Here is an 89,970-nt window from a genome sequence, read left to right as displayed (position 1 = left end):
ATTGTTGAAGAATATGGTTTTATAAAAATCAAATTATTAATCTCAAATCTAGAATCCATTTTGATCAATCTTTTATTTGCCATAGAATATAGGTTTTCATGAAATTTTTAATCAAACTTTATTTTAAAGTTACAGCTATAGGCATTTTACAGCATTTTTCTACATATATTATTTTTGAGCTTATCTTTTAAATGGGAAGTGATATGATGGATGTAGCTAGCGTGGTTACTTTAACATTACCAGAAATTAAAGCGAAAAAGGGTGCGAAAATTAAGTTAGACTCGACTTTTACTGCGTTAATTACAATGGAGAGTTCAGGGGCTACCCTTACTTACACCCGTTCTACCAATAATGGACCACATGAAATCATTATTAGGGTTAATGTTGACATTACAGTAGATGATCCAATTCTTCCAAATTTAACATGGGTAGATGAACCTATTAATGGATGTCATATTTACAAAGCTACTTTAGTGATCGAAAATGTATCCGCTACTTTTAATGCAAGAGCATTTAATGCAATTGTATTTGATGAATCAAACAAGATCCCTAGATTGGTTAATACTCAAGTAAATTAATTTTGATATTAGAAGCAATTCATTTCTCAGAATAAAATGATCAAACGAAGCCATTGATCAAACATATTATTTAAAACGATGACAAATTGGAAACATCGAAAATGTAATATATATTTTGATAAGAAATACGATCCACATACACAGATTATGCATTATCAGTTTACACGAGAATTTGTAAAAAAAAATCGTCATACTTCTATTGCAGTAGTGGAGAATCATTTACAAAGTAATGGTTTCCAATTACTTCATAAATTTACTGGATGGAGAGAAAAGCCGTTTGAATCTGCTACAAGTCACGTTGTTCTTGTTTGCAAAAAGGTTTAAATTCATAACGTAGGAGGGGTATTATGCCAGCACCACCTGAAACAGTAATTTTGACTCTTAAAGTATCTGAACTCAAAATGGTGCAAAGCTGAAGTTAGATGCGTCTCTTTCAGTAGAAAATGTAATTGATAATGGAGGTTTGCTTGGTTTTAGGCGATCTACAAACGATGGAACACCTCAAAACGAATAGAAACATCAAGTGATATTATACTTCCAAATCTGAGGTGGGTAGATGAGCCACCAGAAGGTTGTCATGTATATGAGGCAGTATTCACTTTAAACAACCTAGTTAATGTTAATGATTTTAAAGCCAGATCCTTTAATGCGATCGTTTTGATAAAAATAACAAAATCCAGTTTCTTGTTCAAACAAAAGTTCAATGATATATGAAATTATGAAAAATCTTAATATTCAAAAAAAGAAGAAAGAGGGTGTATTTCAAATGAAAGTAGACTGGGATTTATCAGAGTATGATGATCCCAAGTTGTACGATATAGAAAACAAAAAAACAAATGAACTTGCTTTTTTAATAAAATGGGCTGAAAAATTAAAAATAAAACAGCAAACCATTGTTGATTTAGCATGTGGGACAGGTCGAATAACAATTCCTTTTGCAGAAAAAGGATATTGTTTGCTTGGTGTAGATGTTCACGAAGGCATGTTGGAAAGAGCTAGAGAAAAAACAAAACCTGATCATAATGTTAGCTGGATAAATCAAAACTGTATGTATTTAATTTTAAATACGTATTCACCATTTACTTATATGGTGGGTAGGGCATTTCAACATTTCCTAACAGACGAACATCAACATTCGTTATTTCAATCAATTCACCATATATTAGAGAAAAAAGGTGTATTTATTTTTGATACGATGTTACCTTCCAAACAATGTTCTAGTCTTCCTTCAACCAAGGAAATATATCGAACGATCACCGATGTTAAGAATCGAAAATGTAAGATTTATTATGAAATGAATGTGGAAGCCGATGCTGATATTATTCATTATAAACTAACTAGAGAGTTTCTTAAGAATAACAGTATAGTAGAAGAAAGGGTCTCGATATCGAAACTTCGTTATACTCCCATTGAAACATTAGTAAATACTTTGGAAAGTAATGGTTTTAAATTACTCCATATATATAGGGGGTGGAGGGAGAAACCATTTCACTTCGATAATCATTACATTGTTATCGTTTGTCAAAAACTTTAAATTTGCAATAAAAGGTGGTATCATGATGGCTCCTAGTGTAATTACGGTTACTTTAACTTTACCAGATATTAGAACTCACAGAGGATCAAAAGTGAAGTTGGATACTGTATTTTCTGTTGAAAATGTAATGAATGCAACAGGCACATTAAGTTTTAGGAGGTCTACAAATAATGGAGTATTCCAAACCATTGTTACAGTTGAAATAGACGCTGATGGAAGCGATGTTATTTTACCTAATTTGACTTGGGTTGATGAACCACCTAGTGGATGCCATATTTATGAAGCGGTTCTAACTCTCAGTCTAGTGGTTACGTCAGATTTTCAAAGCAGAGCATTTAACGCCATTGTGTTTGACCCTAGTAAGAAAGCCACGTTCCTTGTGAATACTCAGGTAAATTGATAATATTGATAGTACTCCAAATAAAAAAACATTTAGCTTTTTTTATTTGGAGTTGAGTTTCATTCTTATTAAATTTTATACAAAAAGTTGACATTTGGCTTGAGAATTTTGTGAAAAATAATTAACCTAACTGTTTAAATAAGCGGAGAGCTTCCAATGTTCCATTTCAAAATGACATAAAATGTCTTGAAGTAAATTTGAAATGCAGATATGATTTTCCTGATCCGCTAGTCCAATCCCATTTTTCAAGTCAAGAATCAATTTAGAGATATCGTCTGTAATCGACTGCACCATTTCACCTGCACTAAGTCCATTTTTTGCTTCTTCAATAGAAGCTAGTTGTAAGTACTCTTTCATTGTTGCAGCTGGTATCATATTAGAAGCTAACATTTTTTCTGCCACTTCGTCTATAAAGGCTGCTACTTCACCGTATAATTCTTCAGAAGCTTTATGCAGTTCAAAAAAATGTTCTCCTGTTACAAACCAGTGATAGTTGTGAAGTTTTGTATACATTACATTTAAATTTGCCAATAATTCGTTTAAGTTATTTCTTAAATCAGTCATCAAATCACTCCCTTAAATATACACAGTAATAAGATAACCTAATTAAGTAAAATTATAATTAGTTAACCCATTCAACAATTTCGTCCAATGCTTGTCTTTTTTTGGGAAGAGGATTCTCTATTCTGTAACCAAATGTTACCATAGAAGAAATGCCAAACCCTGAAGCAGGCATGATTCCTTCATCTTTTAGAATCTTTTCTGCTTGTTTTTTGTTAAATCCTTCCATTGGACAAGAATCGATTCCTATCATTGCTGCTGATGTCATCATGTTCCCTAATGCTATGTATGTTTGTCTTGCTCCCCATTCAAAAAATAATCGATCCCCCTCTACTAGTTTTATATCATGTTTAATAAAGTCTTTATAAAATTTAACCATTATTTCTATCACTTCTTGTGGTAACTGTTGAACATTTTTCATTATGGATTGAATATAATCCGAGTCGTAATTAAGGTGTTTTTTCGTTCGAGAAAGTATAATAACAAAATGGCTTGATGAAGGGATTTGTTTTTGACCACCAGAGCTAACTATTTTTAATTTTTCTCTAAGTTTCTCGTTTTGAATTACAATAAACTTCCATGGTTCAAACCCGAATGAGCTAGGAGAAAGTCTTCCTGTCTCTAAGATAAAGTTAAAGTCATCTTCAGATATTTTTTTGTTTGGATCAAACTCTTTACTTGCATGTCTATATTCATACGCGGAAAGAATATCTTTCTTATTGAACTTTGTTTCTAATTTCATGTTTATTTCTACTCCCTTTATTATTTATTCATTAATCAAGAACGACAAAACTCAACATCCACTAGGTGATACTGTAACTTGAATATAGAGTATAATCTCAATAGAGCAAAAATGTAAGTACGCACATTTTTGTGCTATAGTATCAATAAATATACTAATAATAGAAAGGAGCATATGATGAAGTCATCAAATAACAACGATGCTCGCTACTTTTCCATAGATAAATATTCATGTTCAGTAGAAGCTACAATTGACGTAATAGGAGGGAAATGGAAGAGTGTTATTATTTATTATTTATTAGATGGTAAAAAAAGATTTAATGAATTAAAAAGATTAAATAACGGAATTACTCAAAGGATGTTAACACTTCAACTTAGAGAATTGGAAGCGGATGGGATCATCCATCGCGAAGTTTATAGGGAAGTTCCTCCTAAGGTAGAATACTCATTAACAGAATTTGGACAAGAGCTACGTCCATTAATCCTTATGTTGAAAAGCTGGGGGATGAATAACACAGAGAAGGTTATAGAAAATAGATCGAAGTACACGAATAAGTTGAAATAAAACTTAAGTTATTTTTAATTACAACTAGGAGGACATTTTTATGATTAAAGCAATCGTATTCGACTTTGACGGAACAATATTAGACACAGAAACACCGTGGTATGATGTTTATTTAGAAACTTATAAGGATTATGGTGTAGACCTTCCAATTGAAGTATGGAGTCAAGTGATTGGAACGGATGGAATCCATATTTTATACGATTATTTACAGGAAAACGCCACCAAAGAAGTAAATCTTCAAGAAGTTAGAGAGATTACAAGTAAAAAACATAAACAAGTGATGGAGAAGAAAGAGCTGCGACCTGGGGTGAAAGCGTACTTTGATGAAGCAAAAGAGCGGGGATTACGTTTGGCAATCGCTTCAAGTTCGAATCGAGAATGGGTAGAGTATTTTTTGGAAAAGTGTAATATTAGACAGTATTTTGAAATCATTAAAACCTCTGACGATGTTGAAAAGGTAAAACCAGATCCAGCATTATACTTAGAAGCCATTAAGGAACTCGAGATATCTGCTGATGAGGCTATAGCGATTGAAGATTCGCCAAAAGGAGCACAAGCTGCTAAAGCTGCAGGTCTACATTGTGTCACTATTCCAAACGATATTACAAAGTTGTTGCCATTCGAAGAAGTTGATGTACAAATCACTTCGATGGCAGAGGTATCTTTGGCATCTGTAATATCACAGATCAACAAATAGTAAATTTAAAATTTTAAAATTAACTCATAGTTTTCAGAAGCTGCATTCCATATAGGAATACGGCTTTTTTTATGTCTTTATACACATTCTTTTAGTTATTAGTTATTCGTACAAGCAAAATCTCTTTTTCTGAATAGATTATATTATGTTTTGGTATGGGAGGTGAAAGATATAAATGATACCTATCTTTTTTGAGCAAGCAGTTGAGCCTTTAATAGAATTACCAGTAGATGGAGACAATCGGACATTAATAGCATTAGATATACCCAAGTGTTATAAACACAAAATGTTTAAAATAGATGCTTTTTTTGAATTAAATTTTTTGGTAGGAGCTGGGCTTAATAATGAATTAAATCAAAGTCAAAACCTACCATTTGTAATAGGTTTAAATTACCAGCTATTTAATGGGCTAGGTGAAATCTGTACCGAACTTACCCCTAGATTAGCAGAAACGATAAGTGGGACGGTCATATTCAACCAAGAACTAGAGACAGATCCTATCATAGAATTTGAAAGCAACACAACACCGAATCTAACGATTATAGCAGGCGGTTTATCTTTTGATACCTTAAATTTAGTGGCAAACATTACTCGAATAGAAGGAGGGGTAGTGCTTCCTTTTGTAAATTTTCGCTCAATGAACGTATCGGTTATTAATTGAAGTAAAAAATTTAAAATCAATAATTTTTTAACTAAACTCACATTGTGAAGGGGGGATAAGTGATGTCTAAAGTATTCTATGCTCAAACGAATAATCCTCGAATAGACTTACCACAAACTGGTGAAAATAGAGTGATTTTAAATTTAGTTATACCTGATTGTTACAAATATCATAATAGCTTTAAAATAGATGGATTTTTTGAACTCAATTTTTTATTGGGAGGAACAGAGATTCTTCAACAGGATGCAGCTTTTAAGATGAATTTAAATTATCAATTACTTGATGGAATAGGTGATAATTGTAAAGAGCTTACACCACAATTAAGAGAAACGATTAGTGGATCAATCCTTAATACTGTACAAAATAATAATGTTGAGTCTATTGCATTTGAAAGTAATACAACTCCCAATTTAACAGTAGTAACAGAAGGGATTCAAGAATCATTGTACATGATTGCCAGTGTTCAAGAATCACAAGGTGGAATCATTCTACCAGGAGTTCAATTTCGTGCATTAAATGCAACCGCTGTTTCAATAATAAAATGATTGTGAAATCCTCACTTTAATGAGTGGGGTTTTTTTGCAAACAAGATGTTTTTATACTTTATATATATTTTTATTGAAAAAGTGAAACCAACTTCATGTTTACCCCGTATTTCTTTTTGAGATCATCACGAAAGAGATAACCTTCTTGAATTCAATTCAGTATGTTTTGAAATGCAGGAGGAATACTATCGAAAAGCCTTAATCATAAGAAAGAGGTAAAATGAAGTGCTTATCATTGAATTAGCAGCGATTTTATTATTTTAAAAGTTGGCAGGTGATTTAAGTGTCCAACTTGGCCAACCTGCAGTTCTAGGAAAGTTATTAATTGGTATTGTATTAGGTCCAGCCGTTTTAGGTATTGTTACGGATACAGATGTATTACAAGAAATCAGTACAATTGGCGATACTTGCAGTAATTGTTGTTGTTGTGTTGGTAACAACGATTGTTACACCTCCAATGATGAAATTGTTTTTTACAGAAAAACAAACATAATAATAATGATATTTATAACATAAACAACATGATTTAAATAAGTAATTTTAAAACCCTATTCGTTAGAGTAGGGTTTTTTTAGTCCTTAGGATTAGGTATAGAGAGTCTTATAGATTATTGTACGAAATAGAGATGATGTGTTACATCAAATAAAAAACGTGGGATGATTTTCTGCAATTAGGAATGATTTTCAGATAAAACAAGCTTTTCTTTTTCTTCCGTTTCTTCATCACTATTTGTTGTTCTCAAAGGAATTTCTTTTAAGAACAGTGTGGTAACAAATGCTGCGAAGGTAATACCTGCACTGACTAAAAACACAGTTGTAATTGATATATTTAGTGCTTCCTTTAGCATTTGAATAAACTGATCAAATAGTGGGGATATTTCAGCTGGTAGTTCTGATTGGATGCTTTCTAATTTTTCGGAATCCAATAATACTTGAGGATCTTGCAGATTTTCCATGTTTTCTGCAACTCCTGCTGGCATTGCAGGGATATCTCCGTTTTGTGATTTTGAAAGCTCTTCCGCCATTTTATTTCCCATAATAGAGCCAAGAAAAGCTACACCAATTGTACCCCCAATTTGTCTAAAAGTTTGCATAGCTGAAGTAGCAACACCTAAGTATTTATGACTTACAGCATTTTGAACAGTAATATTAAATACAGGCATATTCATTCCTAAACCAATTCCGATGACCATAAGTTGAATAATAAGGATGGTTAATGATGTATCAACAGATAGTCTTGAATTAAGTACAAGTCCTACAACCATAACAATAAATCCTAGTAAAGAAAAAATTTTATATTTGCCTGTCTTAGTAATTAAATTTCCGACAATGATGCTTGAAATAACCATAGTTATTGTCATCACCATTTCTATTAATCCAGAAACAGTTGCAGATTCACCTTGCACGCCTTGAACATAAAATGGAACGTACATGATGGTACCAAACATCCCCATTCCCATCAGTAAACCACCGATATTGGAGACTGTAAACACACTGTTTTTGAATAAGAAAAGAGGTAAAACAGGACTTTTAGCTTTTAATTCAATAAAAATAAATGCAATCAAGGAAATGATCGTGGTTGAAAATAATCCAATGATCTCAAAAGAAACCCAATCGTATTTATCTCCCGCCCAAGTGAATCCTAATAGAAGTGATATGATGGAAGTCGTTAATGTAATAGACCCAAGATAGTCAATAGGTTCTTTTTCAGTCACTTTATGAGAAGGATAAAGTCGTAAAATAAGAGCAAAAGCAAAAACACCAATAGGGAGGGACACCCAGAAAACCCATCTCCAATCAAAATTATCTACTATATATCCTCCAAGTGTAGGTCCAAACAAACTTGATAAACCAAATACAGCTCCTAACATTCCTTGCCATTTCCCTCGTTCACGTGGATTAAATAAATCTCCTATTGTTGTAAAGGCGGTGGACATGATCATCCCGCCCCCAAGACCTTGAATTCCACGATATATAATAAGATGGAAAATCGTAGAGGAAGTACCGCTTAAAAATGCACCAACCATAAAAATTCCTATCCCGATCAGGACGAAAATTTTTCTTCCATAAATATCAGATAATTTTCCTACTAACATCGCTGTGATGGTGGATGTTAACATGTAGATTGTAAATACCCAATCAAAGAATTCCATTCCGCCAATTTTTGAAACGATTTTAGGCAAAGATGTACCCACAATCGTCATATTTACAGCTGCAAAGAACATTGCTGACATAATCGCAATCATAATTAATATTTTTTGTTTATTTTCTAAATGCTCCATTGTATTCCTCCTATGTTAACTTTTTAAAAAGGTTTAGACTATAAAATAAGTGATCTAAGTTTAGCAGCTGTCGGTTCAAGTGACTTTTCTTTTTCAATGTATTTTAATAATGCATCAAGCAAAAACTCTCTAGATTGTACAGCATTAATTTCATCTTTCAGCATCGCTACACTATTTAATAGGTTTTCACGATTACATTCATTATCTAAATCTCGAATATCACTTTGTAACTTAATAAGGCAGGTAGAAACTTCTTCTGATTTTGACAAAGATGTATCGGATAGCTGTAAATATTGATTCATCATTTCATGAGTAAAAAGAGGTTGAGGTTCATGTGAAGTTAGATCTTTCACTATTGCATCCAAACGATCGATTAAAGTTGTTGCTAAGGCTGTAACATTGACGTTTTTATTTTCACTGGATAGAAGGGACAAATATTCTTTTATTAAGCCTTGTATCGTAAGGGTTAAATCCCATACATACGGTTCAATATTTTTACCATAAGCTTGACTAATACATTCTTTCTGCCACAGTATAATTCGAGATTTCATTCTTTTCATCATTTGCGCAAGTTTATTGTTTTCATCTGCTGGAATGGATTTCAATTGCATGAGAATAAAATCTTTAAGTTCTAGAAAATCTTCAATTTGTGTGCAAAGTTGTTTATGTAATAATTCTTTAGGAGATAACGTTTTATCAAAAGAATAACTAGCGGCTTTTTCAAACATAATATTTTGATGATACTCAAACACTTTTATAAATAGCTCTTCTTTAGAAGGAAAAAATTTATATAAAGATGCTTTTGATATTGAACATAGTTCAGCTATATCTTGAACAGAAGTTGAATAAAACCCCTTTTCAGAGAAGAGTTTTAATGATGCTTCAATAATCAATTTTTTCTTATGATCCATAAATAAAATCACATCCTTCCTTGGGTAGAACCAAGGAGTTATTTATAAAACTCATGAGTTCTAACCTGTATATTAGAGTAAAATCATGCCTAAGTCAATAAAAATGGCAAAATGAAGGAAACATACAAAGTAAGTAGAGGACTCATATGAAACAAACCATACTTTTAATGCATTGACTTGAAAGAAACTCCTTATGCAATATGAAAATACATTAGAGTTATTTATAGGTTTTATTTATTAAGTATTGACGGTAATTATTGGGTAAGATACGATATTAATATCAAGAAAAATTGATTTATTGAAATAGGAGTGGGTTTTAAATGAAGGTGAGATTAGCAGAAATGAAAGATTTGGATTCCATTTTAAACATATATAATCAAGGAATAGAGGATCGTATTGCTACCTTGGAAATGGAAACAAAAAAAATGGATTACATAAATAATTGGTTTAAAGAGCGGAAAGAAAAATATGTGGTTATAGTAGCAGAAGAAAATGAACAGATTGTAGGATGGGCATCTATTAATGTTTATAATAGCAGATGTGCATATAAAGGAGTAGGAGAAATAGCTATATATATTGAACGAGCTAATCGTGGTAAAGGGATTGGAAAAGTTCTTTTAAGAGAATTAGAATTTAGGGCAAAACAATATGATTTCCATAAACTTTTGTTATTTACGTTTCCCTTTAACAAATTAGGGCAGGGATTATATTCAAAGATGGGCTATAGAGAAGTTGGAACCTTTAAAAATCAAGGAATATTGGATGGTAAATTCGTAGATGTGATGGCGATGGAGAAATTGTTGGTTTCAGATCCAGCCGGAATAGAATGATCATCTATTAGTGGAAAAAAATTTGATATGATAATATAAAAATTCCCACTAAAGGAAAAATTCTCTTTGATATGATAGACTTATTAGTAAAACCTGAGATCATCGAGGAGAGTTAAGCATGTCTATAAAGAAAGTGTTTCATTTAAAATGTAATGATTTTATTTTCTATTATATTGTAATGGGAACACCCCCATAGATTTATATTACAATTTAAGCTTGATATTGGATTACATATTTGTATATATTCTTTTATTGTATATAGTGCTAAGTTTTTTCATTGGTATAAATATTTGGTTTGAAAATGAAAGAGGTACAGTAAAAGTTTGGAACAAAAGCAACAATAATTAAAGAGAATTATTGCCTTCACTGAGGTCACTATGAATCCAACTAAATGGGCTAGGAGAGGAGATTACATTAAATGAGATTGTTAATCAGTATGTTGGCTTTGTTAGTTATACTTTCTGGGTGCTCGAATGAAACAGCTACTGAAATAGAGGAAAACAAAAACGAAGTCATTGATCAAGTAATTATAGAGGACAATCCTCCTCTTGAAATAATTCAAACTGATCAAGAACAAGAAGAGGTTGAGGAGTCAACAAAAATAATAGAACCAATTGAAATCACCCAAAAGAATATTCAAAATTATCTTAATACCACAATGACCCAAGATCACATTATTGACTTATTAGGATCACCAAATGCTAAAGGTAAAAATAGTTATAGTCGTATTAATGATGGAGAAAGCTTGTGGAGATATGATGTAATAAATAATAGTGAATATGTTATTGAAGAAAATGAAAGTATTTACAAAGAGAAAATTGATTTTGAAGGAGTTCAAGAAGGAAACGTTCAATTACAATTATTTTTAACGTGGAATGATGATGGAACAATGCAAAAAGTGACATCATATTATCATGAGAACGATAAAGTTATGGAATATGAACAATTTGAGGAAGTAACTACTAAAGAATTGAATGAAAGTACCTTTAAACATTTCTCTGAAAATGAGTTTAGCGGAGATCATGTGTTGGATCTTGCAAATGCGAAAATTGGCGACAAAATAACAGGATGGACGATCAGTACAATTAGAAATGAATCGAGTATATACCTGGGTGGTTATATATATTATAGAGTATTTGTGACATTTGATGGATTTCAAGAATTAAGTGGGAAAATAGGTTATTCAGAATTGTCCGGAGGCCTTTATTTCACGCCTGATGAAAAGTCGAAATTACTTATTCCCAGTCTGAAAATAAGTAACACAAGCTATGCTGATATAGAATTTAATTCTAATTTTTCTGAAGAATTGCAACAAGAACTTTTTGAATCTTTATACACAGGCGCAACTGCTACAATAACTGCTACAAACTTTTATTTGTATCATGTTGATGAGACTGATGTAGGGGACGTAATTGTTATTTCTGACATTAAGGATATTCAATTCGAAGAATAGTAAACAATCATGTTTTAAATTAGAAAAGTTATCATTCTTCACTAAGAAAGGGTGATTAAATATATGAAAATAGGACAATTTGCCAAACAAAACGAGATTAGTATTGATACCGTAAGACATTATATGGACTTAGGATTAATTGCTCCTGAGAAGAAAACAGGTCAATATCAATTTGATGAAAAATGCAATAAAGAGATGAAAGATATTATCTATTTGAAAGATTTAGGTTTTACTTTACAAGAAATAAAAACGATTTTTCAATATAAAAGATTAGGTAAACTATCCGCACTTCAAAATAATCAATATTATAAAAAATTATTTGAAGAAAAGTTCAATGAAGTGGAACAAAAAATAAATGAATATCAAACGATCAGAGGGAATTTGCAAACTGAAATTTCAAAGTTACAAGCTTCTGAAAGTCAAAATAATAAACAAATGGGTATTCATTTATCTGTGTTATCCTTATTGGAATGTAAAGAATGTCATACATCATTAAATATAGTAAGTGGAGATATTCAACATAATCAAATTTTAGATGGAGAATTACAATGTCGATGTGAAGAACAATACCTCATCAAGGACGGGATCTTGTTTACCTCAGACACGATAAAACAAACTAATCAACTTGAAGAGCAAACAAAGGTGATAGATGATTTTAGTTATTTTTTATCGGACTACATTAAAGAAACCGATGAACAATTTATAGATAACGTGTTTAAGTCAATCGATTGGATTCATAATAGAATTGATTTTGAGAAGTTAGAAAACAAAACATTACTGCATCTTGGTACTGGCATTGGGATGGCTTTAAGACAAATATATGAATCAGTACCTCAATCTTGTATATATATTGCAGTTGACCATGATATCAAAAGGCATCAGTTGTTAAAAAGTATATTGGAGACCTATAATATAAGGAAAAAGGTTCTTTTTATATGTTCGGATTTTTTGAATATTCCTATTAAAAACAATTCGGTTGACTATTTAATGGATACTGGATCTTCCGAATACAGTTTATGTAATGTAAAGTTTTTACTTCCTCAAATTCAACATTATGTAAAGCAGGATAGTTATTTAATAGGGGGCTATTTGTATTTCAACAACTTTCATACGAATAGTTTTATAGAAGAAGCTTATAGAAAAAACTTTCAACTTGAGCAAATTAAAAGGAACATTAAAGAACTTGATTATGAAACCATAGCTGATACTTCTCACATTCAACATAATCGATACCCTGGTAAGTATGAAATCAAGTTATTTGAAGGTGAAGAAACATATAACTATTTATTTATTGGAAAAAGATTGGGGTAACCCGATCTTTTTTGTTTAAGAAGGACGCATAGAAGGCGTTCTTCTTTTTCTGTCTATCATAGGGCATATCACATAAGGAGTATATCATACCTTTAATATATCAAGAAAAGAACGTAACACAGGTGATATCCATCTAGATTTATGATAAAACATCTGACTTGTTATCTTAATTGGCAACTCAATCGATTGAAAAGTGATTTCCTTCTTTTTTACTAATTCTTCAACTACGATAAAGGGAAGAATGGATACACCTAAACCGCATTTTACAGATTGTTTAATGACTTCAATACTTGAGCTTTCGAAGGTTTGAGTAGGAAGTTTCCCACTTAACTGCAAAATTTGATCAATAACTGCCCTATAACCACAGCTACTTTCAGTATAAATAAATTGATATTGTTGTAATAAATTAGATGTGTCTAAATTTGGGGATAAATCATTAGGTAGTATCCATACAAAAGACTCTTGATATAACGTGGAAGAAATATAATCCTTAAATTCTATATCTTCACCCATTAAAAATACGATGTCCGTTTCTCCCTCTTGTAATTCCTTTAAAGCTTGTTCGTTGCTTGCTATTTGAATAACAATATTTACTTGAGGGTATTTTTGCTTATATGTTTTTAATATTTGTGGCAATCGATAAACCGCCAAAGATTCATTTGCTGTTATCATAAGTGTTCCTTCTGGATGATTGGAATCTAGTGGGATCTCTTGCGCTTTTTCATAGATTGCAAGCAATTCAATGGCATAAGGATGAAAATGCTGTCCTGATTTCGTTAGGGTTACTTTTTTGCCTAATCTATCAAATAAGTAGGTATTTAGCTCTTTTTCCAGTGCCTTAATGTGTGTGGTGACTGTTGACTGTGCATAATTCAATACATCAGCTGCTTTTGAAAACCCACCGTGTTTTACTACAGAAACAAATGTTTTAACATGTTTAATATCCATCAGTCCACCTCTTAGTATCATGTTTCATGAACTATCATATCATATATTTCAATTTTTATAATATGAATATTTCGTTTAAACTTATATAAATAAAAAATTCAGTTGAATAAAATGTATGACTGAAGGAAGAGGGAAAAGATATGAATAAAAAAGAATACCATGTAGCTATTGTAGGTGCCACAGGTGCAGTAGGTCAGAAAATCATTCATTTACTTGAACAAGATCAGGAATTGCAGTTTTACATTAAAAAAATAACACTTTTATCTTCAAAAAGATCTGCAGGTAAGGTAATCAAGTTTAAGGGCAAGGAGGTTACAATACAGGAAACCACAGAACTTAGCTTTGAGGGGGTGGATATTGCTTTTTTTAGTGCTGGTGGAGAAGTATCGAAACGATTTGCAAAGTCTGCGGTTGATGGTGGATCAGTCGTTATTGATAATACAAGTCATTTTAGAATGTCTAAGGATGTTCCCCTAGTTGTTCCTGAAGTGAATGCACACAAATTAAGAGAACATAGTGGAATCATTTCAGTACCAAATTGCTCAGCTTTACAAATGGTGACAGCGCTCAATCCCATAAAAAAAGCTTTTGGGTTAGAAAGAATAATCGTATCTACTTATCAAGCTGTATCAGGATCAGGGATGAATGCAATAAATGAACTAATGAATCAATCAGAAGCCATGCTTAAGGGGGAGGACATTACAGCAGAAATTTTACCTGCAAAAAACGATAAGAAACATTTCCCAATCGCATTTAATGTACTACCTCAAGTTGATGTATTTACAGAGAATGATTATACATTCGAAGAACAAAAGATGATTAATGAAACAAAGAAAATCATGGGCATGCCTGATTTAAAAATGTCTGCTACTTGTGTCAGAGTACCGGTTGTTTCAAGTCATTCTGAATCGGTATATATTGAGGTCGAGCAAGATGTAACGGTGGGTGAAATAAAGAAAGTATTAGAAGCGGCACCAGGAGTTGTACTACAAGATAATCCTACTCAACAAATGTACCCAACACCTTTAACTTCAGCTGGAAAAAAAGAGACTTTTGTTGGTAGAATTAGAAAAGATCTTGACCTTCCTAGGGGGTTCCATTTATGGATTGTATCAGATAACTTGTTAAAGGGAGCAGCTTGGAATTCCGTTCAAATTGCAGAAACAATGATAAAATTAGATTTACTTTAAAATGTCCATTGTTCAATATACCAACGCGATATAATAGATAATAAGTATGAAAGAATTGAAACTCAATATTTTGAAAGATGGAAATATGAAAATGGAATATCATTTGGTTTTACAATATAAAAGCTTGTTAAAAATTAAGTCAATCAAAAACATCGAAGGAGGAAAGTAAGATGTCTGGAATTGCTAAAACACCTAAGCCACCTTATTATGCAGTTATATTTTCTAATCAAAGGACGGAGGGGGACTATGGATACGGAAAAATGGCAGTTAAAATGGTAGAATTGGCTTCACAGCAGCAAGGATTTTTGGGTGTGGAAAGTGTACGGGATGATGAGTTAGGGATTACGGTATCGTACTGGGATTCTTTAGATGCTATTCAATGTTGGAAAGAAAATACTGCACACAAAATTGCGCAGGATAAAGGGAAAACAGAATGGTACAAAAACTTTGCATTAAGAATTAGTAAAGTAGAAAGGGATAATTACTTCGAGATGTAAGAGTGATAGTTTTATATTGTAGATGCTCTAATTGTCAAAAACTCCTGGAAAATAAATTCAGGAGTTTTTGTTCTTAATTAAGAAACTCTAACCTTTTTGGAGTGTGTTACATTCTTGAAGTTATGAGAATCCGATTTAGTTAATTTGTTTTTTTGATATTTACTCATAGCTAATTTCGTGAATCCAATACCAAGTATAGTAAGAAAGATATAAGTAAAACTCATTCCGATCCCACCTATTTGCTCTCCAACAATAATGCCTAAAGTAGCAATAATCTTTCCAATTTGCATACTGAATCCGTTAAAAGCCATGTAAGTGCCTCTTTTAGAATCATTTACAACATCAGCAAGTATGGTTTGTCTAGTAGGAACAAATAATAATTCTCCTATAGTTAACACAAACATAGCTATGAACAACCAACCGATATGATTGGAAAACGCGATCACTGCAGATCCAACTCCAAATAATATGTAACCAATGTACATTATATTTTCTTTATTTTTATTTTCCATCCATTTCACAGTGACTGAGGTTAATAAAACGATTAATAATGTGTTTTCAACTGCTAATAAGCTTAAAAGTTTGATCCCATCTAATGTAAAGGTAGTGAATCCAAATATGGAAATAACCTGAGGTATGATTTCTTGTTCAAGTCTTATAGATATATAATTGCTTTGTTGGAACATGATCGTTAATATGAAAAATCCACCGAGAACAAACAGCACAAAAGGGAGATCTTTTATTGCTGTGTGGTAACTTTGAAGCATTGATTTTATTCCATATGATTTTTCAGGTGGGTCTGATTTACATATAAAATAGGTTTCTTGTATTAAAGCACTTGTCATCCAAAAAGTAATGATTGAAATGACAAGTAATCCGATAAGTAATTCGAAAAAATAAGATTTTTAAAGGGGATAAAAAGGTTATAATTCAATTGCAAATGTCCCCTTTTAGGAGTGAATGGAATGATTGATCTATCTTATTTTCAAATGAGAGCAAGTTTTTATCCAAGAGAAAAAAAGCAAAAGGTTTCGTTTAAACTTAAGGAACTAGAAGATATATGGTTTTGTACTTCTAAAAATGTGAAACGGAAATTGAAGAAATATGAAGAAAAGGGAGTATTGGTTTACACACCAGGAAAAGGAAGAGGTAATCCATCCATCCTTACATTCACACATTTTTTTCAGAAAGAAGTTGAAGAAGCAATAAATAATTGTATACAACAAGAAAAATTAGAGGAAATTGTGCAATTAATACAGCTACCTATTCCTAGAACATGGTTTACGAATAGTTCACAGGAAGTAAACAATCTATTTGGATTAATATCTTCTAATAAATCAATGGATGTTTTGCGTTCAATTTTTACAAAAGATATTGCAACATTAGACCCATCCAATACGCTAGTAGCTTGGGAATACTTTCTAATCCATCAATTAGGAGATACATTAGTTGTATATGATCAGGAATCAGACATTATCAAACCTCATATAGCACACCATTGGAAGATAGAAGATGATTTTACCAAGTGGACTTTTTATATTAGAAAAGGAATCCGATTTCATAATCAACAACTTTTAACAAGTGAAGATGTGCAATATACATTTGAGCGATTTGTAATCAATACATCCCCTTATCAATGGTTGGTTGATGAAATTTCTAGTATTGAATGCGTTCATCCTTACACGATTAGGTTCACATTACATGAATCAAATCCATTTTTTTTAAGATATTTAAGCTTTTCTAATTTAGTTATCCTGCCAAAAGCAGACTGTTTTGATGAGAATAAATGGATCGGAACAGGTCCTTTTCGTTTAACAAGCAAGAAAAATACAAAAATAGTTTTAGAAGCCTTTGAGCAATATTTTTTAGGTCGTCCTTTTTTAGATCGAGTTGATTTTTATCGAATTGATAATGATGGGTTGACAACATTTGAGATCAATAAAGAGAAAATGAATGAAGATTTAGTAAATAGAAAAAGATTTGAAATTGGTTTTCGTTTTCTTTCTTTTAATCTCAATAAATCAAGCATCGTCCAAAACAAAATATTTCGTGAGGCAATGTATCACATCATAGATGTGAAAAAAATGTGGAAGGATCTAGGTAGAACAAAATTGTTGGAAGCCTCAAGCTTCTTTATAACCAAATCTGAACCTCAAATTAAAAATATAGATAGAGTGGACCACTTGCTTAAGAAATCTCGATATCGGGTGAAACATTAACGCTGCTAACATCAAACGCAAATTATACTTTAGAAGAAGCTGAATGGATTGTGCAAGAAGCTAGAAGTAGGGGAATTAAAATTCATATCAAAGCATTAAGGAGAGATCAATATAATAATCCTACAATTGAAAGTGAAGGAGACTTCGGGCTTTTTCCAGAAGTTCCATCCATGGACTATCACCTTTCTTTTTTAAATGCTTTTTATGATAAATCATTGATGTTTCATCGATATTTAAGCAAGCATCACTTAGAATATATTCAAAGTTATTTGGTTCATTTTAAAAATGAGACTGACGCTAAAAAGCGCGAATTTTGGATTCAAAAAATTGAAGCCTATCTAAAAAAAGATAACTTAATGCTTTTTCTTTTTCATCACGTAAATGATCACGAGTTTGATCCAATGATCCAGGATATCCAATTAGATTCATTTGGTTATGTGGACTTAAGAAAATTATGGATTGAACATTAAATACAGAGCCATACTATGTAATAAATCCCAATAGACTGCTTAAGTGCTAAGAATATGAGGAGGATTATCATGTGGTATGAAAAATTAAATCAGTATTTTCCCATTGAAGAAATGAAATCAAAAGAACACATAAAGTTGTTGTTATCAGAAAAGGGAGATATATATCATAAAGACGAAGGTCCATTCCATGTTATTTTATATGCCGAATTGAAGGATTTTATATTTATTGATTACTTATATGTCTCTAAAGAAGCTAGAGGGAAAGGACTAGGACATCAGTTATTAAACAAATTAAAGGAAAAAGAAAAACCTATTATATTAGAGGTGGAACCCATTGACTATAAAGACACAGATACTCAAAAAAGAATGCGTTTTTATGCTCGTGAAGGATTCGAACACGCACAATCCATAGGGTACGAAAGACGATCGCTTGCTACTAATGAAATCAATGCATTAGAAATATTGTATTGGTCACCAACTCATGAATCGGAAGAGAGTATTTTAGAAAAAATGAAAAAAACGTATGAGGAAATTCATACATATAAGGACTTGCACCTTTATGGAGAATCCTATCAAGATGTAGATGAAGTATTAACATTGGATGAAGAAGATATTTGATATTAGCGATAAGATCAGAATTCCCTGATCTTATTTTTTTCTGTCTCATACTAAAGTCGTAGAGATATTTCAAACGTCTATCCGATGTATGGATAGTGGCTATTTAATATAATAAATCTAACAAGACAATATGATTTTGGAGTGATTTATGATGTATATTAAGGAAATTGAAATGAAAACTTTTCATCCTGCTAAAATGAAATTGTTTTATACCAATGTGTTAGAGATGGAGTTAGTTTCAGAAGGAGAAAATCATTTTTCAGTTATAGCAGGTGAGACGAAACTGAGATTTAATAGAGACTCTGAGATGCCATTCTATCATTTCTGCCTGCGAACCAACAGTTTATATAGCCAATATTTCCCTGTAGTTTAACTTTATAGATGGTATAATAAACCAAAATAAGATTCTACGATAGGTGGTTTTTTGTGAGAATTGGAAAATTTGCTAAAACACATAATATCAGTATCGATACCGTAAGACATTATATGAATATAAAGTTAATCATTCCTGAAAAAAGAGCAGGTCAATATTATTTTGATCATAAATGTAACGATGATATCAAAGATATTATTTATTTAAAAGATCTCGGATTTACATTACATGAAATCAAAGAAATCTTTCAATATAAAAGGCTGGGAAGACTATCATCCCTGCACAATAATCAATACTATAAGAGATTATTTGTGGAGAAGTATGATGAAATTGAAGAAAAGATGAAAAAGTTTGAAACTTCAAAGCAAAAACTAAAAGATGAAATCACAAAGCTAAATATGGTAGAAGTACATCATCATAAACAAATCGGTGTTCCATTTTCCGCTTTATCTCTTTTTGAATGTAAGAAGTGCAGCACGCAATTAAGTATATCGGATGGAGATATACAACATCATCAAATCATAAATGGGACATTACATTGTGCTTGTAATGAAAATTATCTTATTAAAGACGGTATATTATTTACTTCTGATACAGTTGAAGATGCTAATCGTCTTCTAACTCAAGATCAAAACATAGATACTTTCAGTCATTTTTTAATGGATTATATTAAAGAAACGGATGAAGAGTTTATTGACAGTATGTTTAAAAACATAGATCTAGCCTTTAAAAAACTTGAAATAGATAAACTTGATCATAAAACGATGATGCATTTAGGAACGGGTTTTGGTTTCTCTCTGAGACAAGTTTATGATTCAATTCCCCAAAAAACATTGTATATTGCAGTGGATCACAATTATGAAAGGCATCAGGTATTAAAAAGTATTCTAGAAACTTATGATAATAAAAAAAACATTCTTTTTATCTGCTCAGATTTTCTAAACATACCGATAAAGAATCAAGCTATTGATTATTTAATAGATACTGGAACATCAAACTATAGTGCTTATCATAAGTCATTTCTATTAAAAGAAATCCAACATTATTTAAAAAGTAAAAGTTATCTAATAGGATCATATATGTACTATAGTAACTTTCATGTTCAGCATAAGATGATAGAAGAGCCTTATAGAAAAAACTTTCAATTAGAATATATTAAAAAAAAGATTGATAATTTGAATTATAACCCCATATATACCAAAACGTTTCTTTACTCTAATAAATCTCCAGGTAAGTATGAATTGGAGATTCTAGAAGGCGAGAATGTATTTCATTATACTTACATTGGAAAAAGGTTGGGTTAACCCGATTTTTTTTCATTTTAGATAGAAAATAGATGCTTTTTATCGTCTTGATCTTGTGTATTCCCGAGAAAGTAAACTAATTGTTAAGAAAATTAGGAGGGATAAACTTGATCAACACGAAACTTGTTACAACTTTAGGAAATACTAAATCAGATGCAAAAAATTTTTTTCTTTTTTCATTTGGTGCATTTATATCTAAGTTTGGAGCATCTATATACTCATTTGCTATAAGTTTGTATGTGTTAACGGTTACAGGTTCAGGCGTTTCTTTTGCAATAAATTTAGTCTTGTCAATGATTCCAACTGTTTTATTAGGTCCTGTAGCAGGAGTAATAACAGATCGAGTCAATAGAAAGTGGATTATAGTTCTAGGCGATTTAGTTAGTGGTGGAGTGTTACTTTGTTTATTTATCATAAGCTTTTATCAATTTCATTTGTATTGGATTTATATGGCAACATTCATTTTAAATATCATTGGTACATTTATTGGAGTATGTGTTGAAGCAGCAAAGCCCAATATTGTTCATGATAAGAATTTAATGAAGCTTAATTCAATCACTAGAATTATAATGTCTAGTTCCTTCATTTTAGGTCCAGTTTTAGGAGGAATGGCCTATGCATTCATTGATCAAATTACAATTTTTATTTTAATCAATGCCATCTCCTTTTTTGTGTCAAGTTTAGCCGAATGTTTTATTGATTTTAAATTTAATGTTGTAAAAAACAAGAGCGAGAAAAAGAATCGTTTTTTTAATGATATGAAAGAGGGATTTGTATATCTTTTCTCAAAACAACAGTTGAGAATGATCATGATTTTGTTTATCTGCATTAACTTTTTTACTACCTTATCAGCTATGATACCTATTCCTTATATTATTACGAATGTGTTGAAGTTAGATGCTTTGGCTTTTGGTATCATTGAAGGAGCTTATCCAATTGGCATGATATTAGGTGCTATTTTTATTGGGAAAATTGTAAATAATCTCAATTACCATAAGTTTTTAATATGGATTACCTTAATCTTTTCAATTTTGTTCATAGCCATTAGTATCCCTGTAATGTTGGGGAATTTAACTAGTGAATTCGTATATATTATTTACTATTTTGTAATCAACGCCTCCTTAGGAATGTGTGCAGCCCTTGCTGATATTCCAATCATGACAATATTACAAAAACTTGTACCTGATTATTTGAGGGGAAGAGTGATAAGCTCTGGAATTACGATTGTAAACACAGTTGTTCCTTTTGCAATGTTACTATCAGGAGGATTATTGAATGTTCTCCCTATTTATTGGTTACCTTTATTTGGTGGAGTTTTGCTTTTTATTATCGGTGTTAGCATCTATATTTCACAAACTAATAATTCGACTTCATTATCTTTAAATGAAACTCAATTAAATTAGGTCATTATTGATTTATCTTATTCATCTTATTCATTTGAATATTAACATAGCGATTTTTTAAGGAGATTTATATATGAAAATAGGACATTTTAGTAAAGAAAATAATATTAGTATTGATACGGTTAGACATTATATTGACTTGGGGTTAATTCTTCCGGATAAAACCCGAGGAAGATATTCATTTGATGAAAAGTGTAAATCTGATCTTATTCAAATTATGAATTTAAAAAATTTAGATTTTACTTTAAATGAAATTCGAACTATATTTCGATATAAACGATTAGGTAAAATGTCTCCATTTCAAAGTAATCAGTATTACAAATCGTTATATAAAGATAAAAATGATGAAATTAAACATAAAATTCAATATTATCAAGGAGTTAAAGAAAAGTTAGACAATGAAATTGAACTACTGGATCAAAATTCAAGTAACGATCAAATAGACAAACAAATGGGGATTAAATTAGATTCATTATCTTTATTTTATTGCCATTTATGCCAAAAACATTTAAAAGTGATGGATGGGGAAATTAAGAATAATCAAGTATTAAATGGGATTTTACAATGTAATTGTGGTGAAAAATACTATATTAAAAATGGGATTTTATGTACATCGAACACAATAGACAATATGCAAAGTCAATCACAAAACAAACAAGTTAACAAAATGATTAATGACAAGCTGACTCAATTTATCAACGAAACAACACCGTCTATTTTGGATCATATGTATAATGAATTAGATTGGCTACGTAAAAAATTGAACTTTGATATACTGAAAAAAAATATAGTGCTAGAACTTGGGTCTGGATACGGACTTTTTCTGAGACATGTGTATGACTTACTGCCTGATAATAGTACATATATTGCTATTGATCATCAATATAAATATCAGCATTTATTAAAAAGTATGATTGAAACTAGTCATAATAAAAAAAACATCATATTCATTTGTTCTGATTATCTAAGTATTCCTATTAAACATCATTCTGTTGACTATTTAATAGATCATTTAGGTACATCGAATTATAGTTCTAATCATGAACAGTTTTTGATTGATGAAATAAAACATTACTTAAAAGAGTACAGCTATCTATTAGGAAGTTTCACTGTTTTTAAAAGCTTTCATCATAACAATATGATCAGAGAAGAGTTAAGAAGTAATTTTGAACTAACTGAAATTAAGAAAAAACTTAAATCGTTGAAATATAAACCAATACAAGAACAAATCTCTAATGAACTTGCACAACCTGGTGAACATGAAATGCAATTTTCTGAAGAAGAAAAAGTATTTTCCTATTTTTATTATGGTAAAAGATCTGAAGGTGAAATAAAGGTGAAAAATTAGAAAGGAGTGTTATTATGAATAACACTTTATTAAATAAAAACTTAATCATTGGACAGGGTAGGCAAGCAGAAATATATGAATACGAAGAGAATGAGGTTGTAAAGCTATTTCATAAAGACACGAATCAAGATGATATTTCATTTGAGTATAAAATGAGCAAATTTGTACATACAAGTGGATTGGAAGTCCCATACGTAAGTAGAATGATTGAGGTGGGTGATAGAAAAGGGATTGTTTTTGAAAGATTGGAAGGTAAAACAATCTTAGAAACGGTGTCGAAACAACCTTTGAAATTTGTAACTATGGCAAAACAGATGGCTAACTTGCATTATTCCATTCATCAAGTGAGCAGCCTTGAGCTTCCTTCCCAAAAAGAGAGAATGGAACATACAATATTAAATGCTGATCTATTAAGTCCCCCTCAAAAAGAAAAGGTGATTAAGTACTTATATCAATTACCAGATGAAAATGTAATATGTCACGGGGATTTTCATCCAGACAATGTGATGATTACTTCAATTGGAGCAAAGACTATTGACTGGCCAAATGTGAGTAGAGGACATCATCTTTCAGATGTAACACGGACACTATTGATGTTAAAATACGGAATTTTACCAGAACATAGCCCTACATTAATAAAACTTTTAGATAAAGTAGGCAAAAAACAATTCTATTTTCTGTATTTAAAAACATATTTAAGTTTATCAGGAGATTCTATGAATGAGATTAAAAAATGGGAAGTTCCAGTTGCAGCTGCTAGGTTAGCTGATGGAGTTCCTGATGAAGAAAAACAACTGATATTCGATCGGATTTTAAAAGAATTTCTAGAATAACTATTATCTTTTTTTTTACATTCCTGCCCATAGATAAAAGTCCATACAATTTTATTAGATTATTCATAAGATAAGCTAAAGGATATATTAATAAGTAGGGGGAGGAATTATGGGGTTAAAACAAGAGCCATTTATTGTGGCTCAAAGTTTTTCAACAAAGAATCCATACGCTTTCAATGATTCAAATTGCTGTAGGAGCAGCATCTGGACCAGATGTTCCTACTACTTTTGAAGTAACGTATGAAATCCTGCGTAATGACGATGTTATTGCAACGATGAATGACACAATGGATTATGTATCTAGTGGGGGTGTTGGAAGACATACAAACTATCCAAACTCTCCAATTGTAGATCGTAATCCAAGTGCTGGAATGAATACGTATGCTCTTAGATGCAGAAGGGTTGCAAATGAAACTAACATATTATTTATTTTGAAGCCTAAGAGCTTCAGTAATAACACTATAAAATAAAATTTATGAATATACCCATAACAAGGAGGGGCACTGATAAGTGCTCTTTTTTGCTGAGGAAATCACATAATAGTTATTGATAGCCGTTTGTTATAAAATAACAATAACTGTTTTAAAAGGGGAAAATAATATACTTATCTTAAATGACAGATGAATTAGAGCAAGCTGGAAAATATGAGAATTTTTTTGTGGGTGGAGAAAAAGTATTTGGATTATTGTACTGTGGAAGCAGATCGGGTTAACCCCACCATGAAGGGTTTTTTCAGGATAAAGTTTGAATTTAAACTATTGTTGTCGCCTCATCCCTATGATTTACACTTTAAACAAAGAGTTAAGTAATGGAAAAACAACATGTGTATTTAACTTCTAATTTAAAGGAGGACGTTCAACATGAAAGTAAATCTTATTCAATCCATAAGAAATCCAAAATCTGATCTAAAAAATATCATCCTATTAGGATCAGGACAATTTGTTTCCTTATTTGGTACATCCATCTATTCCTTTGCCATCAGTTTATATATATTAACTGTAACTGGGTCTGGATTATCCTTTGCAACAAATCTAGTTCTATCTATCTTACCAACCATTATATTAGGGCCAATTGCTGGAGTGTTAACAGACCGCTTAAATCGTAAAATGATTATCGTAGGAGCTGATTTATTAAGCGGAGCGGTGTTGTTGCTTTTATTTTTTGTAAGCTTTGTGCAATTTAATTTAATTTGGATTTTTGCGGTTACACTGATTTTAAATATTTTAAATACTCTATTTTATGTTTGCCTAGAAGCTGCTAAACCAAACCTTGTACACGAAAAGAATTTAATGAAAGTGAATGCTTTAACACAAATGATTTCATCAAGCTCTTTTATATTAGGACCAATGATGGGTGGGTTCGTGTTTGCGTTTATGGATATTAAACTCTTTATTTTAATTAATGCAATTTCATTTTTTATTTCAAGCGCGTCAGAATTATTTATTAATTTTAAATTTAGCAACGAGTCAAATGAAGGTGAATCAAAGAAGACAAGAATCTTCAAAGATATGAAAGAAGGGTTTCTATATTTAATCAGCCAAAAACAATTAACAGGTATGCTTGGAATATTTATTCTCATTAACATCTTATTTACATTTTCTGTTCAAATACCAATACCATATATTATTATCAATGTATTAAAACTTAGTGAATTATCCTATGGCATCATTGCGGGAGCTTTTCCAGTAGGAATGTTGGTTGGTGCAATTATTGTAGGGAAACTTAGTGAGAAATTGATGGAATACAATAAGCTATTGATATTAATGACAGTTGTTTCATCTGTATTAATCTTTTTATTAGGTATTCCATTGTTGTTTATTGGCAATGAATATAAACTATTTTATACGATATATTATGTTGCGCTACATGGTATTTTTGGCATTGTGATTGCCTTTGTTGATATCCCTGTTATTACAATGCTGCAAAAGATGATTCCTGATGAATTGAGGGGAAGAGTTCTAAGTGTTACAGTTACAATAGTGAAAGCATTCGTACCATTCGCTATGCTGATCTCGGGCAGTTTATTGAACGTTTTTCCAGCTTTTTGGTTGACGATAGTTGGGGGGATCTTGTTACTATTAATTAGTTTTAGATATTATTATGTTCAGATCATAAGAAGGACTCCACTTAATTCCCAACAAGCATAAATGAATAGATGAAATAAAGGTGATAAGATGAAAATTGGTGAATTATCGAAAAAAAATAAGATAAGTATAGACAGCATAAGGCATTATATGGAGATGGGGTTGATCATAGCTGAAAAGAAGGGTGGCAAGTATCACTTCGAAGAAACATGTAACCAGGACATAAAAGATATCTTATACTTTAAAAAAATGGGTTTTACATTGAATGAAATTCAAATGATATTTCGATATAAACGATTAGGTATTTTATCTCCATTTCAGCAATATGAATATTATCGAACTTTATTTGATGACAAATATAAAGAAATTGAAAATAAGATCAAAAAACTGGAGGAGACTAAGGAATATCTTGAATCTGAAATACAGAAGAATAAAAATCAAAGAAAAAAACGTACAAAGTTAGGGATTCCATTAGCCTCTCTTTCCATGCTAGTTTGTCACAAATGTCAAGGGAATTTAAACGTTAAAAATGCGGGAATTGAAAATAATCAAATATTAAATGGAAGTTTAACGTGCTCTTGTGGTAACTCATATTTCATTGAAGAAGGAATTTTATGTACGGTGGAAGTATATGAAAAGATCAAGGAAAAAAAGAAAAATGGTGAATTGATTACCTCATTGGACTTCAGCATTTCTGATTTTATTCAAAAAGTTGACGGCAATCTGATTGATCAGTTTTATAAATGTATAGTTTGGCTGAATAAAAAGATAAACCATAATGAGTTGCATCTTAAAATTTTATTAGAGATTGGCACTGGCGTTGGAATATTTCTTAGACATATATATGAAGTGATTCCAGAGGATTGTTCTTATATTGCTGTAGATCATGATTATGAGCAACTATATTTTGTGAAAAACATTTTAGAAACTAGTGATCAAATGAAAAATGTACTCTTGATTTGTTCGGATTTTTTACAAGTACCGATTAAAAATAAAAGTGTAGATTATTTATTTGATGTAGGTGGGACAACCAATTACAGTTTCGATCATGAACCCTTTTTATTAGCAGAAATTGATCATTATTTAAAAGCACAAAGTAATATATTTGGGTCATACATTTTGTTTGAAAACTTCGTAGACAAAAGTCAGGTACATCGGTTAAAACAAAGAGATTTATTTACACTGTCAGAAGTAAATACGCGAATGGAATCACTGAATTATATAAAAATGGATGAAGTCATCTTTGACGATGAAATAAAACCTGAAGAAGAATATGAATCTTATTTTACGAATGGAGAAAAAGTTTTTTTTTATAATTACTATGCTCGGCGAGAGATCAAGTAAATCACCAGGAAGTTATATGCAAACTTAATAATAAAATGAATGAAGAAGCTTTGAAAGAAGCTTTCTTTTTTGCAATAAAAACTATAATTTGATTATTGGCAGTTAATCAAACATGGGGTTAACCCCATAATCAATGTTTTTTATTCAAAAATAAATCCATTTCCTATATTGCTGTCGTCTTATCCCCATACATTAAACTTCTATATAAAGATAAAGAGCTCATAATCTGATCAGAAAGCACTTTACTCAAATCATATAGAGGGGGATAACAAGTTGATTACAAATCTAATTAGAACGTTCAGAGATCCAAAATCAGACTTTAAAAACTTTTTTTTATTTTGCTCGGGTCAATTTATTTCATTATTTGGCACATCCGTATATTCCTTTGCGATTAGTTTATATATCTTAACCGCAACAGGCTCTGGACTTTCCTTCGCAACAAATTTAGTTTTATCTATATTGCCTACTGTGATTTTTGGTCCAATAGCAGGTGTTTTAACAGATCGTTTAAATCGGAAGATGATCATTGTAGGTACAGATTTATTGAGTGGTATAGTATTATTTATTTTATTTTTCGTAAGTTTTGTACAATTTAATTTAATTTTGATTTATGCTGTTACACTGATCCTGAATATTCTTGGTACTTTATTTTTTGTATGCTCCGACTCAGCAAAACCAAATATCGTACTGGATAAAAATTTAATGAAAATGAATGCAATAACGAGAATGATTATGTCCGCCTCATTTATATTAGGACCCGTGTTAGGTGGTATGGTATATGCATTTATTGATATTCAACTTTTTATTCTAATCAATGCAGTTTCATTTGTATTGTCAGGTTTGTCTGAGTTATTTATTAATTTTAATTTTAATGTAGAAGAGAAAAAGAGTAGAGAAGGTAAAATCAATATATTTAAAGATATAAAGGATGGGATCTCATTCTTATTCAACCAAAAAAATTTAATCAACATGATGATTTTATTCATATTAATCAATTTTTTCTTTACCTTTTCAGTCGTAATTCCAGTACCATATATTATTACGAATGTAATCGAATTAAGCCCCGTTTCCTTTGGGATTATTGAAGGTTCATTGTCTGTTGGAATATTATTAGGAGCTATTTTAGTTAGCAAATTAAATGATCGATTAATGGAATATGCTAAATTACTTACCTTAATGACTTTAATAAATTCATTATTAATCCTCTTCATCGCAGCTCCTATACTAATCATAAGCTTTGAATTCAAGCTGTTTTATACCCTTTATTATGTTTTCATTCATCTGGCATATGGGTTCGCGATTGCTTTTATAGATATTCCTGTGATGACGATGCTGCAAAAATTAGTTCCTGATGAGTTGAGAGGAAGGGTAATAAGTGTTGCACTTTCAATCGTAAAAACATTTGTACCTTTAGCTATGATTACTTCAGGTACGATTCTAAATAAGATCCCTGCCTTTTGGTTGCCTTTGACTGGAGGAGTTTGCTTATTCATCATCGCGGCTATATATTTCTACTTAGAATTTTTAAAACAGCCGTCATTGAAACCACAGCAAACTTAGATGAATTAGAGTAGTAGAAGAGATATAGATTACCAATAAAATAAAATAGCCCACTAATGAATATATTAGTGGGCTTAAATCAACTGCCTTTTCCGATTCCGCTGTACGTATAACCATATTCTGTTATGATTTCTCCATTTAAAAAGTTTCGTCCATCAATCACTAAATTATTTCTCATACGTTGTACTAAATGTTGATAGGATAAGGTTCTAAATTCCTCCCATTCTGTTACCAAGATAATGGCGTGAGCTTGATTGAAAACTTCCTCAGCAGTTTCTGTATAGTGGATATCTAAAGATGGATGCGATAACTTACATTGCTCCATTGCTAGTGGATCATAAACTTGAACGTAGACACCTAAATCAATAAGCCTTTGGATAATATCTATGGATGGTGCATCTCTAATGTCATCTGTATTAGGTTTAAAAGCTAATCCTAAAATTCCAATAGTTTTTCCTCGAAGAACCTTTAAATAATTTTGCAATTTTTTAACAACCAATTCTCTTTGTTTATCATTTGTTTGAACAACAGTTTGGACGATACTCATTTCAGATCCATATTGTTTGCCAGTTTGGATAATAGCTCGAGTATCTTTACCAAAACAGCTTCCGCCCCAGCCGATCCCTGCATTTAAAAATCTTGTGCCAATTCTTTCATCTAATCCAATCCCTCTAGCTACTTCTGTAATATCTGCACCAACTTGTTCAGCGAGGTTTGCAAATTCATTAATGAAGGATATCTTCATAGCTAGAAAGGAATTCGCAGCATATTTAATTAATTCCGCACTATTAGGACTTGTTGAGATGAAAGGGGGCAACGTTGCATTTCTAGCTTTAGGAAGTACACTTAATGGTTTGAACGTACGTTCCAGTATAGGTTGATATAACGAATACAATTGATTTCTAGCAAAGTCTGAATCCACTCCCACAATGATTCGATCCGGGTAAAAGGAATCATATAAGGCTTCGCCTTCACGAAGAAATTCTGGATTTGAGGCCACTTGAATGTGAGAAACAAACCCTTTGGCAGTACAAGTTTGCATAATGATTTGTTTGACTTTATCAGCAGCACCAATTGGGACTGTGGATTTATTTACTATAAGTGGATTCATGTTTCTTGTTAGTTTGTTTCCTATTTGACGTGCTGCATCTTCAACATATGATAAATCAGCTTCATTGTTAGATTTACTAGGCGTACCCACGGCTAGAATAATGATATCTACGTCTAAATTAATACCTTCCCAATGGTCATAAAATGACATCGAAGACGATGTTTCTTGAAGTAATTGTTCAAGACCCTGCTCATGAAAAGGGGGGATTCGATTTTTCAATTTATCAATTTTTTTCACATCTATATCTATAATAGATACTTCATGTCCGATATAGGATAGGGCAACCCCCGTTGTTAACCCAACATATCCACTTCCAATCATAACTACTTTCATGTTTCATTCCTCTCTTACTTAATGAATCATAATCTGATCTGTATTTTGGTTAGAATTTGTTTCCACTTCATAAAAACTTGCTAATAATTTGTCAAAAATAGCGTTCCAAGATTTCTCTTTACAATACTTTAACGCATTATTTGTTAATGTATATCTTAGTTTGGAATCATTGTATAATCGTTCCATATTATTCTTAAAACTTGTGATATCATTGTAGGGACTCAACAGCCCAGTTTTTTCATGAATGATGTTGTCTTTTACTCCTCCAGCATTAATACCAATAACGGGTGTACCTGAAGCCATTGCTTCTAATATAACATTTCCAAAAGTTTCTGTAGCTGAAGGAAATGCGAATAGGTCCGCAGCTGCATAGAGTTCGCTTAGTTTTATTCCTTGCTTAAAACCAAGAAAATGAATAGAATCCTTAGAAATTCGCGAGGCCAATTCCGAAAGATCTTTATATAACGGACCTTCACCAACAATGACAAGCTCACATTGATCTTTTATTTCTTTAGATAATTGATTGTACGCGTTGATTAGAACATCAATATTTTTCTCAAGTGCTAAACGACCTACATATAGAATAACAAATTTATCAGTGGAAATACCATATTCATTCCATACTTCATCTCGGTTTGGAATAGGATGAAAAACTTCAGTATCAATACCTCGACCCCAGATCTCTATATTGTCTAAATCTTTTTGCTCCAAATAGGACTTGGTTGATTGTGAAGGAACATAGATTTTTTTACATTCCTGATGAAACCACAACATATACTTCCATAAGATTGGTTCCATCCATTGCATTTTATAGTAATTTAAATATTGATCAAAATTTGTGTGATAAGAAGCAACGAATGGAATGTTATATTTACTTGCGTAATGGTGTCCAAGCAAACCAATATTAAATGGGGTGGCAATGTGAAAAAGAGTGGGTTGAAATTGCTGAAGTGATTTCTTTATATGAATAGGGTTAGGGAAAGCCATTTTGCATTCAGGATACAGTAGAAAAGGGATGCTGTAATAAGTTTGAACAATATCATCATTTATATATTTGTTCTGTTCATGATGAGGGGCATAAATGCGAAATGGAATATTATTTTTTTCAAGATAACTTGACTATCTTCCTAAAGTTTTTGCAACTCCATTGATATCGAGTAAATAAGTGTCAGTAAAGATTGCAATCCTCATTTAACTTCTCTCCTTTATGAAATCTGATTTGAAACTAAATTGATTTCATATGTTTATGTTATAAAATATTTGTTTTTAAAAGATTGATTGCAAGTAAAAACGATGTAAAATCAATGAAATATAAGTATTTTATGGAAAGAGGGAGGATGTCATGATGTTTTCTGATCAAGAACGAGAGGCGATATATAAAGTCATTCATACAAGAAGGGATGTCCGTTCTTTTTTAAATCGACCTATACCTGATGCAGCTATTGAGCGAATTATAGAAGCGGGACACAATGCCCCTTCAGTAGGTTTTATGCAGCCTTGGAATTTTATTATTATTAAATCACCGAAAGTAAAAGATCAATTGGCATGGGCAGCGGATAAAGAAAGGCGGGCTTTGGCCATCCATTATGAAGGCAAACGTCAAAGTCATTTCCTGTCTTTAAAAGTAGAGGGTTTAAAGGAAGCGCCAGTAACAATTTGTGTTACCTGTGATCCAACAAGAGGAGGTTCGCATGTACTTGGAAGGAACTCCATTCCAGAAACAGACCTTATGTCTGTGGCTTGTTCGATACAAAATATGTGGCTCGCTTCCTGTGCAGAAGGAATCGCACTTGGTTGGGTGAGCTTTTATAAAAAAAATGATGTTAGAGATATATTAAGTATTCCGCCTCATATTGATCCTGCAGCATTATTGACGATAGGATATACAGATGAATATCCCAAGGCCCCTATTCTAGAAACGAATAAATGGGCGAAAAGAGAAGAACTCCGAGATTTGATTTATTTGAATCAATGGGGAAACAAGGAGAATCCGCCATTTAAAAATTAGAAAGCAAGATTTTAAAAAACTTTTCTTCTACATTATTGTATAGTTAAGGGTATAAGGAAGGTGTACATGAACAATGAACAATGATTATATATTATATTACGACTCACCAGTTGGATTGCTTAAATGCAAAAGTGATGAACAAAAATTGAAAGAAGTACAATTCGTAGAAGAAAAGAAAGAACCCCAATCTTCACAAATACCTCTTATATTAAAAGAGACAAGTAAACAATTAGATGAATACTTTAAGGGGACTAGAAAACAGTTTCATTTGAATTTGCATTTACAAGGTACTGAGTTTCAAGAAAAAGTGTGGAATGAATTAACAAACATACCATTTGGAGAATTAGCATCCTATAAAAAAGTAGGGGAAAAGATAGGGAACGAAAAAGCGATGAGAGCCGTAGGGAATGCGAACAATAAGAATAAAATTGTCATCATTATCCCGTGTCACAGAGTCGTAGGAAGCAATGGAAAGCTAGTTGGATATGGCGGAGGCATGTGGAGAAAAGAATGGTTGTTACAGCATGAAAATACCAATGTAAGTTCAGACAGGTTATGAATTGTTCTCTGATCGAACTTGAAAAGAACACCCCCAGACAATATTCAACCAACTGATGAGTTCATTTTCAAGTAAGAAATCATGGTTCAAGAAATCATGAGTCAATTAGCAAATAATATTCATGAAAAAAGACAAATGGAACAAATAGAAGAGATCAAATTGAATTTAATAGTTTGAAGTTTACAAATTTGATGTTTCAACAAAAACTACCTCTTAAGAAGGATTCGAAGACATCTTCGAAATACTCCGATAGGGTTTTTTGTTATGGACATTAAGTGGAACTTTGTCGCACCTTTATATGATATTGATTCAGTAAATACAGTACAAACAACTATATTATCTTCAGCGCTAGAAAATACAAACGCTTTTTTAGTATCAAAGATTTCACCTGATAATGTCATAAACACTATGGTACCATCTGGGGCGTACGTTCTTTCTACTAATGTTACAGAGGGCAAGGGAATACAAGTAGCAAGAACACTAGTTAATATCACATTAAAGCCAATTACTGTTTAGGAGAGTTTAAATGTACAAACATCATTTGAAAATTGTTGAAAATGATTATGTAGGGAATGAAGTACAAATATATCGTCCTAAACTGAATGAAATTATAATAAAGCTGCCTACAAATAAATTTACAATTAAATTATTCACGCCATTATTTGATATTGAGAGTATTTCTCCAGCAACCATCAGTATAAAAGGCGTTTCAAAAGATAGATACGAAATAGAAATAAAAACAAAAGAATATAAATTATCAACCGTAGTTCCCAGTTTAATATTAGAAATATTTAATCCCAAAGGGGATAGAATTATTAAAATTGTAGCTCCTCCTGATCATGATTAGTAGCTATTACAAAAATAAAACAATTTTAATGAAAATAGCAAATGTAATGGGTATACATGAATCATATGATATAATGAATAGCATAACAGGTATATTTTTGAAAGATAGAACGGGGGATACAAATGGGGGAAATAGATAAACGAGATCGCTTAAAAGAAAGTCCATTCAGCTATAAAATAACAAAAGCAAATAAAGTAATGATATATTGGGATAATCGAATGATAAAAACTTTGAGCGAAAAGGAGTCAAAAAAGTTCCTTTCAAATATAGAAGGTAAAGATGAATTTGGGATTCAACTTATATTGGCCAAACTTACTGGGAATTTTAAACGAGGAAATGAGAGGAAATAGTCGAGTATATGATTAAAACGCCTCAATTCATTTTTACCATGATTTGAGGCGTTAATGTTTTTTATTTTTATTTTCCTAAGTAAGCATTTAACATCCATTGATGTTTTTCTAGACTCATTACTATACCTTCAAGTAAATCTGCTACACGAATATCATTTTCTTCATCTGCAATTTCAATGGCTTTCCTAATTTCTGATCCAATTTTTGAAAAATCATCTACAACAGATTGAACCATCTCATTAGCAGACAGACCATTCGCTGCTTCCTCGATTGAAGCTAAAGTTAAGTATTCTCTTAAACTAGCAGCTGGGACTGCACCAGATGCTAACATATTTTCAGCGATTTCATCTGAATAACCAGTAACCTCGTTATATAACTCTTCAAATTTTTCGTGTAATGTAAAAAAATGTTCTCCTTTTACATACCAGTGGTAGTTATGTAGTTTAGTATACAATACGTTCATATTTGCTAATTGTTGATTTAGTGCTGTGTTTAAATTCTCATTCATGTATAATACTCCTCTCTAATTGAAATTGAAACAAACAGTATATAGATGATTATTTACAATAATTATTATATAATAATAATTATAAATAATCAAATATTGGGAATCAATTATATTTTTCTTTGATCAATTGCTTTTTCCATCGTTTTATCCGTTAGATGTGCATAGATTTGGGTAGTGTCTGTTGAAGCATGTCCTAACTGTTCCTGTGTTTTATATAGATCATTTTGCAAATAATAATCAGTAGCAAATGAATGGCGTAATTTATGTACAGTTAAATAGGGTTTGCCGAATCTTTTGGCGTATTTGATTACCATTTCTTGAATAGCTCTCTTAGACATCACTTTTCCTTCATTCGCTCCGTTTGGAATGGTAAGAAAGAGTGCTTTTTCCTTTTTAGGTGCTTTATATTTTATTGCACGGATGGTTAAGTATTGCTCAATATTTTCTATGGCATCTTTTCTAAAAAAAACTCTAGTTTTGAAGGATTCATCATGATTTCCTTTTCTATATACGTATACGGTTTGTTTTTTTAGATCGATATCGTCTAAAGATAAATTTACGACCTCTGAGACACGAAGTCCTGAGTGTAATATGAGACTAATGATGCATACATCTCTTATTTTGTTTAACTTATAAAAATATAGCGCTTGTTTATTCTTTGCAATGTCATATTCGTAACCTTCTTTAACATATTCAATAAACTCAATAATCTCACTTTCTTGTAATAGTTTTCCTTCCAATTTATTTGCTATTTCTTTAGCTTTGTTTGTTCTTTTTATTTCAATTTTTGCCATGACATTTCTTTTTAAAAGTGGATAGAAGTTTTCATCCTCCGCAATTTGACTTAAATAATGAAATAAGGATCGAAGAGACGAAAGTTTTCTTATTATCGTGATTTTAGCGTTGGTATTTTCTTTTCTAGTTGCTAAAAAAGCTCTGAAATTATCAATGCTTTCTGTATGTAATTGTTCTAAATGTTCTAAAGGAACTTCTTTCAAACTTTTCGCATCAGAAAGTCCTTCAGCTAGCAACCAGGATAAAAACGTACTATAGTCACGTACGTATTCAAGTAGAGTAGAGGGGGAAAGATCTTGCAATTTGTGATTGATAAATTTTTCAACGTACCATGGCATTGTAGGTATGAGCTTATCTAATTCTTGTCGATCTTTGATTTTTATGATATTCATCATCTTTCACCCCTTGAAAATCTTTCTATCGAAAATATACTTATTTATCTTTAATATATTGATAAATCACTGCAGCAGCTATAGAACCTAGAGTTGTAGCAATAATGTAGATCCATAGATGCTCTAAACTTCCAGATAATAAGGCAGGACCGATAGATCTAGCAGGATTCATAGAAGCACCGCTAATAGGTCCAGCAAACATGGCTTCGAGTCCAACTGTAGTACCAATAGCGAGTCCAGCAAAGGACTTAACAGCTTTACCGTGAACAGCAGAACCTAAGATCACCATCATTAAAAAGAATGTAAGAATAAACTCAATAATAAAAGTTTGCATCCAACCTTCTCTAGGTAAGGTAGCACCCAAATTCGCGATATTGCCAAATAAGAAAAGAAGGGTAGTACTTGCGGCTAGTGCAGCTAAAATTTGTGAAACAATATAATAAGCAGCTTCTTTCCCACTAATGCTTCGGTTCGTTAAGAATCCAATGGTTACAGCTGGATTAAAGTGCGCTCCAGAAATATGGCCAAACGTATAAATCATTGCCATGACAACAAGTCCCCAAGTGATAGCGACTCCGACATGTGTTAAATCTCCTGTAATGGAGTTTGTCACTATGGCACCTGTACCTGCTAAAACTAAAAAGTATGTGCCTAAAAATTCTGCGATAAGTTTTTTTGTCATTGGTTACTCTCCTAAAAGTAAATATAAAGATAATTTGATGAATCTTTTATATTATGATCTATTTACAAGTTAAGATGCAACCATTAAATTGTAAACGGAATGTAAATTCCATTCTTGCCTATTCGAGACACCAGTTTGTACAATGTTCCAACAGCTTTAACATATCATGATGCAGCAATGCTTCTTTATGATGTGCTGGGGTTATACAACATACTTTTCCTTTGCCGTATGTATGTCTCCAGCCTGCAATGGATTCTCCATCTACAGAGGTTGAAGTTAAGAAGATTTCTGTGTTTTGTTCATCTACTGAAACAAAATAATGTTCGTCAAGAAATGAGAATGAATCATGATCTTGGTTGTTATTATGATAATTTACAATTTGTTGTACCTTAGGGTGGAATTTGAAATAGCCTTTTACAAGTTGTATGTATTGATCGTTTTGTTCATATGAGGATAATCCAGAATGACAGACTAGCATACTTCCACCATTTTGAACAAATTGAGTAATATCATTGGCTTTTTGTTCATCCATCCAATATTGAAGGATTTTGTCTTTTGGATTTATTCTATTTTCTCGGCCAATAATCAACAAGTCAGTTTGGTTTAATAGACTTTCGTTGATTGCTTCTATATTGACAAAGTTTAATTGAATCTGACTGTTATTTAAATATAATTTTTCCAAGGATGCTTGCAAATTAGGAGCAGGATGATAGAAATCTCCTAAAAGTATCGTGAATTTGTTCATAATATGACCTCCATATTTTTATTGTATAATATAATGGCACAAGTATGAATAAGTATTTAGACTTAGGAAGCAACAAGAAAGGGATCTTATAAATGTATAATCAATATATTGATCGAATAAAACAAGTGTATCCTGATTTATGGATAGATGACGTTGAGCCTAATAAGATCGGGCAGAATAACGATGTTTTAATGATTAATAAGTCTTTGGTCTTTCGATTTCCAAAATATTTAAAAGGGATTACCAATCTGAAAGATGAGACAGAACTAGTCAATAAGATTAAAGACCGGGTAACAATTACAATCCCCAATCCAATCTATCAATCTTTTGAAATATTGGAAGCAGGAAAGGTATTTACTGGATATAAAAAAATCCAAGGTTCTCCGCTATGGAGGGAAGAACTATCAAATATAAAGGATGTGAATTTGTTTAAAAAATTAGCATCTCAACTTGCCACTTTTTTGTTTGAAGTTCATTCAATACCACTTCATGAAATTAATCCTATTTTTAAACATCAAAAGCAGAAGGGGATTAGAACTGAAGTAGAAGAACTCTTTGAAAACATTCAAAATAGACTATATTCATTTATGAGGAAGGATGCTAAAGAGAATATCACTCATATGTTTGAAGTTTTTTTGAATAATCCCAATAATTTAGAGATGAATCTGACACTAATTCATGGAGATTTTGGGGCATCAAATATTTTGTGGGATTCTTTTTATGGTGAAATTTCAGGAATAATTGATTTTGGTGGATCAGGAATAGGAGATCCTGCATATGATTTTTCAGGATTATTATCTAGTTATGGAGAAACGTTCTTTCAATTATGCATTGAACAATATCCAAACGGAAATGAGATATCTGATCGAGTTAGTTTCTATAAAAAGACGTTTGCATTGCAAGAAGCATTACATGGATTAGAAAATAAAGACAATCATGCCTTTGAAAATGGGATCAAAGAGTACAGATAATATATTTTAAAATGTGCATTGACTATAAAAACATAAAGACATATTAAAGTGAATATAGTACCATATAATAGAAAACGTTTTCTAAATTGGTAAAAGGGGCAGTAGTTGAATGAAATACTATATTCAAATTATGATTGTTTTTATATTGTTTTATTCTAGTATAATCAATAGTTTTGCACTAGGAATAGAAGAAGAGATTCCAGAGGATTTATTACATGAAATGAATGCTCTAGGTGATATTTCTTTTTATTACGAAAACTTAACTACTGGTACAGTCATGTTCCATCAAAAGGAAAAAGTGTATGCAGGAGCTAGTACGATTAAAATGCCATTAGCCCTGTATATATATAAGAAAGCTGCTGAGGGAAATTTGAATTTGGATGAGAAACTAACCTACTCCGTATACCATTACTACGAAGGAAGTGGAGTTATTCAATTTCAGCCCTTTGGTACACAATATACAATTCGTGATCTAGTACAAAAAATGATCGTACACAGTGATAATGTTGCTTATATTATGTTGACTGAGAAAATGGGTAGAGCAAACTTTATTTCATTTTTAAAAGGGATAGGTGGAAAAAATGTCTTTCCAAATGGTTACAATCGATTAAGTGCAGAAGATCTTGCGATTTATGCCACAGCTTTGGATGCATTTATAATTGAACATGAGGAATTAGGAGAAGAGCTGTTGGGCGTCTTTGTACATACGGATTATAACGAAACAATCCCTGCGGGAGTATCAGGGTTAGAAGTTGCCCACAAGGTAGGTTACTTCCCTTTAGAGTTGGTCTATAATGATGTAGGAATTGTTTACGATGAACAACCATACATACTTGCGATTATGACAGAGGGTATTCCATATGAAAAAGTGAGAGATGTAATTGCTCATATTACTAAAAAAATACACAACATCCATTTGAATTTGAAGCCAATACATATTTATGTGAATGGTGAAAAGGTTGTTTTCCCTGATGTGCAACCCACCATGAATCCGGAAGGTGGAACAACCTATGTTCCTATTCGCTTTATAACTGAGCATTTAGGAGGACATATAGAGTGGGATGATGGCACTTTAGTATTATCATATAATGAAACAAAAATGGTTTTTAATAATGAGTATAAAAACAAGGTGATTATTAATGACATTGAGCAAGAGTTGAATGAGGAAATCAAGGTTAGAGACAATCGAGTATTTGTTCCGCTTCGTTTGATAACAGACACATTTGGGTTTCAAATCACTTGGGATCAACAAGAAAGAGCCATAAATATAATAGACTGAAGTGGAACTGGCATATTGAAAATGTAACAAAAAGCATTTGATAGCAAACTAATCAAATGCTTTTTGTTTTATCATGATTTGAGTTTGTTTACCCATTCTTGCAGCGAAGTGAGCAACCTGCCAATATATTGACCTGTTTTCTCATCTGTAAAATTACCCTGATCATCAAATTTACGATGGACTTCTGAGATTAAGACTTGAGGTTCAACCATGACAAGTGAACGTGTAGTGACTAAGGTTTGTCTTAATTGAGCTTGTGCTTGAGCAGTTCCAGCTCGACCCGGTGTTGCACCCATAATAGCGATAGGTTTTTTTAATAAGGGTGCTTCTTTAGCACCTCGTGATGCCCAATCAAGTGCATTTTTCAATACTCCAGGAATCGCACTGTTGTATTCAGGTGTGACAATGAGTAAGGCTTTTGATTCACGAATCGCATTTTTAAATGCAGTCACAGCTGCAGGATCTCCTTCTTTTTCAACATCCTCATTAAACATCGGAATTTCAGATAAATCGAAATCAGTGATTTTCAATCCTTCTGGGGAAAGCTGAATAGCTTCACGAAGTAAGGCACGGTTATAAGAATCTTTTCTCAAACTACCAGCAAATCCTAATACATTTATTTGTTCAGTACTCATATGTAATTCCTCCAAATTGTTGAAATAGCATTGAAGTTTTGTTCCTCTAAATTATAATATGAGAAAGGTTCCTTCATAGCTTATAGCTTATCACAAATGTATTCATAATATAAAAAAGGTAACATATTAAATATAATTTAGGTTGGAAGCATATTGTAATTAAAAGATAATTGTGTTAAGATAATTTTGTTTTATAACTTTAATCTTGAAAGGAGGGATAGAGATGTTACATTCTGTTAAAGGTCGCACAGGATATTTACAATATGTGTATATTGTCCGTGCCATTTTTGCTGGTGTTGTTTTCAACGGGATACGTATGTCCTTTTTTAATAAAACAACATCATATAACAGAATGTAAAAATCTCTTTACCCCACTTTTATATACAGGTAATTCAAATGGGAGGGCGATTTGCCCTCCTTTTGTGTATCATAATACAGTTCCCCTTTTTGCATAAAAAAGATATATTTCTCACCATATTGCAGAAAGAGGCTCGAAATTATCTGTGAAGATTAGACTAAATATATGTTTATTCAAAAACCATGGGTTGATTTTTACTCATGGTTTTTTCTTGTTATTGAAAGGAGAATAATAAAATGATTATTTGTGCAGTAAATGATGTAAGTAAAACTTTAGGTGGAAACAAGATTTTTGAGAATTTAAGATTTGAAGTGAAAGATGGGGAACGAATTGGTTTGGTTGGTACAAATGGTAGTGGTAAAACGACCATTTTAAAGCTTATATCAGGGGTAGAACCATGTGATGCAGGAAAAATTCATATTAAAAAAGAAGCAGAAGTGGGGTATTTAGAACAAATTCCATCCCACAGAAAAGAGGACACTGTAAGAGATGTATTGTGCAGTGCTTTTGAAGAGATGAATGAATTAAATAAAAAGATGAGAAGCATTGAACAAAAAATGGCTGAAGATGAGGTTAATTTAGAAAAACTGTTAAAACAGTATGGAGATGTACAAGAAAAGTTCACTAAATTGGGCGGTTATGAAATGGATGCTGATCTCATGAAGATCTGTAACGGTTTGGGCATTGCTAACTTGCTTGACAGTACATTTTTAAAATGCAGTGGAGGAGAGCAAACGAAAATAGGTTTGGGTTTAATTTTATTGAAAAAGCCTCAATTACTGTTGCTGGATGAACCGACAAATCACCTAGATATACAAGCATTACAATGGTTGGAAGACTTTATCAAAACATCTCAAGGATCAATCCTCATTGTGTCTCATGATCGTTACTTTTTAGATGAGGTAGCTACAAAAATAATAGAAATTGAAGACGGAGAACTTCATACGTACCACGGAAATTACTCTTACTTTGTAGAAGAAAAAGAAAAAAGACTATTAAATCAGTTTGCTGCATTTCAAGAGCAACAGAAAAAAATCAAGAAAATGAGAGAAACTATAAAACAACTGATAGAATGGGCAAATCGGGCAAACCCACCAAATGCAGGGTTGCATAAAAGAGCCAAAAACATGGAGAGAGCCATTGAACGAATGGAAAAGATTAAAAAACCAAAATTAGAAAATACAAAGATGAAATTTGATCTTCATATGCAAGAACGAAGCGGAAAAGATGTTGTGCAGGTAGATCATATCTCAAAGAGATTTAATGAAACAACACTATTTGAAAATATAGATTTTTCAATTCGATATCAGGATCGTATTGCTTTAATAGGCAATAATGGAAGCGGCAAGTCCACCATTTTAAAAATGATTCTAGAAGAAATGTTGCCTGATGAAGGTACGATTAAAATAGGCAGCAATGTTAGAATTGGTTACTTATCACAGCATGTATTTAAAGATCAACAAGAAGGAAGACTTATTGATTTATTTAGAGAACAAGTTCATGTGACCGAGGCTGAAGCACGACAAATACTAGCTAAATTTATGTTCTACGGACATTCAGTATTTAATAAAGTAAGTCGATTAAGTGGTGGAGAAAGAATGAGGGTAAGACTTGCCCAACTGATGAATCAAAACATGAATCTCATTATTCTAGATGAACCTACAAACCACTTGGACATTGATTCTCGTGAGGTTTTAGAAGAAACACTTGAACAATTTGAAGGAACAATTCTCTGTGTATCACATGATCGATATTTGCTAAATCGCTGTTTTAATCAGACTTACTGGCTTGAAAATGGAAAAATATTTAAGTATATTGGTAATTACGATGATGCGAAACAAAAACATCAACTCTAAATTTTTGAGGATGTGTTGCTCAGATGGATAATATGGGTTTGGTACTTGAAGGCGGGGGTTTAAGAGGGGTATATACCGCAGGTGTATTAGATTATTTTATTGAAAAAGAGATTGATATCCCATACATTATAGGGGCTTCTGCTGGAGCTTGTAATGCGACCTCGTACATTTCAAAACAATACGGTAGGAATAAAAAAGTAACTATTGATTATATTGACTACCCAGGATATATCAGTGTCAGAAATTTGATAAAAAAACGAAGTTTGTTTGGGATGGATGTTATCTTTGATAAACTCCCTAATCAACTCGAACCCTTCGATTATGATACTTTTCATTCTTCTCCACAAACTTTTAAAATTGTAGTAACAGATTGTGTAACGGGAAAACCGATGTATTTTGACAAAAATGGAAATACCGGCGATGTATTTACATTATTAAGAGCATCCATCAGCTTACCGTTAATTACTCAAATTGTGAATCATGCTGGATATGAATTATTAGATGGGGGAATCGCTGATCCGATTCCCATTATAAAATCGATAAACGATGGAAATAAACGAAACATTGTGATCTTAACTAGAAATAAAGGATATGTGAAAAAACCAGCTAGTTACAAATGGATGTTAAAAGCGAAGTATCGTAGAAGATACAAAGGATTATACAATACGATGATACAGCGTCATGAAGAATACAACACAACAATAAACTATGTTAACCAGCTTGAAGAAAAAGGAGACATCTTTGTTTTTAGACCAAAGCAGCCAATTCAAGTGAATCGATTAGAAAAAGATAAAGTAAAACTTACGAGATTATATGATCAAGGTCTCGAAGATGCTAAAATCCAATATGATTTGTTAATGAATTGGATGGAGAAAACAAAAACGTGAATTTAGTGTGGGGGAAAAGTTTTGAGGAAGAAGAAAAAGTTAATTTATTTTGGGTTGTCAGTATCGATCATATTCATTGTGTTTTTAACAATATCATTTATATATTCTATATACTATTACACGAACAATCGTGTTGGTCCTATTGGAAGTCTTACAGTTCCAAAGTGGATTTATTTTCAATACTTTATTCAGATGCTTTTATGGATACTACATTTGATTATATTTGTTGTAATGGCTTTTGCAGAAAAAAAGAAAAAACAATTTTTGAGTTTAAAAGAAAACAATTACCTTTTATATAAGGGTACGCCTGATGTAAATGATTATTTAAATTTAAGAAAATTAGCAGGGTTAAGTGAAAAGAGTGAAGCGGGAGCAAAACTTGGGCTTAAACACACAATTTATGCCATCTCAATCTATGCTAATGAATATTTGATAGGTATGGGTAGACTGATTGGTGATAAAGGCTGTTTCTATCAAGTTGTGGACATCGCCGTTGAACCTAATTACCAAGGTCAAGGTCTAGGAAAGCTAATAATGAATGAACTATCAAAGGATATAGACGAAAATGCTCCTGAAGGCGCTTATATTAGTTTAATTGCAGATGAGCCTGCTGATAAGCTATATGAGAAATATGGGTTTCAATACACGTATCCCGCTTCACATGGAATGTTTAAGAAAATATAAACTTAAATAATGAAGTGAGCCACTGAAACATAGATTGAAAAGTGAATAGTATTCATAAAGTTTAAAAATGAAAAAAGTATGAGGAATCATTCTACCTCATACTTATTATGTATTTTATACAATTCCTGAGTAAGATCATTTCCAAATTCTAATTCATATTGTTCATATACAGGCTGTAGATATTCTATCCATTTATCTTTTTCTGTTTGTATTAGTTCATAAATTTGAATATCAGAATCATTTTTAATATTTTTCAACGATTGCTGATTTAACTCTATGGATTTATTTTGTATTATTTCTGATGCCTCGTTCATCGATTCTATGATAATTTCTTGAATATTCATAGGAAGTTGGTTCCAGAAATCATCATTCATTAAAACAACATAGCCTAAGAAACCATGATTACTAATAGTTAAATGTTCTTGCACTCTATAAAATTTTTTAGAGTAAATATTGGACAGCGTATTTTCTTGACCAGTCACGGTATGGGTTTCAAGACTTTGATATGTTGAATTAAATGGAAGCATGCTTGTTTTTACATTCAATAGATTATATTGCTCTTCTATGATTTTACTTGGCATAATTCTAAAATGTTGACCAGCTAAATCTTCAGGCATATGTATAGGTCCTATATGACTTGTCATTTGTTTAAAACCATTACTCCAAAATGATAAACCTTTCAGATTTTCTTTTTCTAGAAGTGAAAAGAGTTCTTTACCAATTTTACCATTAAATGCTTCGGTAGCAGCTTTATATGAAGGAAATACAAAAGGCAAATCTACTAATTGCCATTCAGGAAATGATGTTGTCAACTTTGAGGTAGCAGGGGCCATCATCTGAATTTCTCCCTGTTTTAAAGCATGCAGTGCTTCTGTATCATCTGTATATAAACTTCCATTCGCGAAGATTTCTACTTTTACATTATGAGATGTTTTTTGACTGACTAATTCAGCGAAGTATTTTGCGGCCAAACCTTTAGGTGTGTTTTCCGCCACTACATGGCTAAAGCGGATCACAATCTGATCCTTCAACCCGAACTGCTCATCATCAAAAGCTAGTTTTTCTTGTGATTGAAATAGTTTGAATATCATGACTAGAGTAAGGATGAACAAAATCATAAATAAAATGGAAAAGTACATCAGCTTTTTCATGAAAAACACCCCAAAATGTTTCAGTTTATGGTAATTCTAGTCTACCACACTTTACTTCTGTAGATGATTACCTGTATGCAGATGCTCAAAACCAATAAAAATGGTTGTGAAATTAATTAAAGCCAGCATCAAAAATGCTAGCTTTATGGTAATTCAGTTCATGTAAAATAACGATATCTTAAAGTTTATTTACGTTAACAGCTTGAGGACCACGATTTCCTTGCTCAACTTCAAAAGAAACTTCTTGACCTTCATCTAAATTTTTGAATCCGTCACCTTGAATTGCTGAGAAATGTACGAATACATCTTCTCCACCCTCAACTTCGATAAAACCGAAACCTTTATCAGAATTAAACCATTTTACTTTACCGTTTTGCATTAGTATTCCTCCTAGAAATAGTACATATAATTTTTACCATTTTAAAGCATTTTTAATTTTAACATTTAATAAGCTGCAACCTAAAAGAAGACTTGATTTCCATCTCCCCAAAAGTTACAGCTTTTTTAAATTGCTATTATTAAAAAGTAAAATGGTTTAGATTCACTGTAACATTTTGATGATACAAAAAGCAAAGAATATTATTAATTTAATCAGATTAGATGATCAATCAGTGAAATCGATGACTTTTTTATTCTAGTATAAGAGGCTGCACAGAAGGGTTTCAGAGATCATTGTAGAAATCTTCTAAGATTAAGGAAGAAATGTTTACACCAACCTTTAGAAAGGAAAGTGTATTATGACAGTAGTCAGACTCCCTATTCAGATTAAAATAACAATCCTCTCTTTTGGTGTAGTTCTATTTTCTATATGCATTGGTGGCACTTTTCTATTAGGCAATATTAAAAGCATTAAAGAAGAGGAAATTGAAAAACGATCTATGATCGTAGCCCGTACCGTTGCTCAGGTTCCAGAAATTAAAAACAATCTTACTAAACCCTATGGTTGGATAAAAATATATCCTGTAGTCGAGGAAATACGAATTGTAAACAATGTAGATTATATTGTAGTCTTAAATAATGAAAAAATACGTTATTCACATCCAATAAAATCTATGCTCGGTTCAATATCTTACGGCAGTGATGAAGGTCCTGCATTTGCAGAGCATACATATACATCAAAGGCAAAAGGGGAATTAGGAATTGCTGTGAGAGCATTTGTTCCTATTATCAATGATAACCATGAACAAATTGGAGTTGTTATCGTAGGCAACATATTACCAACCTATTTGGCTTCTATTTCTGAAATCAAATATGAAATTGGTGTAGTCATGTTCTTAACCCTTCTCCTTGGTATTTTTGGAGCCTGGTTATTAGCAAAACATATTAAGGAACAAATGTTTGAGTTAGAACCTCATGAAATTGTAAGATTGTTGGTAGAAAGAACGGCTACATTTCACGCGATTAATGAAGGGCTGATAGCGATTGATAATCAAGAGATGATTACTATATTTAATGAAAAAGCAAAACAAATGTTAAACATTCATGGAGATGTAGTGGGGAAAAACATCCGTGAAGTTGTTCCAGATACAAAATTACCCGAAATGCTTCAACTAGAGCATCCGATTTATAATCAAGAAATACAAATTCAATATACGAATATTATGAGCAGTCGCATACCAATAAAGGTGGATCATAAAATTGTTGGTGCTGTTGCCGTTTTCCAGGATCGAACCGAAGTCACGATGATGGCTGAGGAACTTACTGGCGTAAAAGCCTTTGTTGAAGCCTTAAGAGTTCAGAATCACGAGCACATGAACAAACTCCATACGATTGCTGGACTAATCCAATTAGGTGAGCAAGAGCAAGCTTTGAACTATGTTTACCAAATTTCAGAGGAGCAGGTGGAGTTAACTAGATTTTTAAGTAAGAGTATTTCAAATCAAAGTATAGCAGGGTTATTACTAAGTAAAGTAAGCAGAGGAAAAGAGCTGGGTATTAGAGTAAATATTGATAGGAGCAGTATACTAGAGCATTTTCCAAATCATATTGATCATCATGATTTTGTTCTTATACTGGGTAATTTAATCGAAAATGCCTTTAAAGCACTTCAAAAAAAGGAAATCGAGGACAAAGAAGTATATGTTAGTATCTATCAAAATGAAGAGATTTGCGAGGTTTTAATCGAGGATAATGGTATCGGTATGTCAGCATCTATTCAAGAGCAGATTTTCAAAGAAGGTTTTACAACGAATCAAGATGAAGGGTATGGACTAGGTTTATATATGGTAAAAAATATAATTGAAAAAGGAAATGGAGAGATGAATATGAATTCCCAACCTGAAAAAGGGGCAAGCTTTTTTATTCAATTCCGTATGAATCAAAAGAAAACAGCTGGATTTCAAAAAGTGGAAAGGAGTTCATAAATGTCTATTCAAGAGCAAATTAATGTGCTTTTAATTGAAGATGATCCAATGGTACAAGAAGTGAATAAACAATTTATACAAAATGTAGATGGTTTTCATGTTATTGATACAGCAAGTGATGGTGTAGAGGGAATAAGGAAGATAAAGAAGTATAAACCTGAGCTTGTTATTTTAGATATTTATATGCCTAAAGCAGATGGTATGGAATTGATCTATCAGATTAGGCATCAAAAAGAAGAGGTAGATGTAATTGTAATCACTGCCGCTAATGATAGAAAAACAATTCGTACTATGCTGCAAAATGGAGCTATAGATTACATCATCAAACCATTTAAATTTGATCGAATTAGACAATCCTTAAACAATTTTCGTAATTATAAAAGAAAACTATCTGATGGATCTATTTCACAGCATCAATTGGATCAGATGCTTTTCTCTAAGGAACATCACCCTCCCTTTGCTGAGGATGCAGCAGAAACTGAACTCCCCAAAGGGCTTAACAAATCTACGCTTGATCTAATCGAGCAATTTTTATTAAATCAAAGCAGCTCTAAATCAGCTGAAGAGGTAGCGGAAGGAGTTGGTGTTGCAAGAGTAACATCTCGTCGTTATTTAGAATATTTAAAAGAAGCGGGTAAAATCCATCTCGACGTACAGTATGGAGGAGTGGGTAGACCTGTCAATCGGTATATCATGAGCAAAATTAAATAAGATCAAAAAGATCAAAACGTTCAATATGGTCAAATTATTCCCTCTTACATTTGTAAACGTTATCATAATTAGGAAGGCAATATGATAATAAGGGGGATTTTTTATGTTAAAAAAATGGATGTTGATCAGTGTGTCTTTAATCCTTATATTAGTGGTTTTAACAGGTTGCGGTGCTCGATCCACTGATCAAAACACAGATTCTTCAAATACAGATAAAAGTGAAGATGTAGATACAAATACAAAGGATTCCGAACCTGCTACAGAAACATTGAAAAAGGAAGAAGTTATTGTCATTAAATTTTCACACGTTGTGGCCGAAGATACGCCTAAAGGTCAAGCTGCAAACATGTTTAAAGAGTTAGCTGAGAAATATACAGATGGAAGAGTAGAGGTAGAGGTTTTCCCAAATTCACAATTGTATAATGATGATGATGTTTTAGCTGCAGTGCAACAAAATAATGTTCAATTAGCTGCTCCGTCTACTTCAAAAGTGTCCAAACTGTTTCCCCAATGGACGATATTTGATTTTCCCTTTGCATTTGAGGATGTAGCCTCTGTACAAGCAGCAATGGAAAGTGAAGAAATAGGCGGTAAGTTATTTAAGATGCTAACAGATCAGGATCTGCTGGGACTTGCCATGTGGGACAATGGTTTTAAACAAATGACTTTGGATGATCATCCGCTTTACATGCCTGAGGATTTTGAGGGTCAGCAATTCAGAGTCATGTCCAGTAAAGTGTTAGAAGCACAGTTTGAATCCGTAGACGCAGTTCCAACTCCGATGCCTTTTAGTGAAGTTTATAGTGCACTAGAACAAGGTGTAATCAATGGTCAAGAAAATACGCTGTCGAATATTTACTCTAAAAAATTTCATGAAGTGCAAAGGTATATGACGATCAGCAACCATGGTTATTTAGGTTATGCGGTTATTACGAATGATAAATTTTGGAATGGATTACCGGATAATATACGTGAACAATTACAAAAAGCATTAAATGAAACGACACAGTGGGTAAGAGAAAACGGTGAAAGATTGAATCAAGAAAATCTGGATAAAATCATAGCGGATGACATGCTTGAGGAAATTCATTATTTAACAAATGAACAAAAACAAGCATGGATTGATGTGATGAATGTAGTATATGAAGAGTATGAAGATGAGGTAGGAGCAGATCTCATAAATGCTGTTAAAGAGCTAAGAGATAATTAATGAAAAAGGTCTTTGCAGTTTTATCTACTCATGAGTAATGTCAGTCACACCTTGTGTAACAAGGTAAGGTAAGGAAGTGATCCTAGTTGAAAAAAATCGATACGCTATTAAATCATATCGAAGAAATCATTGTTTCAATTACTCTAGCTTTAGGAGTGTCCATCACGTTCTTTGAAATCATATTAAGGATTTTTAATGCTACTTTAGGTTTTTCGTTTGAAGCTTCCATTTATTTGCTGATTACCTGTGGGTTAATTGGGGCTTCCATTGGTGTGAGGGATAAGGTTCATATTGGAATAGATATTATTGTAAAACAATTTCCAACTTTGATACAAAAGATGATTGGTGTTGGTGCCTTAAGTTTATGTACTCTGTTTTGTATCATTATTACGATTTTAGGGATTCAACATATCCAGATTCTTTATGATTTTGGTCAGGTGACCCCTGAAATGGAAATTCCCGTATATATTCCTAAATCCATTATACCTATTGCATTTGGATTAATGAGCATTCGTTTTCTGCAGACTCTTATTCGTTATGTTAAAAAACCAATTCATCAATTAAGGCAGCAGGAAGTTGGTGAGGATTTATGAGCTCAATGGCAAATATCAACAAAGAGCCACAGGCACTTTCTCCCAAAAACAAAAAGAGCATAAAAAGCAAATTATTTTCATTATTATTAATCTTCGTATCACTTTTTGGTGTTATTTATGCCATTCAAATCAATAATATGGGGATTGCGTTATTCTCATTGTTATTTTTGTTGCTATTTTTAGGATTGCCAATTGCAGTTGCTTTAGGGTTGTCTTCAGTAGCCTCTATTTATTATTTCACAACGGACCCTATGGCAGATTTAGCTGGAAAAGTATTTTCAGGATTGAATCATTTCACACTCATGGCTATTCCTTTATTTATATTAGCAGGAAATATATTCACTACGGGAGGCGTGGCAAAACGGATTATTAATCTTACGAATGCTTGGGTTGGGCATATACCAGGGGGATTATCAATTGCTAGTGTAGCTGCTTGTGCTCTTTTTGCTGCTATTTCAGGTTCTTCACCAGCAACAGTTGTTGCTATAGGAGGGATCATGATTCCTGCTATGGTTACACATGGGTATTCAAAACAATATGCTGTAGGTTCTATTTCGACCGCTGGATCACTTGGTATCCTTATTCCACCTAGTATTCCAATGATTGTTTATGCTGTCACTGTGGACCAATCTGCAGGAAAGCTTTTTTTAGCTGGTATTATTCCGGGTATTCTTATAGCTTTTCTGTTATCTGTAGTAAGTTACGTCATTGCTAAAAAAAATCAATTTAAAATTGCTGAGAAAGCAAGCATACAAGAAAGATTAAAAGCTTTGGGTGAAGGTTTCTGGAGTTTGTTATTACCCATCGTTGTAGTTGGAGGGATATATACTGGATATTTTACTCCAACTGAGTCAGCAGCTGTAGCTGTATTTATAGGATTAATTGTAGGTTTTTTTATCCATAGGGATTTAAAGTTGAAACATATACCTAAAATATTAATCGATTCTAGTAAAACTACAGCGATGCTGTTTTTTATCATTGCTATGGCTATGTTGTTTGCACATATCATTACGTTGGAAAGAATCCCTCATAACATAGCAGATTGGATTACAGCCTGGAATGTAGGACCTATCCTTTTTTTGCTCATTGTGAATGTATTATTGTTTATTGCGGGACAGTTTATGGAACCAACAGCGATCATTACGATATTAGCTCCCATTTTATTCCCAGTTGCTATAGCTTTAGGTATTGATCCTATTCATTTTGGAATTATTATGGTTGTGAATATGGAAGTTGGGATGATTACACCACCTGTAGGACTGAATTTATATGTAGCAAGTGGAATGACAAAAATGTCTCTAATCGATGTCACAAAATCTGCGTTCCCTTGGTTAATTGCAGTGATTATTGGATTGATCCTTGTGACCTATATACCAGCCATCAGCTTGTGGCTTCCAGATTTGATTTATAGTTTAAAATAAAGAAGTCCGATGCAGCTTGTTTTAGAACAGTTAATAGGAGTAGGATCAAATCCAAATGGCTATACATCCAATAAGTCGAGTGACAATGGTTACGTTAATTAGTAACAAACTAACTTATTGATTTTAAAATAAATGTAAATTTAAAATCAGCTAGAAAAAATTTAGATGAATGTACCTGTACCGAAAACAAACTGACGTAGGAGTATATAGGAAATTAAAACCAGGTGAGAGTATAGATATAAATGAAGAGATTAGGATTAAAGATCCTGGTGAATATGAAATCGTTATACAGACTACTGGGTTGCAAATAAATGGTCAACTCATTGAAGGAATTGGATATGAAAAATATATAAAAGAATTAAAGGAAAATAAACCGGATGTATCAAATTGGTATGTGGAAGCACAAAAAAGTAAAATAATAATTGATGATACATTATTAACGGTACAATAGATTTATCTCATATTTATTATCTTGTTTATATTTTTAGCACTCATCGTAGTGCTTTTTTTATTATGTATACAAACTGCTCAATATTGGCATTGTATCCTCCTATACTCTCATGTTATCACACTTAATTTTATTCACTTTTCATGATTATCCATGGTTTATTTTTCTATGAAAAATAATGATTGCCAAAAAGGGTGTCAGGCTATTATAATGTTAAAATTACACTTCATTTTGGTAGACAACAGGGGGGAGAGCATTGAAGTTTAAAGATTTTCATATCAATATTAAAATTCGTATTATTGAAACGTTTATTAGTACTTTCATAGGAAGTATGATTTTTCCATTTATGGCGATCTACTTCTTCAAACATTTTGGAGAAGAGATTACAGGATTGCTACTTTTGTTCAATGTTTTTATTGGGATTTGTATTAATTTTTTTGGTGGTTATATTTCTGATAGAGTTGGACGGAAAAAATTAATGCTTTATGCAGAGATTGCTCGTTTTTTTGCATTTTTTACAATGATGGTATTTAATTCTCCTTGGGTTGAATCGGTGATGATTACTTTTTTAATGATGACTGTGAATACAATTTGCTGGGGATTTTCTGGACCAGCTCATCAAGCGATGTTGATCGATGTATCTACACCTGAACAGAGGAAATTAATGTATTCTATCACTTATTGGGCTAACAATCTGTCCATTGCGATAGGAGGAATTTTAGGAGGCTTGTTATTTGAAACCCATTTATTTGAATTGCTAATGGCATTGTCCATTGCTTCTTTGATTACAGTTTCATTGATCACCTTCTTTATTAAAGAGAGTTATTTTCCAAATCCAGAAGAAGAATCTACTTCGCATATTAAGAAAATCTTCACTACTTATAACATGGTGTTCAAAGATCGCTTATTTATTTGGCTTGTGCTTGCAGGTGTTTTGATTTTATCCATGGAGTTTAATCTAGCAAATTATATCGGAATACGTTTAAGTGAAGAAATGACAAATCAACAATTCTTTTCTTGGGAAATTACTGGAGTTCAAATGTTAGGGTTTTTAAGAACGGAAAACACGATTTTAGTAGCCTCTCTAGCTATATTTGCAGCTAAGTTTATTGAAAGATTTAAAGAGAGAGCTGTCCTAGTTACTGGATGTTTATTATTTGTTGCAGGATATGGATTTATTTCATTTTCTAATAATATTTGGCTTTTATTCATTGTGATGGTCATTGCTACTGTGGGGGAAGTGATTCGAGTTCCTGTTGAACAATCTAGTATTGCATCTTTACCACCAGATGATGCTAGAAGCTCATATATGGCGATTAAAGGAATGACATTTCATTTAAGTATGTTAGTTTCATCTACTTTGGTAACGATTAGTGCATTTCTATCATCTTATGTTATGGCTATTATTATTACATGTATTGGTTTAGTTGGAACGTCGATATATTACGTTATTTTTCCGAAAGTACAGCTCAGGATTAAAGAAAATCAATTTTAATCCTAATGAGAAGAAAGGGCTCGCCAATTGGCGAGTTTTTTTTCAAAATTTTTAGGTCTACAAAAATACAATATTTAAATAAAAATTACCTCTAATGAAGAATTAGACTACATTTTAACGAGGGTTTTATTACACTAACAAATATATATATTTTACTCTACATTGAAGGATATATATTTATGCAGAAAAGTGAGTAAACAATCTTGTTCCCATCTGTAGTTTCTTGTGATATTCTTAGGTTGTAAATTTACTTTAGAATTTTAATTTATGAAAGCGCATTAACATTTTAAACATTTAAATGAAAGGTTGACACCACTATGAAATTTAAAAGTGTGTTTGACATCATTGGTCCGGTTATGATCGGTCCTTCAAGTTCACATACAGCAGGTGCTGCCAGAATAGGCAAGGTTGCTCGAAGTTTATTCGGTCGAGAACCGAAATGGATTTCCATTTCTTTTTATGGCTCATTTGCAAAAACATATAAGGGTCATGGTACTGATGTTGCTATTATTGGTGGAATCCTAGATTTTGATACATTTGATGAAAGAATTAAGTCTTCATTGGGTATAGCTCACCAATCAGGTATACAAATCACTTTTCACGAAGAGGATGCGGTCACTGATCACCCAAATACTGCACGTGTAAAAATCGGAGACGATCAAGGGGACTTAGAATTAGTAGGAGTATCTATTGGCGGTGGAAAAATTGAAATCACAGAGCTTAACGGATTCGAATTAAAATTATCAGGGAATCATCCTGCTATCTTAATTGCGCATAATGATAAATTTGGGGCAATTGCAGCTGTAGCTAACTTATTAGCCAAACATCAAATTAATATTGGTCATATGGAAGTATCGAGAAAAGAAAAAGGAAAACTGGCATTAATGACAATTGAGGTAGACCAAAATATTGATGATTCTGTATTAAATGACATTTCAATTTTGCCGAATATACTACAAGTAACAAAAATAGTGGATTAAATTTAAAACATAACCTTAAATTAACTTTTCAAAACAAAAAACATAAATTAGTTTTAAACAGAGAGGGGGGGGAAGCATGTTCAGAAATGTAACTGAGCTTGTGCAATTAGCAGAAAGTAAAGGTATAAAAATAGCTGAGGTCATGATTCAGCAGGAAATGGAAGTAAAAGAGAAGTCTCGTGAAGAAGTATTGTCACAGATGGACAAAAATTTAGAAGTCATGGAAAAAGCCATTGAAAAAGGACTGGCTGGTGTTCATTCATTTTCTGGTTTGACAGGTGGGGACGCTGTTCTCTTACAAAAATACATTGAAAAAGGGCAATTTCTATCTGGTGAAATTATTCTTGATGCAGTAAGTAAAGCCGTTGCTACGAATGAAGTGAACGCTGCAATGGGTACCATTTGCGCAACTCCTACGGCTGGTTCAGCAGGTGTTGTCCCTGGGACGTTATTTGCGGTAAAAAACAAATTAAACCCTTCAAGAGAACAGATGATTGAATTTCTGTTTACAGCTGGTGCTTTCGGATTTGTTGTTGCCAATAACGCTTCCATATCTGGAGCTGCAGGTGGGTGTCAGGCAGAGGTTGGATCAGCTTCAGGAATGGCAGCTGCGGCTATTGTTGAAATGGCTGGAGGTACACCAAAACAATCTGCTGAAGCAATGGCCATCACATTGAAAAACATGTTAGGTTTAGTTTGTGATCCGGTAGCAGGTTTAGTAGAAGTTCCTTGTGTAAAAAGAAATGCAATGGGTGCATCCAATGCAATGATTGCTGCTGATATGGCACTGGCTGGTATTACAAGTCGTATTCCTTGTGATGAAGTTATAGATGCTATGTATAAAATAGGGCAAAATATGCCAACAGCTTTAAAGGAAACAGCACTAGGTGGTCTTGCAGCTACACCTACAGGTAAAAAATTGCAAGAAAAGATTTTTGGAATATCCGTTAAATAAACAAATCCCAATCTATTAGTAGATATATATATTCCTGCTGATAGATTGGGATTTGAAATACATATCATTAATAAGAAAGGGCGAATGAAATGAATAATAGAATTGAAAAACTTTATGACTATATGGATCAGAATTCCGTTGATGTACTATTAATAACACAGCCCCAAAATGTATACTATTTTACAGGTTTTTTAACAGATCCTCATGAAAGATTTATGGGTTTTGTATTAGTAAAGGGAGAAGATCCATTTTTATTCGTTCCATTGCTTGATGCTGAGAATGCTGAATCTGTATCCAGTGTTGGAAAAATCTATTCACATGATGATGCTGAAAATGCTTATGAAGTATTGCAACGATATTTACCGTCTTCCATTCAATGTTTTGGTTTGGAAAAAAACCATCTTACTGTAAAAAATTATGAATCGATATTAGCTGTAGCTGGTGCGGATGAAATACATGAAATTGATGAATTGCTTCAAGATATGAGAATATCTAAAAGTCAAGGAGAGATTACAAAGATCAAAAAAGCAATTGATATAACAGAAGAAGCATTACGTCTAACCCTTCCAAAAATAAAGCTGAATATTACGGAGATGGAAATAGTTGCAGAATTAGAATATCAAATAAAGAAACTTGGTGCTGAAGGACCTTCATTTTCAAGTCTTGTGTTAGCAGGAGAGAAAGCAGGACATCCTCATGGAAATCCTGGAGATCGTAAAATCAAGACGGGTGAATTTTTATTAATAGATTTTGGAGTTGTCTTAGACGGATATGTTTCTGATTTAACGAGAACCTTTGCGATTGGGGAAGTAAATGATCAATTAAAAGATATTTACGATACTGTACTTCAAGCCAATTTACAAGCTATAGAGGTAGTGAAGCCAGGTACATCTATTGCAAATGTTGATCTAACTGCAAGAGCAGTGATTGAAAATAAAGGTTATGGACAATATTTTATTAATCGAGTAGGTCATGGATTTGGAATGGAAATTCATGAACATCCTTCAGTACATAGCAAAGCTTCGGGACTACTTCGTGAAGGGATGACATTTACGATTGAACCTGGGATTTACAATCCTAAATTAGCTGGTGTTAGAATTGAAGATAATGTAGTGGTGACAAAGGATGGAGTTGATGTATTATCAACATTCCCTAAAGAGCTGCAAATGTTAGATGTGTAAGTAACAAATGTGAGGTGAACTGTGCCAAGCATATATGGAATTTTGGGGAATGTGTAAATTTTAAACCTATTTGTGCTGGGAAAAGGAGAATTTTATGGATAAGATCAATCAATTGCGTTCACAATTTTCAAACCTAGGGATAGATGGTTTATTCATCACGAATCCACAAAATCGTTTTTATTTTACAGGTTTTACTGGTACGGCAGGTGTTGCTGTTATCACTCCAACTGAAGCTATCTTTCTAACAGATTATCGATATGTAGAACAGGCGAAAGTCCAAACAAAAGATTTTGATGTAGTGAAATATCAAGATCGAAACTCATTGTATATTGAAGTCCCCGAAGTAATCAACAATTTAGGGATTACTAAACTTGGGTTTGAACAAGAAGATATGACTTATGGCGTATTTTCAAGATATAATGAGGCTATTGATGCTGAATTAGTACCAACTTCAGGTGTCATTGAAACATTACGCACAATAAAAACAACAGAAGAAATAGAATTGTTAAAGGCTTCTGCAAAAATAGCTGATTCAGCCTTTAAACATATCTTAGATTTTATACGACCAGGAGTAACTGAGATTGAAATTTCCAATGAATTAGAAACACGTATGCGTCAGTTGGGAGCAAGTGGTTCTTCATTTGATATTATCATAGCATCAGGTTTGCGTGGTGCGATGCCTCATGGTGTAGCAACTCAAAAAGTCATTGAATCAGGCGAGATGATCACTTTAGATTTCGGAGCGATTTATAAAGGGTATATTTCAGACATTACACGAACAATTTCGGTAGGAACGCCTTCTGATGAGATGCGGAAAATTTACGATATTGTACTGGAAGCTCAAGTTCGATCTGTGGAAGCGATAAAACCAGGCATTCATGGTAAAGATTTAGATTCGATTTCTCGAGATTACATAAGTGAAAAAGGTTACAGTAAATACTGTGGGAACAGTGCAGGTCATGGAATTGGTTTGAGTCTGTGGGAGGAGCCATTTATATCACCAAAATCTTCTTTAACTCTACAACCTGGAATGGTTGTAACAATGGAGCCCGGGATTTATATTCCAGGAGTAGGTGGGGTTCGTATTGAAGATGATGTTGTCATTACAGAAAATGGAAATGAAATTTTAACACATTCCCCAAAGGAATTAATTAAATTATAATTTTAGTGAGTTGTTTATTAACGTATGATGAGAACCTGATCATCTTATGTAAATCTTCTGTTTAATAATAAATAGAATCCATATTAATAGCTGTTTAAAATGGATTCTATTTTTGTTATTTCAACACGTTGACCATAATCTTAACTTTTAAATTTTCATAATTCATTTATTTCTGATACTGCACGTGAAGCTGATCTTAGGGCACCTTCAAGATGTCCACCATATTCAGACTCAGTTTCTGTTCCAGCAAAAATAATCTTTTTTTCCCAAGTACTCATACCTGTAGGAGGACCATAGTTAGGATAGGTGAGCAGTGGATAGAGGTCATCGTCAACTGCTGTTTCGGGATCACTTGACCAGTCCTTGTAAAGAATATCAATTGGTTTATTCGCTGATGACCCAAAAAGCCTAGACAATTGTTCAATCACCAGCTTAATAACTTCTTTATCATCATGCTTTTGGCGCTGCTTCGCATGCATGCCGAAGAAACCAAAAAGTGCGCCACAACCTGTTTCGGGTGAAGCATCATGTATCTCCTGCAGGGGACCGACCCTGCTCGTGACTTGTCCAGAGAGTCCATTTTCCCGCCAAAATGGATGATCATAAATTGTGACTACCTTAGCTTGTCCTGCCATCCATGTGGGTTTATTATTTAGACTTTTAAAAAGCTTAGGTGAGAGTTTAGGTGAAAATTTTATGTGATTTGCCACAATTCGAGGTGGCAATGCAAATATAACAGCTCGTGCACGAATATTTTCTTTCTTTCCACTAGTGTGATTTGCTTCAACAATAAGGGTTCCATTTTCCTTAATCCGGAGTGCTGTCACACGTGTGTCTAACTCAATCCTCCCTTGAGGAATAGTATCTGCCACAGCATCAATAAGGGATTTAATACCACCAGAGAGTCTGATTGACCTTTCGACAGATCCTTCTGGCACTATATAACGCTGAGCAGATTTGTTTTGAAATTGCTCCAAAAGCATGGCTCCTTCGGTATGTTGAACAAATGTTTGTAAACCGAGTTCTTTGACAAGTCTAGAAATGACGGGCTCATGTTTTGGCCAAAACCAAGTTGGCCCTAAATCAAACTTGCCAAGATCCGGTCTATTCAAAGATTCATTACTTAAAACTCTCCCTCCAATGCGCGCTCTAGCCTCAAGTACTTTGCAATCGTAACCCTGCGAAATAAGCAGAGTTGCTGCCCTGAGTCCGCTTAAACCTGCTCCAACAATGACTATAGGATCGTTCATTATACGTATCTCCAATCTGTGCATTTGCATTGATATAAGCTATAATCGATATTCTACCTTCTAATAGATAGAATGTAAAGCGTGTTAACAGTATGATTTTGAGTGGCTGAAAATTTTTTTAGAAAATGTCCATATAGGGTAAACAAAACAGTAATAATATTGTATAATATAACTAAATAAATCATTGATAATAAGCTATTAAAGCGCTTTTATATGAACTATAAATATTGTCTATATATAGTGGACATTTGTATTCATATCATTGACAAATATTTGAAAATAGTGGAGGGGTAGAAATGTCTAGTGAGACTCTACAATACTTTTTAAAACAAAATTTGGATGAGTTAAAGGAAAAGGGATTATACAATGAAATAGATCCACTTGAAAGCTCGAACGGTCCAATCATTAAAATTAATGGAAAAAAACTCATAAACTTGTCCTCAAACAATTATTTAGGATTAGCTACGGATGAACGATTAAAAGATGCAATGATGGAAGCGATAAGAGAGTATGGAGTAGGTGCGGGGGCAGTACGTACGATAAATGGTACCTTCAAATTACATTTAGAATTGGAAGGGAAGCTGGCAAAGTTCAAACACACAGAATCAGCAATAGCATATCAGTCAGGATTTAATTGCAACATGGCTGCGATTTCCGCTGTGATGGATAAAAATGATGCCATATTGTCAGATGAACTGAATCATGCTTCTATAATTGACGGCTGTCGATTATCTAGAGCAAAAATCATTAGATTTAATCACTCAGATATGCAGGATTTAAGAAACAAAGCAAGAGAAGCTAAAGAATCTGGTCTATACAACAAATTGATGGTCATTACGGATGGTGTATTTTCAATGGATGGAGATATTGCAAAACTTCCTGAGATCGTTGAAATTGCTGAAGAGTTTGATTTGATCACATATGTAGATGATGCACACGGCTCAGGTGTATTAGGGAATGGGGCAGGTACAGTAAAACATTTTAAATTATCAGATAAGGTTGATTTTCAAATCGGTACTTTATCAAAGGCGATCGGAGTTGTAGGAGGATATGTCGCTGGGAAAAAGGATTTAATTGATTGGTTGAAAGTCCGGAGTAGACCTTTCTTATTTTCTACAGCTCTAACTCCAGCAGATATTGCAGCTTGTATAAAATCGATTGATATTTTATCAGACAGTACTGAGCTTCAAGAGAAACTGTGGCAGAATAGCGAATACTTAAAAAATGGTTTAAAGGAACTAGGATTTGATATAGGGAATAGTGAAACCCCAATAACACCTTGCATTATTGGTGATGAAGTACAAACTCAGGATTTTAGTAAACGCTTATATGAAAAGGGAGTTTACGCTAAATCGATTGTATTCCCAACAGTTCCAAAAGGGACAGGAAGAGTGCGAAACATGCCAACAGCTGCTCATTCGAAAGAAATGTTAGATCTAACGATAAAGATATACGAAGAAGTAGGGAAAGAGATGAATTTAATTTGATTTTTATATTCCTAAAGTAAAGGAGGGAAAAAGAATGAAAAAGATCTTAGTTACCGGGGCTCTAGGTCAAATCGGTTCAGAGCTTGTTATGAAGTTAAGGGAAATCTATGGATCAGATCATGTTATTGCAACTGATATTCGAAAAAATGATAGTACAGTCGTCACATCAGGTCCATTTGAATTGTTGGATGTAACGGATGGGAAAAAAATGTACCAAATATCTAAAGAATATGAAGTAGATACGATTATTCATTTAGTTGCTTTATTATCAGCAACGGCTGAGCAAAAGCCACTTCTAGCATGGAACTTAAATATGGGGAGTTTAATGAATGCACTGGAAGTTTCAAGAGAATTAGGGCTGCAATTTTTCACTCCAAGTTCCATTGGTGCTTTCGGTCCTACAACACCAGCTAATGACACTCCTCAAGACACTATATTGAGACCTACAACAATGTATGGAGTGAATAAAGTTTCAGGAGAATTATTGTGTGATTATTATTTTCAAAAGTACGGTGTAGATACGAGAGGACTGCGTTTCCCCGGGCTTATTTCATACGGGACAGAGCCTGGAGGGGGAACAACGGATTACGCTGTAGAGATTTTTTATGATGCATTAAGAAAGCAAAGTTATACCTCATATCTTGAAAAAGGAACCTATATGGATATGATGTATATGCCAGATGCTATTCAAGCCATTGTTGATTTGATGGAAGCTGATGCTTCAAAGCTAAAACATAGGAATGCATTTAATGTAACTGCGATGAGTGTAGCTCCTGAAGATTTTGCTTCTGAAATAAAAAAACACATCCCTTCATTTACTATGAAATATCAAGTTGATCCTGTTAAGCAGGCGATTGCTGAAAGTTGGCCCAATTCAATTGACGCAACTTGTGCAAGGGAGGAATGGGGATTTAAAGTAGAATATAATATGGAGAAAATGACTCAGGACATGATTGAAAAATTAAGTACTCAATATACATCTCTTGATGTGAGTTAATAAACAAATGAGATTAGATTCGGTATTGATCAAACCTAGTAAGTTTGTATGAAATTTTATAATGCAAAGTGGCTGCTCAAACAAGGCAGTCTTTTTCCTTTTTCCATATTTCCCTGAGAAGGTTTCAGCGGGAGATATTCATTTTCCCGTAATGCCGACATCATCTCGATTTAAATTGACTATTTTCCTTCTGCAAATTGACTGTAAATGTAATCGGACCAAATAAGAATTGAGTTATGAGAGGTTCCAGTCCGACTACTTCAATAGGTAGATTTGTGTATAATAAAACAAAAAAGTAGGTTTGAGAATGAGATTTATGTAAGTAATATTTATGTTAGAGAGGTAATTTAATGAAAAAATGGGTGGTTACGTTCATATGTATTAGTTTTATTTTAATAGTGATTGTGATTGCAGAAGGATATAATATGAATAAAATGAAAGAAAATCTAACATTAGTGACTAAACAATTGGGAGACAAAGAGCAGCAAATTTATGAACTGAAAAAAGAAAATGAAAATCAATTGGAAGAGATCAAAAAAATAGATAGAGAATTGTTTGATTCTAAGATAGAAGTAAATAAGTTAAACAAAGAAATTGGTCAGATGGTTTACAAAATGGAAAATTACAAAAACGTATTAGAATTACCAAGTCTTGATTATGAAATTATCTCTTATAAAGTAAATAACAACAATGCTGGCGAGACTGAAAAAGAAACGGTAGTATTGTATGAAGGTGTTGAATCTATTGATGTTGATTTATACTGGGCCTTGATTTATCGACTTGCCATTGAATTCTCAGCAGATCCATATACAAAAGTATCTATTTGGAAGGACCGAGATCATGCAGAGAATTATGTTACAGGAAATATTAACCCTGAAGAAATAAGTGAACATTTTGGTTGGAGAGGCATGGATTCAAGGTTTTTAATTATTGATAATACATCAAATCCACCTAAGCTCATTGAAGCTCAGAGTGGACATGACTTTTTCCCTTTAGAATTTGGAAAGTATAAGGTGCCTGAGTTATAATGCAGAACCTAAAATACATACTAAGGTTTTTCGTAAATCTGAATCTCATCTATATTTCTTAACCATTCTTTTGCATTTGAACCATCTGTATCACCAATCCATAAATTTTTTCCACTATATATATCTTTTGATCTAACCCAAATTATTTTTTTTAGATTTTTAATATATTGAGGATGATAATCACCTTGTCCATTTGGAGGTTGTGTGATTCTTTTTTGGATATTATTTTCAATATCTATAGAATACAAAGAAGGTAATGGGTGTTTAGAAGGATCGTTTGACCATTCCGCTTCAGTTACTCTTGATGTAATAATCGTTTCGTTATCTTTCCAAGTGAAAGCTAATTCTGCATAATTTTCTGGTGTTAGAGAAGCATTCACAGGGAACTCTTTAACTTTTAAATCCTTGTTTTTAAATCCAAGCACTATTCGGCCACCTCCTGCGATATAGGCTAATCTATCTGTCGTTGGAGCCCACTTTGGATTTCCTATATCTGTAATGATTTCATCCAATACTTGAAAATTTTTACCACTATCAGAAATGACACATAACATATTGCTGTCCATAGACCAAGATGCCGTCGGAGAAACGATGAACGAGATCCATTTTCCACTGGGTGAAAATTCAAAAGAGCCTGCATTTATAGATATTATTTTATGTTCTCCAACTTCTAATTCTTTAGGTATCGTATAAAATGAATGAATCTCAAACATATTCATTTCTTCATAATCTGTCGGAAGACTCTTTTTATACAGTATTGGATTTGTCCAACCACTTGGCAAAAGGTTAGCACTAGTAGATAACAGAAATCCAGATCCATCAGGAAACCAGGAGTAACTACCAACACCTAAGGCAACATTATAAAATCTATTGAGATCTGAGATGTTTAGACTGTTATTTAGTTGGAATGTAATGATGTTTCTGTTAGGTGCCCATTGAGGATTGAATCCATCGTACATGATATATTTGTGTTTATTCGTTTCAATGTTAAAAGTCCAAACTTCATATTGGTTAAGGTGACTTGGAATGCTTGAAGGTTTTTTGATTTGGTATAGGATCCATTTTCCATCATATGACCAACTCTTTAAATTGAAAACTTTTTGAGAATCAGTGATTTGTTGTTCTCTACCGTCTAATAGTATCCAAAGATCATTATTTCGAACAAAAGCTGCTTGGATGTGTTGAATCCCTTCCTCGTTTTCATTTGCAAAGATAACTATTGATTGGACATATCCCATTAAAAAGATGAAAAGAATGATTAATTTTTTCAATTTAAATCACCATAATGTTATTTTTGTATTTCATTTAATTTGTCTAAAAAAATAGTAAATTATGTATGTCTCAATATTATGTGGTATGATACAATCTGTTCTAATTTGATAATAATATAATTCAATAAAATTCACTGTGAGGTATCATTATGAATATTCGACAAATTGAAGAAAAAGATGCGGAAAAATTTTTAAAGCTATTAAAACGGTTAGACAATGAAACGAAGTATATGCTGTTTGAACCTGATGAACGAACATCATCCATTGGAGAAATAAAAGATCATATTACAAAATTATTAAAGTCAAAATCTATGATATTTGTGGCTGAGAATAATCAAGGCTTTGCAGGTTATATTTTAGCCAACAGAGGAACTCTTCAAAGAATTAAACATAGTGCCTATATTGTGATTGGTATTCTTCAAGCTTCTACAGGGAAAGGTATAGGTCAAATGTTGTTTGAAAGAATGGAACGTTGGGCAAGCAAACAGCAAATATCAAGATTAGAATTAACTGTAATGACTCATAATGATAAAGCCATTAAACTATATGAGAAAATGGGCTTTGAAAAAGAAGGAGTCAAAAGGCATTCTCTTATTATAGATGGAACTTCTATTGATGAATATTATATGAGTAAGTTATTGTAAGATTTATTTTGATATCATTTTAAAATAAAATTCAAGGAATATAATTGACAAAAAATAGGTAATATTATAAATTAAAAACATACTCATAAGTATGTTTTTTTTATTTTGTTCTATAGAGGTGATATAGATGACAGATCGTGAGAAAATCATGAAAGCAGCATTTCGTTTAGCATCTGAAAAACCTTTTGATAAGATCACTCTTTCAGAGATCGCAAAGGAGGTGGATATGCATTGGTCTACAGTGCGGCGACAATTTGGAAATAAACAGGAGCTGAAAAGAATATTGTCTAAATGGCAAGCTGAAAATGACCTTCCACAAATCGATACACGTACACAAATTATAGAAGCATCATCGAATGTGTTTTCTGAAAAAGGGTATGCTCGGGCAACTTTGGATGAAGTAGCAAAAAAAGCAAATTTAACAAAAGGGGCGGTTTATTGGCATTTTTCTAGTAAACAAGATTTGTTTTTAGCTTTAGTTGATCGAAATATTTCTCATCAGTTAAAACAAATTCCAAGTATCATAAAACATATTTTAAGCTCTAATGATTCTGTTAAAGCTTTGTCAAAGTGGTTTGAATCTCAATTCACATTTGTCATTGACGATGAGAATAAACAAATGTTAATGCTAGAATTTATTACTTCGAGTCGAGAGCCTATTGTTAAAAATAAGCTAAATGATGCTTTTTCAAAAATATTAATCGGAACTGAACTAATAGTTCAGGAGATGCAAGATAAAAACTTAATATCAAACCAAATACATCCAAAATCTGTATCTGTTTTAATTCAATCCATTATTAACGGGGTAATTCAGACTTGGATTATTAACCCTGAACAAATTCAGAAGGAAACACTTGTATCAGATATTTCACATATATTGTGGGAAGGGATAAAACCCTAATTTTTCACGTATTAACTTACAGTATGCTCCTTCTTATTAATGACGAAAGTCTTACGATATGTAGAACTTGATAGATTGTTTTTTAGTAAACTATTCGTGTAACTCGTTTAATTCTAGTTTTTTTATTATATAAAACATACTTAATAGTATGTGAATATATTTTATTTCACGGGTAGTTTATAAGTGTATAAATCGAGGGAGGTAGAAAAGAATGAATGGATTTTTGATTTATATCATTACGATCATCATGTTTTTAATCATGTTGTTCGTATTGAATCGGATAGTTGTCTATAGAGCGGAAACTAAGTTTCCCTCAACAGGAGAGTTCATTGAAGTTGATGATATAAAACTTCATTATTATAAAAAAGGGGATGGGAGACCCGTTATTTTTCTTCATGGAGGTATTTTATGCGCTGAAGATTTCAATAACGTGCTTGATTTAGCTAAGGATGATTATCAAGTTATTGCTTTTGATCGAATGGGATATGGTTATAGCCAAAGAAGCAAAAAAGAGAAGATAACTCCGATGGTTCAAGCTGATATACTTCATAAAGCTATAAAAAAAATGAATATAAAAAATCCTATTTTAGTTGGACATTCATGGAGTGGTTTATTGGTTCTTTCGTATGCTTTGAACTATCCAAAAGAATTAGCTGGTATTGTTTTGTTGGCACCAGGAGCCTACGCAGAAAGATACCCAGCTGGGAAAGGAGATTTATTGTCCAAAATTGTGATAACACCAATTATAGGAAAGTTATTTTTGCATATCTTATTAGTACCTTTAGGACAATTAATGGTAAATGTCATGTTGAAGCCAACTTTTAAGCCGGATTCTGTTCCACTAAAATATCAGCAACGGGTGAAAGCACTGTGGTTGCGCCCTAATCATTTTAAAGCAAATCGAGAGGATATTATCTCCTTTGTTCCAGCTGCTAAGAAATTAAGCATCCATTATCATAAAATTAATGTTCCTACTCAAATTGTGATCGGAGAAAAAGATCCGTTCGACACAAAAGAGGATTCATATCAATTATATAATGATATACCTCATTCAAATTTAATAGAGTGTCCTAATGCAGGTCATATGCTACCACAAGCTCATCCTAAAGCGGTTATAAAAGCATTAGAGAAATTATTTAACTCTAAATAGAAATTTGACATGATTGAAATACAATTGGTAATGTTTATGAAGTAATAGAAACAATAGATTGATATAAGGAATGATCATAAATGAATTACGCGATATCAGTAACAGATACTTCTAAAGCTATAAATTTAGAGAAAAAGGGATTAAAGCTTATTGAAAAACTTAATGAGTTTTCTATTGCATTAAGTTAGATCAAGATCAAGATGTAAGTTTAATTCCTTTTAGGAATGACAATAAATGGGGTTACAAATAGAGAGGTAGAAATGAAATTTATCCTATTTATAATAGTGCTTTAAATTGTATAGAAAGTTAGACAATAAAATGATCGAACTTTCTATACAATATAAAGTAGTTAATTTAAAATTAAGCATCCATTTTGATCAAACTTTTTCAAAATGGATGCTTTTGCTTGGCATAGAATAGGACAAGTTTAAAATCGATATTTGGATAAGAAGCTTAAAAACTCCTGTTGTTCCTTATGATGATATTTGAGAATTGCGTAAATATTTGCTTTTGGCAGTTCAAATGCATGAGTATCTACTTCTAGTAAAATACCATCATGCAACTCTCTACGTACAGTAGAATAAGGCAAGTAGGATACACCGAGACCCTCAATAATAAATCGTTTCGTAATGTGAATTTGTGAAACCTTCATCATACGTGTAGTAGGATAAAACAATTTAATGGTTTTAGACAACTCTTCCCAATATGCGGGATGATTATGTGTTAATAGATGATTTGAAGATAATACCTCTTCTTCCTCTAAAGGTAAAGCAGATTCAAAGTCTTTTCCATCGTGTGGAGCCACTAAAATTACTTTGTCTGTATATAACAACTTGCTTTCTAGCTGAGGATTAAAACTTAGAAGACAGGAAAGTCCAATATCAACTTCTTCTTTAAGGACAGCCTGATCAATTTCGTTAGACTCAATTATTTGTACAGATATTTCAACTTGAGGGTGATTTTTTAAATACTGTTTTAGGACAATGGGTAAAACCGTATCTGCTATTAATGGAGAGATAGCGATGGTAAGCTTTGAGGTATATCCTTGATTGTATGTTTCTAGATCAGTAATTCCTTTCTCGTATATGTTTAATAACTCGATTGCATGATTAAAATATCGCTTTCCAGCCTCTGTAAGTTTTACTTTTTTCCCCTCTCTAAGAAACAATAATACCCCAAGCTCTTTCTCTAATTGCTTAATATGTACTGTTACAGTGGGTTGAGAAATGAAAAGGTGTTCTGCTGCTTTTCTAAAATTTCCATATTCAACGGCTGTAATAAACGTTTTTAACCAACTTAATTCCATTACCTACAATCCCCTTATTTAATTTATTAATCAATTACTTTAATAATATTTAATTTTATTAATCAATTATACAGTATACAATAATTGTAATAAAGGAAAGGGGAGGTAAAATGATGTTTGCTGAAGGCTTAAAAGGAATTGTAGCAGCTCAGACGTTGATTAGTCATATTGATGGAAAAGAAGGGAGGCTTATTTATAGAGGTTATGAAATAGGAAAGCTAACAAGGGGTTACTCATTCGAAGAAGTTGCTTATTTACTTTGGCATGGTCGATTACCAAGTCAAGATGAAGTAAATAAACTAGAACGGAAATTAAATGAAAACCGATGTTTGACCCCTTATTTGATGGAATTGATTAAGCTGCTGCCAAAAACTATGGACATGATGAGTGTATTAAGGACTGCGATATCCTCTGAAGGAACGTTAGAATATTGTTGGAAACCAACAATCGATCAAGCGGTTAAATTAACTGCAATAGTACCAACAATTATTGCTTATAGACAGAGCATTTTAAAGGATCAAATGTTTATTGAACCTAGAGAAGACTTAAGTCATGTTGAAAATTTTTTATACATGATCACTGGTAGTATCCCATCTAAACTTGTTGTGAGTGCTTTAGAAACCTATATGATTTTGACCCTTGAACATGGTATGAATGCTTCTGCTTTTTCAGCAAGAGTCACAGCTTCTACAGAGTCAGACATGGTATCGGCAATAACATCAGCGATTGGTACAATGAAGGGGCCTCTTCATGGAGGTGCTCCATCAGGAGTAATCCAACTGTTAAATGAAATTGGAACTCCAAAAAATGCAGACAAAGTTATTCGAGAAAAGCTGTTACATGGAGAGAAGTTAATGGGTTTTGGACATAGAGTATATAAAACTCACGATCCAAGAGCGATTTCTTTAAAGGACAAGTTGCTTGAAGCTAGGGAGGAAGATGGTTGGCTTGATCTAGCTATGCATGTGGAAAAGGTCGCAATCCGTATCTTGAATGAATTAAAGCCAGGAAGAAATTTATATACAAATGTAGAATTTTACGCGGCTGCAATCATGAAATCTATCAATTTAGATCTTGAATTATTTACTCCAACATTTACTGCTAGTCGGATAGTTGGTTGGACTGCACATGTTTTAGAGCAAGCGGAGAATAATACTATATTTCGACCCAGAGCTGAATATATAGGAGAGATAAGAGGGGGAGTTTGATTGTAGCATAATAATGACAATGAAAAAGACGCTTATAATTCCGTTATGAGAATTTTAAGCGTCTTTTAATATCATTGATTTAATTTATTGGTTCTATAAAATTTGAGATAAGAACATCTTTGTACGTTCATGTTTTGGATTATCAAACAATTCAGTTGGTGTACCTTCTTCAATGATTTCACCATCATCGAAAAGAATAATACGATCTGCAACTTCACGAGCGAAGTTCATTTCGTGAGTTACAACTAGCATTGTCATACCTGACCTTGCTAGTGTTTTCATAACATCCAACACTTCCTTAATCATTTCAGGATCTAGTGCAGAAGTTGGCTCATCAAATAACATGATTCTTGGCTGCATTGCTAGTGCTCTAGCAATAGCAACACGCTGCTGCTGTCCACCTGACAATTGCCCAGGATACTTATGTGCTTGTTCTGGAATGCCTACACGTTCTAATAGCTCCATAGCCACTTGTTCTGCTTTTTCTCGCTTCCATTTACGAACCCAAATTGGAGCAAGAGTGATATTTTTTAATATCGTCATATGAGGGAAGAGGTTGAATTGCTGAAATACCATCCCAGTTTCTTTTCTGATCGCTTCAATATTGGATACATCGTTAGATAAATTGATTTCATCAACAATAATTTCACCTTTTTGAAATTCTTCTAAAGCATTGATCGTTCTAATAAAAGTAGATTTACCAGATCCTGAAGGACCAAGAATAACAACCACTTCACCTTGTTTAACATTTACATCTACATCTTTTAAAACATGGTGTTTACCAAACCATTTATTTAAATTTTTGACTTCAATAATATCCTCGCGTTCTTCTAATGGTTTTTGTAAGTTTTTTTCATCTAACATTTTGGGGCCTCCTTTAACGATTTCCTACGCTAAGTGATTTTTCTAATCTGCGACTCACATGAGCCATTAAATAACAGAAGATAAAGAATACGACAGCACCGAATACTAAAACTTCCATATCTAAACCAATATATTCAGGTTTTGCAATCATAGATAGTCCAATCTCCAAGATGTCCAACAATCCTATGATTAAAACTAATGTTGTGTCCTTAAATATAGCTATATATTGACCAACGATGGCTGGAATAACTGCTTTTAATGCTTGAGGCAAGACAACAAATACGGTTGTATAAGTTGAGTTTAAACCTAAAGCTTGTGATGCTTCGAATTGACCTCTAGGCAGTGATTGTAAACCACCTCTAACATTTTCAGCCATATATGCTGCACTAAACATAGTTAAGGCAACCATAGCTCCAACAACTTCATCAACCTCGATGCCTCCTGTAAATAGAGGTAGCATGAATTTTGCCATAAATAACACGGTGATTAGAGGAATTCCACGAATGACTTCAATATAAATGACACAGAAATATTTAACGATAGGTAACTTACTTCTTCGACCTAAGGCTAATAATATACCTAAAGGGAAAGAACACACTATAGCCACTACAGCGAGGAGGATATTTAACATGAATCCGCCCCATAAATTTGTACTCACATTTGGCAATATACCTAGTCCATTAATAAAGAATATAACGATTGGAAAAGATAAAAACCAACCTACAAAAGTAATTTTCTTTACTTTTGGAAATTTATGTCCAATGAAAAAGAATGAGATCAATGTTGCTAAATTTGCAATGATCCAAATGCGAGTTGACATCTCGATAAAAGGCAGCAACATGGATATGAATAACAATCCTCCAATGGTATATGCGATGCTATTCATGATGCCTTTGCCAAATCCCCATGATAAACCTAGTAATGCATGGAAGAATAGAAGAAGAGTCCATATTCTCCAAACTTCTTCCTCTGGATATCTACCGATTAATAAGAAATTTAATTCATTAGATACTACATGCCATTCAGCACCGAAAAAGACCCATGTAAATATAGCTTTTAATAAAAAGAACGCGGCTGTTCCAACGATTACAGTTAGTAATGAATTTGCCCAGCTGCTGAATAAATTTTGTCTTAACCAGCCAATCACTCCGACTGAAGTTTTAGGTGGTGGAGTTTCGGCCCTTTTTTGAGGTTGTTGTAAATTCGCTTGACTACTCATATGTGGCACCTACCTTTCCACCAATTGAAATTTTTTGTTAAATATATTCATGATAATAGAAGTGATAACACTTAGAGTTAAATATACTAAAATAACCAATGTGATATTTTCAATAGCTCTTCCTGTTTGATTCAGTACAGTTTGACTGACATAAACAAGTTCAGGAAAACCTACAGCCATTGCCAAACTTGAGTTTTTAATCAAGTTCAGATATTGACTCGTTACTGGAGGTATAATAATTCTTATCGCTTGTGGAAAAATAACTTTACTCATTGTTGTGCTGTTTTTCAAACCAAGAGCTTTAGAAGCTTCCACTTGACCTTTAGATACCGCTTGGATTCCACCACGTACAATTTCAGCTATATAAGTTGATGTATATACAACTAGAGCGAGTAGCATAGCTTGAAATCCAGTAGTGAGTGTATAACCACCCTCATACAATCTTCCATTAATACTAGGGTAATCTAATGTAAATGGAGCACTTCTTGTGATCAATAACGCTAGTAAGAGCGTTCCAATGAATACAGCTATAGACCACAAACCAGGGTGTGTAATTTTACCTGTTTCAATTTGTTTATTGATTAAACGTGAACGGATAACTACAGCAGCAATCAAACCTACAATAGAAAAGATAATCCAAAGTAATGAACCTGATGTAGCATCAAACCAAGGTAACGCTGTACCGCGATTACTTATAAAAAAAGGTCCCAAGTTCATTTCCTCTTCGATCTTAGGAAATTGAAGGATGACAGCCAAATACCATATAAAAATTTGAACTAGAAGGGGAGTGTTTCTAAAAATCTCAACATAAATTGTAGAAACTTTTCTCACCAACCAGTTATTGGACAATCTTGATATTCCTACAAGAACCCCTACAATACTTGCAAGAATAATACCTGCAATACCTACCTTGATTGTATTTACGATCCCTACTAAATAGGCTCTAAAATAAGAATCTTTTGGTGTATATTCAATTTCTTTTTCACCAATATCAAAAAATGCTGTATTTGATAAAAAGTCAAAACCAAATTTTATTCCAAGCCTGTCTAATCCAGTCATAGCATTTGTAAATAGAAAAGTTCCAACGATGACCACAATGACAACAAATAATATTTGTAATAGGATTGGAATGACTCTGGTATCCCGCCAAAAAGGAGTAGCGGTTGATTTTTCATTTTTCATTTATTAGTCACCTCACATAAGATACAATTCTTTAGTTATAAAATAAGGTCTGCTCAAAGTGAAAACTGTAAGCAGACCTATTAAATCAAATTAAAGAGCTAAATGTTAATTAACGGAATGGAGGTGAGTATAATAATCCACCATTTGTGTATAGATCATTTAGTCCACGGTCTAAGTTGAATACAGTACCCTCACCTAAATGGCGCTCGAAAATTTCTCCGTAGTTACCAACTTGTTTGATTGCTTGGTAAGCAAAGTCACTGCTAACTTCAAGCTGCTCTCCAAGATTTCCATCTGTTCCTAGTAAACGTTGAATAACTGGATCATCACTACTAAGGAAAGAATCAACATTCTCAGATGTAATACCTAATTCTTCAGCTTGGATAAGAGCGTTTAATACCCATCTAGTTAAGTCAGCCATTTTGTCGTCTCCGCCAGCAACAACAGGTCCTAACGGCTCTTTAGACATTGTATCGTCTAAAATTTTATACTGGTCAGAATCAGCCATAGTAGATAATCTAGAAACTAAACCAGATTTATCTGTTGTAAAAGCATCAACTGAACCTGCTTCTAGTGCCGCAATTGCTGCTTCTTGGTTATCAAATGTTTGTGGTTGATAAGATACGCCAAGTTTTGCCATTTGGTCGGCAAGGTTCAACTCAGTAGTCGTACCAGTTTCAACTGCGATGATCATTCCATTCATGTCAGTTAATGTATTCACATCACTATCAGCACGAACCATCATACCTTGACCATCATAGAAAGTAACTCCACCAAAGTTTAAACCAAGATCAACATCACGAGATGTAGTCCAAGTCGTGTTACGAGATAATAAGTCAATTGCACCTGTTTGAAGTGCTGTGAAACGCTCAGATGCTGTTAGTGGAGAATATTCAACTGCATTTGCATCTCCTAAAATTGCAGCTGCAACTGCTTTAGCAAAATCAACATCAAACCCTACATAGTCTCCGTCATCTAAGTAACTAAATCCAGGTAGTTCACCATTAATACCTGCATTTAATACTCCGCGATCTTTAATTTGATCTAAAACAGAAGATTCGGTAGATTCTTCACTGCTAGAGCAACCTACCAACGCGATAGAAGCTAATAAAAATACGCTTAATAATACCAATATACTCTTTTTCATTTTTTTCCCCCTATAAAATAATATTTTATTAGTAACATTATGTTCATCATGATTCTTTCATTCTAACTTTATGTAGGATGTATAAATATTTATTTATTAAATGCTCACATAATAGTTACATCGAATGAAAGGAATTTGAATAAACAATGTCACTTCTAACTACTAATATAATACACTATCATCTATTTTACAAGACTCTTGTGTAATGTTAATGTGATATCTCAATAAATAAAACGCTTACATAGGAGTGGTAAAAAATATTTGGGATGTTGTATATATAAGAAGGGGGTCTAATAAGAATGCAGTTTGTTTATGTTATTATAATATAACATATAAAAGAAAACAATCATATTATTGTATAAAGATTTATTTTTTCTTATAAAAAAATTATTCAACAACTTATTTGAGAGACTAAGATAGGGGTTTTTGTTATGAAATCTTCTTCTTAATTTTTATAAAAATAAAAGCTAGAACGTAGTATAAATTGAAGTTGCTTGACAAAACTATACTGTAACGTTTAAAATTACAGTATGCATTAGGTTGATTGTTTCTCGAAATGTAGAGGTAAACATTTCATCTAACTGTAAAAATAAAATTTACAGTATCACTATTAGATACGTGAGAGGAGAGTCATTTATGAATAAATTTAACGTTGGGGATTGGGTAAAAGGAAAAAGTAAGGAAGATGAGTTTTTTATTGGTTATATAGAACAAATAAATGAATCATCAGTTCACGTGTATATTATTCAAAGTGATCATTCTTTTATAAAGAATCGTACAGTTAAAATTGCATCAAATAAAATAGAGGTAATGGAACAAACTGATTTGTATTTTGAAGGGTCTTTACTAAATTTAATCGATATTGCCTTATTAGAAAAAAATGAAGAAGATTTTATTAAATATTCAAGTCAACTTAAAGAATTAAAAATGATTCATAACAATGAGATAAATATAGAAGAAATAAATTTTATTCGCAGAGAGGGTTTTAGTCGTATTAAACAAGATTGACAACAATATGACAACTAGATAAGATAGCAGTGTGGCAAAGGAGGAGCACAATGAATGAATAGTGAATTTACACTAGCTGTGCACAGCTTAACTTATCTTTCGTTATTACCTGAAAAAATGTCTACTAGTGATTGTCTGGCTGAGAGTGCGTCTGTTCATCCAGTAAGAATAAGAAAAGTATTAAGTATGCTTAAAAAAAACGGTTATATTGCTTCCAAAGAGGGGGCTGGTGGAGGATTTATGCTAAAAAAAAATCCTCATGAAATATCGATAAAAGATATATACACTATGACTTCTCAAGGCACATTGAAACCAAAGTGCAAAAATATAAATGAACATTGTATTGTAGGTGCAAATATGCAAATTGCTTTAAATGACATATTTTCAGAAGCAGAAAAACATTTTAGTGAATTTCTAGGTCAATATACAATAGAAGATGTTATAAATAAAGTGAAAGCTCCTTAAGGAGCTTTCACTTTATTTATTCATGTCATTAGGTGATCCTTACTAATTTCTATTTTTCCTTTTTCAGCAATTAATCCCGAGTAAATAAATATGGATAGTTTTATATAGATGTAATATAATATATTAATACATAATAACATATAAAACTATCATTATAATTTCAGATTGGATTGTAAAAGGAGGTTTACTTACTTGGAAACAGAAGTCCATACTAGACAACGTATTCTTATTGCTGCTGAAGAATTATTTTCAAAAAAAGGGTTTGAAAAAGTGACAATAAGAGAAATTGGCAAAAAAGCAAACTGTTCTCATGCAACGATTTATTTCCATTTCAAAGACAAAAAAAATATCTTGGAAAAACTTGCCGTTACCCCAATGAAAACTTTGTTGTTTGAACTTAAAGAAATTGTATATAATAAGGAAATAAGTTCTCAAGAAAAGCTACTGCAAATTAGTAGAATGCATGTAGAGTTTGGTTTGTCAAATGTGTATCTATATAAACAATTTTTCTCTACTGGTTTTAAAACGGATTATTCAGATGTATTTGGTGAAGAATGGGATCAATTTAGATTTGAAATGTTCAATGTCTTATTTAATGAATTTTTTCCAAACCATTTTAAATCCAGAGATGATAAAGAGTTGAAAATGAATTGTAGATTACTTCATTATCAACTTCATGGTATTATTGTGGTTCATATAGCAAATGGGAAGTATTTTCTTAAGGAGAAAGGTGAGTTGCTTCCATTAATAGAACAAGCAGTACATAATTTTATGTTAACTTCTGAATCTTTATAATTTAACTTCTATAATCGTCATTTTCGGTACATAAAAATACCTTGATTGTATATACAGTTAAGGTTTTTTTATGGTACAGGTTTTGCTTTTTGCTCTCATCAAGATACGTTGGCTCCATTTTGATATGGATTTTTTCATTAGGACTCAAGTGAGATGAAATCTACTTTATTTAATTTGGATATATTTATACAAAAATGGCAAATACATGAATGTTTAAGGTTATATATTGTTATACTTTTAAAAAAGGTATATAATAAATAATGCATGATCTACCTTCGGTAGATTCCATGCTTTTACAATCACCAGTCCGTTATCAGAGGGAAATAACGGACTGGTGATTTATTTTTATTGGAAATATGATCTAACGGCCGTACGATAAAACGTTTCACCATCTTTTGTTGTACCTATAATGTCATAAGTTACATTGGTGATTTCAGAACGAATAATGTCCTGTGTTTCTTTTCTAACACCCTGGTATTCTTTTTGTTTCGGTTTTTCTTTTTTTATCTTTTTGTCAATTTTAAGTGTCTTTTCTTTGTTTACTTTATCTTCTTTTGGCTTTTGATTTGCAGCTTTTTCTAATTCTGACCACTTTATATTCAGTGCATTTGATCCTTTATAATGTGCAATCATAAAGTAGGCATCGTCTTTAGAACTGATCATGTCTAAATTCCAATCCCCTTTTATAGGTTGATCTATCACAAAAGTTTGAATATGGCCGCCTCTCATAAAGTTGTTTTCTTCATAAGTATAGTATTGCTTATCATTTTGATTGTATTTTTTTCCGTTTGGTGAGGTTAGAATCACTTCAACATCTTTTTCTGATGTAACAATTTCTAATATAATCTGTTGATTGCCTGATTCAACTGGGATTACTTCTGATATAGATTCACTAGCTGGTAACTTGCTTCCACGAACGAATTGCTCGGGGACAAGAGAATCTGGGTTAAAGCTTTTTTCATTTTCAAAAATAGATGCACTAGGTCTTTTCTCATTAAAAAGGAAGTGTATATTCTCAAAAGAGATATTGCCTATTCGGATATTATCATGGTCTACATCATCCCCACCTTGAAAGAAGTGAGTACCGTAAGGGAGTCTAGTGCTCGATTCAGGGATTAATCCATCGCTATCCCCCCACAAATATAAACCACCGAACCATAACGCAGAAAATACAGGACCCCAGCCAGTACCTGAAGCTGTATAGTATTCATTTTTTGAAGTGTTTTCATGATTGTCTGTAATAGATCTGAATTTCTCCATTTCACCCGTTTGCATTGCATAAGTTCCTTCATCTGTACGTTCTATTAAATCTGCTAACCAATTTGCATACCAGCTATATGCCAAATCAGCTAAGGGAGTACCATAATGTGGAGAACCCAATGTAATAACATCATTTGCGTATGGCCATGCATCATAGTGTATTAATGCAGTTTGTGTATCAACTCCACCTTTGCTATGTGCAACTATATTTACTTTTTCACCGAAATGATCATATATTTGCTTCAACATGTCTGCAAGTAACAATCCATTATCCCACATATCAGCAGCGTCTCCACCCGTTGCATCTTCTAATTGCACAAAGGCAGTTCGATATCCATTTGAATAAAAATAATCATACATATCATTTTTGCCATAATATACTGTATCTTCCCACCAGTCCTTAGCATTCCCGTGTAATCCTTGTACAAAAACTACTGGTGATTTGGAGTAGTCAATCTCATATGGGGTAGCTCCCAAATACCAGGTTCCAGGTATGTCTTGAACATCTACAGGTGCTGGAGCAATCGATACATTTGAAGCGCTTACATAAACAACGGATAATAATGAAGCAATTAATAGCAAGACTAAGAAGAGAATAAAATCCTTCATATTTTCATCTCCTTTATAAAATTTCTTGATTACATTATTAGTAATGAGAAATAATTATAATTTATGTTATTATTTTACAGTTTATTTTCTGTCAATTCAACAACTTTTATTCTATCTTTAACTTCTATATAAAATAGTATTAATTAAAATGCCTAGTAATATTGAAAAAAAGTGAGGAAATGTGTAGAAAATTATATATTTTTACCATAAATAGAATAAATTCACTAGTTTTTCGGATTTTAATATAAGCATTTTCATATGATAAAATAAAAAACGAATCCCGGGAAGAACAAAATGGATAATAGTAAATCAAAAGTTGTTATTTCTAGCAGAGCTAATTTTTTATGAAATATATGCATCTTGTCGTACTCAAAAAATAATAAAAGTGCGTAGGAGATGATCCAATGAAAAAGATTTATATTATTTTATTATGTTTTATCCTGAGCAGTATCATATTCTTCAAACCTAGTACATCTATAGTGAAAGCACAGAATGTAGAAGGAGAATTTTCATTATTAACTTATAATGTAGCTGGATTATGGGATCCTGTTTCTTCATCAAACCCCGCAACAAATACAATTCTAATCAGTCCTAAATTAAACGATTATAATATCGTTCTAGCCCAAGAAGATTTTAATTATCATGATGATTTAATAAAAAAAGTGAACCATCCATATCTTTCTTCACATTCAGGCACTATGGGATTTGGTGATGGGTTAAGTCGAATGTCAAACTATCCAATTACAGATTTCAAACGTGTTGATTGGAATGATTGCAACGGTATTTTTGATGATGCGAATGATTGTTTAACCCCAAAAGGTTTTACATTTGCTCGACATGAACTAAGCAACGGTGTTTATGTAGATATATATAATCTTCATGCAGATGCTGGTGGATCAAATGATGATAAAGCGACAAGAAAGAAAAACTTTCAACAGGTTTTATCCAAAATAGAACAGTGGTCTGATGGAAATGCGGTCATTGTTGCAGGTGATTTTAATAGTAAATACAAAGATGAGGGGGAGGTTAGGCAATTTACAGATGCAGGTTTCTTTGATGCTTGGGCTGATATTAAAAACGATGGAAGAATCCCTGATATAGGTGAAACTGGTGACAGAATTGATAAAATCATCTATCGCAGTGGTGATCAACTTCATTTAAGTGTTACAGATTATGCAGTTCCAAATAGTGATTTTTTAGATAGTGATGGGAAACAATTATCTGATCATAAACCAGTTTCCGCATTGTTTAACTATAAGGTTTCAAACATCCCTCTCATAGGTAATTTTAACGCTTATAAAACTATCATTACTACAGGTGAAACATGGGATGAGCAAAAGGTATGGAAGATTCAAACTAAAGGTGAAGAGAATTTCAGACAAAATGTAAATTATAAAGTCATGGAAAATCCTAAAAATAGCGTGTATACGTTTAGCGTATGGTTAAAAGCAGATGACGAACATACAGTTACATTGAGATTAAGAAATAAAGAAAAAACAGAAGGTGGACAACAGAGTTTTACGATAACAACAGATTGGAAAAAGTATGAAATTACAGCTCCTTTTGAAAAAAATAGTGAATCCCTCTCACTATATTTTTATCCAGCAGGTTATGACTTTGGAAGTCAAGGGTACGTTTATGCTTCTAGAGTAGAGCTTAAAGAAAAGGAGCAATATCTTAATTCAGCAAATGATTTTACAAAAGATGCTTTAAATCAATGGTATACAAATACTATAGTTGAAAATACTGCTGAACCAGGTCCAATAGGAGGAGAGACTACTGCTAATATCATCACACCTACAAAGGTAAACGATAGTATCTATCAGCATACAGAAGTTGATCCAGAAGGAAAATCTTATACATTTGGTATATGGTTAAAAGCAGATGAACCTCATCAAGCAAGAATAAAGATACAAAATGAAGATTTTAGTGAATCAGAGAATAGAGTAATTGAAGTCACTAAGGATTGGCAATATTTTGAGGTTTCTATGGCATTTGCAAATAGTAGTGACAAGGTTACGGTTCTACTTTGGCCTGGAGATTACAATGGAAGTACTGATTCAGTCTATGCTTGGGGAGCCAGTTTAGTAGAGGAATAAGATATTTTAATATTTTTCAAACAAAACAAGAACCTTAATTAAGGGTCTTGTTTTGTTTTATGGAAACATAGCATTTTATAAGAGGATAAAGGAAGCTTTTACATTAAAGAGTAGTTAAATCACTGCTCTTTTTTACATTATTTATAAAAGTATCAAACTTTTAAAAGGGGAATGGATTTGACATGGAAAAACAAGACATAGAACGACTTGCCAAACTTGAGACTGAAATAAAAGCCATGCGAGATCTCATAATGAATATGGACAGTAAATTAGATATATGGAATAAAACCTTCGTCCCAAGAAATGAAATCAATGAAATGTTCAGAAGTAGAGATAAAGAAGTAAATGAGCTATCTCAAGATTTAGAAAAAATAAGAGAAAATGTTGCAAATAATCAGCAGGATTCAAGTACGAAATGGGAACATTTTTGGTCCAAAGCCGTTTGGTTTTTGATTGGTTTGTTCGGATCTATATTTATGATTCTATTTAAAGATTCATTAAGTTAGGAGGGACTTAGTCAATGAACAATCTATTTGATAAAGTATTTTCCATTGATGAGATAAAAGTAAGTGCTTTAGTGCTTATATTGATAGTAACTTCTATTTTTGGATTAGTGATGTATGTGCTAGATGGCGATATAACAGCAAATTTGCTTACATTTATGAGTACTTTAATTTATTCCATTGTTGGTATTAATGCTTTTAACTTAGCTAAGGAAGGTATCACTAACTTCAAGAATACTAAAGAAGAAAGCAATTTTGATAGTTCAATCTAAGAGGGGAGAGTAGCATTTTGAGTTTTAAAGTGAAATATCCCATATCAAAGAAGTTTCTAACTAAAGGAACCAAGAGACGATCAGGGATCAAAATGTCGAAAGTAGGTTTTATTGTTGCTCATGACACAGGAAATGACGGATCAACCGCATTGCAAAATATTACGTATTACGAGAATTCAAACAATGATATGAGCGCTTCTGCACATATTTTTGTAGATGATACAGGGATTTATGAATGTATTCCTCTAGTAACTGAAGCACCTGAAAAAGCATGGCATGTTCAGTATCAGAAGACGATGGACAATCAATTGTTTGGGGATGATGCAAATGATATAGCGGGTGGAGTTGAACTATGTTATTCCTACCGGAAAGGAAACATCAATAATGAAGAATCATATAAAAGATATGTTTGGATTATAGCCTATATTTGCTATAAATTTGGATTAAACCCAGCAAAAACTATTGTAGGTCATCATATTCTTGATCCACAACGTAAAACAGATCCTCAAAACGCACTTTCAAAAATTGGCAAATCCTATGATTTATTGTTACAAGATGTAGTAAAAGAATACTATGATTGTTTATCTAAGGAGGATGTAATCATGCAGCTTAAAGAATGGCAAATTGAACTAGCAAATGATGCGATAGATCGATTAAGTCAAAAAAAATTAGTAACGAACGCAGAAGATTGGAAGAATAAATTGATTAAAAAACCTCAAGAAATACTTCAAGATATGCCTTGGTTGTTTTTTGTGATGTTAGATCGATTAAGTGAAAATAATGATAAAGGAGTTGAATAATATGGATACTACATGGATTATTATGATTAGCTTAGCAGTTCTGGGAGCTGTTATATATTTATTTCCTTATTTAAAACAAAAAGGTTATATTACACAAGAAACTATGAATTTAGCTGATCAAATCCTATTATTTTCTAAAATTATCATTAGTAAAAATAGCAATGAAAATGATAAAGATAAACTCGAAAATATATTTGATACAATTCGTAAGGATTTAAATGATCTGAATCATATTTCTAATTCTAAAAGTTTAGATGAAAAAAAACAATTAACTTTGCATACAATTATTGCGAACTTAAATTCTTTAGAGATTGAAATTGATTATGAAAATGAATTATTAATTGAAATGATAGTAGATAACGCATTAAATTTTATTAAATAAATAGACTATAAAAAGTAGCGCAATTTAAAAATATTAATAAATGTATAAGCGTTACTTTTTATTTCACCAGTACTTTTTCACAAAATCCGTATTTTGTACATAAGTCAATCAATTGATGAAATCCCCCGTATATCAAGGTTTTATATGTATAGTTACACATTTCATATAGAGTAATATTATTATGTTTATCTTCAATGTTTTTAAAAATAATCATTTCAGAAAAAATAAAAAAACAAAAGTTATGTTTATAACAAAATCAACTTTTGTTTTTTTGATATATTTACTTGAATAATTCTTTTTTCATCCAGCACAACAAGATAATTTTGAGACATCCTTATCAAATGTTAAAGCAGCAAGTTTTAATCCTTCTGCCATTGTTAAATACGGTGCTAGACTTTCACGCAGATCGTCAATTGTTAATCCAAATTTCACTGCCAATGTTGCTGCATAAATCACTTCACCAGCATTTTCTGCAACAATGTGAACACCTAACACCTTTAATGTTTTAGCATCTGCAACTAATTTAAAAACGCCAGTGGTCTCACGATTCACTAAGGCTCTTGGGACTGCATCTAAAGGCAACACTGAAGTTTTCACATCGAACCCATTTTGTTTCGCTTGTTCTTCAGTCAATCCAACTGTAGCAATAGATGGATTAGTAAATGTAACTCCTGGTACACTCTCTAAATTTAATTTTCGATTTAGCCCCCCAATAGCATTATCAGCAACAATTCCGCCTTGGTATGCTGCTACATAAACAAATTGAGGTGCCATTGTAACGTCCCCAGCAGCATAAATTTTCGTATTACTTGTTCTTGCGTATTCATCAATGAGGACTTCACCACGGCTTCCTACTTTGACGTTTGCTTCACTTAATTGGAGATAATTCGTATTTGGTTTTCTTCCTGTTGCGATGAGAAGTTGTTCAGCCTCAATCACTTTCTCTTGTCCATTTACTGTAACACGGACTTTTTTAGTGTCTCCATCTTGATCAATACTTTCATATGTTACACCTTTAATCACATTTATCCCCTGTTCAGTCAGTGCTTTTTCTACTGCTTCTGAGATCTCAAGGTCGTAATTTTTTAACACACGCTCACTTCTTTGTATAAGCGTAACTTCTGTCCCTAGATTGTGAAATAGTTGCCCCAACTCCATCCCAATGTATCCTGATCCAATAACAATAAGACTTTTGGGAAGTTGTTTTAATTCAAGCAAAGAAGTGCTGGTTAAATAATCTACTTCTTTTAACCCAGGAATATAAGGGATGGAAGGAGAAGCCCCAGTAGCAATTAAGAAATATTTAGACGTTATTTTCTCGCTATTAACTTCTACAGTGTTTTCATCAATAAACTTTGCTTCCCCTTTAAACATTTTAAATCCATATTCATCAATAAGGTTCACATACTTTTCAGAACGCAACTGCATGACAAGCTCATTTTTTTGCTCCACTAAAGCTTCTAAATTTACTATTCCAGCTGATGTATTTAATCCGTTAAATGGATTTTGTTTAGCTAGATTGTTAATTTCTCCTGCACGCAAAAGAGTCTTTGAAGGCACACATCCGACATTTACACAAGTTCCCCCAATAATTCCTCGTTCAACCATAGCTACTTTTGCACCATATTCGATGGCTTTAATTGCTGCTGAAAAAGCTGCTCCACCAGAGCCAATGATGAATAAATCATAATCTTCAGTGGACTTTTTATCAGTTATTTCTTTATTTTGAATAATTTCAGTGTGGCTGATTTCATAGTTAGCATCGTGAATTGCTTTATGAGCAATTTCTATGTCGATAGTGCTTGGTAGTTGAAATTCAACATTGTTTTTTAAATAACTTGCATCTATATTTTGAGCACCTAAATTCTTAAGTATGGATTGAATATGACCTTCACAACTTGTACACGTCATGCCTCTAATTTCTATTCTTACCCTCATAAATAACTTCCTCCCCTGCAATTTTCGAATTCTTTCTATGTTTGATCATTTGTGCTATGGCAACAATTTTCTTGCTTTGCTTCTCCTACTTTCTTTTTTGAATTGAAAATCATTAACGCAATAAAAACAAATAACAACGGAATCAAGACATAATCTAAATAACCGGTTACTGCACTTAGACCAGCTAATCCAAGTGTAATAACTAGTATGGGAGTAGCACAGCAAATTAAAGTGACAATCGTTCCTATAACTCCTATTTTAAATTTCATATTTTTCTTCATGAGATATCTCCTCTACAATTTCTCTTTATCCATTAAGGTATCAATAATTGGACATTCATAAATATCTTTATTTTCAGGACACCTTTCCTTCAAATCAATCAAAATATGTTCAATTCGTTTTAAATCTCTAATTTTCTCTTGTATTTCAGTTAACTTAGTAGTCGTAAAATCATACATATCGCTACATTTCGATTCATTTCGATCAACTACACCTAAAAATTTATCTATTTCATTTAATGTAAATCCAAGTTCTTGCATGCGTTTAATAAATTGAAGACGTTCTACTGTATCTTCAGAATATAGTCGATATCCTGAATCACTTCGTTCAGGTTCAGATATTAATTTAATTCGTTCATAATATCGAATGGTTTCTTTATTAACGTTACACTTGTTGGCAACCTCACCAATTCGAAGAAGTCCCATAATAATCACCTCACCTTTTGATTATAAACCCTGTACCTTACTTTAAGGTCAAGTGTATTATTAATTATTTTTAAAATTTTATACTTCATAGATAAAAACTCTGTTTATTAAGGATAATACTACTAAATTAGGATCTATGGATTAAGTTATAACCTAAGATTAGCTTTTGTAATTAATGACATAAAAAAGAGACACATATTAGTCATGTCCAATATGTATCGCTATACATGTTTCCTCACTTTTTTAAATTTTAGTCTTGATAATACCAATTTTGTACATAAGTTAATGAATCAAGCTTTAATTACATTTCATATTTCCCTTGTTCCTCACGTGCCATTACAAACTTAGAACATTGCATAGACTTAAAAAATTCTTCTGCTTCGTTTAAAGACATCTTTCCCATACGATTTTCTCCTCTCTTAAAAAATATAAAATAATAAATAATAAGAAATAATATGATTAAAATGAATAAATATAATATCATACTGTCGATAACAACTCCTCCTCTTGATTAAATTTCACTTCAAAAAACAAAAATTCTAAGTTTTCTGTTATCTTTAACATAAGAATATTAAAAAGTTTTCTCTATATTTTAACATGATATCCAATTTGGAAATCTAAAGTACCAGAATAGATACATTTTGCAACCCAAACAATTGTCCATAAATAATGTATGATACTAGATAAAATTATTAAAATTGATGATATAAAAAATAGAAACACATATTAGTCATGTCCAATATATATTTCTATACATTTTTCCTCACTTTTTTATTTTTAGTATTGATAAGACGAGTTTTATACATAAGTATATAGATCGTTTTAATCCCTTATCATATTCAATAAAAAATCATTTCGGAGGATTTCATCCTTTTTGTATTATAGTTTAAACTTTTGTTTTTTTGAGATGTTTCAATTGATTTTATTACTTGAATAATTTCTTTTTATTTTTCATCCTGTACAGTAAGATAATATTTGATACACCCTTCTGCAGCATAAATTCTTGAATTACTAGGCTCGATTTTCGTTCTGTTTTGTTATAAGCTCCCCTTTCTTGTTTTTTCTTTGAATACTGTGCTCCGGTACCGCCAACGGAAAGGCCAAGCGATGTCAAACCCTCTTCGATTGCCGGATTTATCATTCATCCTGGATTCCCGGCAACTCATAACGTTGTTACAAATGGCAATCCTAAAACATCAGCTATTGTTCCGCGTTCTGGAAATATTTATTAATTACTCCTTTAATCCTTCTAACTCCAGCAGCAGAAGATTGTTCTTTTTTAATACTAAACTTTCCTAAGTTTGTTGTATCTTCTACATGAGGTCCTCCACATACTTCTCGACTCCAAACTTTCCCTTCCTTATCTTTGATTGTATACACCTTAACGATATCCGGATATTTATCCCAAAAATTCCCTTCAACATTACTTTCTTTCGCTTCAATTTTAGGCAGCTCTGAAATATAGGTAACTGCTTTTGATGAAATCGCATGATTCACATACTTTTCCACCTCAGCTATTTGCTCTGGCGTAAGTTTTTCATCATGATTGAAGTCAAACCGTAATCGTTCTGAAGTAATATTACTTCCTTGTTGATGAACATGATCACCTAAAACTTCCCTTAAACCAGCAAGTAATAAATGAGATACCGTGTGCAGCGCTGTTGTTTCTGTTGAATGTTCAGCTAATCCACCTTTAAATTTACCCGCAGAAGCAGTTCTGCTCTTTTCAGCATGTTTCTTTGCCGCTTCTATATAAGACGCCTTGTCCTCCATGCTATATCCACTTTCAGTTAGAAACTCTTCCGTCAACTCCAAGGGAAACCCATATGTTTCGTAAAAATAAAAGGCATCTGCACCTGTAACTTTACCCTTATTCTTAAGATGTTTTTGTATTTCAAATTCTCCTTGCTGTAAAGTTCTATAGAAAAGATTTTCTTCCTTATTTACTTTTTCGATAACTTTCTTTTTATTACCGATCAAATCTTCATAAGCTGTTGCTTCATCTATATAAACTTCAGACAACTCACCCACAAAACTTCCTTGTATTCCTATTTTTTTACCTGCACGAATCGCCCTTCTTAATAACCTTCTTGTTATATACCCTGCATCACTATTAGCTGGCTCCGCACCATCATTAATTAGAAAAGTAGCCGCTCTCACATGATCAAGTATGATTCTAAACGACTTTAAATCGTCAGTATATTGTTTACCACTTAACTCCATCAATTTTTTCTTGGGATTAAGGAAGAAAGCCGTATTATAAATATCCTTGTCACCATTAAGTGCTGTTGCAACCCTTTCTAATCCGCCTCCATAATCAATATTGGGATTTTGCATTTTTACAAATCCTGTGTCTTCTTTTTTGTAACACATAAATACGTTGTTCCCAATTTCTAAAAACCTCTCGCTTACAGAAGCAGGATGATCCAGTGAATCACCGTCTGGTTCAAGATCATAGAATATTTCACTATCAGGTCCACCCGGTTCACCAACAGGCATATCCAATGGACTTCCGGATCGACTCCACCAATTTTCTTTTTCATCGTATAAGAATATTTTTCCACCTCTAGATGCCCCATATTGATAGGGATCTTCTTCAATGATAGGTTCTATACCAACTGATTTAAATTTTTCTGACCAGATTTGAATGGCTTCCGTATCTTTCTGTATATTCAAATCATCACTTCCTATAAAAGCACTGATATACAGCCTGCCAGGATCAATTCCTAATTCGATAATATGCCAATTCCAAATGGCATCGATTTGCTTTTTCTTATAGTTATTTTCATTTGCTTTAAACTCCCATCGACCTATCATTTCAAAAAATGTCAGATGCGACGTATCTCCTACTTCATCAATATCCACTGTCCTTAAACACTTCTGAATATTAACAATATCATTACCTATCGGATGCTTTTCCCCCAATAAATATGGAACCATAGGTTGCATTCCACTTCCTGTAAACAATGTTGAGGGATCATTTTCTGGTAACAAGCTAGAAGAGGGCACTTGGCTAGCCCCTATTCCTTTCATAAAATCAATATATGATTTTCTTAACTCATCTGGTGTCATTTTCACCATGCTCAATACCTCCATTTCAATGTTCAAACGAGTAGAAATAAAACAAAAAAGCCCTAAGCTGACATATTTCTTGTCAACTTAGGGCGAACTATTATGTCCGTGTTACCACCTAATTTCAGATTTCTCTGCACTCTATCAATACGGGATATCTCCGATATTGTTTCCTGAATAACGGTGGAACTCCGTTGAAGCCTACTAAGATTCCTCTGTTCGGTTCACAGCTCCGAGACTGCTTCATTATTAGATCAATGAAGATTCGCACCAACCATCTTCTCTCTGTGAGATCCCTAATACCTACTATTTCTCTTCATAGCCTTTTCGTTTTAAGTTAAACCAATGCTATCACACTCAACTTGCTCCGTCAATGTAATTCCACTAGTTTTTTATAAGGTATAAGTCTGTCGATTCTACCATCAGCTTTGGCAATTCTGATGCTTCGCATCCTCTGACTTTAGCCAAATTATAATTCCCCCAACCACAATTCCACATTCCTGTTTACCTATAATAATTTTCCTCAACTTCCCTCCTTTTAGGAATGAGTAGATAGATATAGTTCTTTTTAACAAACAGGGTTCATACTGTTATCAAACGTAACTATACATCAAGATTTATCATAACTGATTTGGAGTAATTCATTCATCCTTGCTCAAGATGAAGTAATGATATCCAATGCAAAACGAGCAAACATACATGCTGCATATATGGGAAAGGTTGATATGGCCGTGAATTAGGATAAAATTTCTCCTGATTGATGGTCATATATTTAAAATGCATGAGTTTAATTGGAAAGACTATGTTCAATAATTTAAAACAACTTGACTAGAGTGAATAGTATACACATAATGTTAGGTAGCCTAACTAATATTTAAGGAGGTTAATATGAACGTATTTCAAAGTTTAGATGTATGCTATAAATACTATAATCGGCACTTAAGTGCAATGTTTCAGAAAGAGGGTTATAGCGAGATAACATTTAATAGTTACCAATACTTAATTGCTATTTACAAGTTACATAATGAAGGTGATTTAGCAACTATAACAGAAATTGCAAATAGATTAGGGATAAAAAATTCTTCCGTTGCTCAAATGATTAATACATTGTTAAAGGGCGAATATCTGAAGAAAAAAGAAAATTCGGTAGATAAAAGAAGTTTTACTCTAGAATTGAGTGAAAAGGGTTACAAAATGATGAAGTTAGAGGCTGTCTTTTCTGAGAACTTTTTAAAGCATTTTTATTATCCATTAGATGAAGAAGAAATCAAGACATTTGAAGAGACAATGGGGAAAATAGCTACAAACCTATTGAGAGGAGTCGTTTAATGGATAAACAAAACATGATAAAAAATTATTTTAATAAACTTGCTTTTGTTAATCTCGAAGATACCTCTTGGAATCACAATCGGTACTATTATAAATACTTACTAAGTAAAATTCCTTATCCGAAAATATGATAGGAATTGCAGAATAATTGTCCTCTGTAACAAACATAAAGTTTATAAATGCAGATATATTAACATGTTTATTTGAACCCAATTCTTTTGATTTCATAGTTTCTATCGCAACATTTCATCACTTCGGTACATTGATTATCCTTGATATTCATGAAATAGTCGATTCTATTTTACGAAATGCAATCATTCGAAGGCATTTGTTTTGGCGGTATTCTCTTACTTGGAAAAAGGAGGTGTGAAAATGATTATTTGGATAAATGGAGCGTTTGGCTCGGGAAAAACAACATGCACTTATGAATTAAACAAAAGATTACCCAATTCTTTTGTTTACGACCCTGAAAATATCGGTTATTTTATACGAAAAAATATACCTATAGAACTGTATGAATCGGATTTTCAAAACCATGAACAGTGGCGGTTATTCAATTATAAAATGTTAAAATATATATCAGATACTTATGATGGTATTATTATAGCACCCATGACTTTGGTTAATCGTCATTATTATGATGAAATAATTGGACGACTTATTAAAGAAGGTATTGAGGTAAAACATTACATTCTTTATGCAGAGAAGAAAACAATAAAAAAACGCCTTAACAAACGATTTGAATGGGCTAATTCATGGGCAAAATCACAAATTGACAGGTGTATTTATGCCTTTAATCACGATATTACTGAAGAAAAAATAATAACTGACAACAAAACCATTGACAGTATTGTAGAGGAAATAGCCGAAAAAAGTGATTTAACTTTGGCGAGTGACAAAAGAGGCCACTTAAAGAAATTCCTTGATAGATACGCTACATTTCTAAAACATATACGGTAATTTATACTTAGGGACATTTGGCAAGTATATAACGATGAGATTTGATACCACCGTTACTGTTTATCTCAGCAATAAACAGACTCCTGTCTTTTTGTAGTTTCGATTTGATGAACATAATACCTTTAAATAGATATTCAACAATATGGCCCCATTCATAAAAAACGGCGCTTCTCTTAGTGAAAAGCGCCATT

At 32.5% G+C, this 89,970-nt stretch carries 92 protein-coding genes, 2 pseudogenes and 1 other annotated feature; of the genes and pseudogenes, 65 read left to right on the top strand and 29 right to left on the bottom strand.

Annotation, left to right across the window (positions count from 1 at the left end):
• Positions 1–206: 206 nt before the first annotated feature.
• The 3 genes from Q5Y73_RS20895 (at position 207) to Q5Y73_RS20885 (ending at position 2,512) form a co-directional block, all read left to right on the top strand.
• On the top strand, positions 207–578 hold the full coding sequence (locus Q5Y73_RS20895) for a hypothetical protein (protein ID WP_305993861.1): 372 nt from the start codon (positions 207–209) through the stop codon (positions 576–578).
• A 766-nt stretch (positions 579–1,344) separates the two neighbouring features.
• Positions 1,345–2,112, top strand: a complete 768-nt coding sequence (locus Q5Y73_RS20890; RefSeq protein WP_305993860.1) for a class I SAM-dependent methyltransferase — start codon at positions 1,345–1,347, stop codon at positions 2,110–2,112.
• A gap of 25 nt (positions 2,113–2,137) precedes the next feature.
• The gene (locus tag Q5Y73_RS20885; protein WP_305993859.1) at positions 2,138–2,512 is read left to right on the top strand and encodes a hypothetical protein; all 375 of its coding nucleotides are present in this window, start codon (positions 2,138–2,140) and stop codon (positions 2,510–2,512) included.
• Positions 2,513–2,638: 126 nt separating this feature from the next.
• Here the strand turns inward: Q5Y73_RS20885 and Q5Y73_RS20880 are convergent, their stop codons facing one another.
• A complete protein-coding gene (locus tag Q5Y73_RS20880) occupies positions 2,639–3,076 on the bottom strand; it encodes a Dps family protein (RefSeq protein ID WP_305993858.1) in 438 nt (145 codons plus the stop codon).
• Between the two features lie 58 nt (positions 3,077–3,134).
• A complete protein-coding gene (locus Q5Y73_RS20875; protein ID WP_305993857.1) occupies positions 3,135–3,815 on the bottom strand; it encodes an NAD(P)H-dependent oxidoreductase in 681 nt (226 codons plus the stop codon).
• 177 nt (positions 3,816–3,992) lie between these two features.
• Between Q5Y73_RS20875 and Q5Y73_RS20870 the strand changes: the two genes are divergently transcribed.
• The 5 genes and pseudogenes from Q5Y73_RS20870 to Q5Y73_RS20850 all read left to right on the top strand — a co-directional run.
• On the top strand, positions 3,993–4,379 hold the full coding sequence (locus Q5Y73_RS20870) for a winged helix-turn-helix transcriptional regulator (RefSeq protein ID WP_305993856.1): 387 nt from the start codon (positions 3,993–3,995) through the stop codon (positions 4,377–4,379).
• A gap of 43 nt (positions 4,380–4,422) precedes the next feature.
• Positions 4,423–5,076, top strand: coding sequence for an HAD-IA family hydrolase (locus tag Q5Y73_RS20865; protein ID WP_305993865.1), 654 nt, complete (start codon positions 4,423–4,425; stop codon positions 5,074–5,076).
• 175 nt (positions 5,077–5,251) lie between these two features.
• Positions 5,252–5,737, top strand: coding sequence for a hypothetical protein (locus tag Q5Y73_RS20860; protein WP_305993855.1), 486 nt, complete (start codon positions 5,252–5,254; stop codon positions 5,735–5,737).
• A gap of 62 nt (positions 5,738–5,799) precedes the next feature.
• The gene (locus Q5Y73_RS20855; RefSeq protein WP_305993854.1) at positions 5,800–6,282 is read left to right on the top strand and encodes a glycosyltransferase family protein; all 483 of its coding nucleotides are present in this window, start codon (positions 5,800–5,802) and stop codon (positions 6,280–6,282) included.
• Between the two features lie 267 nt (positions 6,283–6,549).
• Positions 6,550–6,684, top strand: a pseudogene (locus Q5Y73_RS20850) (sodium:proton antiporter); the annotation flags it as partial.
• A 268-nt stretch (positions 6,685–6,952) separates the two neighbouring features.
• On the opposite strand, the gene Q5Y73_RS20845 reads toward Q5Y73_RS20850, so the two are convergent.
• Together Q5Y73_RS20845 and Q5Y73_RS20840 are read right to left on the bottom strand one after the other, a co-directional pair.
• Positions 6,953–8,563: an MDR family MFS transporter gene (locus tag Q5Y73_RS20845; protein ID WP_305993853.1), complete on the bottom strand. Its 1,611-nt coding sequence runs from the start codon at positions 8,561–8,563 to the stop codon at positions 6,953–6,955.
• Positions 8,564–8,601: 38 nt separating this feature from the next.
• A complete protein-coding gene (locus Q5Y73_RS20840; protein WP_305993852.1) occupies positions 8,602–9,474 on the bottom strand; it encodes a TetR/AcrR family transcriptional regulator in 873 nt (290 codons plus the stop codon).
• Between the two features lie 320 nt (positions 9,475–9,794).
• Here Q5Y73_RS20840 and Q5Y73_RS20835 point away from each other — a divergent pair, with 320 nt between their 5' ends.
• From Q5Y73_RS20835 to Q5Y73_RS20825, 3 genes are all read left to right on the top strand, one after another.
• The gene (locus tag Q5Y73_RS20835; RefSeq protein ID WP_305993851.1) at positions 9,795–10,304 is read left to right on the top strand and encodes an arsinothricin resistance N-acetyltransferase ArsN1 family A; all 510 of its coding nucleotides are present in this window, start codon (positions 9,795–9,797) and stop codon (positions 10,302–10,304) included.
• A 418-nt stretch (positions 10,305–10,722) separates the two neighbouring features.
• Positions 10,723–11,757 (top strand): hypothetical protein, encoded by a 1,035-nt coding sequence (locus Q5Y73_RS20830; protein WP_305993850.1) that lies wholly within the window; start codon positions 10,723–10,725, stop codon positions 11,755–11,757.
• Positions 11,758–11,820: 63 nt separating this feature from the next.
• Positions 11,821–13,068 (top strand): MerR family transcriptional regulator, encoded by a 1,248-nt coding sequence (locus Q5Y73_RS20825; protein ID WP_305993849.1) that lies wholly within the window; start codon positions 11,821–11,823, stop codon positions 13,066–13,068.
• 84 nt (positions 13,069–13,152) lie between these two features.
• Here the strand turns inward: Q5Y73_RS20825 and Q5Y73_RS20820 are convergent, their stop codons facing one another.
• Positions 13,153–14,016, bottom strand: a complete 864-nt coding sequence (locus Q5Y73_RS20820) for a LysR family transcriptional regulator (protein ID WP_305993848.1) — start codon at positions 14,014–14,016, stop codon at positions 13,153–13,155.
• Positions 14,017–14,156: 140 nt separating this feature from the next.
• On the opposite strand from Q5Y73_RS20820, the gene Q5Y73_RS20815 reads away from it, so the two are divergent.
• The gene (locus tag Q5Y73_RS20815; protein WP_305993847.1) at positions 14,157–15,206 is read left to right on the top strand and encodes an aspartate-semialdehyde dehydrogenase; all 1,050 of its coding nucleotides are present in this window, start codon (positions 14,157–14,159) and stop codon (positions 15,204–15,206) included.
• A 170-nt stretch (positions 15,207–15,376) separates the two neighbouring features.
• Positions 15,377–15,703 carry an antibiotic biosynthesis monooxygenase family protein gene (locus Q5Y73_RS20810; RefSeq protein ID WP_305993846.1) on the top strand — a complete coding sequence of 109 codons (327 nt, stop codon included), beginning with the start codon at positions 15,377–15,379 and terminating at the stop codon, positions 15,701–15,703.
• 77 nt (positions 15,704–15,780) lie between these two features.
• Here Q5Y73_RS20810 and Q5Y73_RS20805 read toward each other — a convergent pair whose 3' ends face one another.
• Positions 15,781–16,470, bottom strand: a complete 690-nt coding sequence (locus tag Q5Y73_RS20805; RefSeq protein WP_305993845.1) for an MFS transporter — start codon at positions 16,468–16,470, stop codon at positions 15,781–15,783.
• 198 nt (positions 16,471–16,668) lie between these two features.
• Here Q5Y73_RS20805 and Q5Y73_RS20800 point away from each other — a divergent pair, with 198 nt between their 5' ends.
• The 12 genes from Q5Y73_RS20800 (at position 16,669) to Q5Y73_RS20745 (ending at position 29,259) form a co-directional block, all read left to right on the top strand.
• A complete protein-coding gene (locus Q5Y73_RS20800) occupies positions 16,669–17,922 on the top strand; it encodes an ABC transporter substrate-binding protein (RefSeq protein WP_305993844.1) in 1,254 nt (417 codons plus the stop codon).
• A gap of 50 nt (positions 17,923–17,972) precedes the next feature.
• On the top strand, positions 17,973–18,392 hold the full coding sequence (locus Q5Y73_RS20795) for a periplasmic substrate-binding domain-containing protein (RefSeq protein WP_305993843.1): 420 nt from the start codon (positions 17,973–17,975) through the stop codon (positions 18,390–18,392).
• Positions 18,393–18,458: 66 nt separating this feature from the next.
• Positions 18,459–19,010, top strand: a complete 552-nt coding sequence (locus Q5Y73_RS20790) for a GNAT family N-acetyltransferase (RefSeq protein ID WP_305993864.1) — start codon at positions 18,459–18,461, stop codon at positions 19,008–19,010.
• 148 nt (positions 19,011–19,158) lie between these two features.
• Positions 19,159–19,383, top strand: a complete 225-nt coding sequence (locus Q5Y73_RS20785) for a VOC family protein (RefSeq protein ID WP_305993842.1) — start codon at positions 19,159–19,161, stop codon at positions 19,381–19,383.
• Positions 19,384–19,436: 53 nt separating this feature from the next.
• Complete coding sequence (locus tag Q5Y73_RS20780; RefSeq protein WP_305993841.1) at positions 19,437–20,687, top strand: MerR family transcriptional regulator; 1,251 nt, start codon at positions 19,437–19,439, stop codon at positions 20,685–20,687.
• A 107-nt stretch (positions 20,688–20,794) separates the two neighbouring features.
• Positions 20,795–22,090 (top strand): MFS transporter, encoded by a 1,296-nt coding sequence (locus Q5Y73_RS20775; RefSeq protein ID WP_305993840.1) that lies wholly within the window; start codon positions 20,795–20,797, stop codon positions 22,088–22,090.
• Positions 22,091–22,163: 73 nt separating this feature from the next.
• On the top strand, positions 22,164–23,438 hold the full coding sequence (locus Q5Y73_RS20770) for a MerR family transcriptional regulator (RefSeq protein WP_305993839.1): 1,275 nt from the start codon (positions 22,164–22,166) through the stop codon (positions 23,436–23,438).
• A 14-nt stretch (positions 23,439–23,452) separates the two neighbouring features.
• Positions 23,453–24,271 (top strand): aminoglycoside phosphotransferase family protein, encoded by an 819-nt coding sequence (locus Q5Y73_RS20765; protein ID WP_305993838.1) that lies wholly within the window; start codon positions 23,453–23,455, stop codon positions 24,269–24,271.
• Positions 24,272–24,405: 134 nt separating this feature from the next.
• Positions 24,406–24,741, top strand: coding sequence for a hypothetical protein (locus tag Q5Y73_RS20760; protein ID WP_305993837.1), 336 nt, complete (start codon positions 24,406–24,408; stop codon positions 24,739–24,741).
• A 390-nt stretch (positions 24,742–25,131) separates the two neighbouring features.
• On the top strand, positions 25,132–26,418 hold the full coding sequence (locus Q5Y73_RS20755; protein ID WP_305993836.1) for an MFS transporter: 1,287 nt from the start codon (positions 25,132–25,134) through the stop codon (positions 26,416–26,418).
• Between the two features lie 27 nt (positions 26,419–26,445).
• Positions 26,446–27,699, top strand: a complete 1,254-nt coding sequence (locus Q5Y73_RS20750) for a MerR family transcriptional regulator (protein WP_305993835.1) — start codon at positions 26,446–26,448, stop codon at positions 27,697–27,699.
• A gap of 273 nt (positions 27,700–27,972) precedes the next feature.
• Positions 27,973–29,259 carry an MFS transporter gene (locus tag Q5Y73_RS20745; protein WP_305993834.1) on the top strand — a complete coding sequence of 429 codons (1,287 nt, stop codon included), beginning with the start codon at positions 27,973–27,975 and terminating at the stop codon, positions 29,257–29,259.
• A 79-nt stretch (positions 29,260–29,338) separates the two neighbouring features.
• Here the strand turns inward: Q5Y73_RS20745 and Q5Y73_RS20740 are convergent, their stop codons facing one another.
• Positions 29,339–30,703, bottom strand: a complete 1,365-nt coding sequence (locus tag Q5Y73_RS20740; protein ID WP_305993833.1) for a UDP-glucose dehydrogenase family protein — start codon at positions 30,701–30,703, stop codon at positions 29,339–29,341.
• Between the two features lie 18 nt (positions 30,704–30,721).
• Positions 30,722–31,804, bottom strand: a pseudogene (locus Q5Y73_RS20735) (glycosyltransferase family 4 protein); the annotation flags it as partial.
• A gap of 244 nt (positions 31,805–32,048) precedes the next feature.
• On the opposite strand from Q5Y73_RS20735, the gene bluB reads away from it, so the two are divergent.
• From bluB to Q5Y73_RS20710, 5 genes are all read left to right on the top strand, one after another.
• The gene (gene bluB, locus Q5Y73_RS20730; RefSeq protein ID WP_305993832.1) at positions 32,049–32,711 is read left to right on the top strand and encodes a 5,6-dimethylbenzimidazole synthase; all 663 of its coding nucleotides are present in this window, start codon (positions 32,049–32,051) and stop codon (positions 32,709–32,711) included.
• Between the two features lie 73 nt (positions 32,712–32,784).
• Entirely contained in the window at positions 32,785–33,270 is a 486-nt protein-coding gene (locus Q5Y73_RS20725; RefSeq protein ID WP_305993831.1) for a methylated-DNA--[protein]-cysteine S-methyltransferase, read from the top strand.
• 264 nt (positions 33,271–33,534) lie between these two features.
• Positions 33,535–33,786 carry a hypothetical protein gene (locus Q5Y73_RS20720; RefSeq protein WP_305993830.1) on the top strand — a complete coding sequence of 84 codons (252 nt, stop codon included), beginning with the start codon at positions 33,535–33,537 and terminating at the stop codon, positions 33,784–33,786.
• Between the two features lie 10 nt (positions 33,787–33,796).
• Positions 33,797–34,117 carry a hypothetical protein gene (locus tag Q5Y73_RS20715; protein ID WP_305993829.1) on the top strand — a complete coding sequence of 107 codons (321 nt, stop codon included), beginning with the start codon at positions 33,797–33,799 and terminating at the stop codon, positions 34,115–34,117.
• Positions 34,118–34,239: 122 nt separating this feature from the next.
• Positions 34,240–34,467, top strand: coding sequence for a ricin-type beta-trefoil lectin domain protein (locus Q5Y73_RS20710; RefSeq protein WP_305993828.1), 228 nt, complete (start codon positions 34,240–34,242; stop codon positions 34,465–34,467).
• Between the two features lie 67 nt (positions 34,468–34,534).
• On the opposite strand, the gene Q5Y73_RS20705 is transcribed toward Q5Y73_RS20710, so the two are convergent.
• The 4 genes from Q5Y73_RS20705 to Q5Y73_RS20690 form a co-directional block, all read right to left on the bottom strand.
• Positions 34,535–34,975, bottom strand: coding sequence for a Dps family protein (locus Q5Y73_RS20705; RefSeq protein WP_305993827.1), 441 nt, complete (start codon positions 34,973–34,975; stop codon positions 34,535–34,537).
• 107 nt (positions 34,976–35,082) lie between these two features.
• Positions 35,083–36,162: a tyrosine recombinase XerS gene (gene xerS / locus Q5Y73_RS20700; protein WP_305993826.1), complete on the bottom strand. Its 1,080-nt coding sequence runs from the start codon at positions 36,160–36,162 to the stop codon at positions 35,083–35,085.
• A 40-nt stretch (positions 36,163–36,202) separates the two neighbouring features.
• Complete coding sequence (locus Q5Y73_RS20695; protein ID WP_305993825.1) at positions 36,203–36,844, bottom strand: MIP/aquaporin family protein; 642 nt, start codon at positions 36,842–36,844, stop codon at positions 36,203–36,205.
• A 118-nt stretch (positions 36,845–36,962) separates the two neighbouring features.
• Complete coding sequence (locus Q5Y73_RS20690) at positions 36,963–37,589, bottom strand: ThuA domain-containing protein (protein ID WP_305993824.1); 627 nt, start codon at positions 37,587–37,589, stop codon at positions 36,963–36,965.
• Between the two features lie 92 nt (positions 37,590–37,681).
• On the opposite strand from Q5Y73_RS20690, the gene Q5Y73_RS20685 reads away from it, so the two are divergent.
• Together Q5Y73_RS20685 and Q5Y73_RS20680 are read left to right on the top strand one after the other, a co-directional pair.
• On the top strand, positions 37,682–38,560 hold the full coding sequence (locus Q5Y73_RS20685) for a phosphotransferase family protein (RefSeq protein WP_305993823.1): 879 nt from the start codon (positions 37,682–37,684) through the stop codon (positions 38,558–38,560).
• A 109-nt stretch (positions 38,561–38,669) separates the two neighbouring features.
• A complete protein-coding gene (locus Q5Y73_RS20680) occupies positions 38,670–39,839 on the top strand; it encodes a serine hydrolase (RefSeq protein WP_305993822.1) in 1,170 nt (389 codons plus the stop codon).
• A 71-nt stretch (positions 39,840–39,910) separates the two neighbouring features.
• On the opposite strand, the gene Q5Y73_RS20675 is transcribed toward Q5Y73_RS20680, so the two are convergent.
• On the bottom strand, positions 39,911–40,474 hold the full coding sequence (locus Q5Y73_RS20675; protein WP_305993821.1) for an NADPH-dependent FMN reductase: 564 nt from the start codon (positions 40,472–40,474) through the stop codon (positions 39,911–39,913).
• A 223-nt stretch (positions 40,475–40,697) separates the two neighbouring features.
• Between Q5Y73_RS20675 and Q5Y73_RS20670 the strand changes: the two genes are divergently transcribed.
• The 4 genes from Q5Y73_RS20670 (at position 40,698) to Q5Y73_RS20655 (ending at position 44,259) form a co-directional block, all read left to right on the top strand.
• Complete coding sequence (locus Q5Y73_RS20670; RefSeq protein WP_305993820.1) at positions 40,698–40,832, top strand: RAxF-45 family protein; 135 nt, start codon at positions 40,698–40,700, stop codon at positions 40,830–40,832.
• A 236-nt stretch (positions 40,833–41,068) separates the two neighbouring features.
• Positions 41,069–42,688, top strand: coding sequence for a ribosomal protection-like ABC-F family protein (abc-f, locus tag Q5Y73_RS20665; protein WP_305993819.1), 1,620 nt, complete (start codon positions 41,069–41,071; stop codon positions 42,686–42,688).
• A 23-nt stretch (positions 42,689–42,711) separates the two neighbouring features.
• The gene (locus Q5Y73_RS20660; protein ID WP_305993818.1) at positions 42,712–43,575 is read left to right on the top strand and encodes a patatin-like phospholipase family protein; all 864 of its coding nucleotides are present in this window, start codon (positions 42,712–42,714) and stop codon (positions 43,573–43,575) included.
• A gap of 21 nt (positions 43,576–43,596) precedes the next feature.
• Entirely contained in the window at positions 43,597–44,259 is a 663-nt protein-coding gene (locus Q5Y73_RS20655; protein ID WP_371320251.1) for a GNAT family N-acetyltransferase, read from the top strand.
• Positions 44,260–44,345: 86 nt separating this feature from the next.
• On the opposite strand, the gene Q5Y73_RS20650 is transcribed toward Q5Y73_RS20655, so the two are convergent.
• Together Q5Y73_RS20650 and cspD are read right to left on the bottom strand one after the other, a co-directional pair.
• Entirely contained in the window at positions 44,346–45,410 is a 1,065-nt protein-coding gene (locus Q5Y73_RS20650) for a DctP family TRAP transporter solute-binding subunit (protein ID WP_305993817.1), read from the bottom strand.
• A gap of 178 nt (positions 45,411–45,588) precedes the next feature.
• Entirely contained in the window at positions 45,589–45,789 is a 201-nt protein-coding gene (gene cspD, locus Q5Y73_RS20645) for a cold-shock protein CspD (RefSeq protein WP_305993816.1), read from the bottom strand.
• A gap of 358 nt (positions 45,790–46,147) precedes the next feature.
• On the opposite strand from cspD, the gene Q5Y73_RS20640 reads away from it, so the two are divergent.
• The 11 genes from Q5Y73_RS20640 to Q5Y73_RS20590 all read left to right on the top strand — a co-directional run bounded on the left by Q5Y73_RS20640 (position 46,148) and on the right by Q5Y73_RS20590 (position 57,929).
• Positions 46,148–47,773: an ATP-binding protein gene (locus Q5Y73_RS20640; protein WP_305993815.1), complete on the top strand. Its 1,626-nt coding sequence runs from the start codon at positions 46,148–46,150 to the stop codon at positions 47,771–47,773.
• Complete coding sequence (locus tag Q5Y73_RS20635; protein ID WP_305993814.1) at positions 47,774–48,484, top strand: response regulator; 711 nt, start codon at positions 47,774–47,776, stop codon at positions 48,482–48,484.
• A gap of 103 nt (positions 48,485–48,587) precedes the next feature.
• Positions 48,588–49,694, top strand: coding sequence for a TRAP transporter substrate-binding protein (locus tag Q5Y73_RS20630; protein ID WP_305993813.1), 1,107 nt, complete (start codon positions 48,588–48,590; stop codon positions 49,692–49,694).
• 86 nt (positions 49,695–49,780) lie between these two features.
• Positions 49,781–50,287: a TRAP transporter small permease gene (locus tag Q5Y73_RS20625; RefSeq protein ID WP_305993812.1), complete on the top strand. Its 507-nt coding sequence runs from the start codon at positions 49,781–49,783 to the stop codon at positions 50,285–50,287.
• A 5-nt stretch (positions 50,288–50,292) separates the two neighbouring features.
• Positions 50,293–51,708 (top strand): TRAP transporter large permease, encoded by a 1,416-nt coding sequence (locus tag Q5Y73_RS20620; RefSeq protein WP_305993811.1) that lies wholly within the window; start codon positions 50,293–50,295, stop codon positions 51,706–51,708.
• 169 nt (positions 51,709–51,877) lie between these two features.
• The gene (locus tag Q5Y73_RS20615; RefSeq protein WP_305993810.1) at positions 51,878–52,159 is read left to right on the top strand and encodes a hypothetical protein; all 282 of its coding nucleotides are present in this window, start codon (positions 51,878–51,880) and stop codon (positions 52,157–52,159) included.
• A gap of 253 nt (positions 52,160–52,412) precedes the next feature.
• Positions 52,413–53,651 (top strand): MDR family MFS transporter, encoded by a 1,239-nt coding sequence (locus tag Q5Y73_RS20610; protein ID WP_305993809.1) that lies wholly within the window; start codon positions 52,413–52,415, stop codon positions 53,649–53,651.
• A gap of 317 nt (positions 53,652–53,968) precedes the next feature.
• Positions 53,969–54,631, top strand: coding sequence for an L-serine ammonia-lyase, iron-sulfur-dependent subunit beta (sdaAB, locus tag Q5Y73_RS20605; protein ID WP_305993808.1), 663 nt, complete (start codon positions 53,969–53,971; stop codon positions 54,629–54,631).
• Positions 54,632–54,707: 76 nt separating this feature from the next.
• Positions 54,708–55,586 carry an L-serine ammonia-lyase, iron-sulfur-dependent, subunit alpha gene (gene sdaAA, locus Q5Y73_RS20600; RefSeq protein WP_305993807.1) on the top strand — a complete coding sequence of 293 codons (879 nt, stop codon included), beginning with the start codon at positions 54,708–54,710 and terminating at the stop codon, positions 55,584–55,586.
• An 89-nt stretch (positions 55,587–55,675) separates the two neighbouring features.
• Entirely contained in the window at positions 55,676–56,767 is a 1,092-nt protein-coding gene (locus Q5Y73_RS20595; protein WP_305993806.1) for a M24 family metallopeptidase, read from the top strand.
• Positions 56,768–56,861: 94 nt separating this feature from the next.
• Complete coding sequence (locus Q5Y73_RS20590) at positions 56,862–57,929, top strand: M24 family metallopeptidase (RefSeq protein WP_305993805.1); 1,068 nt, start codon at positions 56,862–56,864, stop codon at positions 57,927–57,929.
• Positions 57,930–58,084: 155 nt separating this feature from the next.
• On the opposite strand, the gene Q5Y73_RS20585 is transcribed toward Q5Y73_RS20590, so the two are convergent.
• Entirely contained in the window at positions 58,085–59,179 is a 1,095-nt protein-coding gene (locus Q5Y73_RS20585) for a flavin monoamine oxidase family protein (protein ID WP_305993804.1), read from the bottom strand.
• 296 nt (positions 59,180–59,475) lie between these two features.
• On the opposite strand from Q5Y73_RS20585, the gene Q5Y73_RS20580 reads away from it, so the two are divergent.
• The 3 genes from Q5Y73_RS20580 to Q5Y73_RS20570 all read left to right on the top strand — a co-directional run bounded on the left by Q5Y73_RS20580 (position 59,476) and on the right by Q5Y73_RS20570 (position 62,691).
• Positions 59,476–60,666 carry a glycine C-acetyltransferase gene (locus Q5Y73_RS20580; protein WP_305993803.1) on the top strand — a complete coding sequence of 397 codons (1,191 nt, stop codon included), beginning with the start codon at positions 59,476–59,478 and terminating at the stop codon, positions 60,664–60,666.
• Positions 60,667–60,700: 34 nt separating this feature from the next.
• A complete protein-coding gene (locus tag Q5Y73_RS20575) occupies positions 60,701–61,663 on the top strand; it encodes an L-threonine 3-dehydrogenase (RefSeq protein WP_305993802.1) in 963 nt (320 codons plus the stop codon).
• A gap of 350 nt (positions 61,664–62,013) precedes the next feature.
• Positions 62,014–62,691, top strand: coding sequence for a hypothetical protein (locus Q5Y73_RS20570; RefSeq protein WP_305993801.1), 678 nt, complete (start codon positions 62,014–62,016; stop codon positions 62,689–62,691).
• A gap of 20 nt (positions 62,692–62,711) precedes the next feature.
• Here the strand turns inward: Q5Y73_RS20570 and Q5Y73_RS20565 are convergent, their stop codons facing one another.
• The gene (locus Q5Y73_RS20565) at positions 62,712–63,962 is read right to left on the bottom strand and encodes a TolB family protein (RefSeq protein WP_305993800.1); all 1,251 of its coding nucleotides are present in this window, start codon (positions 63,960–63,962) and stop codon (positions 62,712–62,714) included.
• A 149-nt stretch (positions 63,963–64,111) separates the two neighbouring features.
• Here Q5Y73_RS20565 and Q5Y73_RS20560 point away from each other — a divergent pair, with 149 nt between their 5' ends.
• From Q5Y73_RS20560 to Q5Y73_RS20550, 3 genes are all read left to right on the top strand, one after another.
• Positions 64,112–64,606, top strand: coding sequence for a GNAT family N-acetyltransferase (locus tag Q5Y73_RS20560; RefSeq protein ID WP_305993799.1), 495 nt, complete (start codon positions 64,112–64,114; stop codon positions 64,604–64,606).
• A gap of 127 nt (positions 64,607–64,733) precedes the next feature.
• Positions 64,734–65,507 carry a TetR/AcrR family transcriptional regulator gene (locus Q5Y73_RS20555; RefSeq protein ID WP_305993798.1) on the top strand — a complete coding sequence of 258 codons (774 nt, stop codon included), beginning with the start codon at positions 64,734–64,736 and terminating at the stop codon, positions 65,505–65,507.
• A gap of 211 nt (positions 65,508–65,718) precedes the next feature.
• The gene (locus Q5Y73_RS20550; protein WP_305993797.1) at positions 65,719–66,657 is read left to right on the top strand and encodes an alpha/beta fold hydrolase; all 939 of its coding nucleotides are present in this window, start codon (positions 65,719–65,721) and stop codon (positions 66,655–66,657) included.
• A gap of 427 nt (positions 66,658–67,084) precedes the next feature.
• On the opposite strand, the gene Q5Y73_RS20545 is transcribed toward Q5Y73_RS20550, so the two are convergent.
• A complete protein-coding gene (locus tag Q5Y73_RS20545) occupies positions 67,085–67,963 on the bottom strand; it encodes a LysR family transcriptional regulator (RefSeq protein ID WP_305993796.1) in 879 nt (292 codons plus the stop codon).
• Between the two features lie 110 nt (positions 67,964–68,073).
• Here Q5Y73_RS20545 and Q5Y73_RS20540 point away from each other — a divergent pair, with 110 nt between their 5' ends.
• Positions 68,074–69,171, top strand: a complete 1,098-nt coding sequence (locus Q5Y73_RS20540; RefSeq protein ID WP_371320250.1) for a citrate/2-methylcitrate synthase — start codon at positions 68,074–68,076, stop codon at positions 69,169–69,171.
• 93 nt (positions 69,172–69,264) lie between these two features.
• Here Q5Y73_RS20540 and Q5Y73_RS20535 read toward each other — a convergent pair whose 3' ends face one another.
• The 4 genes from Q5Y73_RS20535 to Q5Y73_RS20520 form a co-directional block, all read right to left on the bottom strand.
• A complete protein-coding gene (locus Q5Y73_RS20535) occupies positions 69,265–70,035 on the bottom strand; it encodes an amino acid ABC transporter ATP-binding protein (RefSeq protein ID WP_305993794.1) in 771 nt (256 codons plus the stop codon).
• 13 nt (positions 70,036–70,048) lie between these two features.
• The gene (locus tag Q5Y73_RS20530; RefSeq protein ID WP_305993862.1) at positions 70,049–71,254 is read right to left on the bottom strand and encodes an amino acid ABC transporter permease; all 1,206 of its coding nucleotides are present in this window, start codon (positions 71,252–71,254) and stop codon (positions 70,049–70,051) included.
• A gap of 9 nt (positions 71,255–71,263) precedes the next feature.
• Positions 71,264–72,436 (bottom strand): amino acid ABC transporter permease, encoded by a 1,173-nt coding sequence (locus tag Q5Y73_RS20525; protein ID WP_305993793.1) that lies wholly within the window; start codon positions 72,434–72,436, stop codon positions 71,264–71,266.
• 109 nt (positions 72,437–72,545) lie between these two features.
• Entirely contained in the window at positions 72,546–73,583 is a 1,038-nt protein-coding gene (locus tag Q5Y73_RS20520; RefSeq protein WP_305993792.1) for an amino acid ABC transporter substrate-binding protein, read from the bottom strand.
• A gap of 636 nt (positions 73,584–74,219) precedes the next feature.
• Between Q5Y73_RS20520 and Q5Y73_RS20515 the strand changes: the two genes are divergently transcribed.
• The 3 genes from Q5Y73_RS20515 (at position 74,220) to Q5Y73_RS20505 (ending at position 75,851) form a co-directional block, all read left to right on the top strand.
• Complete coding sequence (locus tag Q5Y73_RS20515; RefSeq protein WP_305993791.1) at positions 74,220–74,591, top strand: hypothetical protein; 372 nt, start codon at positions 74,220–74,222, stop codon at positions 74,589–74,591.
• A gap of 54 nt (positions 74,592–74,645) precedes the next feature.
• Positions 74,646–75,056: an RrF2 family transcriptional regulator gene (locus Q5Y73_RS20510; RefSeq protein ID WP_305993790.1), complete on the top strand. Its 411-nt coding sequence runs from the start codon at positions 74,646–74,648 to the stop codon at positions 75,054–75,056.
• A 192-nt stretch (positions 75,057–75,248) separates the two neighbouring features.
• Entirely contained in the window at positions 75,249–75,851 is a 603-nt protein-coding gene (locus tag Q5Y73_RS20505; RefSeq protein WP_305993789.1) for a TetR/AcrR family transcriptional regulator, read from the top strand.
• Between the two features lie 345 nt (positions 75,852–76,196).
• Here Q5Y73_RS20505 and Q5Y73_RS20500 read toward each other — a convergent pair whose 3' ends face one another.
• Entirely contained in the window at positions 76,197–77,720 is a 1,524-nt protein-coding gene (locus Q5Y73_RS20500; RefSeq protein WP_305993788.1) for an esterase/lipase family protein, read from the bottom strand.
• 404 nt (positions 77,721–78,124) lie between these two features.
• Here Q5Y73_RS20500 and Q5Y73_RS20495 point away from each other — a divergent pair, with 404 nt between their 5' ends.
• The 5 genes from Q5Y73_RS20495 to Q5Y73_RS20475 all read left to right on the top strand — a co-directional run bounded on the left by Q5Y73_RS20495 (position 78,125) and on the right by Q5Y73_RS20475 (position 81,776).
• A complete protein-coding gene (locus Q5Y73_RS20495; protein WP_305993787.1) occupies positions 78,125–79,819 on the top strand; it encodes an endonuclease/exonuclease/phosphatase family protein in 1,695 nt (564 codons plus the stop codon).
• Positions 79,820–80,001: 182 nt separating this feature from the next.
• Complete coding sequence (locus tag Q5Y73_RS20490; protein ID WP_305993786.1) at positions 80,002–80,325, top strand: hypothetical protein; 324 nt, start codon at positions 80,002–80,004, stop codon at positions 80,323–80,325.
• Positions 80,326–80,339: 14 nt separating this feature from the next.
• Positions 80,340–80,594, top strand: coding sequence for a hypothetical protein (locus tag Q5Y73_RS20485; protein ID WP_305993785.1), 255 nt, complete (start codon positions 80,340–80,342; stop codon positions 80,592–80,594).
• Between the two features lie 17 nt (positions 80,595–80,611).
• Positions 80,612–81,394 carry a peptidoglycan recognition protein family protein gene (locus Q5Y73_RS20480; protein ID WP_305993784.1) on the top strand — a complete coding sequence of 261 codons (783 nt, stop codon included), beginning with the start codon at positions 80,612–80,614 and terminating at the stop codon, positions 81,392–81,394.
• A gap of 1 nt (position 81,395) precedes the next feature.
• On the top strand, positions 81,396–81,776 hold the full coding sequence (locus Q5Y73_RS20475; protein ID WP_305993783.1) for a hypothetical protein: 381 nt from the start codon (positions 81,396–81,398) through the stop codon (positions 81,774–81,776).
• A 300-nt stretch (positions 81,777–82,076) separates the two neighbouring features.
• On the opposite strand, the gene merA is transcribed toward Q5Y73_RS20475, so the two are convergent.
• The 5 genes from merA to Q5Y73_RS20450 form a co-directional block, all read right to left on the bottom strand.
• A complete protein-coding gene (gene merA / locus Q5Y73_RS20470; protein ID WP_305993782.1) occupies positions 82,077–83,714 on the bottom strand; it encodes a mercury(II) reductase in 1,638 nt (545 codons plus the stop codon).
• A 35-nt stretch (positions 83,715–83,749) separates the two neighbouring features.
• Positions 83,750–83,995 (bottom strand): mercury resistance system transport protein MerF, encoded by a 246-nt coding sequence (gene merF, locus Q5Y73_RS20465; protein ID WP_305993781.1) that lies wholly within the window; start codon positions 83,993–83,995, stop codon positions 83,750–83,752.
• A 12-nt stretch (positions 83,996–84,007) separates the two neighbouring features.
• Entirely contained in the window at positions 84,008–84,418 is a 411-nt protein-coding gene (merR, locus tag Q5Y73_RS20460; protein WP_305993780.1) for a mercury resistance transcriptional regulator MerR, read from the bottom strand.
• A gap of 925 nt (positions 84,419–85,343) precedes the next feature.
• The gene (locus tag Q5Y73_RS20455; RefSeq protein WP_305993779.1) at positions 85,344–85,559 is read right to left on the bottom strand and encodes a hypothetical protein; all 216 of its coding nucleotides are present in this window, start codon (positions 85,557–85,559) and stop codon (positions 85,344–85,346) included.
• 59 nt (positions 85,560–85,618) lie between these two features.
• Positions 85,619–87,499 (bottom strand): alanine--tRNA ligase, encoded by a 1,881-nt coding sequence (locus Q5Y73_RS20450; RefSeq protein WP_305993778.1) that lies wholly within the window; start codon positions 87,497–87,499, stop codon positions 85,619–85,621.
• Positions 87,500–87,575: 76 nt separating this feature from the next.
• Positions 87,576–87,819 (bottom strand) — a binding site (T-box leader).
• Between the two features lie 559 nt (positions 87,820–88,378).
• On the opposite strand from Q5Y73_RS20450, the gene Q5Y73_RS20445 reads away from it, so the two are divergent.
• The 3 genes from Q5Y73_RS20445 to Q5Y73_RS20440 all read left to right on the top strand — a co-directional run bounded on the left by Q5Y73_RS20445 (position 88,379) and on the right by Q5Y73_RS20440 (position 89,779).
• Positions 88,379–88,819, top strand: coding sequence for a MarR family winged helix-turn-helix transcriptional regulator (locus tag Q5Y73_RS20445; RefSeq protein WP_305993777.1), 441 nt, complete (start codon positions 88,379–88,381; stop codon positions 88,817–88,819).
• Positions 88,820–88,967: 148 nt separating this feature from the next.
• Positions 88,968–89,189 (top strand): class I SAM-dependent methyltransferase, encoded by a 222-nt coding sequence (locus Q5Y73_RS24940; RefSeq protein WP_371320249.1) that lies wholly within the window; start codon positions 88,968–88,970, stop codon positions 89,187–89,189.
• A gap of 2 nt (positions 89,190–89,191) precedes the next feature.
• Complete coding sequence (locus Q5Y73_RS20440) at positions 89,192–89,779, top strand: DEAD/DEAH box helicase family protein (RefSeq protein ID WP_305993776.1); 588 nt, start codon at positions 89,192–89,194, stop codon at positions 89,777–89,779.
• 7 nt (positions 89,780–89,786) lie between these two features.
• On the opposite strand, the gene Q5Y73_RS20435 is transcribed toward Q5Y73_RS20440, so the two are convergent.
• Positions 89,787–89,970: hypothetical protein (locus Q5Y73_RS20435; RefSeq protein WP_305993775.1), on the bottom strand; the 184-nt coding region annotated here is incomplete at its 5' end.

Origin of the sequence: Chengkuizengella axinellae (genome assembly GCF_030730905.1) — a bacterium.
Lineage (GTDB): Bacteria > Bacillota > Bacilli > Paenibacillales > KCTC-33759 > Chengkuizengella > Chengkuizengella axinellae.
This window is presented reverse-complemented; position numbering and strand designations above follow the sequence as displayed.

What these genes read in the sequence shown, in the direction of transcription:
- Q5Y73_RS20895 (WP_305993861.1), top strand. Translation starts at nt 207, where the DNA reads ATGGATGTAGCTAGCGTGGTTACTTTAACATTACCAGAAATTAAAGCG.
- Q5Y73_RS20890 (WP_305993860.1), top strand. Translation starts at nt 1,345, where the DNA reads ATGAAAGTAGACTGGGATTTATCAGAGTATGATGATCCCAAGTTGTAC.
- Q5Y73_RS20885 (WP_305993859.1), top strand. Translation starts at nt 2,138, where the DNA reads ATGGCTCCTAGTGTAATTACGGTTACTTTAACTTTACCAGATATTAGA.
- Q5Y73_RS20880 (WP_305993858.1), bottom strand. Translation starts at nt 3,076, where the DNA reads ATGACTGATTTAAGAAATAACTTAAACGAATTATTGGCAAATTTAAAT.
- Q5Y73_RS20875 (WP_305993857.1), bottom strand. Translation starts at nt 3,815, where the DNA reads ATGAAATTAGAAACAAAGTTCAATAAGAAAGATATTCTTTCCGCGTAT.
- Q5Y73_RS20870 (WP_305993856.1), top strand. Translation starts at nt 3,993, where the DNA reads ATGAAGTCATCAAATAACAACGATGCTCGCTACTTTTCCATAGATAAA.
- Q5Y73_RS20860 (WP_305993855.1), top strand. Translation starts at nt 5,252, where the DNA reads ATGATACCTATCTTTTTTGAGCAAGCAGTTGAGCCTTTAATAGAATTA.
- Q5Y73_RS20855 (WP_305993854.1), top strand. Translation starts at nt 5,800, where the DNA reads ATGTCTAAAGTATTCTATGCTCAAACGAATAATCCTCGAATAGACTTA.
- Q5Y73_RS20845 (WP_305993853.1), bottom strand. Translation starts at nt 8,563, where the DNA reads ATGGAGCATTTAGAAAATAAACAAAAAATATTAATTATGATTGCGATT.
- Q5Y73_RS20840 (WP_305993852.1), bottom strand. Translation starts at nt 9,474, where the DNA reads ATGGATCATAAGAAAAAATTGATTATTGAAGCATCATTAAAACTCTTC.
- Q5Y73_RS20835 (WP_305993851.1), top strand. Translation starts at nt 9,795, where the DNA reads ATGAAGGTGAGATTAGCAGAAATGAAAGATTTGGATTCCATTTTAAAC.
- Q5Y73_RS20830 (WP_305993850.1), top strand. Translation starts at nt 10,723, where the DNA reads ATGAGATTGTTAATCAGTATGTTGGCTTTGTTAGTTATACTTTCTGGG.
- Q5Y73_RS20825 (WP_305993849.1), top strand. Translation starts at nt 11,821, where the DNA reads ATGAAAATAGGACAATTTGCCAAACAAAACGAGATTAGTATTGATACC.
- Q5Y73_RS20820 (WP_305993848.1), bottom strand. Translation starts at nt 14,016, where the DNA reads ATGGATATTAAACATGTTAAAACATTTGTTTCTGTAGTAAAACACGGT.
- Q5Y73_RS20815 (WP_305993847.1), top strand. Translation starts at nt 14,157, where the DNA reads ATGAATAAAAAAGAATACCATGTAGCTATTGTAGGTGCCACAGGTGCA.
- Q5Y73_RS20810 (WP_305993846.1), top strand. Translation starts at nt 15,377, where the DNA reads ATGTCTGGAATTGCTAAAACACCTAAGCCACCTTATTATGCAGTTATA.
- Q5Y73_RS20805 (WP_305993845.1), bottom strand. Translation starts at nt 16,470, where the DNA reads ATGCTTCAAAGTTACCACACAGCAATAAAAGATCTCCCTTTTGTGCTG.
- Q5Y73_RS20800 (WP_305993844.1), top strand. Translation starts at nt 16,669, where the DNA reads ATGATTGATCTATCTTATTTTCAAATGAGAGCAAGTTTTTATCCAAGA.
- Q5Y73_RS20785 (WP_305993842.1), top strand. Translation starts at nt 19,159, where the DNA reads ATGATGTATATTAAGGAAATTGAAATGAAAACTTTTCATCCTGCTAAA.
- Q5Y73_RS20770 (WP_305993839.1), top strand. Translation starts at nt 22,164, where the DNA reads ATGAAAATAGGACATTTTAGTAAAGAAAATAATATTAGTATTGATACG.
- Q5Y73_RS20765 (WP_305993838.1), top strand. Translation starts at nt 23,453, where the DNA reads ATGAATAACACTTTATTAAATAAAAACTTAATCATTGGACAGGGTAGG.
- Q5Y73_RS20755 (WP_305993836.1), top strand. Translation starts at nt 25,132, where the DNA reads ATGAAAGTAAATCTTATTCAATCCATAAGAAATCCAAAATCTGATCTA.
- Q5Y73_RS20750 (WP_305993835.1), top strand. Translation starts at nt 26,446, where the DNA reads ATGAAAATTGGTGAATTATCGAAAAAAAATAAGATAAGTATAGACAGC.
- Q5Y73_RS20740 (WP_305993833.1), bottom strand. Translation starts at nt 30,703, where the DNA reads ATGAAAGTAGTTATGATTGGAAGTGGATATGTTGGGTTAACAACGGGG.
- bluB (WP_305993832.1), top strand. Translation starts at nt 32,049, where the DNA reads ATGTTTTCTGATCAAGAACGAGAGGCGATATATAAAGTCATTCATACA.
- Q5Y73_RS20725 (WP_305993831.1), top strand. Translation starts at nt 32,785, where the DNA reads ATGAACAATGATTATATATTATATTACGACTCACCAGTTGGATTGCTT.
- Q5Y73_RS20720 (WP_305993830.1), top strand. Translation starts at nt 33,535, where the DNA reads ATGGACATTAAGTGGAACTTTGTCGCACCTTTATATGATATTGATTCA.
- Q5Y73_RS20715 (WP_305993829.1), top strand. Translation starts at nt 33,797, where the DNA reads ATGTACAAACATCATTTGAAAATTGTTGAAAATGATTATGTAGGGAAT.
- Q5Y73_RS20710 (WP_305993828.1), top strand. Translation starts at nt 34,240, where the DNA reads ATGGGGGAAATAGATAAACGAGATCGCTTAAAAGAAAGTCCATTCAGC.
- Q5Y73_RS20705 (WP_305993827.1), bottom strand. Translation starts at nt 34,975, where the DNA reads ATGAATGAGAATTTAAACACAGCACTAAATCAACAATTAGCAAATATG.
- xerS (WP_305993826.1), bottom strand. Translation starts at nt 36,162, where the DNA reads ATGAATATCATAAAAATCAAAGATCGACAAGAATTAGATAAGCTCATA.
- Q5Y73_RS20695 (WP_305993825.1), bottom strand. Translation starts at nt 36,844, where the DNA reads ATGACAAAAAAACTTATCGCAGAATTTTTAGGCACATACTTTTTAGTT.
- Q5Y73_RS20690 (WP_305993824.1), bottom strand. Translation starts at nt 37,589, where the DNA reads ATGAACAAATTCACGATACTTTTAGGAGATTTCTATCATCCTGCTCCT.
- Q5Y73_RS20685 (WP_305993823.1), top strand. Translation starts at nt 37,682, where the DNA reads ATGTATAATCAATATATTGATCGAATAAAACAAGTGTATCCTGATTTA.
- Q5Y73_RS20680 (WP_305993822.1), top strand. Translation starts at nt 38,670, where the DNA reads ATGAAATACTATATTCAAATTATGATTGTTTTTATATTGTTTTATTCT.
- Q5Y73_RS20675 (WP_305993821.1), bottom strand. Translation starts at nt 40,474, where the DNA reads ATGAGTACTGAACAAATAAATGTATTAGGATTTGCTGGTAGTTTGAGA.
- Q5Y73_RS20670 (WP_305993820.1), top strand. Translation starts at nt 40,698, where the DNA reads ATGTTACATTCTGTTAAAGGTCGCACAGGATATTTACAATATGTGTAT.
- abc-f (WP_305993819.1), top strand. Translation starts at nt 41,069, where the DNA reads ATGATTATTTGTGCAGTAAATGATGTAAGTAAAACTTTAGGTGGAAAC.
- Q5Y73_RS20660 (WP_305993818.1), top strand. Translation starts at nt 42,712, where the DNA reads ATGGATAATATGGGTTTGGTACTTGAAGGCGGGGGTTTAAGAGGGGTA.
- Q5Y73_RS20650 (WP_305993817.1), bottom strand. Translation starts at nt 45,410, where the DNA reads ATGAAAAAGCTGATGTACTTTTCCATTTTATTTATGATTTTGTTCATC.
- cspD (WP_305993816.1), bottom strand. Translation starts at nt 45,789, where the DNA reads ATGCAAAACGGTAAAGTAAAATGGTTTAATTCTGATAAAGGTTTCGGT.
- Q5Y73_RS20640 (WP_305993815.1), top strand. Translation starts at nt 46,148, where the DNA reads ATGACAGTAGTCAGACTCCCTATTCAGATTAAAATAACAATCCTCTCT.
- Q5Y73_RS20635 (WP_305993814.1), top strand. Translation starts at nt 47,774, where the DNA reads ATGTCTATTCAAGAGCAAATTAATGTGCTTTTAATTGAAGATGATCCA.
- Q5Y73_RS20630 (WP_305993813.1), top strand. Translation starts at nt 48,588, where the DNA reads ATGTTAAAAAAATGGATGTTGATCAGTGTGTCTTTAATCCTTATATTA.
- Q5Y73_RS20620 (WP_305993811.1), top strand. Translation starts at nt 50,293, where the DNA reads ATGGCAAATATCAACAAAGAGCCACAGGCACTTTCTCCCAAAAACAAA.
- Q5Y73_RS20615 (WP_305993810.1), top strand. Translation starts at nt 51,878, where the DNA reads ATGTACCTGTACCGAAAACAAACTGACGTAGGAGTATATAGGAAATTA.
- sdaAB (WP_305993808.1), top strand. Translation starts at nt 53,969, where the DNA reads ATGAAATTTAAAAGTGTGTTTGACATCATTGGTCCGGTTATGATCGGT.
- sdaAA (WP_305993807.1), top strand. Translation starts at nt 54,708, where the DNA reads ATGTTCAGAAATGTAACTGAGCTTGTGCAATTAGCAGAAAGTAAAGGT.
- Q5Y73_RS20595 (WP_305993806.1), top strand. Translation starts at nt 55,676, where the DNA reads ATGAATAATAGAATTGAAAAACTTTATGACTATATGGATCAGAATTCC.
- Q5Y73_RS20590 (WP_305993805.1), top strand. Translation starts at nt 56,862, where the DNA reads ATGGATAAGATCAATCAATTGCGTTCACAATTTTCAAACCTAGGGATA.
- Q5Y73_RS20585 (WP_305993804.1), bottom strand. Translation starts at nt 59,179, where the DNA reads ATGAACGATCCTATAGTCATTGTTGGAGCAGGTTTAAGCGGACTCAGG.
- Q5Y73_RS20580 (WP_305993803.1), top strand. Translation starts at nt 59,476, where the DNA reads ATGTCTAGTGAGACTCTACAATACTTTTTAAAACAAAATTTGGATGAG.
- Q5Y73_RS20575 (WP_305993802.1), top strand. Translation starts at nt 60,701, where the DNA reads ATGAAAAAGATCTTAGTTACCGGGGCTCTAGGTCAAATCGGTTCAGAG.
- Q5Y73_RS20570 (WP_305993801.1), top strand. Translation starts at nt 62,014, where the DNA reads ATGAAAAAATGGGTGGTTACGTTCATATGTATTAGTTTTATTTTAATA.
- Q5Y73_RS20560 (WP_305993799.1), top strand. Translation starts at nt 64,112, where the DNA reads ATGAATATTCGACAAATTGAAGAAAAAGATGCGGAAAAATTTTTAAAG.
- Q5Y73_RS20555 (WP_305993798.1), top strand. Translation starts at nt 64,734, where the DNA reads ATGACAGATCGTGAGAAAATCATGAAAGCAGCATTTCGTTTAGCATCT.
- Q5Y73_RS20550 (WP_305993797.1), top strand. Translation starts at nt 65,719, where the DNA reads ATGAATGGATTTTTGATTTATATCATTACGATCATCATGTTTTTAATC.
- Q5Y73_RS20545 (WP_305993796.1), bottom strand. Translation starts at nt 67,963, where the DNA reads ATGGAATTAAGTTGGTTAAAAACGTTTATTACAGCCGTTGAATATGGA.
- Q5Y73_RS20540 (WP_371320250.1), top strand. Translation starts at nt 68,074, where the DNA reads ATGATGTTTGCTGAAGGCTTAAAAGGAATTGTAGCAGCTCAGACGTTG.
- Q5Y73_RS20535 (WP_305993794.1), bottom strand. Translation starts at nt 70,035, where the DNA reads ATGTTAGATGAAAAAAACTTACAAAAACCATTAGAAGAACGCGAGGAT.
- Q5Y73_RS20530 (WP_305993862.1), bottom strand. Translation starts at nt 71,254, where the DNA reads ATGAGTAGTCAAGCGAATTTACAACAACCTCAAAAAAGGGCCGAAACT.
- Q5Y73_RS20525 (WP_305993793.1), bottom strand. Translation starts at nt 72,436, where the DNA reads ATGAAAAATGAAAAATCAACCGCTACTCCTTTTTGGCGGGATACCAGA.
- Q5Y73_RS20520 (WP_305993792.1), bottom strand. Translation starts at nt 73,583, where the DNA reads ATGAAAAAGAGTATATTGGTATTATTAAGCGTATTTTTATTAGCTTCT.
- Q5Y73_RS20515 (WP_305993791.1), top strand. Translation starts at nt 74,220, where the DNA reads ATGAATAAATTTAACGTTGGGGATTGGGTAAAAGGAAAAAGTAAGGAA.
- Q5Y73_RS20510 (WP_305993790.1), top strand. Translation starts at nt 74,646, where the DNA reads ATGAATAGTGAATTTACACTAGCTGTGCACAGCTTAACTTATCTTTCG.
- Q5Y73_RS20500 (WP_305993788.1), bottom strand. Translation starts at nt 77,720, where the DNA reads ATGAAGGATTTTATTCTCTTCTTAGTCTTGCTATTAATTGCTTCATTA.
- Q5Y73_RS20495 (WP_305993787.1), top strand. Translation starts at nt 78,125, where the DNA reads ATGAAAAAGATTTATATTATTTTATTATGTTTTATCCTGAGCAGTATC.
- Q5Y73_RS20490 (WP_305993786.1), top strand. Translation starts at nt 80,002, where the DNA reads ATGGAAAAACAAGACATAGAACGACTTGCCAAACTTGAGACTGAAATA.
- Q5Y73_RS20485 (WP_305993785.1), top strand. Translation starts at nt 80,340, where the DNA reads ATGAACAATCTATTTGATAAAGTATTTTCCATTGATGAGATAAAAGTA.
- Q5Y73_RS20475 (WP_305993783.1), top strand. Translation starts at nt 81,396, where the DNA reads ATGGATACTACATGGATTATTATGATTAGCTTAGCAGTTCTGGGAGCT.
- merA (WP_305993782.1), bottom strand. Translation starts at nt 83,714, where the DNA reads ATGAGGGTAAGAATAGAAATTAGAGGCATGACGTGTACAAGTTGTGAA.
- merF (WP_305993781.1), bottom strand. Translation starts at nt 83,995, where the DNA reads ATGAAGAAAAATATGAAATTTAAAATAGGAGTTATAGGAACGATTGTC.
- merR (WP_305993780.1), bottom strand. Translation starts at nt 84,418, where the DNA reads ATGGGACTTCTTCGAATTGGTGAGGTTGCCAACAAGTGTAACGTTAAT.
- Q5Y73_RS20455 (WP_305993779.1), bottom strand. Translation starts at nt 85,559, where the DNA reads ATGATAAATCCGGCAATCGAAGAGGGTTTGACATCGCTTGGCCTTTCC.
- Q5Y73_RS20450 (WP_305993778.1), bottom strand. Translation starts at nt 87,499, where the DNA reads ATGGTGAAAATGACACCAGATGAGTTAAGAAAATCATATATTGATTTT.
- Q5Y73_RS20445 (WP_305993777.1), top strand. Translation starts at nt 88,379, where the DNA reads ATGAACGTATTTCAAAGTTTAGATGTATGCTATAAATACTATAATCGG.
- Q5Y73_RS20440 (WP_305993776.1), top strand. Translation starts at nt 89,192, where the DNA reads ATGATTATTTGGATAAATGGAGCGTTTGGCTCGGGAAAAACAACATGC.